95 protein-coding genes (1 of these 95 cut by a window edge) are annotated in these 97,859 nt (G+C 61.7%); 53 read left to right on the forward strand and 42 right to left on the reverse strand.

Translation table 11 applies throughout. The annotated features are described in order from the left end of the window. Nucleotides 1-206, reverse strand: partial view of a response regulator gene (locus ACF8E5_RS05135; RefSeq protein ID WP_196127601.1) — the 5' portion only. Its footprint begins 169 nt before the window's first position; only the first 206 of its 375 coding nucleotides appear in the window; its start codon is at nucleotides 204-206; its stop codon lies beyond the left edge, outside the window. 280 nt (nucleotides 207-486) lie between these two features. Next, nucleotides 487-669 (reverse strand): hypothetical protein, encoded by a 183-nt coding sequence (locus ACF8E5_RS05140; protein WP_078478749.1) that lies wholly within the window; start codon nucleotides 667-669, stop codon nucleotides 487-489. A 217-nt stretch (nucleotides 670-886) separates the two neighbouring features. Here ACF8E5_RS05140 and ACF8E5_RS05145 point away from each other — a divergent pair, with 217 nt between their 5' ends. Continuing rightward, complete coding sequence (locus ACF8E5_RS05145; RefSeq protein WP_100851292.1) at nucleotides 887-1,708, forward strand: shikimate 5-dehydrogenase; 822 nt, start codon at nucleotides 887-889, stop codon at nucleotides 1,706-1,708. 59 nt (nucleotides 1,709-1,767) lie between these two features. Here ACF8E5_RS05145 and ACF8E5_RS05150 read toward each other — a convergent pair whose 3' ends face one another. Then, on the reverse strand, nucleotides 1,768-2,010 hold the full coding sequence (locus tag ACF8E5_RS05150) for a hypothetical protein (RefSeq protein ID WP_058637310.1): 243 nt from the start codon (nucleotides 2,008-2,010) through the stop codon (nucleotides 1,768-1,770). 93 nt (nucleotides 2,011-2,103) lie between these two features. Continuing rightward, on the reverse strand, nucleotides 2,104-2,631 hold the full coding sequence (gene gloA / locus ACF8E5_RS05155; protein WP_196121627.1) for a lactoylglutathione lyase: 528 nt from the start codon (nucleotides 2,629-2,631) through the stop codon (nucleotides 2,104-2,106). 299 nt (nucleotides 2,632-2,930) lie between these two features. Here gloA and cobF point away from each other — a divergent pair, with 299 nt between their 5' ends. Next, entirely contained in the window at nucleotides 2,931-3,695 is a 765-nt protein-coding gene (gene cobF, locus ACF8E5_RS05160) for a precorrin-6A synthase (deacetylating) (RefSeq protein ID WP_392474978.1), read from the forward strand. A 13-nt stretch (nucleotides 3,696-3,708) separates the two neighbouring features. Here cobF and ACF8E5_RS05165 read toward each other — a convergent pair whose 3' ends face one another. Further along, entirely contained in the window at nucleotides 3,709-4,068 is a 360-nt protein-coding gene (locus tag ACF8E5_RS05165; RefSeq protein WP_058637307.1) for a response regulator, read from the reverse strand. A gap of 234 nt (nucleotides 4,069-4,302) precedes the next feature. Between ACF8E5_RS05165 and ACF8E5_RS05170 the strand changes: the two genes are divergently transcribed. Genes ACF8E5_RS05170 through ACF8E5_RS05190 form a run of 5 tightly spaced genes read left to right on the forward strand, consistent with a single transcriptional unit; the run spans nucleotide 4,303 to nucleotide 10,800 of the window. Further along, nucleotides 4,303-7,767: a response regulator gene (locus ACF8E5_RS05170; RefSeq protein ID WP_196186612.1), complete on the forward strand. Its 3,465-nt coding sequence runs from the start codon at nucleotides 4,303-4,305 to the stop codon at nucleotides 7,765-7,767. Beyond that, the gene (locus tag ACF8E5_RS05175; protein ID WP_058603911.1) at nucleotides 7,764-8,585 is read left to right on the forward strand and encodes a protein-glutamate O-methyltransferase CheR; all 822 of its coding nucleotides are present in this window, start codon (nucleotides 7,764-7,766) and stop codon (nucleotides 8,583-8,585) included. Before ACF8E5_RS05170 ends, ACF8E5_RS05175 begins: the two co-directional genes overlap by 4 nt. Further along, nucleotides 8,582-9,157 carry a chemotaxis protein CheB gene (locus tag ACF8E5_RS05180; protein ID WP_196186611.1) on the forward strand — a complete coding sequence of 192 codons (576 nt, stop codon included), beginning with the start codon at nucleotides 8,582-8,584 and terminating at the stop codon, nucleotides 9,155-9,157. The genes ACF8E5_RS05175 and ACF8E5_RS05180 overlap by 4 nt, the downstream gene beginning before the upstream one ends. Continuing rightward, nucleotides 9,151-10,377, forward strand: a complete 1,227-nt coding sequence (locus tag ACF8E5_RS05185) for a hybrid sensor histidine kinase/response regulator (protein ID WP_196186610.1) — start codon at nucleotides 9,151-9,153, stop codon at nucleotides 10,375-10,377. The genes ACF8E5_RS05180 and ACF8E5_RS05185 overlap by 7 nt, the downstream gene beginning before the upstream one ends. Nucleotides 10,378-10,422: 45 nt before the next feature. Continuing rightward, nucleotides 10,423-10,800, forward strand: a complete 378-nt coding sequence (locus ACF8E5_RS05190; protein WP_027914716.1) for a response regulator — start codon at nucleotides 10,423-10,425, stop codon at nucleotides 10,798-10,800. A gap of 81 nt (nucleotides 10,801-10,881) precedes the next feature. On the opposite strand, the gene ACF8E5_RS05195 is transcribed toward ACF8E5_RS05190, so the two are convergent. Further along, nucleotides 10,882-11,751 (reverse strand): DMT family transporter, encoded by an 870-nt coding sequence (locus ACF8E5_RS05195; RefSeq protein ID WP_392474979.1) that lies wholly within the window; start codon nucleotides 11,749-11,751, stop codon nucleotides 10,882-10,884. A gap of 124 nt (nucleotides 11,752-11,875) precedes the next feature. On the opposite strand from ACF8E5_RS05195, the gene ACF8E5_RS05200 reads away from it, so the two are divergent. Continuing rightward, nucleotides 11,876-13,258, forward strand: coding sequence for a PLP-dependent aminotransferase family protein (locus tag ACF8E5_RS05200; protein ID WP_392474980.1), 1,383 nt, complete (start codon nucleotides 11,876-11,878; stop codon nucleotides 13,256-13,258). Nucleotides 13,259-13,387: 129 nt separating this feature from the next. After that, nucleotides 13,388-14,812: an MBL fold metallo-hydrolase RNA specificity domain-containing protein gene (locus ACF8E5_RS05205; RefSeq protein ID WP_392474981.1), complete on the forward strand. Its 1,425-nt coding sequence runs from the start codon at nucleotides 13,388-13,390 to the stop codon at nucleotides 14,810-14,812. On the opposite strand, the gene ACF8E5_RS05210 is transcribed toward ACF8E5_RS05205, so the two are convergent. After that, nucleotides 14,785-15,696 carry a LysR family transcriptional regulator gene (locus ACF8E5_RS05210; protein WP_197843942.1) on the reverse strand — a complete coding sequence of 304 codons (912 nt, stop codon included), beginning with the start codon at nucleotides 15,694-15,696 and terminating at the stop codon, nucleotides 14,785-14,787. The two genes, ACF8E5_RS05205 and ACF8E5_RS05210, sit on opposite strands and share 28 nt — an antisense overlap. A 95-nt stretch (nucleotides 15,697-15,791) precedes the next feature. On the opposite strand from ACF8E5_RS05210, the gene ACF8E5_RS05215 reads away from it, so the two are divergent. Beyond that, on the forward strand, nucleotides 15,792-16,961 hold the full coding sequence (locus tag ACF8E5_RS05215; RefSeq protein WP_392474982.1) for an MFS transporter: 1,170 nt from the start codon (nucleotides 15,792-15,794) through the stop codon (nucleotides 16,959-16,961). 33 nt (nucleotides 16,962-16,994) lie between these two features. Here the strand turns inward: ACF8E5_RS05215 and ACF8E5_RS05220 are convergent, their stop codons facing one another. Beyond that, nucleotides 16,995-17,618: a glutathione S-transferase family protein gene (locus ACF8E5_RS05220; protein ID WP_058637300.1), complete on the reverse strand. Its 624-nt coding sequence runs from the start codon at nucleotides 17,616-17,618 to the stop codon at nucleotides 16,995-16,997. 167 nt (nucleotides 17,619-17,785) lie between these two features. Here ACF8E5_RS05220 and ACF8E5_RS05225 point away from each other — a divergent pair, with 167 nt between their 5' ends. Both ACF8E5_RS05225 and ACF8E5_RS05230 read left to right on the forward strand, forming a co-directional pair. Beyond that, nucleotides 17,786-18,088 carry a DUF3077 domain-containing protein gene (locus ACF8E5_RS05225; RefSeq protein WP_196186605.1) on the forward strand — a complete coding sequence of 101 codons (303 nt, stop codon included), beginning with the start codon at nucleotides 17,786-17,788 and terminating at the stop codon, nucleotides 18,086-18,088. An 83-nt stretch (nucleotides 18,089-18,171) separates the two neighbouring features. Beyond that, nucleotides 18,172-18,894: a hypothetical protein gene (locus tag ACF8E5_RS05230; RefSeq protein WP_392474983.1), complete on the forward strand. Its 723-nt coding sequence runs from the start codon at nucleotides 18,172-18,174 to the stop codon at nucleotides 18,892-18,894. 7 nt (nucleotides 18,895-18,901) lie between these two features. Here ACF8E5_RS05230 and ACF8E5_RS05235 read toward each other — a convergent pair whose 3' ends face one another. Further along, entirely contained in the window at nucleotides 18,902-19,438 is a 537-nt protein-coding gene (locus ACF8E5_RS05235; RefSeq protein WP_392474984.1) for a WYL domain-containing protein, read from the reverse strand. A gap of 228 nt (nucleotides 19,439-19,666) precedes the next feature. After that, on the reverse strand, nucleotides 19,667-21,520 hold the full coding sequence (locus tag ACF8E5_RS05240) for an ABC transporter ATP-binding protein (protein WP_326383910.1): 1,854 nt from the start codon (nucleotides 21,518-21,520) through the stop codon (nucleotides 19,667-19,669). A 501-nt stretch (nucleotides 21,521-22,021) separates the two neighbouring features. Here ACF8E5_RS05240 and ACF8E5_RS05245 point away from each other — a divergent pair. The 5 genes from ACF8E5_RS05245 (at nucleotide 22,022) to ACF8E5_RS05265 (ending at nucleotide 25,344) form a co-directional block, all read left to right on the forward strand. After that, the gene (locus ACF8E5_RS05245; protein WP_392474985.1) at nucleotides 22,022-22,927 is read left to right on the forward strand and encodes a LysR substrate-binding domain-containing protein; all 906 of its coding nucleotides are present in this window, start codon (nucleotides 22,022-22,024) and stop codon (nucleotides 22,925-22,927) included. 85 nt (nucleotides 22,928-23,012) lie between these two features. After that, nucleotides 23,013-23,717, forward strand: coding sequence for an SDR family oxidoreductase (locus ACF8E5_RS05250; protein ID WP_196186602.1), 705 nt, complete (start codon nucleotides 23,013-23,015; stop codon nucleotides 23,715-23,717). A gap of 59 nt (nucleotides 23,718-23,776) precedes the next feature. Further along, nucleotides 23,777-24,019 (forward strand): hypothetical protein, encoded by a 243-nt coding sequence (locus ACF8E5_RS05255; RefSeq protein WP_058637293.1) that lies wholly within the window; start codon nucleotides 23,777-23,779, stop codon nucleotides 24,017-24,019. Further along, nucleotides 24,016-24,819: an exodeoxyribonuclease III gene (gene xth, locus ACF8E5_RS05260; RefSeq protein ID WP_145255261.1), complete on the forward strand. Its 804-nt coding sequence runs from the start codon at nucleotides 24,016-24,018 to the stop codon at nucleotides 24,817-24,819. Before ACF8E5_RS05255 ends, xth begins: the two co-directional genes overlap by 4 nt. A 297-nt stretch (nucleotides 24,820-25,116) precedes the next feature. After that, on the forward strand, nucleotides 25,117-25,344 hold the full coding sequence (locus ACF8E5_RS05265; protein WP_182139522.1) for a hypothetical protein: 228 nt from the start codon (nucleotides 25,117-25,119) through the stop codon (nucleotides 25,342-25,344). Nucleotides 25,345-25,361: 17 nt separating this feature from the next. Here ACF8E5_RS05265 and uvsE read toward each other — a convergent pair whose 3' ends face one another. From uvsE to ACF8E5_RS05305, 8 genes are all read right to left on the reverse strand, one after another. Beyond that, nucleotides 25,362-26,375: a UV DNA damage repair endonuclease UvsE gene (uvsE, locus tag ACF8E5_RS05270; protein ID WP_058603928.1), complete on the reverse strand. Its 1,014-nt coding sequence runs from the start codon at nucleotides 26,373-26,375 to the stop codon at nucleotides 25,362-25,364. Nucleotides 26,376-26,402: 27 nt separating this feature from the next. Beyond that, nucleotides 26,403-28,595 carry a xanthine dehydrogenase family protein molybdopterin-binding subunit gene (locus ACF8E5_RS05275; RefSeq protein WP_392474986.1) on the reverse strand — a complete coding sequence of 731 codons (2,193 nt, stop codon included), beginning with the start codon at nucleotides 28,593-28,595 and terminating at the stop codon, nucleotides 26,403-26,405. Next, on the reverse strand, nucleotides 28,592-29,593 hold the full coding sequence (locus tag ACF8E5_RS05280) for an FAD binding domain-containing protein (RefSeq protein ID WP_392474987.1): 1,002 nt from the start codon (nucleotides 29,591-29,593) through the stop codon (nucleotides 28,592-28,594). Before ACF8E5_RS05280 ends, ACF8E5_RS05275 begins: the two co-directional genes overlap by 4 nt. After that, nucleotides 29,590-30,096: a (2Fe-2S)-binding protein gene (locus ACF8E5_RS05285; protein ID WP_058603931.1), complete on the reverse strand. Its 507-nt coding sequence runs from the start codon at nucleotides 30,094-30,096 to the stop codon at nucleotides 29,590-29,592. Before ACF8E5_RS05285 ends, ACF8E5_RS05280 begins: the two co-directional genes overlap by 4 nt. A gap of 97 nt (nucleotides 30,097-30,193) precedes the next feature. Continuing rightward, nucleotides 30,194-31,981, reverse strand: a complete 1,788-nt coding sequence (locus ACF8E5_RS05290; RefSeq protein ID WP_392474988.1) for a thiamine pyrophosphate-requiring protein — start codon at nucleotides 31,979-31,981, stop codon at nucleotides 30,194-30,196. Between the two features lie 107 nt (nucleotides 31,982-32,088). Then, a complete protein-coding gene (locus ACF8E5_RS05295; protein ID WP_078478732.1) occupies nucleotides 32,089-32,469 on the reverse strand; it encodes a termination factor Rho in 381 nt (126 codons plus the stop codon). Nucleotides 32,470-32,553: 84 nt separating this feature from the next. Then, entirely contained in the window at nucleotides 32,554-34,032 is a 1,479-nt protein-coding gene (locus ACF8E5_RS05300; protein ID WP_392474989.1) for an MFS transporter, read from the reverse strand. A 112-nt stretch (nucleotides 34,033-34,144) separates the two neighbouring features. After that, nucleotides 34,145-34,594, reverse strand: a complete 450-nt coding sequence (locus tag ACF8E5_RS05305; protein ID WP_058637284.1) for a hypothetical protein — start codon at nucleotides 34,592-34,594, stop codon at nucleotides 34,145-34,147. Between the two features lie 298 nt (nucleotides 34,595-34,892). Here ACF8E5_RS05305 and ACF8E5_RS05310 point away from each other — a divergent pair, with 298 nt between their 5' ends. Together ACF8E5_RS05310 and ACF8E5_RS05315 are read left to right on the forward strand one after the other, a co-directional pair. Next, nucleotides 34,893-35,180: a general stress protein gene (locus ACF8E5_RS05310; protein WP_196186195.1), complete on the forward strand. Its 288-nt coding sequence runs from the start codon at nucleotides 34,893-34,895 to the stop codon at nucleotides 35,178-35,180. 60 nt (nucleotides 35,181-35,240) lie between these two features. Then, complete coding sequence (locus ACF8E5_RS05315) at nucleotides 35,241-36,119, forward strand: manganese catalase family protein (protein WP_196127873.1); 879 nt, start codon at nucleotides 35,241-35,243, stop codon at nucleotides 36,117-36,119. A gap of 60 nt (nucleotides 36,120-36,179) precedes the next feature. Here the strand turns inward: ACF8E5_RS05315 and ACF8E5_RS05320 are convergent, their stop codons facing one another. The 3 genes from ACF8E5_RS05320 to ACF8E5_RS05330 all read right to left on the reverse strand — a co-directional run bounded on the left by ACF8E5_RS05320 (nucleotide 36,180) and on the right by ACF8E5_RS05330 (nucleotide 38,112). Beyond that, nucleotides 36,180-37,304: a mechanosensitive ion channel family protein gene (locus tag ACF8E5_RS05320; protein WP_058603937.1), complete on the reverse strand. Its 1,125-nt coding sequence runs from the start codon at nucleotides 37,302-37,304 to the stop codon at nucleotides 36,180-36,182. A gap of 210 nt (nucleotides 37,305-37,514) precedes the next feature. Further along, entirely contained in the window at nucleotides 37,515-37,898 is a 384-nt protein-coding gene (locus tag ACF8E5_RS05325; protein ID WP_058637281.1) for a low affinity iron permease family protein, read from the reverse strand. A 64-nt stretch (nucleotides 37,899-37,962) separates the two neighbouring features. Further along, nucleotides 37,963-38,112: a hypothetical protein gene (locus tag ACF8E5_RS05330; RefSeq protein WP_153302510.1), complete on the reverse strand. Its 150-nt coding sequence runs from the start codon at nucleotides 38,110-38,112 to the stop codon at nucleotides 37,963-37,965. A 129-nt stretch (nucleotides 38,113-38,241) separates the two neighbouring features. Here ACF8E5_RS05330 and ACF8E5_RS05335 point away from each other — a divergent pair, with 129 nt between their 5' ends. Further along, nucleotides 38,242-38,955: a DUF72 domain-containing protein gene (locus ACF8E5_RS05335; protein ID WP_197844657.1), complete on the forward strand. Its 714-nt coding sequence runs from the start codon at nucleotides 38,242-38,244 to the stop codon at nucleotides 38,953-38,955. A gap of 73 nt (nucleotides 38,956-39,028) precedes the next feature. Then, complete coding sequence (locus ACF8E5_RS05340; RefSeq protein ID WP_058637279.1) at nucleotides 39,029-39,253, forward strand: hypothetical protein; 225 nt, start codon at nucleotides 39,029-39,031, stop codon at nucleotides 39,251-39,253. A gap of 213 nt (nucleotides 39,254-39,466) precedes the next feature. Here ACF8E5_RS05340 and ACF8E5_RS05345 read toward each other — a convergent pair whose 3' ends face one another. Next, nucleotides 39,467-39,712 carry a hypothetical protein gene (locus ACF8E5_RS05345; protein WP_058637277.1) on the reverse strand — a complete coding sequence of 82 codons (246 nt, stop codon included), beginning with the start codon at nucleotides 39,710-39,712 and terminating at the stop codon, nucleotides 39,467-39,469. 186 nt (nucleotides 39,713-39,898) lie between these two features. Between ACF8E5_RS05345 and ACF8E5_RS05350 the strand changes: the two genes are divergently transcribed. Next, nucleotides 39,899-41,008: a Gfo/Idh/MocA family protein gene (locus ACF8E5_RS05350; protein WP_197844656.1), complete on the forward strand. Its 1,110-nt coding sequence runs from the start codon at nucleotides 39,899-39,901 to the stop codon at nucleotides 41,006-41,008. A 38-nt stretch (nucleotides 41,009-41,046) separates the two neighbouring features. On the opposite strand, the gene ACF8E5_RS05355 is transcribed toward ACF8E5_RS05350, so the two are convergent. After that, entirely contained in the window at nucleotides 41,047-41,517 is a 471-nt protein-coding gene (locus ACF8E5_RS05355; protein WP_058605217.1) for a hemerythrin domain-containing protein, read from the reverse strand. 100 nt (nucleotides 41,518-41,617) lie between these two features. Continuing rightward, nucleotides 41,618-43,372, reverse strand: a complete 1,755-nt coding sequence (locus ACF8E5_RS05360) for a glycoside hydrolase family 15 protein (protein ID WP_197844663.1) — start codon at nucleotides 43,370-43,372, stop codon at nucleotides 41,618-41,620. A gap of 225 nt (nucleotides 43,373-43,597) precedes the next feature. Here ACF8E5_RS05360 and ACF8E5_RS05365 point away from each other — a divergent pair, with 225 nt between their 5' ends. Continuing rightward, nucleotides 43,598-43,891: a DUF6555 family protein gene (locus tag ACF8E5_RS05365; protein ID WP_023535998.1), complete on the forward strand. Its 294-nt coding sequence runs from the start codon at nucleotides 43,598-43,600 to the stop codon at nucleotides 43,889-43,891. 69 nt (nucleotides 43,892-43,960) lie between these two features. On the opposite strand, the gene ACF8E5_RS05370 is transcribed toward ACF8E5_RS05365, so the two are convergent. Together ACF8E5_RS05370 and ACF8E5_RS05375 are read right to left on the reverse strand one after the other, a co-directional pair. Next, nucleotides 43,961-44,452 carry a hypothetical protein gene (locus ACF8E5_RS05370; RefSeq protein WP_197844655.1) on the reverse strand — a complete coding sequence of 164 codons (492 nt, stop codon included), beginning with the start codon at nucleotides 44,450-44,452 and terminating at the stop codon, nucleotides 43,961-43,963. 25 nt (nucleotides 44,453-44,477) lie between these two features. Then, on the reverse strand, nucleotides 44,478-44,981 hold the full coding sequence (locus ACF8E5_RS05375; RefSeq protein ID WP_392474990.1) for a CinA family protein: 504 nt from the start codon (nucleotides 44,979-44,981) through the stop codon (nucleotides 44,478-44,480). A 165-nt stretch (nucleotides 44,982-45,146) separates the two neighbouring features. On the opposite strand from ACF8E5_RS05375, the gene ACF8E5_RS05380 reads away from it, so the two are divergent. The 4 genes from ACF8E5_RS05380 to ACF8E5_RS05395 all read left to right on the forward strand — a co-directional run bounded on the left by ACF8E5_RS05380 (nucleotide 45,147) and on the right by ACF8E5_RS05395 (nucleotide 48,330). Then, the gene (locus tag ACF8E5_RS05380) at nucleotides 45,147-45,380 is read left to right on the forward strand and encodes a PLDc N-terminal domain-containing protein (RefSeq protein ID WP_028687006.1); all 234 of its coding nucleotides are present in this window, start codon (nucleotides 45,147-45,149) and stop codon (nucleotides 45,378-45,380) included. 9 nt (nucleotides 45,381-45,389) lie between these two features. Further along, the gene (locus tag ACF8E5_RS05385; protein WP_167340246.1) at nucleotides 45,390-45,554 is read left to right on the forward strand and encodes a hypothetical protein; all 165 of its coding nucleotides are present in this window, start codon (nucleotides 45,390-45,392) and stop codon (nucleotides 45,552-45,554) included. Nucleotides 45,555-45,664: 110 nt separating this feature from the next. After that, nucleotides 45,665-46,189: a hypothetical protein gene (locus ACF8E5_RS05390; RefSeq protein WP_023536033.1), complete on the forward strand. Its 525-nt coding sequence runs from the start codon at nucleotides 45,665-45,667 to the stop codon at nucleotides 46,187-46,189. Nucleotides 46,190-46,296: 107 nt separating this feature from the next. After that, the gene (locus tag ACF8E5_RS05395; protein WP_392474991.1) at nucleotides 46,297-48,330 is read left to right on the forward strand and encodes a PAS domain-containing protein; all 2,034 of its coding nucleotides are present in this window, start codon (nucleotides 46,297-46,299) and stop codon (nucleotides 48,328-48,330) included. Between the two features lie 55 nt (nucleotides 48,331-48,385). On the opposite strand, the gene ACF8E5_RS05400 is transcribed toward ACF8E5_RS05395, so the two are convergent. The 3 genes from ACF8E5_RS05400 to ACF8E5_RS05410 all read right to left on the reverse strand — a co-directional run bounded on the left by ACF8E5_RS05400 (nucleotide 48,386) and on the right by ACF8E5_RS05410 (nucleotide 51,672). Further along, the gene (locus ACF8E5_RS05400; protein WP_196186188.1) at nucleotides 48,386-49,591 is read right to left on the reverse strand and encodes a zinc-dependent alcohol dehydrogenase; all 1,206 of its coding nucleotides are present in this window, start codon (nucleotides 49,589-49,591) and stop codon (nucleotides 48,386-48,388) included. A 102-nt stretch (nucleotides 49,592-49,693) separates the two neighbouring features. Then, the gene (locus tag ACF8E5_RS05405) at nucleotides 49,694-50,866 is read right to left on the reverse strand and encodes a PAS domain-containing sensor histidine kinase (RefSeq protein ID WP_326383918.1); all 1,173 of its coding nucleotides are present in this window, start codon (nucleotides 50,864-50,866) and stop codon (nucleotides 49,694-49,696) included. Next, nucleotides 50,863-51,672: an alpha/beta fold hydrolase gene (locus ACF8E5_RS05410; protein WP_100851320.1), complete on the reverse strand. Its 810-nt coding sequence runs from the start codon at nucleotides 51,670-51,672 to the stop codon at nucleotides 50,863-50,865. The genes ACF8E5_RS05405 and ACF8E5_RS05410 overlap by 4 nt, the downstream gene beginning before the upstream one ends. Nucleotides 51,673-51,898: 226 nt before the next feature. Between ACF8E5_RS05410 and ACF8E5_RS05415 the strand changes: the two genes are divergently transcribed. The 3 genes from ACF8E5_RS05415 to ACF8E5_RS05425 all read left to right on the forward strand — a co-directional run bounded on the left by ACF8E5_RS05415 (nucleotide 51,899) and on the right by ACF8E5_RS05425 (nucleotide 55,184). Beyond that, nucleotides 51,899-53,497, forward strand: a complete 1,599-nt coding sequence (locus ACF8E5_RS05415; RefSeq protein ID WP_392474992.1) for a histidine kinase famiy protein — start codon at nucleotides 51,899-51,901, stop codon at nucleotides 53,495-53,497. Nucleotides 53,498-53,581: 84 nt separating this feature from the next. After that, nucleotides 53,582-53,836: a hypothetical protein gene (locus tag ACF8E5_RS05420; RefSeq protein WP_058637266.1), complete on the forward strand. Its 255-nt coding sequence runs from the start codon at nucleotides 53,582-53,584 to the stop codon at nucleotides 53,834-53,836. A gap of 328 nt (nucleotides 53,837-54,164) precedes the next feature. Further along, nucleotides 54,165-55,184 carry an alginate lyase family protein gene (locus ACF8E5_RS05425; protein ID WP_256675164.1) on the forward strand — a complete coding sequence of 340 codons (1,020 nt, stop codon included), beginning with the start codon at nucleotides 54,165-54,167 and terminating at the stop codon, nucleotides 55,182-55,184. Nucleotides 55,185-55,622: 438 nt separating this feature from the next. On the opposite strand, the gene ACF8E5_RS05430 is transcribed toward ACF8E5_RS05425, so the two are convergent. Further along, nucleotides 55,623-56,030 carry a response regulator gene (locus tag ACF8E5_RS05430; protein ID WP_058637264.1) on the reverse strand — a complete coding sequence of 136 codons (408 nt, stop codon included), beginning with the start codon at nucleotides 56,028-56,030 and terminating at the stop codon, nucleotides 55,623-55,625. Nucleotides 56,031-56,191: 161 nt separating this feature from the next. Then, nucleotides 56,192-56,887, reverse strand: a complete 696-nt coding sequence (locus ACF8E5_RS05435) for a type 1 glutamine amidotransferase domain-containing protein (RefSeq protein WP_058637263.1) — start codon at nucleotides 56,885-56,887, stop codon at nucleotides 56,192-56,194. A gap of 229 nt (nucleotides 56,888-57,116) precedes the next feature. Here ACF8E5_RS05435 and pstS point away from each other — a divergent pair, with 229 nt between their 5' ends. The 9 genes from pstS to nahK all read left to right on the forward strand — a co-directional run bounded on the left by pstS (nucleotide 57,117) and on the right by nahK (nucleotide 67,655). After that, nucleotides 57,117-58,148, forward strand: coding sequence for a phosphate ABC transporter substrate-binding protein PstS (gene pstS, locus ACF8E5_RS05440; RefSeq protein WP_058637261.1), 1,032 nt, complete (start codon nucleotides 57,117-57,119; stop codon nucleotides 58,146-58,148). A gap of 65 nt (nucleotides 58,149-58,213) precedes the next feature. Next, on the forward strand, nucleotides 58,214-59,179 hold the full coding sequence (gene pstC, locus ACF8E5_RS05445) for a phosphate ABC transporter permease subunit PstC (RefSeq protein ID WP_197844651.1): 966 nt from the start codon (nucleotides 58,214-58,216) through the stop codon (nucleotides 59,177-59,179). Then, entirely contained in the window at nucleotides 59,179-60,072 is an 894-nt protein-coding gene (gene pstA, locus ACF8E5_RS05450) for a phosphate ABC transporter permease PstA (protein WP_058605232.1), read from the forward strand. Before pstC ends, pstA begins: the two co-directional genes overlap by 1 nt. Before the next feature lie 72 nt (nucleotides 60,073-60,144). Next, nucleotides 60,145-60,906 (forward strand): phosphate ABC transporter ATP-binding protein PstB, encoded by a 762-nt coding sequence (gene pstB, locus ACF8E5_RS05455; RefSeq protein WP_042139286.1) that lies wholly within the window; start codon nucleotides 60,145-60,147, stop codon nucleotides 60,904-60,906. Between the two features lie 88 nt (nucleotides 60,907-60,994). Next, the gene (locus tag ACF8E5_RS05460) at nucleotides 60,995-61,687 is read left to right on the forward strand and encodes a hypothetical protein (RefSeq protein ID WP_058637260.1); all 693 of its coding nucleotides are present in this window, start codon (nucleotides 60,995-60,997) and stop codon (nucleotides 61,685-61,687) included. Next, nucleotides 61,684-62,283, forward strand: coding sequence for a hypothetical protein (locus ACF8E5_RS05465; RefSeq protein ID WP_058637259.1), 600 nt, complete (start codon nucleotides 61,684-61,686; stop codon nucleotides 62,281-62,283). The genes ACF8E5_RS05460 and ACF8E5_RS05465 overlap by 4 nt, the downstream gene beginning before the upstream one ends. A gap of 259 nt (nucleotides 62,284-62,542) precedes the next feature. After that, nucleotides 62,543-63,733 (forward strand): porin, encoded by a 1,191-nt coding sequence (locus ACF8E5_RS05470; protein ID WP_078478724.1) that lies wholly within the window; start codon nucleotides 62,543-62,545, stop codon nucleotides 63,731-63,733. Between the two features lie 174 nt (nucleotides 63,734-63,907). After that, nucleotides 63,908-65,071 carry a nitric oxide-sensing protein NosP gene (gene nosP, locus ACF8E5_RS05475; protein ID WP_197844650.1) on the forward strand — a complete coding sequence of 388 codons (1,164 nt, stop codon included), beginning with the start codon at nucleotides 63,908-63,910 and terminating at the stop codon, nucleotides 65,069-65,071. Continuing rightward, nucleotides 65,001-67,655 (forward strand): hybrid sensor histidine kinase/response regulator NahK/ErcS', encoded by a 2,655-nt coding sequence (gene nahK / locus ACF8E5_RS05480; RefSeq protein ID WP_392474993.1) that lies wholly within the window; start codon nucleotides 65,001-65,003, stop codon nucleotides 67,653-67,655. Before nosP ends, nahK begins: the two co-directional genes overlap by 71 nt. Here nahK and ACF8E5_RS05485 read toward each other — a convergent pair. The 6 genes from ACF8E5_RS05485 to ACF8E5_RS05510 form a co-directional block, all read right to left on the reverse strand. After that, nucleotides 67,644-68,306, reverse strand: a complete 663-nt coding sequence (locus ACF8E5_RS05485) for a response regulator (protein WP_392474994.1) — start codon at nucleotides 68,304-68,306, stop codon at nucleotides 67,644-67,646. The two genes, nahK and ACF8E5_RS05485, sit on opposite strands and share 12 nt — an antisense overlap. Before the next feature lie 56 nt (nucleotides 68,307-68,362). Then, nucleotides 68,363-68,923: a PQQ-dependent catabolism-associated CXXCW motif protein gene (locus ACF8E5_RS05490; protein ID WP_392474995.1), complete on the reverse strand. Its 561-nt coding sequence runs from the start codon at nucleotides 68,921-68,923 to the stop codon at nucleotides 68,363-68,365. A 108-nt stretch (nucleotides 68,924-69,031) separates the two neighbouring features. After that, nucleotides 69,032-69,823, reverse strand: coding sequence for an ABC transporter permease (locus ACF8E5_RS05495; protein ID WP_058605241.1), 792 nt, complete (start codon nucleotides 69,821-69,823; stop codon nucleotides 69,032-69,034). Next, complete coding sequence (locus ACF8E5_RS05500) at nucleotides 69,823-70,563, reverse strand: ABC transporter ATP-binding protein (protein ID WP_392474996.1); 741 nt, start codon at nucleotides 70,561-70,563, stop codon at nucleotides 69,823-69,825. The genes ACF8E5_RS05495 and ACF8E5_RS05500 overlap by 1 nt, the downstream gene beginning before the upstream one ends. Continuing rightward, the gene (locus ACF8E5_RS05505; protein ID WP_392474997.1) at nucleotides 70,560-71,549 is read right to left on the reverse strand and encodes a YVTN family beta-propeller repeat protein; all 990 of its coding nucleotides are present in this window, start codon (nucleotides 71,547-71,549) and stop codon (nucleotides 70,560-70,562) included. Before ACF8E5_RS05505 ends, ACF8E5_RS05500 begins: the two co-directional genes overlap by 4 nt. Nucleotides 71,550-71,578: 29 nt before the next feature. Continuing rightward, the gene (locus ACF8E5_RS05510) at nucleotides 71,579-72,772 is read right to left on the reverse strand and encodes an ABC transporter substrate-binding protein (RefSeq protein WP_392474998.1); all 1,194 of its coding nucleotides are present in this window, start codon (nucleotides 72,770-72,772) and stop codon (nucleotides 71,579-71,581) included. 147 nt (nucleotides 72,773-72,919) lie between these two features. Between ACF8E5_RS05510 and ACF8E5_RS05515 the strand changes: the two genes are divergently transcribed. Beyond that, nucleotides 72,920-74,203 (forward strand): histidine kinase, encoded by a 1,284-nt coding sequence (locus tag ACF8E5_RS05515; RefSeq protein ID WP_392474999.1) that lies wholly within the window; start codon nucleotides 72,920-72,922, stop codon nucleotides 74,201-74,203. Continuing rightward, nucleotides 74,200-74,838: a response regulator gene (locus ACF8E5_RS05520; RefSeq protein ID WP_392475000.1), complete on the forward strand. Its 639-nt coding sequence runs from the start codon at nucleotides 74,200-74,202 to the stop codon at nucleotides 74,836-74,838. The genes ACF8E5_RS05515 and ACF8E5_RS05520 overlap by 4 nt, the downstream gene beginning before the upstream one ends. Nucleotides 74,839-74,852: 14 nt before the next feature. Here the strand turns inward: ACF8E5_RS05520 and ACF8E5_RS05525 are convergent, their stop codons facing one another. Next, on the reverse strand, nucleotides 74,853-75,512 hold the full coding sequence (locus tag ACF8E5_RS05525; RefSeq protein WP_392475001.1) for a pentapeptide repeat-containing protein: 660 nt from the start codon (nucleotides 75,510-75,512) through the stop codon (nucleotides 74,853-74,855). Between the two features lie 62 nt (nucleotides 75,513-75,574). Next, nucleotides 75,575-77,470 (reverse strand): quinoprotein ethanol dehydrogenase, encoded by a 1,896-nt coding sequence (gene exaA / locus ACF8E5_RS05530; protein WP_058605248.1) that lies wholly within the window; start codon nucleotides 77,468-77,470, stop codon nucleotides 75,575-75,577. Nucleotides 77,471-77,721: 251 nt separating this feature from the next. Between exaA and pedF the strand changes: the two genes are divergently transcribed. The 11 genes from pedF (at nucleotide 77,722) to ACF8E5_RS05585 (ending at nucleotide 88,244) form a co-directional block, all read left to right on the forward strand. Beyond that, nucleotides 77,722-78,183, forward strand: a complete 462-nt coding sequence (gene pedF, locus ACF8E5_RS05535; RefSeq protein WP_058605249.1) for a cytochrome c-550 PedF — start codon at nucleotides 77,722-77,724, stop codon at nucleotides 78,181-78,183. Beyond that, the gene (locus ACF8E5_RS05540) at nucleotides 78,180-79,073 is read left to right on the forward strand and encodes an ABC transporter substrate-binding protein (RefSeq protein ID WP_058637246.1); all 894 of its coding nucleotides are present in this window, start codon (nucleotides 78,180-78,182) and stop codon (nucleotides 79,071-79,073) included. The genes pedF and ACF8E5_RS05540 overlap by 4 nt, the downstream gene beginning before the upstream one ends. A gap of 9 nt (nucleotides 79,074-79,082) precedes the next feature. Beyond that, nucleotides 79,083-79,847, forward strand: coding sequence for a quinoprotein dehydrogenase-associated SoxYZ-like carrier (locus ACF8E5_RS05545; protein WP_058637245.1), 765 nt, complete (start codon nucleotides 79,083-79,085; stop codon nucleotides 79,845-79,847). 40 nt (nucleotides 79,848-79,887) lie between these two features. Further along, nucleotides 79,888-80,820 carry a quinoprotein relay system zinc metallohydrolase 1 gene (locus tag ACF8E5_RS05550; protein ID WP_392475002.1) on the forward strand — a complete coding sequence of 311 codons (933 nt, stop codon included), beginning with the start codon at nucleotides 79,888-79,890 and terminating at the stop codon, nucleotides 80,818-80,820. 141 nt (nucleotides 80,821-80,961) lie between these two features. After that, nucleotides 80,962-82,752, forward strand: a complete 1,791-nt coding sequence (gene pedH, locus ACF8E5_RS05555) for a PQQ-dependent alcohol dehydrogenase PedH (RefSeq protein ID WP_078478714.1) — start codon at nucleotides 80,962-80,964, stop codon at nucleotides 82,750-82,752. A 118-nt stretch (nucleotides 82,753-82,870) separates the two neighbouring features. Then, nucleotides 82,871-84,391, forward strand: coding sequence for an aldehyde dehydrogenase family protein (locus ACF8E5_RS05560; RefSeq protein ID WP_392475003.1), 1,521 nt, complete (start codon nucleotides 82,871-82,873; stop codon nucleotides 84,389-84,391). 119 nt (nucleotides 84,392-84,510) lie between these two features. Beyond that, the gene (gene pqqA, locus ACF8E5_RS05565) at nucleotides 84,511-84,582 is read left to right on the forward strand and encodes a pyrroloquinoline quinone precursor peptide PqqA (RefSeq protein ID WP_003253598.1); all 72 of its coding nucleotides are present in this window, start codon (nucleotides 84,511-84,513) and stop codon (nucleotides 84,580-84,582) included. 63 nt (nucleotides 84,583-84,645) lie between these two features. Further along, the gene (gene pqqD / locus ACF8E5_RS05570; protein WP_100851339.1) at nucleotides 84,646-84,918 is read left to right on the forward strand and encodes a pyrroloquinoline quinone biosynthesis peptide chaperone PqqD; all 273 of its coding nucleotides are present in this window, start codon (nucleotides 84,646-84,648) and stop codon (nucleotides 84,916-84,918) included. A gap of 88 nt (nucleotides 84,919-85,006) precedes the next feature. After that, a complete protein-coding gene (gene ercA / locus ACF8E5_RS05575; protein WP_325943759.1) occupies nucleotides 85,007-86,170 on the forward strand; it encodes an alcohol dehydrogenase-like regulatory protein ErcA in 1,164 nt (387 codons plus the stop codon). Then, the gene (locus tag ACF8E5_RS05580; RefSeq protein ID WP_392475004.1) at nucleotides 86,154-87,881 is read left to right on the forward strand and encodes a NahK/ErcS family hybrid sensor histidine kinase/response regulator; all 1,728 of its coding nucleotides are present in this window, start codon (nucleotides 86,154-86,156) and stop codon (nucleotides 87,879-87,881) included. The genes ercA and ACF8E5_RS05580 overlap by 17 nt, the downstream gene beginning before the upstream one ends. A 222-nt stretch (nucleotides 87,882-88,103) precedes the next feature. Further along, complete coding sequence (locus ACF8E5_RS05585) at nucleotides 88,104-88,244, forward strand: hypothetical protein (RefSeq protein WP_167340226.1); 141 nt, start codon at nucleotides 88,104-88,106, stop codon at nucleotides 88,242-88,244. Between the two features lie 39 nt (nucleotides 88,245-88,283). Here the strand turns inward: ACF8E5_RS05585 and ACF8E5_RS05590 are convergent, their stop codons facing one another. Then, nucleotides 88,284-89,141: an SDR family oxidoreductase gene (locus ACF8E5_RS05590; RefSeq protein WP_392475005.1), complete on the reverse strand. Its 858-nt coding sequence runs from the start codon at nucleotides 89,139-89,141 to the stop codon at nucleotides 88,284-88,286. 157 nt (nucleotides 89,142-89,298) lie between these two features. Then, nucleotides 89,299-90,633 (reverse strand): Na+/H+ antiporter NhaA, encoded by a 1,335-nt coding sequence (nhaA, locus tag ACF8E5_RS05595; RefSeq protein ID WP_058637239.1) that lies wholly within the window; start codon nucleotides 90,631-90,633, stop codon nucleotides 89,299-89,301. Nucleotides 90,634-90,856: 223 nt separating this feature from the next. On the opposite strand from nhaA, the gene ACF8E5_RS05600 reads away from it, so the two are divergent. Continuing rightward, nucleotides 90,857-95,191, forward strand: a complete 4,335-nt coding sequence (locus ACF8E5_RS05600) for an NEL-type E3 ubiquitin ligase domain-containing protein (RefSeq protein WP_392475006.1) — start codon at nucleotides 90,857-90,859, stop codon at nucleotides 95,189-95,191. Between the two features lie 51 nt (nucleotides 95,192-95,242). Here ACF8E5_RS05600 and ACF8E5_RS05605 read toward each other — a convergent pair whose 3' ends face one another. After that, nucleotides 95,243-97,561, reverse strand: a complete 2,319-nt coding sequence (locus tag ACF8E5_RS05605; protein ID WP_392475007.1) for a TonB-dependent siderophore receptor — start codon at nucleotides 97,559-97,561, stop codon at nucleotides 95,243-95,245. Nucleotides 97,562-97,859: the final 298 nt, after the last annotated feature.

The raw sequence follows: 97,859 nt of genomic DNA on the forward strand, positions 1-97,859 counted from the left end.
ATCCAGGCAAGGTCCCAGCCATCGAACGGGCCCGGCGTACGAACATCGGTCACGACCGCTGCCCAGGGTTGCTTGTCGAGTTGCCGAATACCTTCTGTTGCGGTTTCCACCGCCATTACCCGAGCGCCTGTTTCTTCAATGATCAAAGACAGGAACTCTCGCAAAGCGGGTTCGTCTTCGACGACCAAAATCCGTTTTCCAATCATCACCGCTGACCATATTCCGTCTATGCCTTTTCCGAGGACACAGAGCCCGACCTGTTGCCTTGAGGGGATGAGCGGTGCGGTTTGTACAACTATTGGTGAGATTGCCGCCCTTTGTACAACCCCTGTTATCGACTATCCCCGCTGCTCGGACGAGTTTTCCAATACGCAGCAGTGGGCATCTCAAGTGCCTGGCTCAAGAGCCGGCAGCCTGTGCATGGTCATGAGGCAAAAAAAAGCCCGCACAGTGGCGGGCAACAGGGAGCAGCACTAAATGTTCGTGTCAGGCGAGGAGGGTGCCGGGTTGCAACTTTTCAATCAGGGCGCGGGCACTGGCCAGGCTCGGCATCGGTCCGCTGACCGGCTCGCCGTTGCTGACCAGGTACCAACAAGCCAGCAGGCCCTGATCGCGCAAATTGGCCGGTACTGCCGAGCCGATAACGGACATGATCTCGATAGTGGCCATCTGCTGTCCTCCGCTAAAACATGGGGTTACTGTACCGATGCCGCGGGTGGGACTGAAATCAATGTGCTCAATAGTGCTTATCAGTTTTGCCTAACGTGCAGGCAACGTTGTGCAACGGCCGATGAGCACAGCGTGACGCGCAGTGTCGAACCGGTAGGCTTGGGCCAACGGCTCTGCTAGGCTCATTCGCCGTCTGTACACCGCAAAAGGATCGCGTATGCCCCTTACCCCCAGCAGGGATACCGTGCTGTGCATTTCCCTGGCAGGCCGCCCAGGCACCTTTGGTGTCCGCTTCCACAATCACCTCTACGAGCAGCTTGGCCTGGATTTCTATTACAAGGCCATGCGCACCGATGACTTGCCGGCAGCTGTTGCAGGCATCCGGGCGCTTGGGATTCGTGGTTGTGGTGTCTCGATGCCGTACAAGGAAGCGTGCATGGCATTGGTCGATGAAATCGACCCGTCGGCTGCGGCAATCGATTCAGTCAACACCCTGGTCAATACCGAGGGCCACCTCAAAGCCTATAACACGGACTACCTGGCAGTCCGGCAGTTGCTGACGCAGCACAAGGTCGACCCGACTACGGCGTTCGCCTTGCGTGGCAGCGGTGGCATGGCCAAGGCGGTGGCCAGCGCGTTGCGGGACGCAGGGTTTGGCGAAGGCATCATTGTCGCCCGTAACGAGCAGGCCGGGCGGGAGCTGGCCGATGTGTGCGGCTACCGCTGGCTGCCTGAGCTTGACGACCTTTGCCCGCCGATGCTGATCAACGTCACCCCGGTGGGCATGGCCGGTGGGCCAGAGGCGCAGCAGCTCGCGTTCAGCGAGATGGCAATTGCTGCGTCCGAGCGCGTGTTCGATGTCGTGGCCATGCCAGTGCAAACACCTCTGATCGAGCATGCAGAGAAGCTTGGCAAGCAAGTGATCACCGGGCTTGAAGTCATCGCATTGCAGGCGTTGGAGCAATTTGTCCTGTACACCGGCATCAGACCAACCCCTGAGCAGGTACAGGCTGCCGTGGCCTACGCGCGCCAAGGTTGAGCCAAGGGCAGATCCTGCACTATTCGGCGACCAGCACGTTGAGCTGGTCGCTGCAGCGATTAGAACGCTTGCCTGGCCTTATCCAATTGCTCGTCAACCAGCGCACGACCGTACGCCAGCGACACATGCTGAGCATTGTCCAAGTCGCTGAAGAACTTCATGGGCATCGATAGCCGCCGGCTGACATGGCCGTCGGGCGCCGTGATCAGGCAGCCTGCCGCAAAAGGTAAGGGCGAGTCAGGGTGAGGCATCACGCTGGCGGTGATGAGGTGCTTGCGGTATTCACACTGGAGCGATTGCATGATCGGTACCTCGCTGTGGCAATGAAGCCTTTACTTCATATACCACAGCAAAGGGCATGCAGGCGGACGCCCGACGAGCGTAGCCTGTGAGCCTTAAGCTTTGAGCTCGCCAGGCTGGATGACCTCGACCCAGTAACCATCTGGGTCCTTGATGAAGGCCAAGTGGTTCATGCGCCCGTCTTGCAGGCGTTTCTGGAACGGCACGCCCAGGTTTTCGAAACGTGCACAAGCTTCACGCACGTCCGGCACCGATACACAGATGTGGCCGAAGCCGCGTGGATCGGTATTGCCATCGTGGTAGGCGAAGTCGGCATCCTGTTCGGTGCCATGGTTGTGCGTAAGCTCAAGCACGCCCGGAATCGACTTCATCCACTGATGGCGAGCATGGTCGTCCTCTGGAATCTGGGCGGGGTCGACCAGGGCCAGGAAGTACAGGCTGAAAGCAGCCTCTGGGAAATCACGCTTGTCCACCAGGCGGAAACCCAACACGCGCGTATAGAAATCCAGCGACTTCTGAATGTCCTTGACCCGCAGCATGGTGTGGTTGAAGACGAATTGGGCAGTGGCAACGTCAGGCTGTGCGGTGACACCCGGAACGGTTTGCAGATCGTGCAAGCTCATGGAAACTCCTGAGACGGGGCCGGGTGCCAGGACCCGGCGAAACGGACAGGCTGCTAATGATACGGCAGTGAAACGATTGCGCAAATGAAAGCGCCCTGCTCAAGGCAGGGCGCTGGAATTAGAGGCCCGCGTGTGCGGGCGCGTGATGGGGTCGCTAGTCCGTTAGCTGTGTTCATGGTGCCTGCGGCGCTGTGAAAAAAGTGTGAAGCCATTGTTGAGGTTTCATCATGGTGCTGCCGCGATCAAGTTCATCGCCGGTTGCTTTTTGGCAACTGGACGAAAGCGTACGAGGAGGGTAGATGAAACAGGTACTGCTGATCGGCATCGGCGCTGGGGATCCTCGCCACCTGACCTATGAGGCGGTCGATGCACTGCGCGGTGTGGACGTGTTTTTCGTCATGGACAAAGGCCCCGAGGTGCAAGACCTTCTGGGGTTGCGCAAGGCGATTCTGCAACGCTACCTGCCAGACCACAGCTATCGCATCGTGCAGATCACCGACCCGCCACGCGCCAGACAGCCTTCAGGGTATGCAACATCCATTGAAGTCTGGCACCAACAGAGGGCGACAGCCTATGCCGCCGCGCTGCAAACGGAACTGCAGTCAGGGCAGACCGGCGCATTTTTGCTGTGGGGTGAACCTGGCTTGTACGACAGCACGCTGCGTGTGATGGAGCTGGTGCGTGAACGGGGGGTGTCGCTTGCCTTGAAGGTGCTACCCGGAATAAGCAGCATGCAGCTGTTGGCCGCCCGTCACCAGATCGCGCTCACGCGTGTCGGTGAGCCGTTGATCGTGGTGCCGGGGCGGAGGCTGGCGAGTCTCGGGCGCATCGATAATGTTGTGGTAATGCTCGATAGTCACTGCGCCTTCGCTGCACTGTCGGATCCAGCGCTCACGATCTTCTGGGGCGCTTACCTGGGAACCGCGGACGAAATGCTGATCGCCGGGCCCCTGGAAGCGGTCAAGGCACGCATCCTGGAGGCCCGGGCAAGTCAACGTCGGCGCAAGGGTTGGATAATGGACATCTACTTGCTGCGTCGTGAAGTGTTCGCGACTACGGATTGACCAACCTGACCGGCTACTGCGCCGAGCGGGGGCCAAGAATGGAGGCCACCGTGTCTCGCAACTGATCGATGGAGTAAGGCTTGCCAATTCTATACATGCCTTCCGGCACGTCGACGTTTTCTCCATACCCACTGGCGAACAGCACAGGGAGCATAGGGCGCAGCCCGCGTGCGCTCTTGGCCAGGTCATGGCCATCCATGTCCGGCAAGCCAACATCGGTTATCATGAGTTCGAGCGTTTGGTCAGGATTTTCGAGTACTTTCAGTGCGGTCGCAGCGTCATGCGCCTCGATCACGGCGTAGCTCAGATCTTCGAGGACCTCGACCATGAGCATGCGTACGATGTCGTCGTCCTCGACTACCAGAAGGGACATGGTTCAGATCCTGTCTTGATGAATGTCTTTGCTCTGTGCCTCGCCAAGGCCCAGAAGTTCCCGAAGGATACCGATCTGATCGATCCGATGGAACGATTGGAACAGGTATGTTTCAAATGCTGGCTAAATGCCGGGCCAACTGATCAGGGCTTGCGCCAGGCCAGGGGCTGCCCCTCACCATAAGGAAAGATTGACCATGCTGTTCATGGACTCCATTTGCTCGGGCGTTTTCAGATGATACAAGCTGCCTCGATGGACCAACGTAGCTTTCGCAAGCTGTTGAGCCGCAACATCGGCCTGCCCCTGGGGCTCGGCCTGCTCGGTGCCGTGGCATTCGTCGCCGTTATCAACTACCTGCTGTCTGCCATGCAGTGGGTGGAACATACCGATCAGGTGATTGGCAATGCCAACGAGACGCTCAAGCTCTCGATCGACATGGAAACGGGCATGCGCGGGTTTCTGATCACGGGCGATGAACGCTTCCTGGACCCGTACGAGGTGGCCAAGCCCAGGATCTTCAACAGCCTGCAAAGCCTGCGGAGCATGGTCGAGGACAATCCCCAGCAGGTCGAACGCATCGACCGGCTGATCGCGCTGCAGGGGGCGTGGAACGACTTCGGCAGCCAGATGATCGAGCTGCGCCGCGTCGAAGGGGGATACCGCGAGCTGATCGGTAATGGCCGTGGCAAACGCCTGACCGACGAAATCCGCAAGGAGTTCGAGGACCTGATCGGGGCCGAGCAACAGCTGCGCATGACCCGCAACGAGACGGTCAGCAGTGTCACCGTCGCTGGCATCATCACGTTCGTTGTGTTGCTGGTCGGGCTCAGCGCATTACTCGCTTATCTCGGGCGCCGTGACCTGCTGGCCCTGTCCGACAGCTACACCAAGAACTTGCAGGCCCAGCAGCGCGCTGCGGAGCGCCTGGAGCATCAGGCCTGGCTGCGCAACGGCCAGACCCAACTGGCCCAGCAGGTGCTGGGTCAATTGTCCCTGCCCATGCTGGGTGACAAGATCCTGCGGTTTTTCGCTGCCTACCTGGGCAGTGTGGTGGGCGCCGTGTATGTGCGGGATGAACATGGCCGCCTGGTACGGGTGGCCAGTTATGGGCTCGAAGCCCAGGAGCAGGCCCGCGAACAGGTGCTGGGTGATCACCACGGCTTGCTGGCGCAAGCGGTACGTGAAGAACGGCTGATCCGCCTCGATGCCTTGCCGGAGGACTATTACCGCTTGGCGTCGGGCCTGGGCAAGGGTTTACCCCGCAGCGGCCTGATTGTGCCGGCTACCGAGGACGGCCAGGTCAACGGCGTCATCGAGCTGGGGCTGCTGCGCCCTTTGCAGGAGCGCGACGCGGAGATGCTCGAGCGCGTGGCGGGCAACCTGGGTATGTCGATCGAAAGCGCCCGCTACCGTCAACGCCTGCAGGAGGTGCTGGCCGAAACCCAGCAGCTCAACGAAGAGCTACAGGTCCAGCAGGAAGAGCTCAAGACCGCCAACGAGGAACTCGAAGAGCAGTCCCGGGTGCTCAAGGAGTCCCAGGCTTATCTGGAGACCCAACAGGCGGAGCTCGAGCAGACCAACGAACAACTCTCCGAACGCACCGATGCACTGGACCTCAAGAACGAAGAGCTCAGCCGCGCCCAGACCGAGCTTCAGGCTCGCGCCGATGAGCTGCAGCGTTCGAGCAAGTACAAGTCCGAATTCCTTGCCAACATGTCCCACGAGCTGCGCACGCCGCTCAACAGCTCGCTGATCCTGGCCAAGCTGCTGGCCGAGAACGGCGAGGGCAACCTGAGCCAGGAGCAGGTCAAATTCGCCGAGTCCATCTACTCGGCAGGCAATGACCTGCTCAACCTCATTAACGACATCCTGGACATCGCCAAGGTCGAGGCCGGCAAGCTTGAGGTGCGCCCCGAAACGACCCACGTCGATCGTCTGGTCGAGGGCTTGCGCGACATGTTCACGCCACTGGCTTCCCAGAAGGGGCTGGGCTTCGAGGTCACAGCTGAGGACCACGTGCCTGCGACCCTGTTCACCGATCGCCAGCGCCTTGAACAGATCCTCAAGAACCTGTTGTCCAATGCCATCAAGTTCACCGAGCGTGGCCAGGTCAGCCTGAATATCGGTTACCAGCCCGAGGCCGGTATCGTCTTCGCGGTGCACGACACCGGGATTGGTATCGCGCCTGATCAGCAGCAAGCCATCTTCGGTGCATTTCACCAAGTCGATGGCACCAGTAACCGCCGCTATGGAGGCACCGGGCTGGGCCTGTCCATCTCGCGCGACCTGGCCCGCCTGTTGGGCGGGCAGATCACCGTACAGAGCACGCCGGGCCAAGGCAGCGTATTCAGCCTGGTACTGCCAGAGCGCCATGATGTCGACGAACAGCCCGTCGCGCCGCTTACCCTGCGCCCTGCGGTGACTGCGATGCCATTGGTCATCCAGGCGCCAGCAGCGGCGGCCAAGCCCCCGATCCTGGCCTTCACCGATGATCGCGAGCGGGCGCCGTTTACCAATCGCTGCATTCTGGTCATTGAGGACGAGCCTAATTTTGCCCGTATTCTCTTCGATCTGGCCCATGAACTGGGCTACAGCTGCCTGGTGGCCTATGGTGCGGACGAAGGTTTCGAGCTGGCCGCTCGGTTCCTGCCCGATGCCGTGCTCCTGGACATGCGACTGCCGGACCATTCCGGCCTCACTGTACTGCAGCGGCTGAAGGAGCGGACCGAGACGCGCCACATCCCGGTGCATATCATTTCGGTCGAGGATCGGGTGGAGGCGGCCATGCACATGGGCGCGGTCGGTTACGCGGTCAAACCCACCAGTCGCGAGGAGCTCAAGGAAGTCTTCGGGCGCCTGGAAGCCAAGCTGACCCAGAAGCTAAAGCGCATCCTGCTGGTCGAAGACGATGACCTGCAGCGAGAGAGCATTGCCCGGTTGATTGGCGACGAGGACGTCGAGATCACCGCCGTGGGCCTGGCCCAGGAGGCCTTGGCACTGCTGCGCGAGCACGTCTACGACTGCATGATCATCGACCTCAAGTTACCTGACATGCTCGGTAACGAGTTGCTCAAGCGCATGACGGCCGAAGACATCCGCGCCTTCCCGCCTGTGATCGTCTATACAGGCCGTAATCTGACGCGCGAAGAGGAAGCCGACCTGCTCAAGTATTCGCGCTCGATCATCATCAAGGGCGCACGCTCGCCCGAGCGTCTGCTCGATGAGGTCACCCTGTTCCTGCACAAGGTGGAGTCGCAGCTGTCTCATGAACGTCAGCGCATGCTCAAGACCGCGCGAAGCCGCGACAAGGTATTCGAAGGGCGCAAGATCCTGCTGGTAGACGACGATGTGCGCAACATCTTCGCCCTGACCAGCGCCCTGGAGCACAAGGGGGCCATCGTCGAAATCGGCCGCAATGGCCGCGAAGCCATCGAACGCCTCGAACAGCATGAAGATATCGACCTGGTGCTGATGGACGTGATGATGCCGGAAATGGACGGTTTCGAAGCGACCCGGCTGATCCGCCAGCAGCCTCGCTGGCGCAAGCTGCCGATCATCGCCGTGACCGCCAAGGCGATGAAGGATGACCAGCACCGCTGCCTGCAGGCCGGCGCCAATGATTACCTGGCAAAGCCCATCGACCTGGACCGCCTGTTCTCGCTGATACGTGTATGGTTGCCGCAACTGGAGCGAATTTGATTAGCGAACGCAATACCGACATCGAGATCCGCTTGCTCATTGAGGCCATCTACCTCAAGTACAGCTACGATTTTCGCAATTACTCCGGCGCTTCGATCAAGCGTCGGATCTTGCATGCCCTGCGCCAGTTCGACTGCCAAACCGTGTCTGCGCTTCAGGAGCGGGTACTGCATGACCCTGGCATGTTCATGCAGCTGTTGCAGTACCTGACGATTCCCGTCAGCGAGATGTTCCGCGACCCTGGCCACTTCCTTGCCCTGCGCAATGAAGTGGTCCCGCTGTTGCGCACATGGCCATCGATCAAGATTTGGATTGCCGGCTGCAGTACAGGCGAAGAGGTGTATTCGATGGCCATCTTGCTGCGCGAGGAAGGTCTGCTGGAGCGCACCATCATCTATGCCACCGACATCAACCCGCACTCGCTGGAAAAAGCGAAGCAAGGCATCTATTCCATGCCGAGCATGCGCGAGTACGAAGAGAACTACAGGTTGGCCGGTGGGCGCCGTGACTTTTCGGAGTACTACACCGCTGCCTACGGCAATGCCATCATGGACAGCACCTTGCGTGAGCAGGTGACCTTCGCCGACCACAGCCTGGCCACCGACAGCGTGTTCTCGGAAACTCAGCTCGTCTCGTGCCGCAACGTGCTCATCTATTTCGACAAGGTCTTGCAGGACCGGGCCCTGGGCCTGTTCCACGAGTCTCTCTGCCACCGGGGTTTCCTGGTACTGGGCAGCAAGGAGTCGGTCGATTTCTCGGCCTATAGCCAGCGCTTCGAGCCCTGGGTCAAACCTGAACGGATCTACCGCAAGTCATGAAGGGCATACAGGCTGTGGTGATCGGTGCTTCGGCGGGCGGTGTGACTGCTCTGTTCAAGGTGCTCGGCGGGTTGCCAGGGGCGTGCAGGGTTCCGGTGGTGTGCCTGTTGCATCTGCCCGAGGACCGGCATAGCCATCTGGCTGAAGTGCTGCAACGTCGCCTGGGCCGGCCGGTGCTCGAAGCCCGCGACAAGCAGTCTTTGCAAGACGGCGGCATTTTTGTGGCAGGCCCTGGTTATCACCTTTCGGTGGAGTGCGACTTCACCCTGTCTTTGAGCCAGGAACCGCCGCAGCATTTTTCCAGGCCTTCGATCGATTACATGTTCATGTCGGCAGCCGATGCCTATGGCAAGGCGCTGCTCGGCATATTGCTCACTGGCGCAAACGAAGATGGCGCCCAAGGGCTTGCCTACATCAAGAACAGCGGCGGCCGGACCATCGTCCAGGACCCCCGCGATGCACAGGTCGCGCTGATGCCGGAGGCCGCCTTGGCCCTGCACCGGCCCGACCATATTCTTCCTTTGAGTGGTATCGAGCAGTTGCTTGGTACTCTGGAATCCAGCGCATGTTAAGCCAGACCATCGCCAAACTGCTGATCGTCGACGATCTGCCAGAAAACCTCCTGGCCCTCGATGCCCTCATCCAGGGTGACCATCGCGAGGTGCACCAAGCCCAGTCCGCCGAAGCGGCGCTGTCCCTGCTGCTTGAGCACGAATTCGCCTTGGCCATCCTGGACGTGCAGATGCCTGGCATGAACGGGTTCGAGCTGGCCGAGCTGATGCGCGGCACCGAGAAAACCCGCAACATCCCCATCGTGTTCGTGACCGCGGCCGGGCGCGAGATGAACTATGCCTTCAAGGGCTACGAAAGCGGTGCCGTGGATTTCCTCTACAAGCCGCTCGATACCATGGCGGTCAAAAGCAAAGTCTCGGTTTTCGTCGATCTCTACCGTCAGCGCAAAGTGCTCGACCAGCAACTGCAAGCGCTCGAACGCAGCCGGCAGGAGCAGGAAGCCTTGCTGGACAAGCTGCAAAGCGCACGCTGCGAGCTGGAGCACGCCGTGCGGATGCGTGATGATTTCATGTCCATCGTCTCCCATGAGGTGAGGACGCCGCTAAACGGTTTGATCCTGGAAACGCAGCTGCGCAAGCTGAACCTGGCCAGGGGCAATCTGGAGGCCTTCAGTGAGGAAAAGCTCAAGGCCATGGTCGAGCGCGACGAGCGTCAGATCAACAGCCTGATACGGCTGATCGAAGACATGCTCGACGTGTCACGCATCCGCACCGGTAAACTGTCACTGCGCCCGAAGCTGTTTGACCTCAGTCAGCTGGTACGGGGGTTGGTGGAGAACTTCACGGCGCAAGCGATCGCGCTGGATACCCGAATCGACCTGCATTGTGACGGGCGCCTGGCTGGCGAATGGGACGAGTTCCGCATCGAGCAAGTGCTGGCCAACCTTTTGTCCAACGCCCTGCGCTACGGGGAGCGCAAACCTGTGCACGTGCGGGTGTTCGAGCTCGACGGCATGGCATGCGTGCAGGTGCAAGACAACGGCATTGGCATTGGTGCGGCCAACCAGCAGCGCATCTTCCAGCAGTTCGAGCGGGTGTCGAACCATCAGGCTACTGGTGGCCTGGGGCTTGGGCTTTATATCTCCGAGCAGATCGTCCAGGCCCATCGCGGGCGCATTCTGGTCGAAAGCGAAGAGGGCCAAGGTGCCACGTTCACCCTGCAACTGCCGCTTGGCGTGTGCGAACAACAAAACGATCAGGCGCGAGCAACCTCTGCCTGAGCCCGGGGTCTGATGGCAAACTGCAAGAATTTTCAAGGTTTCGATATGAGTGAAGATGCACAAGATGTGGTACTGGTCGTCGAGGACGAGCCGGCCATTCGCATGATTTTGCGGGACTACCTGGCTGGGGAGGGCTACCACGTACTGGTCGCCGAAGATGGCGAGCAAGCGTTTGCCATCCTGGCCAGCAAGCCGCACCTGGACCTGATGGTGACCGACTTTCGCCTGCCCGGTGGCATTTCGGGGGTGGAAATCGCTGAGCCCGCTGTCAAGTTGCGGCCGGACCTCAAGGTGATCTTCATCAGCGGCTATCCAGCGGAGATCCTGGAGTCTGGCAGCCCGATCACCCGCAAGGCGCCCATCCTGGCCAAGCCGTTCGACCTCGATACGTTGCACGACAAGATCCAGACCCTGCTGCGCTGACAGCGTTAGGTTGCAGCAAAGCGGCTGGCCACTGGTCTAGCGATCAGTGGCCTGGTTCCAGTTCCAAAGCAGGATTGCGCGTCATTGGGCGAACCGCTTGGCCCCGGCAACACACAGCACCGCACCCACCGTCACCGACACCATGGCCCAGCTCACCTGCTCGTGCAATAACACCGCCGCCAACCCCAACCCGATGAAGGGCTGGACCAACTGCAATTGGCCTACTGCCGCGATCCCGCCTTGGACGAGCCCGCGATACCAGAACACGAATCCAATGAACATGCTGAACAACGCTACATAACCGAAGCTGAACCAGGCAGAGGCGCCGACTTGCGTCAGGTTTGCCAAGGTAGGCATGGTGATGATCGCCAACACCAGCATCGCTGGCAGGGCAAGCAGCAACGACCAGCTGATCACTTGCCAGCCGCCGAGTGTGCGGGACAGTCGTGCACCTTCTGCGTACCCCAATCCGCACACCAGCACTGCCGCGACCATCAATCCGTCACCCAGTAGCGAACCCTGGCCTACGGAAGTTGATGCATACCCCGCCACCAACCCGGCACCTGCCAACGAAAATGCCCAAAACAACGGCCTGGGACGCTCGCCGCCACGCAGCACGGCAAAGCCAGCGGTGCACAGCGGCAGCAGCCCCACAAACACAATGGAGTGGGCCGAGCTGACGTGCTGCAAGGCCAATGCAGTCAGTAGCGGGAACCCGACCACGACGCCGAGTGCCGTCACGCCCAGGGATGACCAATCGCCTCGCCCAGGCCGGGGCTGACGCAGCAAAATCAGACAACAAGCACCCACTAACGCGGCAATGGTTGCCCTCGCGCAGGTCAAGAACGTCGGTTCGAACGCCGTCACGGCAACGCGTGTTGCGGGCAAGGAGCCTGCGAAAATCACCACGCCGATGAAACCGTTGATCCAGCCGCTTGCTGTTCTCTGCATCTCGCACTCCTTGTCATCAATGAAGCCAGTACAGCACCAACGTGCGCTTTGATGCCATGTACAATCCAGTACAGTTTGGCGGAACTGTTAGGTATCGATGGGCAGTACAGGTGAGAGGATTTCAGTGAAAGAGCACAGCACACGCATTCGAAAAGTCATGACTGAAGTCCATGCGCGCATCGCGGCCCGTACCTATTTGCCCGGTGCACGAATACCTTCAGTACGGGCAATGGCGCAAAGCATGCAGGTTTCGGTGTCGACTGTGGTCGAGGCCTACGAACGACTGGTGGCCGAAGGCGTAGTCCATGCGCGCCGTGGCGCCGGGTTTTATGTGGCAGGGGTCGCGGCGCCCTTGGTGCTGACCGAGGTGGGGCCCAAGCTCGAGCATGAAGTCGACCCGCTGTGGATCTCTCGCCAGGCGCTCGAACCTGCTGGCGCCACGTTGAAACCTGGGTGCGGCTGGCTTCCTGCGCAATGGATGTTCGAGGCCGGGGTGCGCAAGGCGCTCAGGGCTACTGCGCGCTCGCAAGCCGAGCAGGTGGTCGAGTATGCATCGCCGCAGGGCCATCCGCCGCTGCGTCATTTTCTGTCGCGGCGACTGGCAGGCTTTGGCATCGACGTGCCGGCAGAGCAGATCATGCTCACCGAGTCCGGCACGCACGCCATCGACCTGATCTGCCGTTTTCTGCTCCAACCCGGTGACACCGTACTGCTCGACGATCCCTGTTATTTCAACTTCCATGCCTTGCTCAGGGCCCATAGCGTCAACGTCGTCGGTGTACGTCAGACCCCTACTGGCCCTGACATCGAGGCATTTGGTGCTGCCCTGGCGGCGCATTCGCCACGGCTCTACATCACCAATTCCGGTATTCACAACCCAACAGGTGCCTCCCTGTCACCGGGCACTGCACACCGGCTGCTCAAGCTCGCTGAGGCCGCGAGCTTGTTGATCGTCGAGGACGACGTCTTCGCCGATTTCGAGCATACGCCAGCGCCCAGGCTCGCGGCCTTCGATGGCCTGGCGCGGGTCATCCAGATTGGCAGTTTTTCCAAGACCGTCTCCGCTTCGGTCAGGTGTGGGTACATCGCCACGCGTCACGACTGGATTCAGAGCCTGGTCGATCTGAAGATCGCCACCACGTTCGGTGGCGGTCGCCTGGCAGCGGACATCATTCACCATGCGATCACCGGCAGCGGCTACCGCAGGCATATGGAGAACGTGAGGATGCGCCTTGCCATCGAACGGGACAGGACGGCTGAAAAGCTCAAAGCGCTCGGCATCATCCCCTGGTTGATGCCACAGGCAGGGCTGTACTTGTGGTGCCGTCTGCCGCAGGGCAAGGACGCCGCCGCGTTGGCCAAGGTGTGTTTGAACGATGGTGTGGTGCTGGCGCCTGGGAACGCTTTCAGCCAGTCCCGGACGGCGGGGGACTATGTGCGTTTCAACGTCGCGCAGTCAGCCGACGGGAAAATCTACGAGGTACTGGCTCGGGCTCTGGATGCCTGAACCCGGCGCCTGGGCTTGCCGGCAGCGGGCCGCAATGCGGCCCTGCCAAGCATGACGCCCGAGCTTTTCTGAACCCTCCTCAAGCGGGCAGTGCCCAACGTATCTCCAGGCTCACGCAGGCTAGCCATCATGGATCACCCAGAAATCATTCACCACGGCGCCCGCGAGGGCGTGACCGGCTCCTGCCATCAAGTCTGGATGGACCAGACGGCCAGCTTGCTGATCGACTGCGGCGCCTTCCAAGGCGAGGACGAGGGGCGAGGCGGGGAGGGCTTGACCCTCGACTTCACCATCGACGGCGTCAAGGCCCTGATCGTGACCCATGTGCATCTGGATCACGTCGGGCGAATCCCACATTTGCTGGCTGCGGGTTTTGATGGGCCGATCCTGTGTAGCGAACCGTCAGCCCAACTGTTGCCCATCGTACTCGAAGACGCGTTCCGTCTAGGTATCAGCGACGATCCGGAGCAACTGGAACGCTATCTCAAGGTGGTGGAGCAGCGCACCATCGCCTTGCCTTACGGCAACTGGTTCACGCTCCACGAAACTGAGGGTGCCCACTGCAAAGTCAGGCTGCAACCGGCCGGCCATGTGCTGGGTTCGGCGTATGTGGAACTCGAAATGACAGGGCCGGACGCCACCGCCCAGCGCGTGGTCTTCAGTGGTGACCTGGGGGCGCCGCATTCCCCGCTCTTGCCAGACCTGACCCCTCCCGAGCGCGCTGACCTGCTGATTCTGGAAAGCACCTACGGCGACCGCCGCCACGCCGACCGGGAGCACCGGCGTGAACGCTTGCAGGCCGTCATCGAGCGCGCCTTGCAAAATCAGGGCACGGTGCTTATCCCGTCTTTCTGTATTGGCCGCACCCAGGACTTGCTCTACGAGCTGGAGGAAATCCTCCACGAGCATGAACTGGCGGGGCAGGACCAGACCAACAGTGGCCCCGAGGTGGATTGGCCACATCTACCCATCATCCTCGATTCACCATTGGCCAGCCGTTTCACGCAGGTCTACAAAGGTCTGCAAGGGTATTGGGACGAATCAGCCCAGGACCGCATCAAGGAGGGACGCAAGCCCCTGTCCTTCAAGCAACTGATCACCATCGACAGCCATGAGGAGCACCAGCGCATCGTTCAGCACCTGGCCGAGACGGCCCGGCCAGCCATCGTCATCGCGGGCAATGGCATGTGCTCGGGTGGGCGTATCGTCAACTACCTCAAGGCGATGCTGGGTGATGCCCGGCACGATGTGGTCTTCGTCGGTTACCAGGCCCATGGCACACCTGGCCGGGACATCCTGACCCACGGCCCGAAAGGCGGCTACGTCATGCTGGACGGCGAGCGCATAGACATCCGTGCCGCAATAGAGCGCGTGGAGGGCTATTCAGCCCACGCCGATCAGGCAGATCTGGTCGGTTTCGTCACACGCATGCAGGCCTGGCCGTCGCATATCCGCCTGATACACGGAGAGCCTGAGGCCAAGCAGTGCCTGGCTGGCGTTTTGCGAGCGCGTTATCGCGAGAGCGGTCACGAGGGAAGTGTGCACATCCCCTGATGGTTGGCGACCAGGAAGTCCACGAACACCCGCACGCGTGCGGGCATGTTCGGTCCACCGGCAAAGACGGCGTGAATCGGTTCACGGTCGCCTGGGTTGAAGGCCTCGAGCAGTGACACCAGGCGCCCGCTGGCCAGGTCATCGGCGACGGTGAAGGTGCCTATCCGGGCGATGCCTGCGCCCAGCCTGGCCAACTGGGCCAGAGCCTCGCCGCTGCTGCATTCGATGTTGCCGCTTACTTTCAATGCGAACCCGCGCCCGTCACGTACGAACGGCCAGTCCGAGGTGGCGCGCCTGAAGTTGAACCGCAAGCAGTTGTGCCTGGCCAGGTCTTCGGGCAGCAAAGGGGTGCCCCGCCGGCTCAGATAGTCCGGCGAGGCCACGATCACTTGGCCCGTTTCATCGATTTGCCGAGCATTCAGCGAACTGTCTGGCAGCGCTCCGAAGCGCACGGCCACATCGGCCTGCCCGCCGAGTACGTCGGCAACTTCGTCACTGAGGGTGAGATCAACCAGTACCTGCGGGTACTGCACGCTGAACGCCGCCACCAAGGGGACGATGCGCAGCCGGCCATGCCCAAGTGCAGCGCTGACGCGAACCCGACCGCGCGGCACGCCCTGGTCGGTAATGGCCTGCTCCACTTCCTGAAGGTCGGTCAGTACACGTCGTGCCCCTCGCAGGTATGCCTCGCCTTCTGGCGTGAGGGTAAGCGCGCGAGTGGTGCGCAGCATCAGCCGTGTACCCAGACGCTGCTCGGTACGCGCCAATATGCGGCTGATAGCAGAGGGGGTCAGGCCCAGTGCACGGGCGGCGGCGGACAGGCTGCCTGCTTGCGCCACTTTGGTGAACACTTCCATCTCGCCTGATCGTCCTGTCAGATCCATTTGTGCCTCGTACGCAAAGGTGGTTCGCACAATCGCTATCTAGTGCCTTGGTGAAACAGATCGTAGCATTTGCGGCACAGATAAGGAGTTTAGCCATGCGTATCAACCCACCCCTTGTAGCGCTCGCCATGGGCGCATTCGGTATCGGGGTTACCGAGTTCGCCCCCATGGGTATGCTGCCCAGCATCGCCACTGACCTGGGCGTTTCCATTCCGGCCGCGGGTCTGTTGGTCAGCGCCTATGCACTGGGTGTACTGATCGGCGCCCCGCTCATGACCCTGGCAACCGTACGCGTACCGCGCCGATACCTGCTGATCGGCCTGATGGCCATCTTCACCTTGGGCAACCTGATGTCGGCCCTGGCCAGTGACTACGCCAGCCTGTTGGTCGCACGGGTGGTGACCTCGCTCAACCACGGCGCCTTCTTCGGTATAGGTGCCATCGTCGCGGCCAGCGTGGTGCCCGCTGAGAAACGTGCCGGCGCCGTGGCTGCAATGTTCATGGGCCTGACGCTGGCCACCATCGGCGGTGTCCCCCTGGCGACCTGGTTTGGCGAGTTGCTCGGCTGGCGCACGGCGTTCTGGGGCATAGCCGGGCTCGGCCTGGTGGCGATGACTACGCTGTGGTATGCCTTGCCAAATGTGCCATCGCCCAAAGGCGACGGTGCACTGGCCGAGATACGTGTGCTGACCCGTGGGCCCGTGTTGGCTGCCTTGCTCCTGACCGTGGTGGGTTCCAGCGCGATGTTCACGGTGTTTACCTACATCGCGCCCATCCTGCAAAACGAAGCCAGCGCCTCTACTGCATTCGTCACGTCCATGCTGGTGCTGTTTGGTGTTGGCCTGACCCTGGGTAACGTGTGGGGCGGTAAGGCGGCGGACCGTTCCGTAGATCGAACCCTGATCGTCTCGCTCGCCGTGCTGATCGCAGTGCTGCTGGTGTTTCCACTGGTGCTGGGCTCGTCCCTGCTGACCGCTGGCGCAATCCTGGTTTGGGGCGCAGCCAGCTTCGCCCTCGTGCCGCCCCTGCAGATGCGCGTGATGGAGGCCGCCAAGGACGCACCGAACCTGGCATCGGCTGTGAACATCGGAGCTTTCAACCTGGGCAACGCCATTGGCGCTGCCTTAGGGGGCGCCGTGATCAACGGCGGCCTCGGTTACTCGGCCATCGCGTTGGCCGGCGCTGGCACTGCGGCGCTGGGCTTGATAATGGTGCTGACGTTCGCCTGGCGGGGTCGCCACCAGGTTACCCAGGTCGCGGTCTGAGGCATGGGCCTGCGCCAAGGCCTCTGCTAGCGGTCAGGGCGTGCCGTTACGCCCATGTTCATGATAGGCCGGGCGCTCGCTCAGGCGCTCGTAATAATCGCGTAAGGCAGGCAGGTGAGGGTGTTCGAGCGGTGTTTCGAACCAGCGGTTGACCGACAGGCCAATGGGAATGTCGGCCAGTGTGAAGTCGCGCCCTGCCACGTAGGCGTCAGTGCGGGCCAGTTGGCGCTCGAGAATGAGCATGTTGCGCCCCCACTCGGCGCAGCCGTTAGCCAGGGCATGCGGGTCCTGATGGGCAGGTGAATGCCGAACCAGCGACAGGAACGCATAGCGCCAGGAGGCGTTCAGGTCCGAAGCCTGCCAGTCGATCCACTGGTCGATCCTGGCCCGGGTGCGGGCCTCCACTGGGTAGAACGCTGCTGCGCCATAGCAGTTGGCCAAGTAGCGAATGATGCTGTTGGACTCCCACAAGGTGAAGTCGCCGTCCTGGATGACGGGGATCAGGGCGTTTGGGTTGAGCGCAAGAAACGCTTCGCTGTCGGTTGCCTGAAAGCCCGATCCCCAGTCCTCACGCACGAACGGGACCTGAAACTCCGCGCACGCCCACAGCACCTTGCGAACGTTGATCGATGAGGCTTTGCCCAGTATGCGCAGCATGTTGACATCCTTGTAGGCGGAGTTTCGATCCTCGGTGACCGAGGGCAAACGGTCAAGAGGCAGCGATCATGTAGGCCCTTTCTGAAAATGCGCGCATGCACTTGCTGGTCGTTGTGCTCACGGAAGCACCTGCCTAGTCTCGGGTCTCCAGACAGGGAGCAAACAGCATGGACAACAAACCCACCCTACCAACCCAAGGCCCCACCGTGGTCAACGCAGCCCGACGTTTCGCAAGCGCCGGTTCCGACCTGGTCCAGATGAAGCCAGCGTTGCCCTTGCGTACTGCCTTGATGGAAGCATCCACCATCATGGGTTGCATCACCGAGCTTACCCGCAAGGCCATCGACAAGCCCGCAGACCGCAAGAACGCGATGCTTGCCACCTGTTATCTGGCCGCCATGGCCAAGGCCCTTATCGACGGGCAATTGCAGGCGTTGCGCAATGTTCGTGAGGACGATGTCGAACGATAGCGGTCAGGCGCTTGCCTGGGGGCTGCGAACTTGGCACCCTTGGCGGCGCGTATCGCCTGTAACTCGACAAAAGGAAGAGTGCATTGAGCTGGGACAAGGTGGGGAAACTCCTCGTAGCCGTTCTGATCGGGCTGGCGGCCCTGTTGTTCGTCTACAAGGCAGTGGTGGGCAGCCCGCGCCTGGAAGCGTCGCTGACCTATGCCTACCTGACCTATCCAGGGCAGTTCAGCGAGCGCATCAGCAAAGCCAGCGAGCAGCTCAAGTACGAGCAGTTGAGTGCACGCATAAACACGATCGGCCAAGGGCAACTGAGCCGTGATCAGGTCGACCGGCTGGTGGAGATAGCCCAGGCGCCTTATGCCCAGCTGTTTGCAAAACCTTTCGAGGCCGGCCTGGTCGACCACCGGACTGGCTTGCTCATCGAGTTGCAGAACACCGGCAATGCACCCGTGGACCAGGTGAGGATTCGCTTGCCGTCCAAAGGCCTGGTGCAAATCCGCGATTCGGCCGGCAATGACACCTTGCTTGAAGCTGCCACTGCTCAGCTTGAGATCCCGACGATAGAGGCCGGTGGCGCCAGCAAGGTCTGGGTGTATTTCGATGCTGATTATTCGCAGATACGCCAGAGTGGGGTCGGTATCAGCTACGCCGAAGGCACGGCGGACATTCAGGTGTATCAGTCGGTCACCGGCTTCCCGGCCTGGGTTGCCCGCTACAGCACAGAGCTGATGGGGCTGTTGGCTGTTCTGGGGGTGAGCGTGCTGGCGCTGGGTTACGCCTGCCTGTCCCGCCGGCGGCCGTCCTAGGCGTTACTCAAGCGCCAGTGTCGTGCAGTGCCAGGCTCTGACGCAGGTGTTCCAGCAAGGCCAGGCGCACCGATTGCGGTCCCTGAACGCGGATCGCCCCGGCCTGGGACAGCAGCCAGCACATCAGCGCTCGATCATCCGCTACCGTCGTCACCAAGATGGCACCGCCGTTGGGCAGGACTGTGAGGCGCATGCCCGTACCCAGCGGATGCGTCTCCAGATGATGATAGAGCGACTCGTCGACCCAGGCGTGCAATTCCACGTGGACAGGGGCCTCACCTGGCGTGGTCGTTGCCCAGTCGCGCAACTTGCTTCCGGGCTGCCAGTGCCAGCTATAGGGCATGCACGCGCTGTTGCGCTGCAACGGGAACAGCCCTGCCAGTTCGACCAGGTCACGCTCGACCGTTCGCTTAGTCGTGGCATGACCTGCGCTGGACAGCGCTGCCTGTAATTGCGTGCAACTCATGCCGGGATGGCGGCCCGGCAGTAGCTTGAGGAGTTCCCATTGGCGGGCGATGGTGTGACGAGATGATCGACTGGGCAAAGGCTCTTCCTTGAGGGCTTACAATGAACGCCTAACTGGTGGCTTTAAGCTACCGGAGGATACCGTCTAGAAGAGTTTGGACCAAGTCGTTCATGCCAGTGATGTGAGCGACGAGTGCAAACAGCGCCTTTGTAACTGCAAACCCATCGCCCCTGAGTCAACCACACAGAGGCGCTGGGTCAACGCTCTAACATTATTTGTCCAGGCAACGGATCAGCGCGCGCCCATTCAGTTGAGCGCGTGCGCCATACCCTGGTCTTCGCCAAGGAAGCCACCGCTCTGATGCTGCCACAGGCGCGCATAGGTGCCGTTCTTCTCCAGCAACTGGGCATGCGTACCCTGCTCGATGATGCGCCCTTCATCCATCACGATCAGACGGTCCATGGCGGCGATCGTGGACAGGCGATGGGCGATCGCAATCACGGTCTTGCCTTCCATCATCTCGTCCAGGCTTTCCTGGATGGCGACCTCCACCTCGGAATCCAGTGCACTGGTCGCCTCGTCGAGCAGCAGGATGGGGGCGTTCTTGAGCATCACCCGGGCGATGGCGATGCGCTGACGTTGCCCACCGGACAGCTTGATGCCGCGCTCGCCGACCATGGTGTCGTAGCCGGTGCGGCCCTGTTGGTCGCTGAGCTGGCTGATGAACCCGTGAGCTTGCGCATCACGGGAGGCCGCCTGGATTTGCGCCTCGGTGGCATCTGGCCGACCATAGGCGATGTTCTCGCCAATGGTGCGATGCAGCAGGGACGTATCCTGGGTCACCATGCCAATGGCGCTGCGCAGGCTGTCCTGAGTGACCTTCGCAATATCCTGACCATCGATGCGGATCTGGCCACTGTCCACGTCGTAAAAGCGCAGCAGCAGGTTGATCAACGTCGACTTGCCAGCACCGGAGCGGCCGACCAGGCCCACTTTTTCACCCGGTTTGATGTCCAGGCTGAGGTCGGTCAGTACCTGGCGTTCACCGTTGTAGTTGAAACTGACCTTGTCGAATGTCACCGCGCCACCACGGGTCACCAGCGCAGTGGCGTCCGGGGCGTCCTGCACTTTCGGGCCGCGCGTCAGGGTGGCCATGCCGTCCTGGAGTGTGCCGATGTTTTCGAACAATGAGGTCATCTGCCACATGATCCAGTGCGACATGCCATTGATGCGCAGGGCCATGGCGGTGATGGCCGCCACAGCGCCGGTGCCCACCTGGCCCTGGTGCCATAGCCACAGCGCATAACCGCCTGCACCGAGAATCAGCCCTACCACCAACGCCTGGTTGACGATCTCGAACTGGCTCACCAGACGCATCTGCCGGAAACCGGTCTGCTTGAAGTCCTCCATGGCCGCCCGGGCAAAATGGGCTTCGCGCTTGGAGTGCGAGAACAACTTGACCGTGGTGATGTTGGTATAGGCGTCGGAAATACGCCCAGTCATCGACGAGCGCGCATGGGCCTGCTCTTCACCCACTGCGCCCAGGCGTGGAACGAAATAGACCATTGCCAGCCCGAACAGCACCAGCCAGGCAATGAACGGCAGCATCAGTTTCAAGGCAAAGCCGCCGGCCAGGGCGATGATGGCGATGAAATAAACGCCAATGCCAGGCAGGATCTCAATGACCGTGAACAGTACCTCGCGCACGGCCAATGCAGTCTGCATCACCTTGGTGGTGACCCGCCCGGAAAACTCATCGGAGAAGAACGACAGGCTCTGGCGCAGCATCAGCCGGTGAAAATCCCAGCGCAGGCGCAGCGGCAGGTTGATGGCCAGTATCTGGTGCTGGACCATGGTGCGTAGCGCCACCAAGCCTATGCTGATCACCAGGACGATGCCAATTCCCCACAATACGTGACTTTCCTGGGCGGCAGCGGTGTCGCCGGCCTGCCAGGCCGACAGCAGGTCCACCACCTGGCCAAGGAAGCTGAACAACCAGGCTTCGTACAGGGACACGCCGGCACTGAGCAGGGCCAGCGCCAGAATGTAGCCGCGCGCCCCACGGGTGCACGCCCACAGAAACGGCACGAGGCCAACGGGAGGCGGCGGTACCTCATCGGGAGGGAATGGGTCGAGCCTACGCTCAAAGATATGAAGCATGCAGTGTCTCCGGGAAAAACGAATGGCGTGGCAGTCCTGGTACTGCACCAGCAGTGCCCGCCTTTACATAGACACAACGAGTGTCCATCTGATCAAAAATCTCAGCGTCATTGGCCTGCGTGAGGCACCACGTGCTCAAGGCCTGTTGCATCGGCCAGTCAATCAGCCTCTGTCGCCATGCCCTGTGCAGGCAGAAGAGGCACGAGCGTGTCCGCATGCCAATTCATGCCCTAGGCGCTGGCCTCATTGAATTCATGGCGGGAAAGTGTGCGTATCTGCATGCTGACGGTCCGTGTGGGCAAGCGGTGAGGTCATAGTACCAGCGCTTGTTTCTGGCAATTGCAAAGGAATGTATCCATGCCCGCCTGAGCGTGCAGCGAGGGAGTTGCCGGTCAGTCCTGCTCGGCCGAACGGACACTTTGGCCTGAACGCTCATCGACTTCCTGCATGGATGGGGCTAGCCTCGTGCCAATCTGCCCAGCCTGGATCGAACAACGTCCTATGCCTGCCCTTTTTTCCGACTTGCCGTCCCTTGGCGCCCTGCGGGTATTCGAGGTCGTGGCACGGCACCTCAATTTTCGCCTGGCTGCTGCAGAGCTGGGGGTTACCCAGGCTGCCGTGGCTCAGCAGATTCGGGGGTTGGAGCGCGCCTTGGAGGTACGCTTGTTCGAACGCCTGCCCCGAGGCCTGGCATTGACCGACGCTGGCCGGGGGTATAGCGAAACCGTGCGCACTGCGATGGGCATGCTCAATGAGGCGACGCGCCGGCTGCGACCTGCGCCTTCCCATATCACTGTCAGCGTGACTCCTACCTTCGCAGCCAAGTGGCTGATACCCAGGCTCGGCGGACTGGCCGAGCGCCACCCGACATTGGATGTGCGAATACTGGCCACCGATCGGCTGTCGCATTTTCATACCGACGGCGTCGACCTTGCCGTGCGCTACGGGCGCCCGCCTTTTGGGCCAGGGCTTGAGCAGACACTGTTGATGGCCTCGGACATCATCGCGGTGGCGAGCCCCACCCTGGTAGCGGCGCTTGGCCCGCCTGAAGACTTCGCAAGCCTGGAGCGCTATGTGGCCCTGAGTGATGCCCATGATTGGTGGCCGTCTTACCGTGCGCAGGTCTATCCCGGTCACCCCGCCGTCTGTGCAAGGTCTGTCCAGTTCAACCAGACGTCGCTTGCCATCGACGCGGCCATTGGCGGGCAGGGCATTGCGCTGGCGGAACGCGCCTTCGTTGCGCAGGACATCGACGCCGGGCGCCTGGTCCAGGTCGCCGAATCGCACCTGCGCCCAGACAAGGCGTTCTACCTGGTATGGCCCCGCAAAGGGCGAGAGACGCAGCTACTGCAGTGGGTCATCGACTGGCTCAGGTCTGATGCCGGTGATAGCAAAACTACTGGCTAACGCATTGGCAGCTGTCTCCCTCGCTTTTCTGCCATTTGGTAGCCTGAGCCCTGTACCTACTCGATGACCCATCACAGGAGGCAGCATGACAATCGAAAAGGTTGCAATCATCACCGCAGGCGGCAGCGGCATGGGCGCGGCGGCAGCCAGGCGTCTGGCCGCCGATGGCTACAAGGTCGCGATTCTTTCCTCCTCTGGCAAGGGCGAGGCCTTGGCCAGGACGCTGGGCGGGCTGGGCGTGACGGGTAGCAATCAGTGCACGGAGGACCTTGAGCGCTTGGTCGATGAGGTCATGCAGCGGTGGGGCCGCATCGACGTGCTGGTCAACAGCGCGGGCCACGGACCTCGGGGGCCGGTGCTGGAGCTGAGCGACGCCGACTGGCATGCCGGCATGGACACCTACCTGCTCAACGTCATCCGGCCCACACGCCTGGTCACGCCAGTGATGCAGCGCCAGGGCGGCGGGGTCATCGTGAATATCTCCAGTGCCTGGGCCTTCGAACCCAGCGATTTGTTTCCCACATCCGCCGTGATGCGTGCCGGACTGGCTGCGTTCAGCAAACTCTTCGCGGACACTTACGCACGTGACAATGTGCGCATGAACAACGTGCTGCCGGGTTGGATCGACAGCTTGCCGGCCACCGAGCAGCGTCGCGACAGCGTGCCGCTCAAGCGCTATGGCAGTAGCGACGAAATCGCCGCCACGGTCGCGTTTCTGGCCAGTGATGGCGCCGCCTACATCACCGGGCAGAATATCCGGGTCGACGGGGGCCTGACCCGAAGCGTCTGAGTTGAACGATGCGCTCAAGCCAGGCTCACAACCCCAAAGGGTTTCTCAGGAGCAGTGTGATGAGTATCGAACGCAGTATCCCTGAACTTGCGGCCTGGTACGCTCAGTACGACGACATCAGCTACCGCCGTGAGTCGCCCGATGCCTACCACCACGAACTGGTGCGTACCGCCGAAGCGTTGCGTGACGATGGCATCATCGATTGGGACGATTGGCTGGCGCTCAAGGCCTTGGCCGACCAGGCGCATGTGCATGCCCTCGAAGATGCCGTGCACGCCCATGTGATCGACCCTGACACATGAAAGCGCTGAGGATCGCCACGTTCAACATCAACGGCATTCGCAGCCGACTGCCAGCACTGCTGGCCTGGCTCGAACGTGAAAAGCCCGATGTGGTCTGCCTTCAGGAGCTCAAGGCACCCGACCAACAGTTCCCGGGTGGGGCCCTGGAGGCCGCTGGCTACGGTTGCCTGCACCTGGGTCAGCCTGCCTGGAACGGGGTGGCGATCCTGGCGCGCGACAGCGAGCCGCTCGAGGTACGGCGAGGCTTGCCGGGCATGGAGGACGACACCCAGAGCCGCTACTTGGAGGCAGCGGTACAGGGTGTGTTGGTCGGGTGTTTGTACCTGCCCAATGGCAACCCGCAACCAGGGCCGAAGTTCGACTACAAGCTGCGTTGGTTCGAGTGCCTGATCGAGCATGCCCGGCAGTTGCAGGGCAGTGGTCACCCCACCGTCCTGGCTGGGGACTTCAATGTCGTGCCCACGGACCTTGATATCTACGACCCCAAGTCCTGGCGCAAGGATGCTCTGCTGCAACCCGAATCGCGCGATTGCTTCGAGCGCTTGCTGGCCAACGGCTGGATCGACGCCATCCGGCACCTGCATCCGCAACAACAGGTATTTACGTTCTGGGACTACTTCCGCAACCACTGGGCACGTAATGCGGGCCTGCGCATAGACCACTTGCTGCTCAACCGGGATTTGGCGCCATACCTCAAGCGTGCGGGCGTCGATGCCTGGGTGCGCAATGAACCCAAGGCCAGTGACCATGCTCCGACCTGGATCGAGCTGGGGAGTCGGCGTAGCCGCAAGTCAGCTTGAGCCAGTTAGTCAGGATGGGTGCTGTCCCTATCTCTGGGCTATGAGGTTTCGAGTGGGAGCGGCCCTTGTGCCGCGACGGGGCGCGAAGCGGCCCCAGGATTTCAGCTTTGCCGCTGACGTTGCCGGGGCCGCTTCGCGGCCCGTCGCGGCACAAGGGCCGCTCCGACGAGGAGATTGCTAGCTTGGGGACGTAATCACGTCATCTACGTATTCGACTTCATGATCGACGTAAACACGCATGAGCCTACTTGATGCTTTCTCTTAGCATGACTAATACTAAGGAACGGCCGATGAGGGATGATCATGCAGATGCGCTTCGTTGTGGTTCCAGCTGTACCGCAAACCAAAGAATGGCTGCCACGGCGACTCGGCTTTCCATCTTCGTTGGGGGAGGGCTACGACCTGTACGACACTCAGGACAAGGTCAGGCTGAGTCTAAACCTGCCGACTCGCGCGCAAGCTGAATACGAGTGCAGCTGTCGTAACGGCTGCGAAGTGGCCGATGACCTGACCAGAAGCGGCTGAGGGCACGCCCGGGCCGATCAAGCCAGGTAGTCGTCGAAGAACTCCAGCGTGGCCAGGTTCTTGTCCTTGCATTCGAACATGATGTCGAACCTGTCCAGAAACTGCAGCGCGTAGCGGTTCGTCCAGCGGTTCCACATGCGAGCGCTGTGGGCATACAGGTCGCGTTTGTTCACCTGTTCCAGCAACTCATCGATCACCAGCTTGCGATCAGGGTCGAAACCCAGCGCCTGCAGATGTTCCGGGGGCTGAGAATAGTGCATGGTCGGGCGTACCCCTCGCCAGCTCTCGATCACCCGCTCCACTCGCCCATCGTTCGGGTCGATGTAGTCACCCTCATGGATCCAGCAGTGGTGGATATCCAGCACCACCGGCGCCAGGTCCGCCAGCGCCAGACAGTCGTCGAGCCCATAGGTCTTCTCGTCGTTCTCGAAGGTGATCACGTTGCGGGCCACATCGGACAGGCGCGGCCATACGGTGCGAATACCCGCACCGCCCAGCCGGCCGGCAATGTGCACATTGCATTTGAAGTCCTGGAAGACCTGTCCGTAGCCCATCATGCGGATCATGTCGGCATGGTATTCGAACTCGGCCAAGCTGTTGTCCACCACATCGGGGCGGTCTGAGCCCAGCACGCAATACTGCCCAGGGTGAAACGACAGGCGTATCTCCCGGGCGCGTGCGAAAGCGCCGATGGCGGCGAAACGTTCGGTCATCAGCGCTTGGAAATCCGCCTCGCGGTACACGTGGGCCACGCTAGGGTGGCTGTACAGCGGTAGCAGGTCGCTGCTCAGGCGCAGCATGCGCAGCGCCTGGGGCAGCTGGGCCACGTAGTCGAGCAAGCGCAGCTGGGCCTGGAGATTGTGTTCAACCAGTTCCAGCAACTTGTTCCGGGCCGCCTCGCGGGAGGCGCCCGAGACCCAGCGCAGCGTCGTGCTGCGCGGGTTGAACGTCCGCTCGATGGTCTCCAGCTCCTTGACCGACAAGCTGCGGTGGGGGTGCCGGTACATGCAGGCGAAACCCAGGCGTGGCATGCAAATACTCCAGAGGGCTGGGCCCGTTTACAGCAGTTTGTCCAAGGTGATCGGGAACTCGCGTACCCGCTTGCCCGTGGCATGGTAAATGGCATTGGCCACGGCCGCGGCTACCCCCACCACGCCAATCTCGCCTACCCCTTTGGAACCCAGTTCGTTGACGACATCATCATGCTCTTCGACGAAGATCACCTCGATATCGCCAATGTCGGCGTTCACCGGTATGTGGTACTCGGCCAGATTGTGGTTGAGGATGCGGCCCAGTGCATGGTCGGTCTGGGTTTCTTCGTGTAGCGCCATGCCGATGCCCCACACCACACCTCCCAGGATCTGGCTACGCGCTGTCTTGGGGTTGACGACCCTGCCTGCCGCCACCGCACTGACTACGCGGTTGACGCGTACGGTGCCCAGGTCTTCGTCCACCGATACCTCGACGAACACCGCCGAATGGGTGGCGGTGGAGTAGGGCTTGCGCTTGTCGTCAGGGCCTGCCTCGACCTGCACCTCGAAGCAGGCTTGCTGGGCACTGGGCAGCAGGTCGGCAAGGGCGAAGCAATGCTCACCGGCGCTCACCTGGCCACCTGCAATCACGAACGCGGAATCGTCCAGGCTGGCCAGGCTCGGGAGCTGTTGCCTGGCCTGCTCGACAACCTGCTTGCGCAGCTCCAGGCAAGCTTTGCGTACGGCAGAGCCGACGGAAGACACGGTGAATGACCCGCCTTGCAAAGGCGCCTTGGGCAAGGAGGAATCGCCCAGCAGGAACGTCACATCGGCCATGTCGAGGCCCGCGGCGTCGGCAGCGATCTGCGTCATGACGGTATAGGTGCCAGTGCCAATGTCGGTGGTGGCACTGCTGACGGTCAGGTGCCCGTCGCAGCCCAGGCGCGCCTTGGCGCTGGCTTGCATTTGCATGGCTTCCCATACACCACCGGCCATGCCCCAGCCTATGCGCTGGTTGCCGTCACGCATCGAGCCGGGCGTAGCCTGACGCTTGTGCCAACCGAAACGCTCGGCCCCTTGCGCGTAACAGGCCAGCAGTTCCTTGCTCGAGTAAGGCTTGCCCTCGTTGCCGTTGTGGCTGGCAAAGTTACGTCGCCGCAACTCGACCGGGTCCAGCCCGGCTGCGCAGGCCAACTCGTCCATGGCACATTCCAGCGCCAGCACGCCCGAACCTGCACCCGGCGCGCGCATGTCCAACGGGGTGTAGACGTCCAATGGCGCCAGGCGGTAACTCAACGCAACGTTGTCGCACTGGTACAGCATGCCGCTCCACTCGACGACGTGTTCGGCAAAGTCTTCAAAACGTGACGTCTGGCCAATGGCATCGTGACCAATGGCAGACAGGCGGCCTTGCGCATCGGCCGCCAGGCGCAGGCGCTGCTGTGTGCGTGGGCGGTAGCCAAAGGTAAACATCTGCTGACGGGTCAAGGTCACGCGAACCGAGCGCATCAGGTGCAGGGCAGCCATGACCGCCAGGGGCAGCTGATACTGCGGACGCAGGCCCGAACCGAAGGCGCCACCGACGAAGGCTGCCTTGACGCGCACTTTATCCTTGGGCAGGCCAAAGACGTTGTGCACGTATTCCTGGCAATTTTGCGTACCTTGGGTTTTGTCATGAATGACCAGGCTACCATCGAGTTGGTAGCACACGGTGGAGGCGTGGGGCTCCATCGGGTTGTGGTGCTCGTTGGCCGTCCAGTAGGTGGCGTCCACGCGGGTAGGGGCACTGGCGTACTGGCCTGGGAAATCTCCACGGGGCTCAGGTGTTTCAGCCGGCGCATCGTGCGCTTGACCCAGCACCTTCTCAAGGTCGGACTCATGGCTTTCCTGGCTGTAGTGGATCTCGACCAGCGAACCTGCATGACGGGCGATTTCCAGCGTCTGTGCTACGACCAGTGCAACGGGCTGGCCGCTGTAGAACACGCGGTCGTTGAACAACGGTCTGAAGGGCGAGCCCTCGGCTGCATCATCGTCGCTGTAGTCATCGTCGTAGCTGGAAATACGCGGACGGTTGATGTGGTCCAGCACCGCCACCACGCCTGGTACCTGCAGCGCTTTCTCGCTGTTGACCTTGACCACCCGGCCACGGGCGATGGTGCTGGAAACGACGCTGCCGTGCAGCAGGCCTTCTTCCGGGTAATCGGCGGCATAGCGCGCCTGCCCAGTGACCTTGGCCGCGCCGTCGACGCGGTCCGCTGGGGTTCCTACTACTTTGCTCATTGTGCGTCCCCCTCGAGGCTGCCGCCGGCGGCGGCCTCATTCAATGCCCGAATGATGGCTTGTTGAGCCAGCTGCACCTTGAAGCCGTTCTGGCTCAGGGGCTGTGCCTCTTGCAGCAGGGCAGTGGCCGCTTGGGTGAACAGCTCGGTGCTGGGCGCCTGGCCGTGCAGCGTGGCTTCCACAGCTTCGTTGCGCCATGGCTTGTGGGCCACACCACCCAGGGCGATGCGGGCCTCTTGAATTACCCCCTTTTCGATGCGCAGGGCAGCGGCAACCGAGACCAGCGCGAAGGCGTAGGAGGCTCGATCACGCACCTTCACATAGCGGAAATGTTCGGCAAAGCCTTGGTCGGGCAGCTCGATGGCGGTAATCAGTTCATCAGGCGCCAGGTGGTTGTCCTGCTGCGGCGTATCGCCGGGCAGACGATGGAACTCGGCGAACGGAATCTGGCGTTTGGCAGCAGGCCCTTGCACATGCACCACGGCCTTCAGGGCAGCCAGTGCCACGCACATGTCCGAAGGATGAGTCGCCACGCACGCCTCGCTGGCGCCGAGAATCGCATGAATGCGATTCAAGCCGCTGCGTGCTGGGCAACCGCTGCCGGGTTCACGTTTGTTGCAAGGCGTACCGGTGTCATAGAAGTAGTAGCAGCGCGTACGTTGCAACAGGTTGCCGCCGGTGCTTGCCATGTTGCGCAGCTGCGGCGATGCACCGGCCAGGATCGCTTGCGACAGCAATGGGTAGCGCTGGCGGATGAGCGGGTCCCACGCCAGGTCCGCGTTGCTGACCAATGCGCCGATCACCACACCGCCCGCGTCGCTGGGTTCAATGCGGTTGAGTTCCAGCCCTGTGATGTCAATCAGTCGCTCGGGCCGCTCGACATTTTCCTTCATCAAGTCGACCAGGTTGGTCCCGCCTGCAATGAAGCGCGAGGACCCATCGGTCAGGCGCAGCGCCTCTTCCACCGAGGCCGGCTTGTGGTAGCTGAAAGGGGTCATGTGCGCGCCCTCTTGATCAGCGGCAGGGCCTGCTCGACGGCGGCTACGATGTTGCTGTAGGCGCCGCAGCGGCACAGGTTGCCGCTCATCTGCTCGCGGATGTCGGCACGGGTATGGGCGTGTCCTTCATTGGCCAGGCCCACGGCCGAGCAGATCTGGCCAGGTGTGCAGTAACCGCACTGGAAGGCATCCTGGCTGATGAATGCCTGCTGCATGGGGTGCAGTTGGTCACCCTCGGCCAAGCCTTCGATGGTGACGAGGTCGGCACCTTCGCACATCACCGCCAGGGTCAGGCAAGCGTTCACCCGGCGGCCATCGCGCAGCACGGTACAGGCCCCGCATTGGCCATGGTCGCAACCTTTCTTGGTGCCCACCAGGTCCAGCTGCTCACGCAGCAAGTCGAGCAGGGTGGTCCAGGGTTGTACCGTCAGGGCCTGGGGTTGGCCATTGAGGGTGAAGTTCAGGGTCTGCTGTGCAGTGCCCTGTTCAGGGAGTGCAGTCATGGTAGGTCCTCACGGTTCGATTGCGCACAGTGGGCTGTGTCTATGGAGTGCGACTGGTCAAGCGCCCGGAACGTTCATCCCAAGCGCCAGGCCCTTGTCATTTCTTGGCAGGCAGTACCGCGCTCAGCACCTGCTTGGCGGTCTGCACGATCACGCCGGCCTCATCCGGGTCACCCTTGAGCAAGGTGGTTGCGAACTTCCTGGCCTGCTCGAGTTTCAGGTGCGGCGGCAGTGGCGCTACGTTGGGGTCAGTCTTGAACTCGATCAGCACCGGGCGATCAGCTGCCAGTGCGCGCTCCCAGGCGGGGGCGACATCTTCCTCGCGCTCGACGTAGATGCCCTCAAGACCAATCGAGATGGCGAACAAGTGATAAGGCACGTCGGGTATCGATTGAGAGGCTTCGAACTTCGGATCGCCCTCCATCACGCGCTGCTCCCAGGTCACCTGATTGAGGTCTTCGTTGTTGAACACCGCGCAGATCCACGTGGGGCTTTCCCACTGCTGCCAGTATTTGGCCACGGTGATCAGTTCGGCGAGGTTGTTCATCTGCATGGCGCCGTCGCCCACCAGGGCGATCACTGGCCGGGTCGGGTGGGCGAACTTGGCAGCAATGGCGTAAGGTACGGCCGCGCCCATGCAGGCCAGGCCGCCCGACAAGGAGCACTGCATCCCCTCACGGATCATCAGGTCGCGGGCGTACCAGTTGGCGCACGAACCCGAATCACTGGATATGATCGCCAGATCTGGCAGGCGCGGGGATAGCTCGTGCACCACTCGCTGCGGGTTGATCGGGTCGGCCTTGACCAGCGCACGTTTGCTCAATGTCTTGTCCCAGCTTGCGCGCCATTTCTCGATTTTCTTGCGCCAGCTGTGGTCTGGACGCGTGTGCAGCAATGGAAGTAATGCCTGCAACGTCTGCGCGGCGTCACCGACCAGGTTCACCTCCATGGGATAGCGCAGGCTGAGCATGTCTGGCTGCAGGTCGATTTGAACGCCGCGCGCCTGACCTTCCTTGGGCAGAAATTCGGAATACGGGAAGCCAGAACCAATCATCAGCAACGTGTCGCATTCGGCCATCAGTTTATAACTCGGCTCGGTCCCCAGCAGGCCGATGGCGCCCGTTACCCACGGCAGTTCATCGGGCAGAACGCCTTTGCCAAGCAGGGCCTTGGCAACGCCGGCACCCAGTTGCTCAGCCACGGCGGCTACCTCTTTGCTGGCCCCCAGCGCGCCGGCCCCGACCAGGATGGCGACCTTGCGTCCTGCATTGAGCACATCAGCGGCGCGCTGTAAGTCGGCATCGAAGGGGACTACCTTAGGTTTGCTGTAACCAACGCCCGAATGCACGGTGCCATGGGCACGGGTCGGGTCTTCGTAGGGCAGGTCCTGCAGGTCGTTGGGCAGGATCACGGCCGTCACGCGTCGCTCTCCAACGGCTGTGCGTACGGCGCGGTCCACCAGATGACGTACCTGTTGCGGCGTGGATGCCTGCTGCACAAACGCACCGGCGACGTCCTTGAACATCGAGACCAAGTCCAGCTCCTGCTGATAATGACCGCCCAAGGCGGCACGCGCTTGCTGGCCCACGATGGCCAGGACCGGCTGATGGTCCATGCGCGCGTCGTACAGGCCGGTGAGCAGGTGCGAGGCACCCGGCCCGGACGTGGCGATGCACACGCCCAACTCGCCGGTGAACTTGGCGTGGGCACTGGCCATGAAGGCGGCCATCTCTTCGTGCCGGGCCTGGATGAATTGGATCTTGCCGCCCGCGCGGTTCAGGGCGCCGAACACACCGTTGATTCCGTCGCCTGGATAACCAAAGATGCGGCGTACGCCCCATTGGTACAGCCGTTCGACCAGAAAATCGCCTACAGTGCCGCTCATCGTCTTCTCCTGCCGCGTCTCGGATAAGTTCTGGACTTGGCAGGGAAGACTAAAGTTTCAACGGACTTGAAGCGGTTCAGCTGACCGGGATAAACAGCCCTTGCAGATCAACCGTGCTTGCGCAGCGCTTCGATCAACTCGGCCTTGGTCATGGTCGAGCGGCCCTTGATGTCCTTGTTGCGCGCCTCCTTGAGCAGGCTCTCCTTGGTCTGGGATTCCAGCGAGGCTGAGCTGTTGCGCGGGTGTCCCTCGCGGGACTTGGCGGCTCGCTTGGCAGAGTCGCTGCGTGCAGTTTTCTTGTCGGTGCTGCTCGTCTTGCTACCGGAGCCACCTTTCTTGTCGCCCCCGCCGGATTGCTTGTTCACCGTGGCCCAGGCCCGCGCCTCGGCCTTGTCCTTGGGCAAACCCTTGTCCTCATAGCTTTGCTCGATGTGCTCGGCTTTGCGCTTTTGCTCTTGGGTGTACTTGTCCTTGTCGCCGCGTGCCATGGTGGTCGCTCCTCATTGGATGGGAATTAGGGTTGAAGGCCAGCACACGCTCGAGTGCCGATGGGCGGACGGACGGCGGGCCCTTTAATCGGCGGATTCCACCTGAGATAGGGGGCGGGCGACGTGCTCCAGTGACCGGCGCTCTGCGGCTACCCCGTAAACGGCCTGGACGACTGCTGCTGCCAGCATGAGCGCAGCGCCGAGCAGGTACCCATACCAGACTTGGGTACGCTCGCCCGATTCGATCAAGGCACCGAACAACGTCGGCCCCACCATGCCACCCAGCCCCGTGCCGAATGCATAGAACACGGCAATGGCCAGGGCACGGATCTCCAGCGGGAAGGTTTCTGCCACCGTGAGGTAAGCAGAGCTGGCCGCGGCCGAGGCAAAGAAGAAGATGACCATCCACGCGATCGTTTGCTCGACGGCATTGATCATCCCCTGTTCGAACAGATAGCCGCTCAGGGTCAGCAATACGCCCGACAGGGCATAGGTGGTGCTGATCATGATGCGCCGCCCTAACACATCGAACAGCCGCCCGAGCAACAAAGGGCCACAGAAGTTGCCGAGCGCGAACGGCAGGACATACCAGCCAACGCTGGAGGAGGGCACATCGTAGAAGTCGGTCAGCACCAGGGCGTAGGTGAAGAAGATGGCGTTGTAAAAAAAGGCCTGCGCCGTGAGCAGCGTCAGGCCTACCATGGCCCGGCGCCTGTGGACGACGAACAGGCTGTGAAATACCTCGGCCAAAGGCGTGTGGTGCCTGGCTCGCAATTGCAGGGGCGGGCTGTCAAGTGCAGGCAGTGCCAAGCCTTGATCGCGGCACCTGCGCTCGATGTCGGCCACAATGCGTTCAGCCGCCTCGGGTTGATTGTGGATCATCAGCCAGCGCGGGCTTTCCGGCACCCACAGCCGCATGAGCATGATCAGCAGGCCCAACGCAGCGCCAATGCCAAAGCATAGGCGCCATCCAAGATCACCGTGCGCCATCGAAGGGTTCAGCAGCACGATGGCACCCACTGCACCCAGCGCAGCGCCTAGCCAGAACGTACCGTTGATGGTCAGGTCGACCCAGCCACGGTAGCGCGCTGGAGTGAACTCCTGGATGGTTGAGTTGATAGCGGTATATTCCCCACCGATGCCCGCGCCTGTGAGAAAGCGAAAGACCATTAAGCTCCACAGGTTCCAGGAAAATGCCGTGGCAGCGGTGGCGCCGATGTAGAGCGCCAGGGTGATGAAAAACAGCTTGCGCCGACCCAGGCGGTCGGTCAGCCAGCCGAAAAAGAGCGCGCCGAGCACTGCCCCGGCGATATAGATGGCACCAGCCAGGCCGACATCGCGGTTGCTCATGGCCAGGGCAGGGCTGTCCTTCAAGGCGCCGGCCAACGACCCGGCAAGGGTGACTTCCAGACCGTCCAGTAGCCAGGTGATGCCAAGCGCTACCACCAGCAACGTGTGAAATCGTGTCCATGGCAGTCGATCGAGGCGGGCGGGGATATCCGTGTCGTAGAAGCGCTGGTCGTGACTACTGGCGTGTGTGTGGTGTCTGGATTCAGTCGCCACGTCAGCCTCAAGTCTGTTGTAGCTGTCGTTTGAAGGAAGGGCTGCACAGCAGCCCTTGTATTCCACGTGTCAGGCTTGGTTAGCCATAGCGCGAGTCACATGCACCGGATGATCAGCTGCCACCACCCGAGCCGCCTGCGCCGCCGGCACCGCTACCTGAGCCGCCGCTCCCGGTCCCGCTGCCCATACCGGTACCGCCGCTGCCGCCCATGTCGCCTCTACCGCCCATGTCGCCACTCCCGGTGCCGCCCATGCCCGAGCCGCTCCCGGTGCCGCCGGCGCCCGTGTTCGCCCCATTACCGGTACCGGTACCCGAGCCGGGAGCAGTGCCATCGCCCCCCGTGGCGTCGGTGCCGTTGCTGCCGGTGCCGCTTCCGGTGCCCATGCCATCGCCCGGGGTGCCAGAACCGGTGGCGCCGCTGTTGCCATTCATGGTGCCGTGATCGCCCGATTGCATGCTGGGGGTGTGTTGATCATTCATGTTGGTTGCTGCCATGACCACCGGCGCAGATGCGCCCAGGCAGAGCGCAAGCAGCAGGGAGGAAGGTTTTAGCATTGTCATGATGAAGCTCCTTTTATGAGGTGTCCTCGTAGTGTTCGTCAGGTTGGACTGCCGGCCGTGCCCGGTAATCGACGAACGGGCTTAGCTGAGCCCGTAACTACTGGCACGACAGTCATTTGTCCGCCTTCGTCCTGAGTGCACCTCAACATTGCGACAAGCTCAAGGGTCCCAAACGCTCGACCAACAGTGCTTCGCGCAATTCGTCAGGCTGGAGTGAATTGCTTTGACCAGCCGCCGTTTGCTGCGGGTCACCCATGAACACAGACCAACCTGTGTGAACACATGAGAGATGAACATCATGGCTAGCAATGACGACAAGCATGCAAACCAAGGCGGCAGCTCCAACACCAACCCAGGCAACTTTGCCAATGACCGAGAGAAAGCGTCCCAGGCAGGTCACAAGGGAGGCCAGGCATCAGGCGGTGATTTCGCCAACGACCGTGAGAAAGCGTCCGAAGCGGGCCGTAAAGGTGGGCAGGCCTCCGGAGGCAACTTCGCCAATGATCCGCAGAAAGCCGCTGAGGCGGGCCGCGAAGGCGGCAAGAACAGCCACGGCGGTGGCCGCTCGAGCGATGAGAATCGTTGATCAACGTTGAACCGGCCGAGGCAGTGACCGCTGCCCCGGCACGATGATGAGGATTTACCGATGTTCATGCACAACAAACGTCTGCAGTACACCGTCCGTGTCTCCCAGCCCAACCCTGGGCTTGCGAACCTGTTGCTCGAACAGTTTGGCGGGCCTCAGGGTGAGCTTGCCGCCGCGATGCGCTATTTCACCCAGGCCGTGACCGAGGATGACCCAGGGCGCAAGGACATGTTGTTCGATATCGCCACCGAAGAACTCAGCCACCTTGAGATCATCGGATCGATCGTGGTGATGCTCAACAAAGGTGCCAAAGGCCGTCTGGCCGAAGGGGTGGAAGCCGAGGGTGAACTGTATCGATCACTCACCGGCGCGGGTAACGACTCGCATGTCACCAGCCTTTTGTATGGGGGTGGCGCTGCGCTGGTGAACTCTGGTGGCATTCCCTGGACCGCTGCCTACATCGACACCATTGGAGAGCCGACGGCAGATCTGCGCTCGAACATTGCCGCCGAGGCCCGCGCCAAGATCGTGTATGAGCGTCTGATCAACGTGACCGATGACCCCGGCATCAAGGATGCGCTCGGTTTTCTGATGAGCCGAGAAATTGCCCATCAGATGTCTTTCGAGAAAGCGCTGCATTCCATCCAACCTAACTTCCCGCAGGGCAAAATGCCGGGTGATCCCGAGTTCAACCGCACCTACTTCAACATGTCCCACGGCGGGGAGGTGCGCGGCTCATGGAACGAAGGCCAGGATTGGGTCTACGTGGATCAGCCGCAACCGGCCGTCGATGGCGGTAATGGTATGGCGTCGGTGGAGCTCGATGGGGCCAGTGCAGACGCAGTGGAGGCCATGAAGCTGAGAACCCAGTCCAATCCCGACCTGCAGCCAATGACCGGTGCCGAATTGGGCAAGGTCAATGGTGATGAGCCTATATGAACCGGCAGGGCAGCGGACCGTCGGGTCCGCTGCTACGTTCAAGCGTTACATGTCACGCGTTCACGCCCCCCGCATACCCATGTTGTCTCGCCCTTGCGCATGCACGTTCGCCTCCTGCGGCAACGCCGTGACCTTGATGGCCCGCACCGGTACGGCGAACTTGGCGCCGATTTTCGAGAACCGCTCAAGCAGTTTGAAGTTGATGGCCTGCTGGATGTCCATGTACAGGTTGTAGCCTGGGTCCTGCACGATGTAGACGCATTCGAACTCCAGCGCCTCCTTGCCGAAGCCACGCAAGTGCGCTCGGTCGAAGCGTGCTTGGGCTTGAGCCTTGATCGCTTCCTCGACGATCCCGGGCGCCTTCTTCACCGCCTCGGTAGGCGTATCGTAGGACAGACCAAATTCGAACACGATGCGACGTTCTTGCAGGCGCTTGTAGTTCTGGATGGTGCTGCTGATCATGCTGGCATTGGCCATGACGATCTGCTCGCCGCCCAGGCTGCGGATGCGCGTGGTTTTCAGGCCAACATGCTCGACGGTGCCGGCCAGGGGGCCAATGACGATGAAGTCACCTACCTCGAACGGTTTGTCCACGGCGATGGACAGCGATGCGAACAGGTCACCCAGAATGTTCTGCACAGCCAGAGCGACCGCAATACCGCCCACACCCAAGCTGGCGACGAAGGCGGTGATGTTCACGCCCAGGTTCGACAGCATGGCCAGTAGCACGATCGACCACAACAGCACCCGCGCACCCCAGGCCGACAACGTGGCCAGGGCACTGCTCTGCTGGGAACCGTCCGGGTTGTGACGGGTGAAGTAGCGATCCAGGCCCAGGCCGATGGCACGGTTGGCCCACAGGCCGATCTGCAGCGCTGCGACGACGAACCAGAGGCTGCCAACCCGGCTCAACCAACGCTCCGGCAGGTCGAGCATGCTCAACCCCACCAGCAGCGAAGCCAGAAACAGCAGGGAGTTACTGGTGCCTGACAGGACCTTCTCCACCACATGGCTCAAGGCCCCGGAATGCGAGGACCAGTGCTTGACGCGCCGCTGTACGAAACTGATGGCTGCCCTGGCGACCAGGAACGTCAGTACGGCCACAGTGACTGCGAGTAACAGGTTGAGAATGGAGATACCGAAGAACGTGGTATCGGTGAACAGTGTGATGATGCGATCGCTCATGAAGGCTTGCCTCCTCTAGCAAAGGTTTCGAGGTGTCAGGCGTCGAGCAAAACAATTGCCCTGCGAATGGTTATCGGATGATCCGTGCACGTCGATCCTGGACAGATGAACTGTGCGGGTCGGGTAGGGGCCCGTGCGCGTGTAGGCCATTGATTGGTCCACGGTGGACAACAAGTGGGGCCCGGTCCAGCGATGCGCTGATGCGGCACATCATGGCTGCGGCGCGTCGTCTTCAAGCGGTGTGCCGGTACGTGCGGCCAGTGCACGGTATTCCTTGCGCAGCTCGCGCAGGGCCTTGCTGTCCATGGCCTCCAGGTCCAGCACCGAACGTTGCGCCGATTGAGTGGCGCGGATCAGCTCGTCGAGCTTGACGTGAATGATGTCGTTGTCTCGGTTCTGGGTGTTCTGGATCAGAAACACCATCAGGAAGGTGATGATAGTGGTCGAGGTGTTGATGATCAGTTGCCAGGTATCGTTGTAGTGGAACCATGGGCCGGAAACCGCCCACATGATGATGAGCACGATGGCCATCAAGAACGTGCTGGGGCGGCCGGCCTGGTTGGATAGCCACTGACAGAACTGCGCGAACTTCATCGGATCCCTCCTGGTGATTGCAGCGTTTCAGGTGACGCAATGTGCGCCGCCAAGTGTGTAAGGGTCAGCCGTCAGATTGCTCTTCGGGTGGTACCTGGCCTTCCGGCCATTCGGGAGCCGGTTCGGTGGGTTCCTGCTCAGGTGCTTCAATGGGATCACCCGGATTGTGCGGTACGTTGTCCACATAGGGGTCTGGTTGAGTGGGGGCGGTCATGGTGGATTCCTCTTGGGATGTGCTGCGTTAGTGCCCAGCCCGTTGCCGGGTGTTCCATCGAATCTGCCAAGTGGAACGCCTGAACACTCAAGCGACTCCACCATCGAGTGAGGTCAAGGGGCTACTGAGATGATCTACCTAGGCTGTGCAGGCTGGAGCCTGCCCAAGGAGCATGCTCCGGCTTTTCCCGAAGCAGGCGGCCATCTGGAGCGCTACGCCGCGCGCCTGAGTGCTGTGGAAATCAACAGTTCGTTCTACCGGCCCCATCGCCCGCAGACCTATGCGCGCTGGGCCGCATCGACGCCTGAGGACTTTCGCTTCTCGGTCAAGGTGCCCAAGGCGATCACCCATGAAATGCGTCTGCACAGGTGTGAAACGGCGCTGGACAGCTTTCTGGCCCAATGCGGGGAGTTGGGAGAGAAGTTGGGCTGCTTGCTCGTCCAGTTACCACCGTCGCTAGGGTTTGACGAAGCTGTAGTCAGGCGCTTTTTCGAAGCACTGCGGTGCAGGTTCGACAAGCCAGTAGTCGTCGAACCTCGGCATGAGACATGGCGTTCAGCTCAACAGCTGCTGATCGACCTTCAGGTAGGGCAGGTGGGGGCAAGCCCCTCCAGATTCGAGCTAGACGGCCAGCCCTCTGGCTGGTCAGGCATAGCGTATTGGCGGCTGCACGGCGTACCGGTGATGTATCGGAGCGCTTATACCGATCAATGCCTACGGCAACTTGCCGTCCAATTGAAACGCGCCCATGCCCAAGGGGCGATCACTTGGTGCATCTTTGACAACACGGCCAGTGGCGCCGCTGTCGGCGATGGGTTGTCGGTTCGCAGTTACCTGGGCTGAGCGAAGCGGATCAAACTTTTCCCCAGCGTTGCGCTCTGCTCATAAAGACACCCTGTTCACGTAGGAGATGCTCATGAAAGACACTCACACCCACACCGGCGACAAAGTTCCGCGTCCGATTTCTTCAGAGGAAGCGCAAAAAGGCGAGCAGTCACCTGATCCTGTGTTGGAACGCCCTGATCCGGCCACCGAGGCCATCGACAAGGCTATCACCCCGACTTCCATCAAGGAGCTGGAGGAGCAGACCCGGGCGATCGAGCAGCAGACTGAAAACGTGGAGAAGCGCTTGAATCGTTAAGCGATGGGGTCGTTTTGCTGCATGCGCTGTGCTTTCCTGAAATTCAAGCCAGCGACTTGTTGCTGCGATGGGCCGCAAAGCGGCCCCAAGATTTGAGCGCCGCCCTGATATTGCAGCTTCGCACCTTGAGTTCTCGGGGCAGGTCTGGCGCTCTGGCAAGACCGCTCACCCTTGGCAATGCGTTGCCTTGAGCAGACCCTGAGCAGCCCCACGTCAACCCGGCTCCATCATCGTATTCTTCTTCCATCCCCGCAGATTCATGACGCACAGCGTGAACTGCAGAATGATCAGCGCCCAAGCCTCGGCTTGCCAACCCCAGGCTGCCCATAACAGGTTGCTTGCAATGAAGCAGCAGAAGCCGACCTTGCGCCGGGCGGGTCGCTGCGAGCCTATGCACCATGCTGCCACTACCGTCAACACCATGGCCGGCCATTCCAGCCAATCGATCCAAGCCTCCATCGAACGGTCCTCGGTCCTGGTTTGTTCGTGGGACCGGCCAGTCGAAGCCGGGTTCAGATCGATCCTCTTTCCCAGACACGCCTTGCGATGAAAGCGCGTACGCCAACGTTTTTTTGAACCTCACCCGGCCTCGGCTTGCCCACTTCAGAGGTATTGCTTTGAATCATGTTCTAGAGGAGGGGTGTCATGCCCAGCACAGCACGCAAGGTCCGTTATGGTGTAGTGGCCGGCGGTTCGATTTCCCAGGGTGCGTTCATGCCCGGTATCGGGCAAACCAACAACTCGGAAATTACCGTCCTGGTCACCGGAGATGAGGAAAAAGCCCGGCAGTTGGGCGAGCGGTATGCCCTGCGCACCTACCATTACGACCAGTATGCTCAGATGCTCGCTGCGCGGGAGGTGGACGCACTGTACATTGCAACGCCCAATTTCCGTCATCGTGAGTTCGTATTGCCGGCCCTCGAAGCCGGTATCCATGTGTTGCTCGAAAAGCCCATGGGCATCAGCGAAGCCGATTGCAAAGCCATGATCGAGGTTTCGAAACGCACGGGTGCCAAGCTGATGGTTGCCTACCGCCTGCACTGCGAGCCGGGCACGCTGGACATGATCGAGCGCGTGCATAAGGGCGATTTCGGCGATCCCAGGTTGTTCACATCCATCTTCACGCAGCGTGTCAAACCTAATAACCACCGTGCCCAGAATGGTTTCGAGGCCGGGCCGGTACCGGACATGGGCCCCTATCCCCTGAACATGGTGCGCCAGTTGTTCAACGCCGAACCCATCGAAGTCTCGGCCATGGGTGTTCGATCGCCTGGCAGCACCATGGATACCTGGGATACGGTCACCGTGAGCCTGCGCTTCGAAGACGAGCGGCTGGCGCAGTTCACCGTCAGCTATACCTTGCCGTCTACCGAGCGGTTCCAGCTATTGGGCACCAAGGGCGAGATCGAGGCTTCGCCGTGCTTCGGTTATGGGGAAGGGGTTGCGATCAGCTACAGGGCCACCATCGATGGCGAGACGCGTGTGCACGTCAACCCTGTGGTGGACCAATTTGCTGGGGAAACGGCCTATTTCTCCGATTGTATCCTCAACAACGTTGCGCCCGAACCCGATGGGGAAGAGGGGTGGCGTGATGTACGGGTAGTCGAGGCAATCAAGCGAGCGCTTGAAACCGGTACACCGCAACGACTCGAACCACTGCCCGCTCGGCCGTTCGCGCGTCGATCCGAGCAGCGCAGGGCTTTTGCCCTGGCCCCAGTACCGCCGATGGTTGATGCCGAGTCGCCGGCAGAATAACGGGCGAGCTGCGCGCCCCTGAGGGCGCGCAGGCTTGATTACGCGGCGCGCTGTTCCGACTTGCCCTTGAGCAATTTCTTCTGCGCCATCATCGCCTGGCCCATCTCCTCGAGTTGCTGCTTACCCAGCAGCTTGCGTGCCGTGGGGAACAGCTCGCTTTCTTCTTCCTCGATGTGGTGCTCCAACAACTCTTTCATCACCTTGACCCGCCCTGCGAACTCGACCGTGCCGGTGTCTGTGCCTTCAAGGTCAGGCAGCACCAGTGAATCGACGGTACGGTGCTCTTCCTTGGCCTCGTAGTACATCTTTTCTTCTTCCTTACCACCAGCTTCTTTGATGGCTGGGTAAAGGATTTCCTCTTCCAGGGCGGTATGAATGGTGACTTCCTGCTTGATGCGTTCCAGCAGGTCGGCACGCTTTTTCACTGCGCGCTCTGTTGTCGAAGACAGCTCTTCAAGCAGTTTCTTGACCAACTGATGGTCCTGGGTCAGCAATTCGATGGCGTTCATGGATCACCTCTGCAGGTTGTTGTAATCACGGTTGCCATGGGTTGAGTCAAGCGCCAGGCCATCAGTTCCGCTGCACAGATGACCTGCCTGGCGTGTCCCCTTATCGACACGGTGCGCGACCACCCAGTGCCAACGCTGCGCGTAGCGCCGCCAGGTGCGTGAGGCCTTGCGGCAGGTTGCCCAGGTACTCGGCGGTATCAGGATCGATCATCTCTGAATAGATGCCTGCGCCATGGTCAAGGCCTTGTAGGGCAGCTTCATAGGCGTGCTGCGCCCGTTGGTGCTGACCGAGCAGCACCCAGGCTTCCACCAGCCAGAACGTGCACGCCAGGAAGCAGCCTTCTTCCTCGACCGCACCGCTGTAGCGATAGTGGAAAGGTCCGGCCGACAGGCTGTGCTGCACAGCGTCCAGGGTGCTCTGCAGCCGCTCGGGCGCCGGATAGCCGAAGCGCACCGCCAGGGCGATGCCTGCGTCCAGCCTGTCGCTGCCTGGGTAGAACACATACGCCTGGCGGGCCTCATGCCAGCAGTGGTTTTCGATCCACTCGAAAACACGGTCACGCTCGCGCGCCCAGCGCTGCCGGCAGGTAGTGGGCAGATGCCCGCCGTCGGCCAGTTCGATGGCCCGGCTCAGGGCCTGCCAGCAGCTGATCTTCGACAAGGTGTAGTGCCGCGTTTCTGGCAGCTCCCAGATACCGGCATCCGGCTGGCGCCACTGGTCGGCGCATTGATCTGCCAGGCGTGACAGCAGCATCGCACTGCTGCCGTCCAGAATGTTGCCGGTGTCGATGAAGCAACGGGCAGTTTCGAATATGTCGCCGAATACGCCGTGCTGTAACTGGTCGCGGGCATCGTTACCCACTACGGGCGGCGATTGCTTGTAGCCCGGCAGGTCGATGGCGCGTGTGCATTCGCCCATGGCCCCGTCCAGGGTGTAGAAGACCTGCGCGCCATGCTCGGCCAGCCTGCGCAGCAACCAGGTAAATGCCGCCTTGGCTTCAGGCTGAGCGCCAATGCCGAGGAAGGCTTCGATGGTATACCCGGCATCGCGCACCCATGCGAAGCGGTAGTCATAGTTCTTGCTGCCGCCGATGCGCTCTGGCAGGGAGGTGGTGGCAGCTGCCATGATCGAACCGCTGGGCGATGACAGCAGCAGTTTGAGCGCCAGCGCGTTGCGTACCACCACTGACTGGTAGGGGCCTTCATAGATGAGGCTTTGCGACCACTGCCGCCATTCGCGATCAGAGCCGTCGATTCGGTCATCGATCAAGCTGAGTGGCGGCACCACCAAGGGCTCGTCGTGTCCCGCGATCAAGGCCACTACAGTACGTTGCCCGGGCGAGGTGTCGAGCGTGGCGCGCACGCCCATATCGTCCTTGCGCCGCACGCTGAGCTGTTGGTCATGCAGGAACATCCCGAGAATATGGCCCGCGTGAAAAACGCAGCCGTTGTCGTTGGGCGTCAGGTACGGGCTCACCGTGTCGGCCTGGGTGCCGAAATCGATGGCGATTTCGAATGCGATCGACCCTTCGATGCCCTCGATACGACGGGCCAGTTCCGCCCAAGGTAGGCGCCCGGCAGGCCCACTGTTCAGCGATTCGGTCAACCGCGCCCGGCCGGTTGCAGTGATGTACTCGGTCTCCACCACGTTGCTGCCGGGGCGATAGCGACGCTTTGCCTGATAGGGCTGGGTCGGGGTGATGGCGAAGAAACCGCCGGTCCTGGGCGAGAGCAGTCGATCGAACAGAGGGGGCGAATCCATGTGCGGCACGCACCACCAGTCGATGGAGCCGTCCAGGCCTACCAGCGCTACCGAGCGCCCATCGCCAAGGGCTGCATACTGCTCCAGCACCAGCCATCCACCGGCGTCCCGCTGGGGCTCGGCACATTGCCGCGGGCTTTCAGATACGTCTTCCACATTGCAGCTCCTGCACCATTGGTACTGATGTGACTGAAGCGAAGCGAGAACAGTTCGTCATCACGTGGGCAACGGCAAGAGGATGACTGTCGGGATAAAATAAATGGAATCTTTTGTTACGCCTTTGGCTCCATTAGGCTGAGTTTGATGGAGGAGAGTCCAATGGCAGGACAACAACTGTATGTGATCGAGTACGAGCTACACGGAGAATTCAGGACTTTCATCATTCGACTGGAACGCATGGACAACGCCGAGGCCTGGCACTGGGCTAGCTGCGATGCAGGTGTCGGGATCATTCCGCGGTTCGGTCAGCACAAGATCAAGAAAGTCAGCCGTCCCATGGCCGAGCGCTATGGGTTGACCAACGTGCGGTGGCGAGTCTCGGGCAAAGGTCCGGAGTTCGTCGCGCCCCCGGTGGACATGAAGAAATTTGCGGTTGCCACTGACAAGTCCTGAATTCGACCAGCTGCACGCCGGTGGCATATGCCCCGGCGTGTCCAAGCGTCTGTACCGAACCGTACAGGGCTACGGGTACAAGAATGTCGACAGTCGCACGGCGCTGTTGGCGCCGGCTCTCACGTGGCCTGTAACCTGGCCAGGTGCGTCATTGCGCACGGTCAGGTGAACAGTGGCCATTCCTGCTTCGTCGGTCGCCACTTCAATGAGCATCGCCTTGCCTTGAGATTGAGTGCGCAGCGGCTGCGGTTGCACGGTTTCGATGCTGGCTTCCTGAAGCATGCTTCCGCCTAGTTGTACCCAAACCGGCTTGCTCGGCGTTCCCTTCACGCTGATCGATAGCTCGACAGGGCTTGCGCTGCGACCTAGTCGCTTGTAGTGCACCTGTACCTTGCCATCAGCACTGGTCGCCCTGGCATCGATCAACCAAGGGCTGGCAGGCACCATGGCGATCGCCAAGCCCAGTGGTAGTAAAAGTGCAAGCCATTTGAAGCGTCCGGCGCGCCCAAAGCGGTGATGGGCAAAGGCGCCTTCGGGTGCTGGGTAATGCTTGGAAGTCATCGGGTACTCGTTCATCAAGGTGTGATCAGGCCCGTTCGCCGCGTAGCCAACGTTGGTGATAATGCGCCAGTTGCGACAGTCCATAGGCCGCCCCCTGGCGCATCACCTCGTCACGCTCGCCAAAAAAGCGTTGGGTGGCGGTGAAAACGGCAAGCGGCTCTCCGGAGAACGCCCAGGCAAAGCACAGCGTACCGGGCGGGATTTTGCCTTGCGCGGCAGGTCCTGCGACCCCTGTGGTGGCAATGGCAACGGTCGCGTCGCTGTCTTTCAATGCGCCTAATGCCATTTCCCATGCAACCGCTTCGCTGGTCAGGCCATAACGCTCGATAGTCACCGGGCTAACGCCCAGCAAGCGTTGTTTGGCAGCGGGGGAATAGACAACGTAGCCGCTTTCGAGCACCTCGGCGGTACCTGGCAGAGCGGCCAATGCCGCTACCATGGCGCCTGCGGTGCAGGATTCGGCAGTGGTCAAAACTAGGTCATGTTTTTTCAAGTACTCGAAGACGGACTCAATCGCGTCGATGGCCATACCTGTAACTCGCGCAGCATTTTGCAGTGGACGCGAGCGCTACGCTGTTGGTTCACTGCAAGTGCGTCCGCCCGTCCATCGTGCAGCAATCGAGCTGAACTTAGCGGGACTTCCAGGCTTCCTTTTTAAAGAAGGTTGGGAAACCGATCAAAAGGGAGAGCGGTTATGAACGAGCCTGTGACGTACTTCTGGATCGCCGTGGCGGTCCTGATCCTACTGGTGGACCTGTGGGCCATCGTCAGTGTGTTTCGTAGCGACAAGACCGATGCCACAAAGGCGGCCTGGGCCCTGTTGCTCCTGGCTCTGCCTGTGGCGGGTCTGGCGATCTGGGGTATCTGGGGACCGCGTGGCATCAAACGCGGTACTGGACCCTCTTCCCCTGAACATAGCAAAGGCTGAGGTGTCTTCATGAGCACATCGAATGAGCAGGACGCCAAGCGCGTGGAGCAAGCGCGCACCACGGGCGAAAAAGAGCGAGACAACGACGCTCAGCGCCCAGACGGGTCTACGGGCACCGAGCAGGACACTACGGCGCAAAAGACCGCAAGGGATGTGCCTGCGCACAAGCCGTAAACCAATGTTCAGCCAGCTTTGCTACATCGCGCGATGTCTACGGCAGCCAATGCTGTTGACCCGTGCATGGGCACTCACCCTGGCCATGGATAGTTTCTAGGAGCCGTACTGTGCCACGTATTATCACCCCAGCCACCCCAGAGCACGAAATCCAGGAGCATAATGCTCGCATGTTCGGCTCGCCCAAGGAGCGGTTGGACTTCTACCGACAGGAAATCCAGTACGAGACGAGTATCCTTGCTAACCGTACGGATGCTTACCTGGCCGCCCAGTCCTTTTTAGTCATTGCGTATGCCTCAGCCATGGGCAATACCAATCAGAGCTGGGGCGAAATGTTCACGCTGGTGGTGCCGCCCTTTTTGGCGCTGCTTGGTGTACTCAGTTCACTGAACGCCTGGCCAGGTATTCACGCTGCCTACAAGATCATCGAGCATTGGCAACTCAAGCAAAGTCATCTGCTGCGAAGCGAACCCATGATGGGGCTGGCTTACGACGAATCGCCATTATTTAGCGAAACCGAGACTTCCCAGGCCGGCCATCGCAAGTCTTTGCTGTTCTCGCTGCGTACACCCTGGATTTTCCTCGTATGCTGGGTATTGCTCGGGTCATACGCCATATTTATTCAACTGGCGTGAAAACCAGACCTTCCAACTCTTGTGCGTGAGGCTCATCATAGGCGTCTTTTGCGCTTAATAGCGTGCCTGTAGCCGATGCTTGTTTTCAGGAAGTTCGAGGTCGATCGATGAATCAACGTACCGCTGGTGTCGCTGCCAGTGGCCAGGATGATGCCGCGCTAACCGCAGAGCGGTTGCAGCTTGCGCTGGATGCGGGTGCGATCATCGGCACATGGGTGTGGGATATACCCAATGACAGGGTGACGGCCGATGAGCGATTCTCGCATTCGTTTGGCTTGCCGCTGGCCAGATGCCTGACGGGGATGCCTCTGGCGGAAGCATTTGCCTCCATCTATCCCGATGACCGTGAACGCGTCGCGCAAGCCATCCAGGCGGCCATGGCCCTGGGCGGTCCGTTTCGCTGTGAATACCGGGTCCGCCAGGACGATGGCTGCTATCGCTGGGTTGAAGCCAACGGTCGGGTCGAGCTCGATGAGCAGGGCGTTGCGGTGCGCTTTCCTGGCGTGCTGATGAACATCGAGTCGCGTCGCAAGGCGCAGGCCGAACGCGACCGTATGTCCACGTTGCTGCGTACCTTCACTGCCGCGGTCCCCGGCGTTGTATATGCCAAGGACCTGGAAGGGCGCATGCTGGTGGCCAACCATGGCGCCACGCAGCTGATCGGCAAGCCGCCTGAGTTTTACCTGGACAAGACCGACCTTGAGTTCCTAGAGGATAAGGAACAGGCCAGGCAGGTGATGGAAACCGATCAGCGTGTGATGGCCGGCGGGACGGCCGTCCAGGTCGAAGAGCGGGTGGACATGCCAGACGGCTCGGCCACGTATTGGCTATCGGTCAAGGCGCCGCTGCTCAGTGACGAAGGGGAGGCGATCGGCCTGGTTGGCTCTTCGATCGACGTCACCGCCCGCCGGCAGGCAGAAGAGCAACTACTTGAGCTTAACCGGACACTTGAGGCGCGTATCGCCCAGGCGGTAGCTGAACGGGAAGAGGCTGAAGCCGCCTTGCGCCAGGCACAGAAAATGGAAGCAGTAGGGCAGTTGACTGGGGGCATTGCCCATGACTTCAACAACTTGTTGGCGGGCATCTCGGGCAGTCTTGATCTGATCAGGTCTCGCTTGGCACAGGGTCGTCTTGAGGATGTGGAACGTTACATGACCGTGGCCTACGGGGCTACTCGCAAGGCCGCCGCGTTGACGCACCGACTTTTGGCGTTTGCAAGGCGCCAAAAGTCGGTGCCCGTGCAGACCGATGTCCATGCGCTGATTGATGGCATGGCTGAGCTCGTGCGCCGTACGGTAGGCCCCTGCGTGAAGCTGGAGGTCCAGTTGTCCGCTTCGTTGCACACCTGCCTGGTCGATCCCGCCCAGCTCGAGAATGCATTGCTGAACCTCTGCATCAACGCGCGCGATGCCATGGACGGGAATGGCCGGATTTGCATTCAGACCGCAGACCAACGCATCGACGGTGATGCGGACCCGGAGATCGCTTCGGGCGATTACCTGAGCATATGCGTCACGGATGAGGGCATTGGTATGGACGCCGCGACCCTCTCTAGGGCGTTCGAGCCATTCTTCACCACCAAGCCGCTGGGTGCGGGGACAGGCTTGGGCCTCTCGATGGTGTACGGTTTCGCCCGCCAGACCGGCGGGCATGTGCATATCGATTCGGCACCAGGGCAAGGAACTCGGGTGTTTATGCAACTACCCAGTCACGGTGGGCCTGCCCGAGTGGTCAGCGACAGCGTGGCCCCTGTGGTGAGTCATCGGGCGCGGCCGGGTGAAACTGTATTGCTGGTGGACGATGAAGCGTCAGTTCGCCTGTATGTCAATGAAACGCTCAGTGGTATGGGCTACGTCGTCATCGAAGCAGCCGACAGCCTGGCAGGCTTGCAATTGCTGCGCTCGGACACTCGAATCGACCTGTTGATCACCGATGTCGGGCTGCCTGGCGGGCTGGACGGCAGGAAGATGGTGGACGTTGCCAGGGGAACACGGCCGCGGCTACCGGTGTTGTTCATCACGGGATACGCACCGCCCGCGCCTGGGCAGCAGAGCTGGCCTGCCCACGGCGGCATGGTGCTGAGCAAGCCGTTTGATCAACAGACGCTGGTCAAGGCCCTGATCACCCTGATGCACCCTTGAGGTCTGGCCTGGCCCGCTGGGCAGTGGGCCAGGCCCTGACAAGGCTCGGTGCCGCTTAGATCGCTATCTCAGGCGCCAACGTACCCGCTGCCGCCCCAGGTACCAGAATCACCTTGCGGCAATCATCCTTTTTCTGATCGAACATCTTGTAGCCCATTGCCGCTTCCTCAAGCGCCAACCGGTGCGTCACGATCAGTTCAGGTTGCAGCCGGCCAGCCTCGATGTGCTCAAGCAGTTCTGGCAAGAACTTCTGCACATGGGTCTGGCCCATCTTGAACGTCAGGCCCTTGTCGAACGCGTCCCCGAAAAGGAAGCCGTGGATGAACCCGGCATACACCCCAGGGACGCTGACCACCCCGCCGCGCCGCACGGCAGCAATGCATTGACGCAACGCCTTGCCACTGCTGCCTTCGATCTTGAGGGCTGTCATGACGGTTTCGGTGGTGCTGCCCTTGGCCTCGAAGCCCACTGCATCAATGACGGCATCAACGCCGCGCATGCCTGGGGTCAGCCGAATGATGCTGTCGGCAGGGTCATCGTCCTGCTCGAAATTGATTGGCACTACCCCATAGGTGTCACGGGCAAACGTCAGGCGGTAGTCGTTGTCATCGACCAGGAAAATTTTTTGAGCGCCCAGCATGCGGGCGCAGGCCGCACTCAACAGGCCGACGGGGCCCGCACCGTAGATAGCTACTGTCGACCCCTGGCCCACTTGCGCGTTGGTCACCGCCTGCCAGGCGGTGGGCAGAATATCCGACAAGAACAGCACCTTGTCGTCGGACAGCGAGGTCGGCACCTTGAAGGGGCCTACATTGGCCTTGGGTACCCGTACATAGTCCGCCTGGCCACCCGGGATGCCACCATACAAATGGCTGTAGCCGAACAACGCTGCACCGGGTGGAATGACTTTCTTGTTGATGATGGCGCCGCGGCCGGTATTGGTCGTCTCGCAGGCGGCAAACAAGTCGTGCTGGCAGAAGAAGCAGCCGCCGCAGGCGATCACGAACGGAATCACCACGCGGTCGCCAACTTGCACATTGGTCACCGCGCGGCCGACGTCCTCGACGACCCCCATGAACTCGTGGCCAAAAATGTCGCCGTGTTCGGTTTGTGGGATCTTGCCGTGATACAGATGCAGGTCAGACCCGCAGATAGCGGTAGCCGTGACTCTCAGAATGATGTCGTCAGCCTCTTGCAGGATGGGGTCCGGCACCGTGTCGACCCTTACATCCTGTGCACCGTGGTACGTCAATGCTCTCATGGTTCAACTCCTGCGAAGGCGGGTGTGCTATGCAGGTGAAACCACAAGGTAAGCAAAAGTTCAGGTCGAAAGCTTGACCGGTGTATGCCGGACCGTCCTTGTTCAGGCTGCCAGTAACGGCAGGCGTATCGTGAAGGTGGTACCAAGTGCGGCGTCCGAATCGACGGTGATATCGCCACCATGGGCCAGGGTGATCTCGCTCACGATAAATAACCCCAACCCGACAGAGCGTACCGAGTCGGCATGGTCCGTGCCCCGGGTCATGGGCGCAAACAGGGACGTAAGCAAGGTGTCGGGAATGCAAGGGCCATGGTTGTGTACGCTGACCACGGCGCCATGCTCATGAAGGTCAGTGGTAATGGTGACCGGGTGAGCGAGGTCACCATAGGCCACGCTGTTGGCCACCAGATTGCCAATCATCTGCTGCACGCGATCCGGGTCCAGTGCAAGTTGCCCTTTGCCTTTGCAAAGGTGACGAATGCGCGCCTGGGCGAAGGCGACTCTCAATTCGTTTACGCTCTGATCGACCGTTGAACACAGGTCTATCGGTTGGCGGCGGATGGTAATGCCTTGGCCAATTCTGACCGAGGCAAAGTCGAGCAGGTCAGCGATCATGCGCCTGGCGCGTTCCGAGGAATGGCTGATACTGCCCAGCAGGCGTCTTTCCTTGTCCCTGTGCTCGCCGCGTTCGAGCAACTGCGTAGCCATCTTGATCGCGGTTAGCGGGTTTTTCAGGTCATGGCTGGCGATGGCGACCATCTGCTCGGCAAAGGCTGCACGTCGTTGGGCGCTCTGGTAGGCGTCGGCCAGTTCAGCCTTGGCCTGCTGCAATGCAGCTTCGGCCTCAGTGGTCTGCGCCAGCAATTGCTCTGCTCGGCGCCGGGCGGTAAGCAATTCACGCTCGTAGCGATCACGCTCGATGGTGCCGAACAGTGCCAGTTCGTGGAACACGCCGTGGGCATATTGACGGCGCACGCCATTGAGCAACATGGTGATGACGTGACCTGCGCGGTGCCGGACCTCGAGCTTCACCTCGGCCACCGAACCCTGCATTCTCATCAGTGGCGCCCAATGGGTCTGATGGAAGATGCGTCCGCCCATGGTCAACAGCTCCTGAAACCTGCACTGCGCCAGGTCCTCGGGCGCGTAGCCCAACCATTTGCAGAAGGTCTGGTTGACCTTCACGATCATTCCGGTCTCAGTGGTGACTACCAGACCGCAGGGTGCCCCTTCGAACAACACGTCGACAGGCGGTGTCTCGCCTGCCCCCGTCATGGCCCCGGTGCCCAGGGTTGCAGGAAAGCATCCATGGCCTGGGAACAGGCTGTAGGGGCACTCATGTGCGGGCAATGGCCGATGTTGTCGATCAGGCACAGCGTGCTGTTGGGTAGCACTGCATTGAGGTACTGGCCCACGGAAACCGGGGCGATAAGATCGTCGATGGATTGGAGAATCAGTACAGGTGTAGGCAAGCCTTGCACATCCAGCCGGTTGTCAGACAGGAACGTGACACGTGCGAACTGCCGCGCGATGTCTGGATTGGTGCGGCAGAAGCTGTTGGTCAGCTCCTCGCTCAGCATGGGCTGGCCGGGCGCCCCCATGATCACCGGCGCCATGGTGCTCGACCAGCCCAGGTAATTGCTGTCCAGGGTTTCAAGCAGTTCGTGGATATCCTGATGCGTGAAACCGCCAATGTAATCACCATCGTCGATATAGCACGGGGAAGGACCCACCATCACATGGGCCGCAATGCGACCCGGTTGCTGCCTGTCCGCCAGTGCGCCAATCATGGCGCTGACCGAGTGGCCGACCAGAATCACGGTGCCTTGGCCATATTCGGTGATTATCTCGTTCAGATCCGTCGCATAACCTGCCAAGGAGTCATAGCGAACGCGATCATAGGCAGTCAGGTCCGACTGCCCGGCGCCGACCAGATCGTAGGTCACGGTGCGAAAGCGCGCTTGAAAATGCGGTAAAAGGTACTTCCACATCGATTGATCGCAGCCAAAACCGTGGGAGAAGATCAACGTGACAGGGCCTGCGCCCGCAATGCGCACGTTGTTACGCTTAGATAAGGTCATGGCTTTCCAAGAGGCTGTGCAGCATCCGTGGCAGGGTGGGTAGGGCATGCTTGGCCATCGTCGGCAGTTCACGCTACCGCTTAACAGCAAGCGTAGGCTCTAGATGACGAATCGACATTGGCCATTGAACAATAGTTTCGTAAGCAGCCCCTGTTGGTGGAGCAATTTGCCGCTTGGCGTTGTCAAGAAGTGACCAGTTGCACCATTGCCCAACCAGGAGAGTCACGTGACGGACAAGAAGGCCCGCGTCAGCAATCAGGCGACCGGAGACATATCCAACCTGCCGCACGACATGTTTTTTGCTGCCGTGCAAACGACGCGCATGCCCATGATCGTGACCGATCCCGGCCGCGACGACAATCCTATCATCTTTGCCAACCGCGCGTTTCTGGAAATGACCGGCTATGACGCCGGTGAAATCATGGGGCGAAATTGCCGCTTCCTGCAGGGCCCGGAAACCGAGCGGACAGTGGTCGACGCCATCCGTGAGGCGATCGAGAAGCGCGTGGACATCGCCACTGAAGTGCTCAATTACCGCAAGGACGGCTCCAGTTTCTGGAATGCGCTGTTCATCTCGCCGATTTTCAACGAGCGTGGCGACCTGATCTACTTCTTCGCCTCGCAGCTGGACGTCAGCCGTCGTCGCGATGCCGAGGATGCGCTGCGTCAGGCGCAGAAGATGGAAGCCCTGGGTCAGTTGACGGGCGGCATTGCCCACGACTTCAACAACCTGCTGCAAGTGATGGGCGGTTACATGGGGCTGGTGGCCAGCGAGACCGACAAGGCGCAGCCTGACCTGAGTCGCATTCGCCGAAGCGTCGGGCACGCGCAAACGGCGGTCGATCGTGCCAGCACCCTCACCAAGCAGTTGCTGGCCTTTGCTCGCAAGCAGAAATTGCACGGCCGGGTGCTCAACCTCAATCATCTGCTCGATGACGTGGTCCCTATCATCGAGCGCACCTTCGGTGCCGAGGTGACGGTCGAATACGACTTGGAAGAGCACTTGCGCAACTGTCGCATCGACCCGACCCAGGCCGAAGTGGCGCTGTTGAACATCTTCATGAACGCCCGGGACGCCCTGATCGGCCGCAAACGACCCCATGTATTCATCGAAACGCGGAACGTGCATGTAAGCGACATCAATCTGTCCTTCGATGGCCTGTTGCCAGGCAGTTACGTGAGCATCTCCATTACCGACAATGGCATCGGCATGCCTGCCAGCATTCGAGACCGTGTCATGGACCCTTTCTTCACCACTAAGGAGGAGGGAAAGGGTTCAGGGCTAGGGCTGTCCATGGTGTACGGGTTCGCGCGTCAGTCCGGTGGTGCTGCCCGGATCTACACCGAAGAGGGCGAAGGCACCACGCTGCGCTTGTATTTCCCGGTGGACGAAGCCAGCCCGATTCAGGAAAAGCCCGTGAAGCTGGTTGAACGCAGTTCCGGCACCGAGAGGATTCTCATTGTCGAAGACCGCCCTGATGTCGCCGAGCTGGCCAAAATGGTGCTGGAAAACTATGGCTATGACGCCGACATGGTGCTCAACGCACGCGAAGCGCTAAAACTCATCGAAGCAGGTGAGCGCTATGACTTGTTGTTCACCGACCTGATCATGCCCGGGGGCATGAATGGGGTGATGCTGGCGCGCGAGGTGCGTCGTTTGCAGCCGCAGATCAAGGTGCTGCTCACGACCGGCTACGCGGAAAACTCGATTGAACGCACCGACATCGGCGGCTCTGAATTCGATGTGATTTCCAAGCCCTGCCAGCCCCATGATCTGGCACGCCGTGTGCGGCAGGTACTCGATGGGCATACGGGTATTGTGTGAGGTCGGCTCGCTAGAGCCCCGATCAAAGTGAACCATTGGTTGCTCCCTGGGCTCGATTGAAAAAGCGAGCACAGGGAAACTGGCATGACGGCATTCATTGAGCAGCCTACCAATGACCTGATGCACCTGGAGGCAATCAACCGTTGGTTCTCGACCTTCGATGATCACGCGTTACGCAACGCCTGCCCCAGTGCCTACCGCGAGGAATTGCTAAGCCAAGCAGACGAGATGAGACGTCTCCAACTGATCGCTTGGCAGCAGTGGCGGGATCTTCGACAACTGGTTGACAGGTCATTGCAGCGAGCATCAAAAGGCTTCGGTCATTCAACAAATGGATGATTCGGTTCGCATGCAACATTCGCCCACTGCTTAAACAAGTATTTTTCGCACATGCCCTGCTAGAACATTCAGTCGCTCAAGCGCTTTGACCTGATAATTTTGTCAGTCGTGTAATTCAAGGCAACTTGCTAACGTCTAGCTCTGAGTTCTGAATGCAAGGGTTGGGCGCAAAATGCGAATCTACTGTAGTGTCGGGGCATGTTTGCTTTGCGCGTTCAGCGCAGGCGCGCAGGCGGATTTTAACTTTGTTCACCCTGGAATACTGACGTCCGAGGTGCAGTTGCGGTATGTGCGTGACCACAAGCATCTCGAGCCTTGGGCGACATCCATGCACGCTGCTTTGGCGTCACCGTTGGCTGACAGAAATTATCGGGCTAGGCCTTGGAGCATTGTTCACTGCGGTGCGTATTCTGTACCGGATTACGGGTGCTCGGACGAAATCCGGGATGCTCAGGCTGCCTACTTGCAAGCGCTGTTGTGGCGTTATACAGGGGACCCTGCATATGCCGAAAATGTACGGGAAATCTTCAAAGCCTGGACTGAAACGTTAGAGCAGCATACGGGCAATAACAGGCGCCTGCAAGCCTCATGGGCCGCTCAATTGTTTACCCGTGCAGCGGAGATCGTCAAGTATAGCTATGGGGGCTGGCCGCAGGTTGAAAAGGATGCTGTGACGAGAATGTTTAGGGAGCAATACCGACCGTATGCCAGCCAGATGTTTCTGCCTAGTACCGGTAATGACTTCAAAAACAACAGTAACTGGCAGGCCAGTGCTGTAGAAGCCTTGGTTAATATAGCAATCTTCACTAAGGATGAGCAGGGCTTCCATGAAGCACTCAGCAAGTGGAAATCATTGCTGGGCAGTTATATCTATCTGCCGTGGGACGGAGCGCGACCCTTGGACGCAGTGTGGTTTGGACGCTCTTATAACGAAGTCATGCAGAAATGGGGTAACCCCACCCGACTCATTAGCGGCATGCCGATGGAATTTTGTAGAGACTTGCCTCACTCAGGCTATGGTGTCGCAGCACTGATCAATGTTGCGGAGACGGCACGCATTCAAGGGGTTGATCTCTACCAAGAATACGCTACACGGTTGACACAAGGGATGGAAACATTATCCCGCTATAGCCTGGACCTTTACGAGCAGAACAGTGATTATCCACAGATATGCGGTAAACGCGTTGACGGATGGCCTCGGGGCACCCTCTTCATCGGGTACAATCAATACGCCATGCGCCTCGGAATGTCGCTACCCTATACGCTTGAATTTATCGAAAAGCATCCGACGTTTGCTGGCCATGTACATTATCAGTGGGAGCGGTTGACCCATTACGGCGTGCCCTAGTGGGGTGTTTCAAACGTGTCGCTGAAAAGCGTTCGCCTAGCGCCCGCGTTGATGTGCAGAGCAATGGACAGCAAAGTGATTCCATGCCGTTTGGAGTTTTGTGTTCTAGTTGCAGGGTTGTGTAGGACGGGGTGAGCCTGCTGTATGGTGTTCAGGGCTTGAAGCCGGCTCTTCTCATATACGCAACGCATCAACGCACTAGGCGCGTGGGGCGGGGGTAATTTCAGCCTAACGATGGGTGAGGCTTGTCGACAAACAGCGTATCAGTGAAGAGCTAGAAGACCTTTCCAGGTGGGCTTGATTCCAAACGCTTGCCAGTTAAACATGGCGCAGGCTGGAAGAATCGCGTGTCACGACTCATCCGCCGTGTACACCAGTGGCTGCAGTTGCCGGGTTTACTTTGCAGCATTTGACTGCTGCAAAAGCCTTGGAACTTAATCATGCCGCTGGCTGCGCCCGCAGCGACGTTGAACGCGCAAGCTGATCACTGATCACGCCAATGAAATGATCCAGGGTCCAGGGTTTGGGCAGGAACACGGCGCCAGAGGGTAGGGCGTGGCTTGAAGGGTCGTGATAACCACTCATGACCACGATGCGAGTGTCAGGCTGCGACTGGCCGACCTGATAGGCCAACTCCAGGCCGTTGACCGCGCCAGGGGTGCGGACATCGGTCAGGAGCATCGAAAATGCAGAGCGCGAGGTAATTTCCAGACCTTCTTGTGCTGTTTCCACGCTGGTTACCGCTACGCCCAGATCCTCAAGGGCGATGGCGATCAGCTCACGGATGATAGGTTCGTCCTCAACCAGCAGAACGGTTGGACAGCTGGGGAATTCGCACGTTTTCATGGCAATACTCTGGCTCTGCGCACGCTGAATAAAGGGAACATCCGATGTAGGCTTGCAGCCAGAGGTGCAAGCGATAGCTGTGCGCTACCGTTATGACCTCGGGCTGTAGCAAAAAATTCCGTCTCTGAGCAGTTGCCTTTTCACCAGCGCAGAAATAGGGGTCAGGCGCCGGGTTCCTGGGCTACCCGTTTCAGCAATGCCTTGGCAGTTGCCTCTGACGATGCCGGGTTCTGCCCTGTGATCAAATGCCCATCCTCGACCACATGGCTTGCCCAGTCCTCGGCCTTGGCGTAGTTCGCCCCATGGTCACGTAGCATATCTTCCACCAGAAACGGAACGACGTCGGTCAGGCCCACAGCTTGCTCTTCACTGTTAGTAAAGCCCGTGACCTTTTTGCCCTTTACGACAGGGTGACCGTCAGGCGCTTTGACGTTCTTCAGAACACCTGGGGCGTGGCATACCGCTGCGATGGGCTTGTTGGAGGCATAAAAGGCTTGCAACAGCACGATCGAGTCCTGGTTCTCGGCCAGATCCCACAGGGGGCCGTGGCCGCCTGGATAGAACACGGCGTCGAAATCATAGGGGTCGATTTCGCCAAGGGGTACGGTATCGGCCAGGGCAGCCTGGCCCTCGGTGTCTTTGGCGAAGCGTCGGGTGGCCTCGGTCTGGGCATCGTCTTCGTCACTTTTCGGGTCCAGCGGCGGCTGTCCGCCTTTTGGCGAGGCGAGCGTGACGTCGGCTCCGGCATCCACGAATGCGTAATAAGGTGCCGCGAACTCTTCCAGCCAGAAGCCGGTTTTCTTGCCGGTGTCACCCAGTTGATCGTGGGACGTCAACACCATCAGGATCTTCTTCATGCAGGTCTGTCCTCCAGCTCGGGATGTGCGGGCTGCTGCCCTGATAAAGGGTGTGAGTGCGGCAAACGGTCAGCGTTCCATGGAGGTGAGCGTCAGGCTTGCCGATGCTACGGTTCAACAGGGCGTAGGACATGGCCTGGCGTGGGTAAGGGCTCGCTGCCATGCGGCGGTCACAAAGCTGTAACACAGCTGATGCAAAGTGTGCCGGCCATCACACGGAGCGCTTTCAATGATACGCCTGATGAAGTCTGCTGCACTCGCCGTCGCGGTCTCCCTTTGCGCCACATCGGCTTCGATCGCCGCAGAAAACATTCGCCTGACCGGTTCCGGGGCCAGCTTCCCCGCACCTATCTACCTGACCTGGTTCAAGGACTTCAGCAAGAAATCCGAGGGTGTGACCGTCGACTACCAGTCCAAGGGCAGCGGCGCCGGGGTGCAGGATTTCCTGAACAGGACCGTTGACTTTGCTGCCAGCGACTCGGCCATGAGCGAGGCCGACATGGCCAAGGTGAGCGAGGGCGTGCAACTGCTGCCCATGACCGCCGGCGAGATCGTGCTGGCCTACAACCTGCCAGGCAACCCCAAAGGGCTCAAGCTGCCGCGCGAGGTGTACTCCAACATCTTCCTTGGCAAGATCACGCGCTGGAACGACCCCCAGATCGCAGCCGCCAACCCCGAGCTCAAGCTGCCCGACACCCCCATCACCGTCGTGGTGCGTGCCGACTCCAGCGGCACGACAGCGGTGTTCACCAAGCACCTGTCGGCCATCAATGCCGACTTCAAGCAAGAACTGGGTGAGGGCAATACCGTCAACTGGCCGGCTACTGACAAGTTCATCAAGTCACCGAAAAACGATGGCGTGACCGCCACCGTACGCCAGACCCCAGGCGCCATCGGCTACATCGAGTACGGTTTTGCCAAGCTGGCCAAGGTGGACTTCGCCCAATTGCAGAACAAGGCTGGGCAGTACGTGGTGCCCAATGCCGAAAGCGGCGCCGAGGCCCTGGCCGCCGTGAACATGCCGGAAAACCTGGTGGCCTGGCTGCCTGATCCGGACGGCGCCAAGTCCTACCCCATCACCTCCTACACCTGGATGATCTTCCGCAAGGACAATGGCAACCCCGCCAAGGCCAAGGCCATGCGCGAGATGGTCGAGTACAGCCTCACCGAAGGGCAGAAAATCGCCGACTCGATGGGCTACATCCCGCTGCCCCCCTCGGTGGTCGAGCAAGTGCGCAAAGCCTCCGCCAACATCAAGTGATACCGGCGTCCCCGGCGTGCGCCTGACACGCCGGGGGTGTCAGCACCCTGTCCCGGAACCTGCCAATGAACACACCTTTCGACCTACCGGATAACCCCGACTCCGCCTGCCGGCCGCCGTCTGCCAAGGACGTGCTGGTGGACCGCACCTTCCGTGCGCTGGCCCGCATTGGGGTTGTGCTGGTACTGGCACTGGTCTTCGCACTGGTTTACGAAGTGGGGCGCAAGGCCTTGCCGGGCATCGAGGAGCATGGCTTCGATGTGTTGTTGGGCAGCGTCTGGGACGTCAACCAAGGCAAGTACGGCATTCTTCCGGCCATCTGGGGGACGCTGTACAGCGCATTCATCGCCTTGCTGATCGCCGGTTTCTTCGGCGTCAGCATGGCCATTTTTCTTACCCAGGATTTCCTGCCGGCCAGGCTCGCGGCCGTCTTTCGCACCATTGTCGAGCTGCTGGCCGCTATCCCGAGCGTGGTGTACGGGCTGTGGGGCATCTATGTGGTGATTCCAGCCATACGGCCACTGACCACATGGCTCAACAGCGAGCTGGGCTGGATCCCGTTCTTTGGCACGTCCCTGAGCGGGCCGGGGTTGCTGCCGGCAGCCTTGGTGCTGGCGATCATGATTCTGCCGACCATCGCCGCTGTCTCCCAGGACGCGCTGACCAGTGTGCCGATGAAAACCAAGCAAGCCGCCTACGGCATGGGCACGACGCACTGGGAGGCGATTCTCAAGGTCATGGTGCCCTCGGCCGCGACCGGCATCTTTGGCTCGCTGGTGCTGGGCCTGGGCCGCGCCCTAGGGGAGACCATGGCCCTGGCGATGCTGGTGGGCAACGCCAACACCATCTCCCTGTCACTGTTCGCGCCGGCCAATACCCTGGCAGCGCTGCTGGCATTGAACTTCCCCGAAGCCGGGCCGAATGAGGTGCAAGTGCTGATGTACGCCGCCCTGGTGCTGATGTTCATCACCCTGCTGGTGAACGTATTGGGCTCGATGATCATGCTCTACGCGCAACGAGGTAACCGCTGATGACCGATCTCTCCACCCCAGTGGCCGCGCTGCCAAGCCTGCAGCGCAAGCTCGAAGGACGGGCGCTGCGCAGCGTACTGCTGACCACATTGGCCTGGCTCGCCGCGCTGGTGGCCAGCGTGCCCCTGATTTCGGTGTTGTACATGCTCATCACCCGTGGTGGCGCACGGCTGAATCTGGAAGTGTTCACCGAGCTGCCGCCAACCGGCTTCGAAATGGGGGGCGGCTTCGGCAATGCCATGGCCGGTACCCTGGTCATGGTCGGCATTGCAGCGGCCATCGCTGTGCCGGTGGGCATCCTGGCCGCCGTGTTCCTGGCCGAGCTTGGGCCTGACAGCAAGCTGGCCAACGCCGCACGTTTCGCCGCCAGGATGCTGACCGGCTTGCCGTCCATCCTGGCCGGCGTGTTCGCCTATGCCCTGGTGGTGATGACCACCGGAACCTACTCGGCGCCGGCAGGCGGCGTGGCGTTGGCCGTCCTGATGCTGCCAATCGTGGTCCTGACCGCCGAGGAAGCCATGAAGATGGTGCCCAAGATCATGAAGGACGCCGCCTACGGCATGGGTTGTACCCGGGCCCAGGTGATCTGGAAGATCGTGTTGCCCACCGGCCTGCCAGCCATCCTGACCGGCGTCATGCTGGCCGTGGCCCGGGCGGCCGGCGAAACCGCGCCGCTGCTGTTCACCGCGTTGTTCAGCAATTACTGGATCTACCACGATGGCAGCCTGGCGGTGATGAACCCGACCGCTTCGCTGGCGGTGCTGATCTACAACTTCTCCGGCATGCCGTTCGACAACCAGTTGGAGCTCGCCTGGGCGGCATCGCTGGTTCTGGTAATGATCGTGCTGGTTATCAACATTCTGAGCCGAGTATTCGGCAAGCCCAAGTACTGATAGGGAGCATTCGACGTGAACGTATCCACCGCCCAAAGAGCCGCTCCCCTGGCCAGCGAAACCCCCATCGTCATGGATTGCAAGCTGGACAAGATCTTCTACGGCAACTTCATGGCCGTGCGCGACAGCCACGTGCCGATCCGCAAGAACGAGATCACTGGCTTCATCGGCCCGTCCGGTTGTGGCAAAAGCACCGTGCTGCGCAGCCTCAACCGCATGAACGACCTGGTCAAGGGCTTTCGCTTCGAAGGCCATGTGCACTTTCTGGGGCAGGACGTCTACGGCAAAGGGGTCGATCCAGTCGTAGTGCGTCGCTACATCGGCATGGTGTTCCAGCAGCCCAACCCGTTCTCGATGAGCATTTTCGACAACGTGGCCTTCGGTCTGCGCCTGAACCGCTACAAAGGCGACATCGGCGACCGGGTCAAGCATGCCCTGCAAGGCGCTGCGTTATGGGATGAAGTGAAGGACAAGCTCAAGGTCAGTGGCCTGTCCCTGTCCGGTGGCCAGCAGCAGCGCTTGTGCATTGCCCGGGCCATCGCCACCGAGCCCGAAGTGTTGTTGCTCGATGAACCCTGTTCGGCCCTGGACCCGATCGCGACCCGGCGGGTGGAGGAGCTGATGGTGGAGTTGAAAAAGGATTACACCATTGCGCTGGTGACCCACAACATGCAGCAGGCCATTCGCGTGGCCGACACCACGGCGTTCTTTTCGGTCGACATTTCCCAAGGCACCCGCACGGGCTATCTGGTAGAGATGGGTCCCACTACCCAGATCTTCCAAGACCCTCGTGAACAGCTGACCGCCGACTACATCAGTGGCAAGTTCAGCTGACCCTCGCTTGAGAACGCCCGCGCGCCAGTGCCAGGACGGCCCAGGCCCGCGGCTACCTTTACTCGAATACCGTACTCAGGGACATCCGATGCCAGCGACACCCCGCCTGGATCTCAATGCCGTCGAGCACGCCCTGCGCCAAGTGCAGGCGCATTTTGCCGAGCTCAGCCGCCACTTCACCGAGCCTCGCGACCCGTTCACGGACGAGGTGCTGTGCAACGTGCTGGAGGGCTACGCGCTGGTCGATCACTATGTGGCGCGCGGCATCGACCTGTTTCACCTGCAGCAGGTGAACCTGATGCTGGAAATCAATGCCACCGTGCTCTGTGGCAGCGACGCCGCCCGTCGCGAGGAGTTCGCCGCGCACCTGGCCGCTACCGAAGCCCATTTTTTCAACAACGTCGAAGGCGGCATCAAGGACTTGTACAACTGGTACTGCGGTTATGGCAGCGATTCGGTATGGAAGCGGGCTGCCGGTGTATACGTGCGCATCCTCAGCAAGCCGCAGCTGTTCATCGAAGGTAATAACCGTACCGGCTCGCTGATCGTCAGCTATCTGCTGATGCGCGCAGGCTTGCCGCCATTCGTGTTGTCGCTCGAGAACGCCGAAGGCTACTTCAATCCTTCGTCAGTCATCCGCAACTCGGCCAAGCATGGCGTCAAGGCGCTGTACGAGCTGCCCAAGATCAAGAAAAAGTACGCCGCGTTCCTGGAAGCCCATGCACCGGCGCCCGACACGTTTTTCCTGCCAACCCCCCTGCGCGAGAGGAGCCTTCGATGAGTCGCGGATCAGCCTGGCAGCGCTGCCGAGCGGTGCTCGACAGCGCTACACGTCAAGCCCAAGTGCGCATCTCGTTCGATATCGACGATACCTTGGCCTGCCTGCCCGAACACGCCGAAGCCGAGCCGAATCGGCTGCCGAGCTTCATCCACCGCTGGCTGGGCGAGCCCCTGCGCAGCGGTACCCGCGAACTGATCAGCGACCTGCGCCGCCAGGGTTGCAGCGTGTGGATCTACACATCGTCCGGCCGCACGCCGGCCTATATCCGCCGCTGGTTGCTGCTGTACGGCATCCGTGTCGATGGCGTGGTCAACAGCGACCGCCACCAGCATATGCTGGGCCAGCGGGGGCTGGTCAATTCCCCGTCCAAGCTGCCTTCGGCCTTCGACATCGACCTGCATGTGGACGACTCCGACGGTGTACGGCTCGAGGGGCTCGAACATGGTTTTCGCGTGGTAGTGGTGTGCCCCCAGGACGACCAATGGACGCAGAAGGTCAAGCAAGCGGCTACCGATGTTCAGGCCATGCTGGCTTGGCAGCAACCTCATCGCTTTAGCACAGCACGTGCGCAGCGCGGATCGATGCTCGCTTCCTGACCCGCCAGAGGCCAGGCAGGCCACAGCTGGTAGGCGTTCCCATTCATACGCTTGGCTACCTGCCTGCCGGTCTTCGGTGTCCATCATTGATGCGTAAGCCCTAGGTCGCACGACCCGGCACAGCCCGTAGTGGTCCCAAACCACCGGGCCTTGCACGCCCTTCGCAAGCAGGCTCAAGACTGCGCCAAAGCACCGTTTCTGAGCGCTACCCACCTTTCGATAATCGCCTCCGACACTCTGTCCCCGTTTGGAGCGCGCCATGCACAACAACAAAAACAAGTCTCTGCCGACTCAGTACCTGGCAGTTGCCATCGCCAGCCTCGCGGCTGTCAGCCTGAGCCCCTTGGCGCAGGCCGAGATCATGCTGTACGACCAGAATCAGACCACCTTTTCCACCGACGGCTATATCAACGCGTTCTACGTCAACAGCAAGGTCGACCGCGAAGGTGAACAATTCGACCGCCGTCAGTCCCGGGTGAAAATGGGTTTCCTGCCCAACTACCTGGGTTTCAACATGGGCAAGCAGGTCAACGACCTGAAGCTCGGTGCCCGTGCCTCGTTCTGGGTCACCATCAACGACAGCGAAAGCAACGGTACCGACACGGCCATCGATGTCCGGCAGTTCTACGGCACCGTAGCCAACCCCGAATGGGGCGAGGTGCTCATCGGCAAGGACTTCGGGCTGTTCGCCCGTTCGAATATCCTGCTGGACGAGTTGCTCGCCGGTTACGGCCAGGTCAGTGACACGTTGGGTCTTGTCGATGGCGGTGGGGTGTCGTTTGGCAACATCGGTAGCGGCTATCCATACCCGTTCCCGACCTCGCAGATCACCTACCGTACCCCGGTCATGGAGGGCCTGCGGATCGCCGTGGGGATCATGGACCCGGTCGACACCAACGACAGCAGCCCCACGGGCAAGGCTTACCAGAAGAACCCCCGCACCGAGTCCGAGATCACCTACCAGTTCGACCTGGCAGGCGCGCAGATCTACAGCTGGCTAAACGGCAGCTACCAGACCTCCGACAACACCGACGACTCGGTGCGGTCAGTCACTTCCAAAGGCCTTGGCTACGGCGTACAAGCCAAGCTGGGCGGGCTGTCCCTGACTGGGTCCGGTTTCCAGGCCAAGGGCATCAACCCGTTCTTCACCAACAATGCGGGCGAGCCGGTGTTGCGCAACGTGGACAGCGAAGGCTACCTGCTGCAAGCCTCTTACAAGGTCGGCAAGAACCGGGTTGCGCTTTCCTACGGCAAGACCAAGGACGACGGCAACGGCGCGGTAGGCAGCGGTGCCGATTATCAAACCCGCGGGGTGGCGCTGTTTCATGACATCAACGACAACCTCAAGCTGGTGGCCGAGTACAACCAGTTTTCCATTGAGGGCCATGACACCCGCGCGCAGAACGAAGACACCGATACCTTCGCCGTGGGTGCGGTGCTGACCTGGTAGCGATCTGGCGCAGGCCCGGTGTTCAACGGGCTTGCGCGGTATTCGAAACCCTCAGGGTCAGGCTCCTGTGCCGACTACGCCCAACGAAGCGTGCACCCGCGACCCAAGTAGCATTCGAACCCCAGCCCACGCTTCGTACACTCAGCGCTCAGCCAGCCCTTGCCGGAGATCCCGATGCAGCAAGCACATAACGAGGGCGTGGTCAGCGCCATGTCCCAGGCCAGCGATGCACGCGTGGCGGCACAGGAGCTTGCGCGGCAACTGCTGCATCCGCATTTGGGCTTCGTGCTGTTCTTCTGCACCGCCGAGTACGACCTGCAGGCCCTGGGCCAGGCCCTTGAACAAAGCTTTGGCGGCATACCGTTGGTAGGGTGTACCAGTGCAGGGGAGATCACACCGCTGGGCTATGGGCGCAGTTGCGTGACGGCCGTGGGCTTTGATCACCGGCACTTTTCCATCGCCACCGAACTGATCGACGAGATGGACCGTTTCAGCCTGATCGACGCCCAGCAGATGGTCGAACGACTGGTCGGCAGCTGTCGTGGGAATGCCCTGGCCCAAATCAAGGGGCACAGCTTTGCATTGACCTTGCTCGATGGCTTGTCCAGCCGTGAAGAAACGGTGCTGGCGGCCCTGAGCGCAGCGTTGGGCGATATCCCGCATTTTGGTGGCTCGGCCGGGGACGACAACTACCTGACCCAGACCCACGTCTTCTACGGCGGGGCGTTTCACCACGGTGCTGCCGTGGTGGTGCTGGTCAATACCTGGCTGGACTTCGAAGTGTTCACCACCCACCACCTTGAGCCACGGCAGGAAAAACTGGTGGTCACCGGCGCCGACAGCGCCCAGCGGCGGGTCTATGAGCTCAATGCCGAGCCTGCCGCCGAAGAATATGCACGCCATATCGGGGTGCCGGTCAGCGCCCTGGACCACAGGCTGTTTGCCGCCCACCCGCTCGCGGTGCGCATGCACGATCGGTACTACGTGCGGGCCATCCAGCAGGTACATGCGGATCTGAGCCTGAGCTTTTACTGTGCGGTAGAGAACGGCATCGTGCTCACGCCCATGACGCCCGGCCCGTTGCTGCCGAACCTGCAGGATCTGTTCGAGGGCCTGCAGCAGCGCCTGGGTCCGCTGTTGCTCACCATCGGTTGCGACTGCTTTCTGCGCCGCCTGGAGCTTGAGACCCAGCAAAGTCTTGAAGCGGTGGGCGATTTTCTGCGTGAGCAGCGGGTGATGGGCTTCAACACCTATGGAGAACAGTTCAATGGCATGCATATCAACCAGACCTTCACCGGGGTTGCCATTGCCCGCAACCGAACCCGCCCCGGCCGATGAGGTGCAGGCCGAACTGGCGCAGCTTCGCTACGAAAACCGCAAGCTGCAGCGGATCAACGCCGCGCTGATCGAGCGCATCGAGTCGGGCGTGACGCGCGGCAGCGACCCCTATGCGGCGTTCCAGCATTCGGTGGTGTTGGCCGAGCAGGTGCGCGAACGTACAGACGCGTTGAATCAGGCCATGGCCGAGCTCAAGGCGGGCAACCAGCTGCTCAGCGAGGCGCGTCTGCGCGCCGAAACCGCGCACCAGCACCTGATCGATGCCATCGAAAGCATTTCCGATGCATTCATCCTGTTCGACCGAAACCTGCGCATGGTGCTGTGCAACAGCCGCTTCAAGGCCTTCTGGGAAAACCGCCGCGTGCGCATCATTCCCGGCATGCGCCTGGCCGAAGTGCGCAGGCTGATGACCAGCAGCGGATTGTTCAGCGAGGAGCCGCGCAGCCCGACCGACGAACACCTGTTGTACCGACAGCACAACGGCCGCTGGCTGCAGGTCAATGAGCGGCCCACCTGCGAGGGTGGCCGGGTGATCCTGTTCACCGACATCACCGAGGTCAAACTCAGCGAAACCCTGCGCCGGGAACAGGCTGTGGCGCAGAAATCGCACCTGTTGCAGCGGGCGGTGGACAATTTGTCCCAGGGCGTGGCCATGGTCAACGCGGACGGTGTGCTGGAGTTGTGGAACCGCCGGTTCCTGGAGCTGAGCGGGCTGGCTCCGGTTGCCGCCCACCGTCCCTTCGCCGACGTGATCGCCGACAGCGAGCTGCGCTTGCTCACCCCCGAAAGCCGCGACGACAGCGGGCGTGTCGTGCACGAGTGCGAGCAACGCCTGTTCGACGGGCGCATGCTGGAGATCCGCACGCATCCACTGCCCACTGGCGGATTCGTCAACACCTTTACCGACATCACCGAACGCTACCTGCATGCCGAGGCCCTGAGCGAAAGCGAGCGCTGGATTCGCTTGATCACGGACCATGTGCCGGCGCTGATCGCTTACCTCAACGCCGACCTGGTGTATGAGTTCACCAACAAGGTCTATGAGCAGTGGTACTGCTGGCCCAGTGGGCTGATGCTGGGCCAGAGCCTGCGCCAGGCCCATAGCGAACAGCACTACCAGCGCCTGGAAGCCTACGTGGCGCAGGCGCTGGCAGGGGAGAGCGTTACGTTCGAATTCCCGGAAACCAACATCAGCGGACAGGAGCGCCACATGCTGCGCTCCTATGTGCCAAACCGGCTGGCCTCTGGCGAGGTGGTGGGTATCTTCGTGTTGATCCGTGACATCACCGAACGGCGCAACACCGCCCAGGCGTTGCACCAGGCTTATCAGCACCTGGAGCTGCGGGTCAGGGAACGTACGGCCGAGTTGACCAGCCTCAACGAACAATTGCTGAGGGAAATCGAGGAGCGGCGACGTGCCGAGGCGCGCTTGCGCGAGGCCAAGCATGAGGCTGACCAGGCCAACCTGTCCAAGACCAAGTTCCTCGCCGCGGTCAGCCATGACCTGCTGCAGCCCCTGAACGCGGCGCGCTTGTTCACCAGCGCCTTGCTCGAGCGCCGTGATCCGCAGGCCAGTGCACAGCTGGTGCGTAACGTCAGCAACTCCCTGGAAGACGTAGAGAACCTGCTGGGAACGCTGGTGGACATCTCAAAGCTCGATGCCGGTGTCATCACGGCCGACGTGGCACCCTTCGCCCTGGCGGAGCTGATGGACAACCTGGCAGCAGAATATGCCCAGGTTGCCCGCAGCGAAGGGCTGGCCCTGCACTTCATAGGCTGCTCGGTCGTGGTGCGCAGCGATATCCAACTGCTGGCGCGCATTCTGCGCAACCTGCTCAGCAACGCCATTCGCTACACCCCAAGCGGACGCGTGGTGCTGGGCTGTCGCCGCCAGCCGGGTCGCGTGCGCATCGAGGTGTGGGACACCGGTATCGGCATCGCCGAGGAGCACCTGGAGGAAATGTTCCAGGAATTCAAGCGTGGCGCCGTGCAGCGGCCGGATCAGGACCGCGGCCTGGGCCTGGGGCTTGCCATCGTCGAGAAGATTGCGGGCATCCTCGGCCACCGTATTGCCGTGCGCTCCCGGCCCGGCAAGGGGTCGGTATTCAGTGTGGAAGTGCCATTGAGCACCACCGCCCCGATTGCCAGGGCCCAGCATGCCGTGTGCGAGTCGATGCTCGAGTGCCTGCGCGGGGCCCGGGTGTGGGTGCTGGACAATGACGCTGCCATCTGTGCCGGCATGCGCACGTTGCTAGAAGGCTGGGGCTGTTGCGTGATCACGGCACTGTCGGAGCAGGACCTGGCCCGTCAGGTGGACAACTACCACGCCGATGCCGACCTGCTGATTGCCGACTATCACCTCGACGACGATTGCAATGGGGTCGATGCCGTTGCACGCATCAACGCCCGCCGCGCCAAGGCGCTGCCAGCGCTGATGATCACCGCCAACTACAGCAACGAACTCAAGCAGCAGATCCGCGAGCGAGGCCATACGCTGATGCACAAGCCCGTACGACCCATGAAGCTCAAGACTGCCATGAGCCACTTGCTGGCCACCCGGGTCCCCAAGGGATCAGCGTCGTAGGTAGTCAGCGAAGTCGATGTCGCCGGCACTGAGGATGGCCTGCACCCGGTTGTGCACGTTCAGCTTGCGCAGGATGGCCGAGACGTGGGCCTTGACCGTGGTTTCGGCGATGTCCAAGGCATAGGCGATCTGTTTGTTCGATTCGCCCTTGGTCATGCGCTCGAGCACCAGCAACTGCTTGCGGGTCAGGGCCTGGAGCATTTCCGGCGGAAAACTTGGGGCATCGCTCAAGCGGCGGCTACTTCTTTTCTGCGCGCGGATGATATCCGGCGGCAGGTACACATTGCCGTTGAGGATCTGCTCGATCGCTTCGATCATCTGCGCGCGCGGCGAGGACTTGGTGATGAAGCCCACCGCGCCATAAGTGATGGCTTGCAGCACGATCTGCTTTTCCTGCTCGGCCGAGACGATCACCACCGGGGTGGTGGGCGCTTCGTTGCGCAAGGTGATGAGCCCATTGAGGCCATGCATGCCCGGCATGTTCAGGTCGAGCAGAATCAGGTCCAGGTCGTCATGGTCCTTGGTCAGCGTCAGCGCGCTGTCAAGGTCAGCGGTTTCCATGATTTCACTGCCCTGGAACCCGTCGCTGATGACGTTGTGGATCGCTTCGCGAAACAGCGGGTGATCGTCGGCGATCAAGATTTTGTACATGGCCTATTCACCTTGTTCTTGTTTGAATGATTGAGCGAGCAGGGGCAAGGGCCCGGTCAGGGAAACGGCGCTGGCTGGGCCGCCTGCACGGGCAGGTTGGCCTGCTGCCAGGCGTCGAGCCCGTCGCGGTACCAGTAGAGGTTGGTGTAGCCCAGGTGTGCTGCGCGTTTTACCGCGTTCCAGCTCAACCAGCAATCGGCCCGGCAGTAGAAAACGACGGGGTACTGAGGCTCGCCCCCTGTGGCCAGACGCAGGTGATGCTCGAAGTAACGTTGCCAGTCTGGGCTGAGCACGCCGTCCCCGGTGTTGGGCAGCCACAGGCTACCGGGCAGGTTGGCATGGGGTTCATCTTCGATGAAGCGTTCATGCAGCCACTGACGGCGGTAAACGTCAATCAGGACAGGCGCCGGATGGCCCCGCATCATCGCCTGCAGTGCGGCAGTGTCTATCACCCTGCCACCTTCGACCTGCGGTGGGGTCGGGCTGCGGTACAGCGTGGCGCGGTAGCCATCTGGCGTGAACGTCGGTGGGGTGTCGGCCAGGGCATGGCCCAGCAGAAGGCTCAGCGAGGCGGCGGCCAGCAAACGCAGGGGCAGCCTTTGGAGGGCACGTGGCATGGTCTGTTCCTTCTTGTTATAGGCGCATTACATGCCAGTGCCGTGGCTTTGTGAATGCGACCATAGACACCCTGGGCAGTACCAAAGTAGTAGAGGCGAGGGCCTGGCTCACCGTGGCTTGCGCAGGGCGGCGTGCTGCGGGTTGAAGGTGACGATGGCCAGCAGCGTAAACAGCACGCTCAGCGCCAGGCATACCGCCAGCGCCAGCAGGTTCAGCCGCTCGTAGAGCGCAAAGCGCACCAGCTCGACCGCATGGGTGAACGGGTTGACCGCGCACAGCCAGTACAGCCACTGGCTGGCCTCCTGCATTTTCCACAGCGGATAAAGCGCCGACGACAGAAAGAACAGAGGGAAGATCACGAAATTCATCACCCCGGCAAAATTCTCCAGCTGGCGGATGGCATTGGACAGCAGCAGTCCCAATGCACTGAGCATGAACCCCACCAGCAGCACTGCGGGCAGGGCCAGCCCCAGGCCGCCGACCGGGGGCTCAATGCCGTACAGCCAGGCGATGACGAGGAAGATGTACACCTGCAACACGGAGATCAGCGACGTCGCCATAAGCTTGCTGCACAACAGAAAAGCCCTGGGCAGCGGGCTGGTCAACAGCACCCGCATGCTGCCCATCTCCCGGTCGTAGACCATCGATAGCGAACCCTGCATGCCATTGAACAGCAGGATCATGCAGGCCAGCCCCGGCACGATGTAGACCTCGTAGGGAATGTAGCTGTCGTAAGGCTCGATGATGGCGATGCCCAGTGCCGCACGAAACCCGGCAGCGAATACCACCAGCCACAGCAAAGGGCGCACCAGTGCGCTCAACAGGCGCGTGCGCTGGCGCACGAAGCGCAGGGCTTCACGCATGAGGATGCCGCTGAAGCAGTACCAGTAGGCGTTCATCAGGTGGGTGCTCCGGCCATGTCCCGCGTGTGATGGGCGAATGTCCGGCCCAGGTCGCCGCCGTGGGGCTGCATCATGGCTTCGGCAGGCCCACTTGCCACCACCCGACCCTGGTGCAGGATGACCAAGTCATCGGCCTGCTGCACTTCATCGAGCAGGTGGGTGGTCCACAGCACACTCAAGCGCTGATCGCCACGACACAAATCGCGTACGTGCTGGTTGAGCGCCTGCCGGCTGGCCGGGTCCAGGCCAACGCTGGCTTCGTCGAGCAGCAACAGGCGGGGCCCGTGCAGCAAGGCCCGGGCAATTTCGACGCGGCGCCTGTGCCCGGCATTGAGTTCACGCACAGGGTCACGACGCCGTTCCCCCAGCCCTTGGCGGGCCAGCTCGGCGTCCACGCGGCGCTGGGCTTCCCGTCGGGGCAGGCCATGCAGCGCCGCGTGATAGCGCAGGTTCTGCTCCACGCCAAGGTCCAGGTCCAGCGTGCTCTGCTGAAACACGACGCCCAACTGGCCCAGGGCCGCCCGCGGCTGGTGGCGCAGCGAACTGCCCAATACCTGGATATCGCCGTGCTGCAAGTCATACAGGCAGGTCATCAAGGCAATCAGGGTCGACTTGCCGGCGCCATTGGGCCCCAGCAAGGCGGTAAAGTGGCCCGGCGCCAGGTTGAAGGTCACGTCCCTGAGCGCTGCGCGCTGACCGTAGGCGAAACTGACCCCTGCTATGTGCAGTGCGCTCATGGCGTGACCACCACGCCCCATGGGTAGCGGCCGACCTTGATCGACTTGAGCACCTTGAGGCTGGCCACGTCGATCACCGATACGTCGCCGCTCACGCCATTGGTAGCCAGCAGCTGCTGCTGGTCAGGGGTGAAGGCCAGCTGCCAGACGCGGCGCCCCACCAGCAGGTAGTCCAGCACCTCGAATGTCCTGGCATCGACCACCGCCACATGATTGGCCGGGCCCAGCGCCACGAACGCGTACTTGCCATCGGCGCTGAGCTTGACGCCCACCGGCTGGACTTTGTCAGGGTGCACGCCCTTGATGGGGAAGTTCAGGGTCTTGAGCACCTGGCGCGAAGCCACGTCCAGGATGGTGACGGTCCCGCCAATTTCCGCCGACGCCCACAGGTGTTTGCCGTCCTGGCTGAATTCCACGAAACGCGGGCGCTGGTCCACCGGCGTGCTGTCGGCCAGGGTCTGGGTCTGGGTGTCGATCCAGTGCAGCATATTGGTGGTTTCGCTGGTATTGACCGCCCATTTGCCATCCGGGCTCACGGCCATGCCCTCAGGCTCGATGCCCACCTCCACCTGGGCCAGTACCGTGTCGGTCACGGTATCAATGACCGTGACCAGGGCATCGTCTTCGTTGGACACGTACAGCCAACGGTCATTGGGATGCAGGGCGAACTGCTCGGGGTCTTTGCCTGAGGGCAGTTCCTTGACGAGGGTACGGCTGGCCACGTCCATCACCTGCACCCGATCCGAATCGCTGGCGCAGATGTACAGCAGCTTGTTGTCGTGTGACAGCAGCAGGCCGCGCGGGCGTTGGCCGACGGGCAGGGTGTCGGTTACCGTCAAGGTCTGCAGGTCGATCAGGCTCAGGGTGTTGTCCTTCTCGTTGGACACCCAGGCGGTGGCGGCCAGGGTAGGCTCGCAGGCCACGGCTAACACGGCCGGCAGCAAACTGGCGCACAGCAGGCTGCGTGATGAGGGGAGGCGGCGCATGGCAGATTCCTTGTTATTGTTTGGGCGTGTCAGGGGTACGTACAGGTCACGTCGGCCTTGTCGAACCCCAGGCTGTCCATCTCATTGGAAGGGTGCAGGAAGCCTTCCTGCGGTGAGGTGCTGACCAGGGCCCTGGGCTGCACCAGGGGGATGGGTTGGCGCAGCTCGCCATTCCAGGGCCTGTAGCTGAGCTTGCGCCCCTTGAAGCCATCGAGTGGCAATTGTTCGCTGACAAGCAGCTGCTGCAAGGCCTCGGGCCTGGCTTCACCCAGCTTGCTGACCGCCGTAGCGATGCTGCGCACGGCCATCCAGGCTGCGAAGTCACGGTCGTTCATCCAGCGGCCGGCCTGCGCTTGGAAACGTTTTTGCAATTGCGCGGCGCCGAACGTTTCCACGGTCATGTGCCAGCCAGTGGGCGTCAAGCCCTGAGTGCCGGCGACCGGGCGGGGTAACCAGGTCTGGTAGGGCACGTACTCGCCGAAGTCGCCACGTTCATCAGCCACCAGCACCACGTCGTATTCGCGCGCCTGGGTGAACAGCGGCATGTCGGCCTGGGCGCTGCGGCGCTGGTCGTTGTCGAACGTCCAGCGTTTCTCGGCCACCAGGTGCAGGCCAAAGCGCTTCGCCGCGCGGCGCAGTGCGGCGGCGTAGGCTTCATCGTCCGGGGTCTGCCCGACGATCAGCAAGCCGCGCTGCCATTTGCGCAGCACCAGAAACTGCACCAGCGCATCGGCCAGCATCGCCCGCCCAGGCAGGGCGTGCAGCACATTGCCCAGGCACTGCGTGCTGCGTACGGCGTCATCCGGGCTGCCGGCATTGAACAGCAGGCTGTCGGGCAGGGCCACAGACAAGGCCCGCAGGCTGGCGACCGGCGCATTGACGACGAACAACCGCACGCCTTCCCCATGCTGGGCCTGGGCAGCATGCAGCAGTCGCTCGGCGGAGTCGGCACGGGCGCTGACCAGCTCGAACTGCTGTTTGAAAAACCGCCCGGTGCTGTTGCTGTCGGCAATGGCCAGTTGCGCCCCTTGCAGGCCGGCATCTTCCGGTTCAGGCAGGATGTTGGACAACAGCGGCCCGCTGTCAGGACGATAGCCCAGGTAGCCGATGCGGATGTGCAACGCGCTCGCAGCCCGGGTGTCAGCCTGCTGGTCTTGCGCCCAAACCGTCGGCGCGAGCAGGGTCAGCAGGCAGGTCAGGACAAGGTGGGCAGGCTGGCGCATATCGCACTCCACGGCAGATGGCGCCAGCATAGAAAGCCTGCCGGGGCCGGGGAATATGCAGAAAGTAGCGCCCAGCCGCTACCAAGGTAGTAGCCGATGCGCCCGCGCCGGGCCCTAGGATGACAGCAGTTACCCTGGAGTCCGGTCATGCTCGCTGCCAATCTGTCTGCCCTATGGCGTATCAACCTGTGGGTCACTGGCTGTTTCGCGGTGTTGACCCTAGCCTGTGCGGGGGTCGTGCTGCATCAGGCATCAGCCGATGTGAAACGGGAGTTGCAGTCGGCCGAAGCGGTGATGGCGTACATGGCCCAAGCCGCCAGCCACAATCCGGCGAGCCTGGAACCTACGCTGACCGAGCACCTGCGCCACGTGCGCGTGCAGTGGCTGGTCCCTGGCGAGGTTGAAAAAGCGTCGGTGCCGTCCGCGGCCGGGCTCGATGGCTGGTTGGGCGCGGTGCTGGCAGGCAAGTACTACGACAGCACGCGCCTGCTGGCCCTCGATGACGGCCGGCGCGTCGCGCTGAGCGTGGACGCCCGCGATGAGGTGGACGAAGTCTGGGATTCGCTGCAACAGTTGCTGGCGGTCTGTGTTGTCGCGTTGACCCTGAGCCTGCTGTCCATCAGTTGGGCCGTGCGGCGCGGGCTGCGGCTGCTGGCCGCGCTGCTGTGTGCATTGCGTCAGGTGTCGGGAGGTCAGCTGGACGTGCGCCTGCAAGAGACCGGTGGCCCGGAAGCGCGCCAGTTGGCCGGGCACTTCAACCAGATGGCTGCGGCGATCGAGCAGGCCCAGGCCGACAACCGGCAACTGACTGGCGCTTTGCTGGCGGTTCAGGAGCAGGAGCGGACCAGACTGGCTCAGGCGTTGCACGACGACCTGGGCCAGTACGTGGCCGGCATCCGCGCCCAGGTGTGCCTGTTTCAATTGTGTGCCCACCAGCCTGAGCAGGTGCGGCAAACCACCCAGACGCTGGAAAGCAATTGCGCAGGCTTGCAGTTCGGTTTCCGCGCCTTGGTACGGGACTTGTATCCGGTTGCGCTGCAGCACCTGCCCATGGCGGAGGCGCTCAACCAGTTGGTGAGCCAATGGCGTGCCAGCCAGGCCATCGAGTGCCAGTTGCTGGTCGGCGCCCAGTTGCCGGCGCTGTCACCCACTCGACGCACGCATCTGTACCGGTTGTTGCAGGAAGCGCTGACCAACGTCGCCCGTCATGCCCGCGCCCGTCAGGTGCGGATACGCCTGCAACGCGGCGCCAACGGGCTGCGCCTGCTGGTTCGCGACGATGGCTGTGGTGCCAGCCAGCCTGGGCGCCCAGGGGTAGGCCTGCATTCGATGGCCGAGCGCGCCCGCAGCCTGGGCGGTGAATTGCGCATACTCAGCCATCCCGGTGCCGGGTGGGCACTGGCCCTGACGATCCCTTTGGAGGTGTCATGAATATCGTGCTGGTCGACGATCACGCCGTGGTCCGCCAGGGCTACGCCAGCCTGTTGCGCGCCGTGTTGCCAGCGATGCAGGTGCGCGAGGCTGCCAGCGGTGAAGAAGCCCTGGCCCGGGTGCAGGAGCAGGTACCGAACCTGGTGATCATGGACTTCGGCCTGCCCGGCATCAGTGGGTTGGAAACCACCCGACGCCTGCGCCAGCGCCTGCCGCAGTTGCGGGTGCTGTTCTTCAGCATGCATGACGAGCTGCCACTGGTACGCCAGGCGCTGGACGCCGGCGCCGCCGGCTACCTGACCAAGAACTCGGCCCCGCAAGTGTTGGTCGAGGCCGTACAGCGCGTGCTTGCCGGGCACGCCTACATCGAGCAGGGGCTGGCCACGCAGCTGGCCTGCAGCACGACGCACGATGCCTGTGATCCCAGGCTGCAACGCCTGACCCAGCGTGAACTGGAAATCTTCGTGATGCTGGTTCGTGGCACACCAGCTCGGTCGATCGCCGAGCAGCTGTGCATCAGCGCAAAGACCGTCTCCAATCACCTGACCACGCTCAAGAGCAAACTGCAGGTCGGCTCCCATGCTGAACTGGTGCACATGGGTATCGACCTGGGTCTGGTACGTGTAGCGGGGTAGCCAAGTTCTGCAGGTCAATGTTCCCAAGTGGCTGGGCAGCCGGTGCAGCCTTGCATGTTGGCGTCCTGGAAGTTGCCGTAGTGAAGGCGCGCGCCCTCCAGATGGGCTTGTTCGAGGTTGCTCTGGCCGAGCTTGGTTTCCTGAAGGTTGGCATCGTTCAGATGAGCGCCGCGCAAGTCGGTCTTGCTCAGCCAGGCCATTTCCAGATCGGCCGCCTGCAAGTTGGCCTGCTGCATCCTGGCACCGGAGAGCCGGGCGAATTGCAAGTAGGCGGCGCTAAGGTCAGCGTTGGCGAACTGGGCGCCCTGGGCGAACAGCCCCCAGCCCTGGATGGCCATCAGCCGTGCGCCGCTCAGGTTGGCCAGGCGCAGGTTGCTTTGCTGCAGGCTGGCGCGGGTCAGGTTGGCGCCCTGCAATCGGGCCTTTTCGAGGTTGGCCAGGTCCAGCCGGGCGTGGCGCAGGTCGGCATCGCGCAGGTCGGCGCCGGCCAGGTTCATCTTGCGCAGGTCCTGGTTGGCCAGTTTGGCGCCCCGCAGGTCGGCGCCGGGGCATTGGCTGGCTTCGGCAATCACGCAGCCGTTGATGCTCAACGGCGTGTCGCTGTCGTCGATGTCAGTGGCCAGCGCCATCGCGGGTGTGACGGCCAGCAACAAGGCCAGGGGTAGAAAAGTCATGATCGAGCTCTCTGGGCAGACGGAAAAGGGCAGGGCGCAGCCAGACCGCACCCCGCTGTCGGTCAACGTTGAGCGGTCGGGTTGTCCCAGCTCGGTATCTTGAACACCCAGAACGAACCGCCTTGGGCAACTGGCTTGGTCAGTTCGGCCATGTCGCCACCCCACAGCGGTACCGCGCCGCCATAGCCGACGGTGACGCCGATGTACTGCTCTCCGTCCTGCTCCCAGGTAATGGGCGGGGAAACGATGCCGCTGCCGGTCTGGAATTTCCACAGCTCCTTGCCGGTCTTGGCGTCGAACGCCTTGAAGAAACCGTCACCGGTGCCGGTGAACACCAGGTTGCCCTTGGTCGCCAGCACCCCGGCCCACAGCGGCAGGTGCTCCTTGTGTTCCCACACCAGCTTGCCGGTGGTCGGGTCCATGGCACGCAGGGTGCCTACGTGGTCGTCGTACATGCGCTTGATGCGAAAGCCCATGCCCAGGTAAGCGGAGCCTTTCTTGTAGTTCACCTCCTCGGTCCAGTACTCCTCTTTCCACTGGTTGCCCGGGATGTAGAAAAGCCCGGTGTCCTGGCTATAGGCCATGGGGTTCCAGTTCTTGCCGCCCAGGAAGGGTGGCGACACTTCCACCGGCTTGCCCTTGGTTTCGCCCGGCAGCGGCTTGGCGGGCCGTTGCCCTGGATTTTCCACGGGGCGGCCGGTCTTGAGGTCGATGTGGCTGGCCCAGGTGATGTTGTCGACGAAGGGGAAGGCGTTCTGCAGCTTGCCGTCGTTACGATCGACCACGTAGAAGAAGCCGTTGCGGTCGGCATGCCCCGTGGCCTTGATCACCTTGCCGTGTTTGTCCTTGTAGTCGAACAGCACCAGCTCGTTGTTGCCAGAGAAGTCCCAGGCGTCGTTGGGGGTGTGCTGGTAAAACCATTTGACCTCGCCGGTGCTGGGGTCCACGCCCACCTGGCCGGAGGTATAGAGGCTGTCGTAATCGTGCGGGTTGCCGTCCTTGGCGGTGCGTGCCCAGGTGTTCCAGGGGCCGGGGTTGCCGGCACCGACGATGATGGTGTTGGTCTCGGCATCGAAGCTTGCGCTCTGCCAGGGTGCGCCGCCGCCATGGCTCCAGGCCTCCACCTTGCCGGTTTCGGTGGTCGGGTCATCCGGCCAGGACGGTGCCTTGACGTTGCCGGTGGGGGTGCTGTCCTTGCCATTGAGGCGGCCCATGTGGCCCTCCACGAAGGGGCGCATCCACACTTCCTCGCCGGTTTCCGGGTCACGGGCGAACAGCTGGCCCACCACACCGAATTCATCGCCCGAGCTGCCGTGGATCAGCAGCACCTTGCCGCTGGTCTTGTCTTTGACCAGCACGGGCGCCCCGGTCATGGTGTAGCCGGCGCTGTGGTCGCCGAACTTCTTGTTCCACACCACCTTGCCTGTGTTCTTGTTCAGCGCGATGACCCGAGCGTCCAGGGTGCCGAAATAGACCTTGTCGCCGTAGATGGCAGCGCCACGGTTGACCACGTCGCAGCACGGACGAATGTTGTCCGGCAGGCGGTGGTTGTAGGTCCACAGGCGTTTGCCGGTCTTGGCATCGAGGGCGAATACCCGCGAGTAGGAACCGGTAACGTACACCACGCCGTCGCTGACGATGGCCTGGGACTCCTGGCCACGCTGCTTTTCGTCACCAAAGGAGTAGGACCAGGCCGGGGTCAGCTTGAACACGTTCTTGTCGTTGACCTGGGCCAGCGGGCTCCAGCGCTGGGCGTTGGTGCCCATGCCGTATTGCAGCACATCGCCGGGCGTGAGGTGGTCGTTGGCGATGTCTTCCCAGGTCACGTTCTTGCTGGCAGGTGCCGGGCTTGTGGTGGCCGCCGTGGCCACTGTCCCGGTGGCCAGGCTTGCGGCCAGCAGCAGGGCCCTCACGCTCAGGGCCAGGGGAGACGGGGCGGGTAGCGATCTTGTTGTCATGGTTGCGATTCCCTGTGGAGTTTGGCCCGCACAGCGTGGTCCGCCTGGGCGCTGCGCAACAGGGAGAAAATCCCGCCGTGGCCGGGAAAACTTCCCAGCGCCAACCTCTTTTCGCACTTCGTCGCAAGCCCTACTACCAAGGAACGAACACCCGACCACCAAAGCAGCATACGGCCCCGGCGCTGCGCTTTCTAAGATGGCGGCACGGCCTCTGTGGTTGAGGCCTTGGGTGCAACCGTGAGGGCATAACAATGACAATCAAACGCAACGTCGTGCTTGCTGCAGGCCTGTTGGCCGGTGCCGTGTTGACCGGGTCGGCCTGGGCCCACGGCAACGTGGTGCCTCAGGCGGTAGAAACCCAGGGGCTGACCCCGATCAAGGATGCCGGCGTGAGCCTGGATGCCGATGGCTGGGCGGCGGTCAACCCTTACCGGGAGTCTCCCGAGCACGACAAGGCGGTTGAAATCGGCGCGTCGGCGTACAACCAGAACTGCGCAGCGTGCCATGGTCTGGAAGCCAAGTCCGGCGGCATTGCACCTGACCTGCGCATGCTCGACGTCGGCGAAGCGGGCGATGAGTGGTTTGTCGAACGTGTGCGTCACGGTGCCGTGCGCGATGGCCGCGTGTACATGCCCAAGATGGCGGACTACCTGAGCCAGGAAGCGCTATGGGCGGTGCGCACCTACCTGGACAGCGTACACGTGGACGAATGAACGTCGTGCGCCACTGGGCAGCCAGGCTTTGCGCCATCGCCGGCCTGCTGCTGTGGGGGGCGGCGGTGCAGGGGCAGGTGCGCAATTACGATTCGATCATCGCCGCAGGCGAGCTCAAGGTCGCGGTCTACAAGGACTTTGCCCCCTACAGTTTCCAGGACCATGGCCAGGCGCGTGGGGTGGACGTGGAGCTGGCGCAGGCGCTTGCCGACGCGATGGGCGTGCGGCTGCAGCTGATCTGGGCGCCGCCTGGCGAGAAGCTCGACGACGACCTGCGCGATTACATCTGGCGAGCAAGTCCGCTGCGTCACCAGCAGTTGGCCGATGTGATGATGCGCGTGCCTTACGACCAGGCGTATACCCAGAAGCGCAACGAACTGGGCGAGCTGGAAAATGGCCAGGTGGTGATGTTCGGCCCTTACCAGCAGGAGCGCTGGCAGGTGGCGTTCGATCGCAGGCGCCTGCCGTCGGTTGGCAGTATCGCGGCACTCAAGGGCCACCCGGTCGGAGTCGAGGTAGACAGCGTACCTTCGTTCTACCTGACATCGGTGTTCGACGGGCTACTGCGTGCCAGCGCACGCCACTACCCCAGCGTGCAGCGGGCGTTTGCGGCCCTGGGCCAAGGCGAGGTGGATGCGGTGATGGCCATGCGCGGTGAAGTGGACTGGCAACTGCACCAGGCCCGCAACCCGCATCTGCAGGTGGCCGAAAACGCCTACCCCAGCCTGGGCAAGCAGGTGTGGGAAATCGGAATGGCGGTGCATGAAAGCAACCGGCAGCTGGCCTACGCCCTGGAAGAAACCCTCGAAGCGATGATCCGCGAGGGTCGCATGCAGGCGCTCTACGCGCACTACGGGCTGCGCTATGAGGTCCCGGAGATGTACCAATAGGAGCGAGCGATGAACTGGCGAGCGGGGTTGGGGCTGCTGTGCATCCTGAGCTGGTCGACTCATGGGCTGGGCGACGCGCCCGCCAGCAATGCCGACCCTGTCCCTTCGGTGATGTGGGCGTTCTACCACAAGCAGATCCTGAACCAGGCGCCGTTCGTCTTCGATGATCGGGTCAAACTGCTGGCGCCGCCTTTTGCCGAGGATGCCCGCCAGGTCCCGCTGGAGATCGATGCCAGGGCTTTGCCTGATGTGGTGCGGATTCTGGCCTGGGCCGAGCTCAATCCATTGCCGCGCATCGTCGACTTCGAACCAGGGGAACAGGTCATGCCTTGGCTGTCGGTGCGCATCCGGGTCGAGCAGGCCACGCCGTTACGGGCAGCTGCGCTGACCCGCGACGGCATCTGGCATGTGGGATCGGCCCTGGTCGACGCAGCCGGTGGGGGTTGCACCGCACCCAGCGTGGTGCGCACCCAGCCAGGGTGGGAGGAGCATCTGGGTGAAGTGCTCGGCGGGCGCTATCGGCGCCAGGAAGGCAGCCGCTTGCGCCTGCAGATCGCTCACCCCATGGACAATGGCCTGGTCAGCGGGATTCCGGAATTCTTCATAAACCAAGCTGAGCTGCTGGATGAACATGGGCAGCGGTTGGCGGCTTTGGTGCTTTATCCGGCGGTGAGTGAAAACCCAAGCCTTGGGTTCGATGTGCGCGCGCCAGGGCCTACCCGCCTGGTGCTGCAGGACAACAGCGGCAACCGGTTCGAAGCCGCCGTGCCCTGAATATGACCGGCTTGTTTTCATGCTCGATGGGAGGCACCTGATGCGATGGATGATGCTCTTGCTGCTGGGCGTGTGCCTGCCGGCGCTGGCCGACTTCGATTACCGGCTCGCGCCGCGCCAGATCGCCCAGGGCACCTGGGTGCTTGAAGGCAGCACCGAGAATTTCGCCAAGGCCAACGGCGGCAATGTCGTGAACACGGCGTTCATCGTGACCGATGCCGGCGTGGTAGTGATCGACAGCGGGCCGTCCAAGCGCTATGGGGAGGCCTTGCGCCAGGCCATCGCCGGGGTTACGGACAAGCCTGTCATCGAAGTCCTGTTGACCCACCACCACCCTGATCATGTGTTGGGTAACCAGGCATTCGCCGATGTGCCGATCGCTGCGCTGGCCGGTACGACCGAGCTGTTGCGCCAGCAGGGCGATGCGATGGCCGAGAACATGTACCGTTTGGTCGGCGACTGGATGCGTGGCACCGAAGTGCTCTTGCCGACCGAGGTGATTCAACCCGGCGTGCGTGAAGTGGGCGGGCATCGATTGCGCCTGTTGGGGTTGGCAGGGCATACCGGCGCTGACCTGGCCATTTTCGATGAAACGACCGGCGTGCTGTTCGCTGGCGACCTGGTGTTCTACGAGCGCGCCCTGACCACGTCCAACAGCCCGGGGCTGGACGTGTGGCAGCGTGACCTGGACACGTTGCAGGCCTTGCCCTGGAAGCAACTGGTACCGGGCCATGGCCCTGTCGCAAGCGATACCAGGCCCTTTGTCCAGATGCACGATTACCTGGGCTGGCTGGACGGCCTGATGCGCGAGGGCGCCGAGCGGGGCGCCGACATGGTCGAGCTGATCCGCAGCCCTGTGCCTGAGCGGTTTGCCGCGATCAGCCTGACGCGCTATGAGCTGATTCGAAGTGTCAGCCACCTGTACCCGCGCTATGAAAAGCAGGTAATGCAACGGGTGGATCTCAGGCCCTGATAACGGCCAGGCCTAGTGCTCTTGTACCAAGGAACTAGGGTTTTGCGTATTGCGGTCAATTGCTGGCAGCCAGGGCGGGAACAAGAATTCCCGCCACACCGGGAAAATTTCCCGGCATAACAAAAAGCCAAAGGTACTGCCATGACCCGTACTCCATGCCGTCCCGTGTTTGCCTTGAGCCTTGTGTTCAGCGCCTTGCTGCTCGCCGGCGCAGCCCATGCCGGCGTCACCGATGCCGAAATCCTGCAAGACCCCAAGAACCCCCAGCAGATCGTGACCAACGGGCTGGGCGTGCAGGGCCAGCGCTACAGCCCGTTGGACATGCTTAACACCGGCAACGTCAAGGAGTTGCGGCCGGTTTGGGCATTCTCCTTCGGCGGGGAGAAGCAACGCGGCCAGCAGGCGCAGCCGTTGATCAAGGATGGGGTCATGTACCTCACAGGCTCCTACTCACGGGTATTTGCCGTGGACGCACGCACCGGCAAGAAACTGTGGCAATACGACGCCCGCCTGCCCGACGATATCCGCCCTTGCTGCGATGTCATCAACCGGGGTGTTGCGCTGTACGGCAACCTGGTCTTCTTCGGCACCCTGGATGCCAAGCTGGTGGCCCTGAACAAGGACACTGGCAAGGTGGTGTGGAGCAAGAAGGTGGCTGACCACAAGGAAGGCTACTCCATCAGCGCTGCACCCATGATCGTCAACGGCAAGCTCATTACCGGCGTTGCCGGGGGCGAGTTCGGGGTGGTGGGCAAGATCCAGGCCTACAACCCGCAGAACGGCGAGTTGCTCTGGATGCGGCCCACCGTCGAGGGCCACATGGGCTATGTCTACAAGGACGGCAAGGCCATCGAGAACGGCATCTCGGGCGGTGAAGCCGGCAAGACCTGGCCGGGCGACCTGTGGAAGACCGGCGGTGCTGCTCCCTGGCTGGGCGGCTACTACGACCCGGAAACCAACCTGATTCTGTTCGGCACCGGTAACCCCGCCCCCTGGAACTCGCACCTGCGTCCCGGCGACAACCTGTATTCGTCCTCGCGCCTGGCACTGAACCCGGACGATGGCACGATCAAGTGGCACTTCCAGAGCACGCCCCACGACGGCTGGGACTTCGACGGCGTCAACGAGCTGATATCGTTCAACTACAAGGATGGGGGCAAGGAGGTGAAGGCCGCCGCCACCGCTGACCGCAACGGCTTTTTCTACGTGCTCGACCGCACCAACGGCAAGTTCATCCGCGGCTTCCCCTTCGTCGACAAGATCACCTGGGCCACGGGCCTGGACAAGGACGGCCGCCCGCTCTACAACGACGCCAGTCGCCCGGGTGCGCCGGGCAGCGAAGCCAAGGGCAGCTCGGTCTTCGTCGCGCCAGCATTCCTGGGCGCCAAGAATTGGATGCCCATGGCCTACAACCGTGACACCGGGCTGTTCTACGTGCCTTCGAACGAATGGGGCATGGACATCTGGAACGAGGGCATCGCCTACAAGAAAGGCGCAGCGTTCCTGGGCGCAGGCTTCACCATCAAGCCGCTCAACGAGGACTACATCGGCGTGCTGCGTGCCATCGATCCGGTCAGCGGCAAGGAAGTCTGGCGCCACAAGAACTACGCCCCGTTGTGGGGTGGGGTGTTGACCACCAAGGGCAACCTGGTCTTCACCGGCACCCCTGAGGGGTTCCTCCAGGCTTTCGATGCCAAGACCGGCGAAAAGGTGTGGGAGTTCCAGACCGGCTCCGGTGTGCTCGGCTCACCCGTGACCTGGGAAATGGACGGCGAGCAGTACGTCTCGGTGGTCTCCGGCTGGGGGGGCGCAGTGCCGCTGTGGGGCGGGGAGGTGGCCAAGCGGGTCAAGGACTTCAACCAGGGCGGCATGCTCTGGACCTTCAAGCTGCCCAAGCACCTGCAAGGCACCAGCGCGACTGCGCAGCGCTGAACCCTACTACCAAATGACGAGCGCCCCGCTGCCAACGATGCATTCGCCTGGCAGGCGGGGCTTTTTACCATCGTCGTATCGCCTGTCGCAGGCAGGCATCGACCCGCAGAGGCTCAGCATGATCTACGCACAACCCGGAACCCCAGGCGCCGTCGTGTCTTTCAAGCCACGCTATGGCAACTTCATCAACGGCCAGTTCGTACCGCCAGTGGCGGGGCAGTATTTCACCAACAGCTCGCCGGTCAACGGCCAGCCGATCGCCGAGTTTCCTCGGTCCACGGCCCAAGACGTGGACAAGGCCCTGGACGCCGCCCACGCCGCCGCCGATGCCTGGGGCAGGACGTCGGTGCAGGACCGCGCGCTGATGCTGCTGCGCATCGCCGATCGCATCGAGCAGAACCTGGAGGTACTGGCGGTCACCGAAACCTGGGACAACGGCAAGGCCGTGCGTGAAACGCTCAATGCCGACGTGCCGCTGGCAGCGGATCATTTCCGCTATTTCGCCGGCTGCATCCGGGCTCAGGAGGGCGGCGCCGCCGAGATCAACGAGGGCACCGTCGCCTACCACTTCCATGAACCGCTGGGTGTAGTGGGGCAGATCATCCCCTGGAACTTCCCCTTGCTGATGGCCGCCTGGAAGCTGGCCCCGGCACTGGCCGCCGGCAACTGCGTGGTGCTCAAGCCCGCCGAGCAGACGCCGCTGTCGATTACCGTCTTCGCTGAGCTCATCGCCGACCTGCTGCCAGCTGGCGTGCTCAACATCGTCCAGGGGTTTGGCCGTGAAGCCGGGGAGGCCCTGGCCACCAGCAAGCGCATCGCCAAAATCGCTTTCACAGGCTCTACGCCGGTGGGCTCGCACATCATGAAGTGCGCCGCGGACAACATCATTCCCTCGACGGTAGAGCTGGGCGGCAAATCGCCGAACGTATTCTTCGAGGACATCATGCAGGCCGAACCGGCCTTCATCGAGAAGGCGGCCGAAGGGTTGGTGCTGGCCTTCTTCAACCAGGGCGAGGTGTGCACCTGCCCGTCGCGGGCGCTGATTCAGGAATCGATCTACGAGCCGTTCATGGCTGAGGTGATGAAGAAGATCGCCAAGATCAACCGTGGCAACCCGCTCGATACCTCGACCATGGTCGGTGCGCAAGCCTCCGAACAGCAGTACGACAAGATCCTGTCCTACCTGCAGATTGCCCAGGACGAAGGCGCTCAGTTGCTGACCGGCGGCGCTGCCGAGCGCCTGCAGGGCGACTTGGCCAGCGGCTATTACATCCAGCCCACGCTGCTCAAGGGCGACAACAAGATGCGCGTGTTCCAGGAGGAGATCTTCGGGCCTGTGGTGGGCGTGACCACCTTCAGGGACGAAGCCGAGGCGCTGGCCATCGCCAACGACAGTGAATTCGGGCTGGGTGCCGGCGTGTGGACCCGCGATATCAACCGTGCCTACCGCATGGGCCGCGGGATCAAGGCCGGGCGTGTCTGGACCAACTGCTACCACTTGTACCCGGCGCACGCTGCATTCGGGGGCTACAAGAAGTCGGGCGTGGGCCGTGAAACCCACAAGATGATGCTCGACCACTACCAGCAGACCAAGAACCTGCTGGTGAGCTATGACATCAATCCACTGGGCTTCTTCTAAGGCCCAGACACCCTCGTCCATGGGCGCCGTGAGTTCGTTCCAAAGTAGCATTTGGCCCTGCGGCTGCCCGTGCATTAATGGCTGTACCGGAATCGTCCGGCACAAGAAGAGGACACGCCATGTGGACCAAACCCGCCTTCACCGACTTGCGCATTGGCTTTGAAGTGACGATGTACTTCGCTAACCGTTGATCCGCCCTCCGGCCACCCACGCGGTGGCCGGTGTCTTTCTACCCGCCAGGAACAATCTGGGCCGTGGAGCCGATCACCCGTCATCAGGCCTTGCAAGTGCACCGTCGGGCCCGCTTGCGCTGGGAACCGAGCACAGGCATGCATGTGCTGCAGTGCCCGGGCGTGGTCATCGAACTGAACGGCAGTGCTGGCTGGGTGCTGGAACTGCTGGACGGTCAGCTCAGCGTGGCGGGTGTCATCGAGTGCTTGCGTCAGCGCTTTGCCGATGTGCAAGGTCTTGAGGAGGACGTGCTGGGCTTTCTCGAGCTCGCCAGGGCCAGGGCCTGGGTCGAGTGAACACGATGCCACCTAGGTCTGGTTGCTTTCGTCGATGGATGCATTACGCTGGCACTCACCTTCCAGAACAATAAGAACAGGCTTGCCCATGAGCCAGAGTTTCAGCCCGCTTCGCAAATTTGTTTCGCCTGAAATCATCTTCGGTGCCGGCTGCCGGCATAACGTGGCCAACTACGCCAAGACCTTCGGGGCCCGCAAGGTGCTGGTGGTCAGCGACCCTGGGGTGATCGCTGCCGGGTGGGTGGCCGACGTCGAGGCCAGCCTGCAAGCCCAGGGCATCGACTATTGCCTCTACAGCGCGGTGTCGCCCAACCCCCGGGTCGAGGAGGTGATGCTCGGCGCCGAGATCTACCGGCAAAACCATTGCGATGTCATCGTCGCCGTCGGCGGGGGCAGCCCGATGGACTGCGGCAAGGCCATCGGCATCGTGGTGGCGCACGGGCGCAGCATCCTTGAGTTCGAGGGCGTGGACATGATCCGCGTGCCCAGCCCCCCGCTGATCCTGATCCCGACCACGGCCGGCACCTCGGCGGATGTGTCGCAGTTCGTGATCATCTCCAACCAGCAAGAACGCATGAAGTTCTCCATCGTCAGCAAGGCGGTGGTACCCGACGTGTCGTTGATCGATCCACAGACCACCCTGAGCATGGACCCGTTCTTGTCGGCCTGTACCGGGATCGATGCCCTGGTGCACGCCATCGAGGCGTTCGTCTCCACTGGCCACGGCCCCCTGACCGACCCGCATGCCCTTGAGGCCATGCGCCTGATCAACGGCAACCTGGTGCAGATGATCGACAATCCGACCGACATCAGCCTGCGCGAAAAAGTCATGCTGGGCAGCATGCAGGCGGGGCTTGCCTTTTCCAATGCCATCCTCGGCGCCGTGCACGCGATGTCGCACAGCCTCGGCGGCTTCCTGGATCTGCCCCACGGCTTGTGCAACGCCGTGCTGGTCGAGCATGTGGTGGCTTTCAACTACAGTTCGGCGCCCGAGCGCTTCAAGGTGATTGCCGAAGTGATGGGCATCGATTGCCGGGGCCTGAACCACCGGCAGATTTGCGCGCGCCTGGTCGAGCACCTGATCGCCCTGAAATACGCCATGGGTTTTCATGAAACCCTTGGGCTGCACGGTGTGCGCACCAGCGATATTCCATTCCTGTCGCAGCACGCGATGGACGATCCGTGCATCCTGACCAACCCACGCGCCTCCAGCCAGCGCGACGTCGAGGTTGTTTATGGCGAAGCCCTCTGAAGCGCAGCAGCGAGCCCTGGCCGGGCTGCTGGGACTGGGCGACCAGTCCGCGCGCAAGAGTCATTACCCGGAACTGGCTGCGCGGCTGGAAGAACTGGAAGCTGAGCGCAACCGCTACAAGTGGTTGTTCGAACATGCCGTTCACGGGATCTTTCAGGCCAGCCTGCAGGATGGCATGCGCGCCGCCAACCCGGCCCTGGCGCGGATGCTGGGCTATGACGACCCCCAAGCCGTACTGTTTTCGCTGACCGACCTTGCCGCCAACCTTTTCGTCGGGGGCGCTCAGGAACTGCACGCCATCACCACGACCTTGGCCCGCGAGCATAGCCTGCACGGTTACGAAACCCGCCTGCGCCGCCGCGATGGCCGCCACATCGACGTGCTCATGAACCTGCTGCGCAAACCTGGGCATGAAGGCTTGGTGGAAGGGTTCGTGGCCGATATCACCGAGCGCAAGCTGGCGCAGCAGCACTTGCAGCAACTCAACGATGAGCTTGAGCAGCGGGTGGCCGACCGCACCGATCAACTGCTCGAAGCCAACCGCAACCTGCATCAGCAGATCACCGAGCGCAAGCAGATTGCCCGGGCCCTGCGCGAGGCCCGGGACGCCGCACAGCTGGCCAACCGCAGCAAGGACAAATACCTGGCGGCGGCCAGCCATGACCTGCTGCAACCGCTCAATGCCGCCCGCTTGCTGATTTCGACCCTGCGCGAGCGGCCGCTGGCGCAGGCCGAACAACTGCTGGTTGAACGCACTCATCAGGCCTTGGAAGGGGCCGAAGACCTGCTGACCGACCTGCTGGACATCTCGCGACTTGATCAGGCCGCCGTGAAGCCGGACATCGGCGTGTACCACCTGAGCACCGTGTTCGCGCCACTGGTGTCCGAGTTCGAATCGGTGGCCGAAGCCGCAGGCCTCAAGCTCAGGTCACGTATTCCCGACGTTGCCATGGGCACCGATGTGCGGCTGATGACCCGCATCCTGCGTAACTTTCTGAGCAATGCTTGCCGCTACACGTCAAAGGGCGGCGTGCTGTTGGCGGCGCGGCGGCGTGGCCCTAACCTCGAACTGCAGGTGTGGGATACCGGGCGCGGTATCCCGGACGATCGCCTGGAGTCGATCTTCCTCGAGTTCAACCAGTTGGATGTGGGCCGGGCAGCCGAGCGCAAGGGGGTTGGGCTGGGCCTGGCGATCGTCGAGCGCATCGCCAAGATACTCGAGCATCCGGTACGGGTGCGCTCACGACCAGGGCGAGGGTCGGTGTTCACGATTCAGGTACCGATGGCAAGCTGTCTGCCAGCGGCCACGGCAGTGGCGCTACCGCAGCCGAGCATGGGCGATCCCCTGCCGGGGCGGCGGCTACTGGTGCTGGACAACGAGGCGAGTATCTTGCACAGCATGGGCGCCCTGTTGGGGCAGTGGGGCTGCAAGGTCGTCACGGCCATCGATCAGCATGCAGCCTTGGACGCGCTGCAAGGGCAGCCGCCGGAATTGATCCTGGCAGATTACCACTTGGACCACGGCATTCTGGGGTGCGACGTGGTGGAGCGGTTGCGTGAGCAGTTCGGGTGCACGATCCCCGCCGTCATCATCACCGCAGACCGCAGCGACGAAGGCAGGCAGGCGTTGCAGGCGCTGGGCATGCCGGTGCTGAACAAACCGGTCAAACCCGGGAAACTGCGCGCGGTGCTGAGTCAACTGCTGACCTAACCGACAATCGGGCAGCGCATTTCACTGAATTTAAGCATTGGCACGGATATCTCATGGAAGTTGGCCATGTCCGGGTTGGGTAGGTCATGGGACCACGCTCTGGTGAACAAGAACAAGAAGGGGGCTTATATGAGCTGTCTGATATGCGCAGGACAAGCAGAGTCCATCGAATGTGCCGGCGGATGGGAGCAGCGCCAGTGCGCCCAGTGTGGGTGTTACCGAATGTCCCAGGCATTGATTCTGACGATGATGGAAGAAGGCCAGATATTCGACACTGCTCGCATGCGTCAGTGGCTCATGGTGAGCAGGGATAGCATGCCAGTGCCTTCTATCGATCGCGCCCAGGCGATCCTGATGCCGTGAGGTGGCGCAGGGGCTCTGTCGTGCAGAGCCCCGCGTCAGTCAGAGAATGGGCTTGCCGCCTGTGACCGCATAGCGCGAGCCACTGATGTAGCTGGCTTCGTCCGAACCCAGCAGTACGTAGATCGGCGCCACTTCCACCGGTTGGCCAGGGCGGCCCATGGGGTAGCTGGAGCCGAAATTCTTGACGGCTTCGTCGGGCATGGTTGCGGGGATCAACGGCGTCCAGATCGGGCCTGGCGCAACGCTGTTGACGCGCACGCCCTTTTTGGCCAGCAGTTGCGCCAGCCCTGCAGAGAAGTTGGCAATGGCGCCTTTGGTCGCCGCGTAGGCCAGCAGCGATGAAGACGGATCATCGGAGTTGACCGAGCTGGTGTTGATGATCGAGCTGCCTTTGGGCATGGACGGCAGGGCGGCCTTGCAGATGCGGAAGATGGCCGTGATGTTGGTGTCGAAGGTCTTTACCCATTCCTCGTCCTCGATTTCCTCGAACGTTTCGTGGGCCATCTGGAAGGCGGCATTGTTCACCAGAATGTCGATGCGGCCGAACTCGGCCACGGTCTTCTCCACGATCGCGTGGCATTGCTGCTTCTGCGCCAGATCGCCTGGCAGCAGTAGGCACTTGCGCCCGGCTGCCTCCACCCAGCGCTTGGTCTCTTCGGCGTCTTCGTGTTCATCCAGGTAGGAGATGGCGACATCGGCGCCTTCACGGGCATAGGCGATGGCCACCGCGCGGCCGATGCCGCTGTCGCCGCCGGTGATCAGCGCCTTCTTGCCTTCGAGCCGGCCATGGCCGACGTAGGTCTGCTCGCCGCAGTCCGGTACCGGGTCCATTTTCGGCTGGGAGCCGGGTACGGTCTGGGGCTGAGAGGGGAAGGGTGGGGTAGGGTAGTCGCGCATGGTAGAAGCTCCTGCAGTTGAGAATGCTCGTACCTGTTCGAAAGGTCCCGTTGCCCTGGGTTGACTTGGATCGACGATTGGGACGACGAGCGGCCGTGGGCAACCCCTCAGCGTGTTTCCCCATGCGCTTGAGCATGGGGAAACAGCTTGGACGCTATCAGTGTTTACCGCGCACGCGCCATGCGCCCCATGCCAGGCCCAGCGAGGCCGCAACCACCGAACCTGCCAGCACGCCCAACTTGGCCGCACCCAGCGCCGCAGGGCTGGCGAACGCCAGGTTGGCAATGAAGATGGACATGGTGAAGCCGATACCTGCCAGCAGCCCGATCAAGGTGATGCCGCTCCAGTTGACCCCTGGCGGCAACGAGCAGAGCCCCAAGCGCACCATCAGCCAGCTGATGCCGACGATGCCTACCGGTTTGCCGATGACCAACGCCGCCATCACCGACTCCATCACCCAGCGCGGTGTTTCGCTGTCCAGGTTGACGCCCGACAGGCTCACCCCGGCATTGGCCAAGGCGAACAGCGGCATGATGCCGAATGCCACCCAAGGGTGCAGCGCACTCTGCACACGCAACACCGGCGGCAGCACTTCACGTTGCGCCACCCGCAGGTGCTTGAGTGGCGTAAGCAATTGGCTGGCGTCCTGGGTCGCGGCTTTGGCCCGGCCGACCACTTCTTCGCTCAGGCGCGATACGGCCTCTACAGGACGTTCCCACATAGGGCGGCTGGTGACGGGGGTCATCAGCCCCAGGACGACGCCTGCCAGGGTAGGGTGGGCACCGGTCATCAGCACACCCACCCATGTGATCGCGCCTGGGATGACATAGGCAAAGGCCGAGCCCACGCCGATGCGCTGCATGATCAGGACCAGCAGCAGGCCCGCTGCCGCGACGGCAAAGCCCAGGTAGTCCAGGCCACCGGAGTAGAACACGGCGATGATCAGCACCGCGATGATGTCGTCGATGATCGCCAGTGCCAGCAGAAAGACGCGAATGTTCGACGGGATCGACTTGCCCAGCAGCGCCAAGACGCCGACCGCGAACGCGATATCGGTGGCTGTCGGCACCGCCCAGCCTTGCTGCTCGCTAGGCGCATGGCCGAAGCCCAGGTAGACCATGGCAGGCACGGCTACCCCACCCATGGCTGCCAGCATGGGCAAGGACGCCTGGCGCAGGCTGGAAAGGGCACCTTCATGGATCTCGCGGCGGATCTCCATCCCGACCACCAGGAAGAAGATCGTCATCAGGCCATCATTGATCCAGAAATGCAGGGACTGGGAATAGACCAGCGAGCCGATACCCAGCGTGATTGGTGTGTGCCAGAGGGCGTCGTAGCTGGCGGCGGCCGGGGAATTGGCCCAGATCAGGGCGGCGATGGCGGCGATCAGCAGTACCACACCACTGACGGCTTCGATGTGCAGGAAACGTTCGAGGCTGGCCAGCGCACGCTCGGCCAGTTGCTGTGCTTTGGGGACCTTGGTGTTTTGCATAGGCGCAATGACTCCCGCATGGCGGCCCGACCTGCGTAGCTTTTTTAACCTGCGTCACTGCCCCAAGCAGCTAGCACCCGGGCGCGATTGTAGCGCAAATGACCGTTTCAGGGGACGTGCAGTTGCGTGGAACACCGCTGCTGTTTCGATGGCTCTAGATAATTACCTCGGGGCTGGCTGCCGGAGCTGGCTCACTTTCGGTTTTACTACGTGCAGGTGCTACATGACCAACCAGCCCTTCCCCGATGACTCCGTTGATACATTCATCGCCAATCGATTACCGCCTTGGATGACGAGCGCTACGGTTGAGCAGATCAAGATCCTGCACCAGGCACTAAGCGCCCAGCAGCGCGCCCGCGAGCAGGTTCAAGCCGTATTCGCCGGCATAAAGCCGCTCGATACGTTCGCCAGCACGCTGCTGGAGGCCGCATTGGAGAAACTTCTGCATCGTCCGGTAGACGTTCGTACCGCCAAGCTGCGCCGCGCGGTGCATGTGCGTTACCCATCCGGTCTCGGCACCGTGCCTGATCACGTGGTCCCGACGACCTTGGTGCAACCGTTGCTAGTCTGTGCGTTGCATAATTTCGATAGACGTGAGACTGCTGAAGTAGCCTGGTTGCCGAAATCGGACCTGGTGGACGCCGATGGGAATATGATTGCCTTGCGTCCCCGTGCATTCGCGGGGGTCTGTCGATCCCTGGATCTGGGCGCTACTTATCAGCAACACCTCAAGCACGTGCTGTTCGCCGACGATAGCCGCCGACGTCACGTTAACGCCGTGCTCGAAGAAGGTTGGCGCACTAGCCTGCTGGCTGCAACTGAGCTGGCGCGTGTGCAAGGTGTCGTTGCCGGGCAACTCCTGGACTACCTGAGCGGCGCCGTTGAAGGGAAAGGCGAAAAGTCGCTGGGTACGTTCAGCGAGCTTCGGCTGCTGGGTCGGGTCATCACTGGCATCACGGTATTCGAACCGCAGACTGATCACGGCTCCTCCACGGCGCAGGGCCTGCTTCTGTGGGTACCGGACGATCCGCATGGTGCCATCGCTACCTTTGCTTCGTGGTCGGACTTGTTCCGCAGCTTGGGTATGCGTTTGCGTGAACCTGCCTACCGGCAGTTCTTCCAACGCTTTGTCAAAGAGCGCGACCGACTGCACTTTGTAAAGGGTTTCAAGCACTTGCTGGCCAGCACGGCTGCCCAAGAGCCAATCGCACTGGACGGGCGACACCAAGCCATTCAGGGCGACTTGATCCGGTATCTGCGTGAAGTGCAAGTAGATACCGTACTTGATAATGCTCAGGTGCTGGCCGTGCCCAATGGCTCCGTAGATAGCAGTGCGCGCGACCGACGCACACATTTCCTCCACGGACTGGGCATTGACTTGCTGGGGCTGGCGAGTTTTTTCGTACCGGAACTCGGGCTGCCATTACTTGCGCTGGCAGCACGTCAGATCACCGATGAGGTAATCGAGGGTTATCATGATTGGACGCTGGGCGATCGGGAGGCAGCGCTCAGTCACCTGGTGTCTGTGGCGCAGAATGTGGTCATGATCGGGGTGAGCGCAGCGGCTGGGGCGGCCGGGAATGCAGTGGCGCGGGAGCGTGTGATAGATGAACTCGTCCCCGTACTGTCGCGCGCCGGCGAACACCGCTTGGCCCGCGTCGATCTGCCGGGTTATGCGGTACCGGACATGCACCTGGCACAGGGGCAGCGTGGCCTGTTGCATGACCGCCTCCATGTAGGTATCGACAGCAGTGCTTACCGACTCGAGGCAAGTGGTCAGCGACTCGCCATCGAGCATCCCGAGCGTGACCACGCACCCACTATCGGCCTGGAGGACAATGGTACAGGCGGTATGCGACATGCGCTTGAGCGCCCTCAGGAGTGGCATGAAGCGCATGTGCTAATGAGACGTCTAGGTTCGAATCTTGCTCTGGTCGGGCAATCGGCTGCGCGAGCAGTACTGCGTAGCGTAGGCATGAACGAAGCCTCCCTGCGACGCCTGCACCTGGAAAATGCACCCGCACCAGCGCGGTTGTGTGATGCCGTGCAGCGCTATGAGTTGCATGACGCGTTTGCGCGGCTACGTGGGCAAGCATTCGAAGCTCACTGGCGGGCTGTACAGACGGTCCCTGAGCGGGCAGCAGGCCCGCTGCACCGGGACTTTCCTACGCTTTCCACCCGGGCAGGCCGAGAGTTGCTCGCCACTGCCGGCGATGGTGAACGCAAACAACTGCTGGAACAGCACAAAGTCCCGCTTGCGCTGGCCGAGCGAGCCCGATGGGCTTTGCATGACGCTCGCCTGGACCGCGCGTGCGCCGGTTTCGAGCAGACGAACGCCGTGAACAGAGACACCGAGCAGTTGGCTTTGGGTTTGCTGGACGCCAGCTGGCCTTGGGATTCGTCAATCAGGGTGGAAGTGCGCGAGACGAAGCCAGACGGCGACGTACGGGCCAGCGTGGGCGCTACAGCGGCGTCTGAGACGCGTTTTCTTATCCTTACGAAACAGGGCTATCTGGCAGCCGATCACACAGGACGCGCTCTGCCCGGTGCCGTCGTTGATGACGGTTTTTTTCACGCACTTCTGCGCACCCTTGATCCATCACAACGCGCAGATATGGGGGCAGTCTCGGCCACGCCAGCCAAGCTTGCCAATGCGCTTGCAGACCATGCTTTTGCTGACCGAGTGCAGGCTGCGCAGCTCTTGGGCATGGCGCCGCCCGGTAAATCCAGGCCCCCGATGCGTCTTGGCGATGGTCGCATTGGCTATGCGCTCAGTGGTCGTCCGGAAGGGTCGCGGCGAGCCATGCTTCAGGGCTACCAGCAGATCTTTCCGACACTCAGCGAGATGGACATCGAAGTGTATCTTGAGCGGGTACGTTTGCAGGGTCAGCAACCATGGGATCACCTGCGTACCTTGCAGCAATGCCTTGTGGATCTGGGTGACAATCTGACTGCCTGGCGCCGGGAAGCGACTACGGCACCGCTGCCCGAGCGCCGTCGACAGATTGCCCGTCGCATCCGCCAGTGCTGGCGGCGCAAGCGACCTGACGTCGACGGCGAGTACCGCCTGGTCATCGACAGCGAACGCATTGACAGCCTGCCAGTGCTGCCTGCGCACGCTATATTCGATCACGTTACGCACTTGACGCTGCGCCGCGCCCATTTGTCGAACATCACCGAGGGGTTTCTCGAGCGATTCCCTAATGTGCGCACCCTGGATCTGAGCCACAACTTGCTGAGCAGTGTTCCAGAGGGCGTCCAGGCACTGACCCAGCTCACCGAGCTGCGCCTGACGCGCAACCAGATCGTTATCGACGACGCAGGCCTGGCAAGGCTCAGTGCATTGACCCGGTTGCGCACCCTTGACCTGTCGCACAACCCGATCGGCCAACTGCCACCTTTGGGACGGCTGCTGGATCTACAGCGGCTACACCTGCGTGACACGGGCCTGGCTGAGCTGCCGGTCGAGGTTTACATGCATCCTGCCTTGGAAGAAATCGATCTTCGCGATAACCGCATTGCGGACATGAGCCCAACCCTTGCTCACTCCCACCGGCGGCTGGCCGGGCTCAGCCTGCATGACAACCCTGTTCCCGAACCAACCCAGACCGAGCTGCGCGGCACCTTGGGCGATGCGGGTGCAACGGCCTTGCCCCTGCGCCGTCATGGCCCTGGCGGGCAGGAATCCCTCGAACGGTGGTTGGCTGACTCCAGCCCTGAGGAGCGTGTGCTCCGCTCCGAGCACTGGAAGGCGCTGGCCGACGAACCTGGCAGCGATGACCTGATGCGGTTCTTCAACGACCTCGGGCGCTCGAACGATTATCACTTTCAAGGCATTGATCTGCGCAGGCGCATCTGGGCGTTGATCGAGGTTTGCGTTGAAAACTCGCAAGTCCGTGAAGCTGTCTTCCAGCAGGCAGCAGGGCCGCGCACCTGTGCTGATCAGATGCTGCTGATGCTTAGCCTGTTCGAGGTACGTGCACTGGTCACGACTCGCACCGCAGGGCTTGCCGCCGCAGACACGGCGCCTGCGCTGGTGCGCATTGGTCGCGAGCTCTATCGCCTGGACGAGGTGGACCGCGTTGCAGCCCAACACATTGCCAGGGAAAGGGCCACCAACCCCTACGGCCTGATCGATGAAGTGGAGATACACCTAGCGTACCGGGCCGGATTGGTCCGGCCGTTGGGGCTGCCGGCTCAGTCGCGCTACATGTATCACCGGGTATTTTCCGACGTCAACGATGTGCATCTGCGTGACGCCGCGCGCAGCATTCTGCTGGCAGAAAGCAATGCGCGGATTGCAGACTCGCTGCTGCAGCGCACGTTCTGGATCGATTTTCTGCGAACTTCGTATTCAGGCGAATACGAGACGCTGAACCAGCCCTATCACGTCCGGCTCGAGGGGCTTTTGCAGGGCCAGGAAGGTATGACCGAGCAGCAGATCCTCGAGGCCGTGGGTAACCTGGCCGATGAGCGCAGCGCGTCCGAGCGTCAGCTGACACTGTCGCTGACCTTGCGGCTGCTGTCGGAGCATCCCTGGGAGGGAGAGTTGGCATAACTACGCGGCCCGTCATTGACGGGCCCGCTCATCCGCCGACGGGTATGGGCCTCAGAAGTTGTAGCGCAGCGTCGTCATGACGTTGCGTGGGGCGCCGTAGATCCCGCCTGCCGTGGTCGTCAAGTAGTGTCTGTCGAACAGGTTGCTGACGTTCACGCTGGCTGATAGCTGCGGCGTCACCTGATAGCGCGTCATCAGGTTGACCAGCGCATAACTGCTCTGGGTGGTGGCGTAGCTCAGGGCATAGCCCGTTTCGCTTTGCCAGTTGATCCCGCCGCCGACAGTCCATTTGTCCAGCTCGCCCGGCAGGCGGTACGTGGTGAACAGCTTCACGCTATTGCGCGGAATCTCGGTAACGATGCGCTGGTCGTTGGTATCGAAGCTGACGTTGTAGGAATAGCCCGCCATGACCTGCCAGCCTTCGGCCAGCTCACCGTTGAGCTCAAGCTCTACACCTTCGCTGGTGGTGCCGCTCTCGGCGCGATACGCCTGAAACCCGTTGGGCTGCAGCAAGCGCCCATCGGCGAGTGCCAGGTTGTCCTGCTCCACCCGGAACAGGGCCAGGCTTGCGGTCAGGCGTTTGTCGAGCAGATCGGCTTTCAACCCCACTTCGTAGCCTGTGCCTTCTTGCGGGTCGAGGGGCGAGCCCTTGACATCGCGAATCTGGTTACCTTGCGGGTTGAAGATTTGCGTGTAGCTGGCGTAGGCAGCCCAGGTATCGTTCAGGTCATAGACCAGCCCAGCATAGGGGATCACTACACCGTTCTCGGTCCGCTCGGTACGTTGACGCGAGCCGGTATAGAGCGCGCTCTTGTTCACCCTGTTCCAGTCGACCACGCGTGCCCCGAGGATCAGCCTGGCGGCATCGCTCAGGTGCAGCCGCGAGGTCAGGTAGCCTGCGTACTGGGTTTCGGTCATGTCGGTAGTGCCGATTTGGGTGAACACCGGCTTGGGGGACGATCCGTTCCAGTTGAAAATGTTGTCGATGGTGTCGTCGTAGCCCGTTCGAGCACTCTGCCAGCCGCCGAAGTTGGATGTGCCTCTTTCCTCGGTCCGTGACAGGGTCACGCCGCCGATCACTTCGTGTTCGCGCCCCAGGGCATCGAAGGCGCCGGTGAGGTAGGCGTCCAGGCTGTGCTGGGTGGGCGCGGCCTTCCAGCGGGTCGGGTTGATCGTAGCCCCGGCACCGGTTGCTGGGTCGATTTCGCCATCGACGTAGGCGATCACGGTGTCGTAGTCGTTGCGCGCATGGCTGTACTCCACCTTGCCGCTCCAGCCGTTGGCGAACTGATGTTCTAGCGAGGTGAAGAGGGTACTTTGCTGCCGGTCGTAATAGCTCCAGTCTGGCGCGGTATTGAACGAGCGGGAGAAATGCGTGCGCGCCCCGTCCGTGGTGAACAGCGGGAAGCCAGTGCGAATGGGGGCGGTACTGTGGGTGACCTGATGGCTGAGGCCCACCGTCAGCAGGGTCTCGTCGCCCAGGTCCAGTTCGGTGATGCCATACAGGGTCGAGAGCTGTTGGTCAAAGCGGTCGATCCAGGCGTGCTGGTCCTTGTGATCGGCCACCAGGCGGCCACGCAGCCTGCCGCTTTCATCGAGCGCGCCGCTCACGTCAACGCCCAGGCCGTAGCGGTCCCAGCTTCCGGCCTCTGCGCTCAACTGCACTTGAGGATCAACGGTGGGGCGTTTGCGGATCAGGTTGATGGTGGCCGATGGGTTGCCCATGCCGCTGATCAAGCCTGTGGCGCCGCGCACGATTTCCACCCGGTCGTACATGGCTGTGTTCTGGGTGTAGTTGTCCATGTTCGCCGACGTGGGGACGCCGTCGATCTCGAAGTTGCGGATGGCAAAGCCCCGGGACAAGTACGCCGTGCTGTCGGCCCCAAGGCTTTCGCGAATGACGGTGATGCCGGTGGTAGCGTCCAGTGCGTCGGTGAGGGTATCGAGCTTCTGGTCGTCCAGGCGCTGGCGCGTCAGGACCGTGATCGATTGTGGGGTTTCCTTGAGTGACAGGTTCAGGCGCGTAGAGCTGCTGGACGAGTCGGTGGTGTACGCGCCCGAGCCTTCGGTGAGGGCACCGGGGGCCTTGCCGGAAATGCTCAGGGCGGTCAGTTCCATTGCCCCGCTGGTGCCCGGGGCAGGGGCAAGCACAAGGTAGCCACCGTTAGCGTCGCGACCAAGGCGCAGGCCAGTGCCTTGCAACAGGTGATTTAGACCTTCCCATACGCCATAGCGTCCTTGCAGGCCGTTTGAACGAAGGCCGGCGAGGGCGGTACGCTCGAACGATATCGAGATGGCGGCGCGCTGGGCGTATTCGTTCAGTATGCTGCCGAGTGGGCCGGGGGCGATGTCGAAGGAGATCGTCTGCACCTGATCAGCTGCCAGGGCGGGCTGGTGAGCAAGAGGCCAGAGAGCAATGCCTAGCAAGGTTAGGCGTAACATCTGGGCAAGGGGAATTGACGGGTTGCGAAGTGTCATGGCGTGTCCGTTCGTCCTAGGCGTGATCGCGGCTTATCCGCCGCTTTTTTACTTGAACGAACGAGCACGACGATTCACTAGGGCTGGCAGAGGATGAGCCATGGCCAGGGCGATACTAAAATCGTCCCATACAACTTGCCGTTGCCGTTGCCGTTGCCGTTGCCGTTGCCGTTGCCGTTGCTGTTGCTTT

Origin of the sequence: Pseudomonas sp. WSY_20, assembly GCF_043104335.1 — a bacterium.
GTDB lineage: Bacteria > Pseudomonadota > Gammaproteobacteria > Pseudomonadales > Pseudomonadaceae > Aquipseudomonas > Aquipseudomonas parafulva_B.

Bases quoted from the DNA above. Each gene is read 5' to 3' on its own strand.
- ACF8E5_RS05140 (WP_078478749.1), bottom strand. From the start codon at position 669: ATGGCCACTATCGAGATCATGTCCGTTATCGGCTCGGCAGTACCGGCC.
- ACF8E5_RS05145 (WP_100851292.1), top strand. From the start codon at position 887: ATGCCCCTTACCCCCAGCAGGGATACCGTGCTGTGCATTTCCCTGGCA.
- ACF8E5_RS05150 (WP_058637310.1), bottom strand. From the start codon at position 2,010: ATGCAATCGCTCCAGTGTGAATACCGCAAGCACCTCATCACCGCCAGC.
- gloA (WP_196121627.1), bottom strand. From the start codon at position 2,631: ATGAGCTTGCACGATCTGCAAACCGTTCCGGGTGTCACCGCACAGCCT.
- cobF (WP_392474978.1), top strand. From the start codon at position 2,931: ATGAAACAGGTACTGCTGATCGGCATCGGCGCTGGGGATCCTCGCCAC.
- ACF8E5_RS05165 (WP_058637307.1), bottom strand. From the start codon at position 4,068: ATGTCCCTTCTGGTAGTCGAGGACGACGACATCGTACGCATGCTCATG.
- ACF8E5_RS05170 (WP_196186612.1), top strand. From the start codon at position 4,303: ATGATACAAGCTGCCTCGATGGACCAACGTAGCTTTCGCAAGCTGTTG.
- ACF8E5_RS05180 (WP_196186611.1), top strand. From the start codon at position 8,582: ATGAAGGGCATACAGGCTGTGGTGATCGGTGCTTCGGCGGGCGGTGTG.
- ACF8E5_RS05185 (WP_196186610.1), top strand. From the start codon at position 9,151: ATGTTAAGCCAGACCATCGCCAAACTGCTGATCGTCGACGATCTGCCA.
- ACF8E5_RS05190 (WP_027914716.1), top strand. From the start codon at position 10,423: ATGAGTGAAGATGCACAAGATGTGGTACTGGTCGTCGAGGACGAGCCG.
- ACF8E5_RS05195 (WP_392474979.1), bottom strand. From the start codon at position 11,751: ATGCAGAGAACAGCAAGCGGCTGGATCAACGGTTTCATCGGCGTGGTG.
- ACF8E5_RS05205 (WP_392474981.1), top strand. From the start codon at position 13,388: ATGGATCACCCAGAAATCATTCACCACGGCGCCCGCGAGGGCGTGACC.
- ACF8E5_RS05210 (WP_197843942.1), bottom strand. From the start codon at position 15,696: ATGGATCTGACAGGACGATCAGGCGAGATGGAAGTGTTCACCAAAGTG.
- ACF8E5_RS05215 (WP_392474982.1), top strand. From the start codon at position 15,792: ATGCGTATCAACCCACCCCTTGTAGCGCTCGCCATGGGCGCATTCGGT.
- ACF8E5_RS05220 (WP_058637300.1), bottom strand. From the start codon at position 17,618: ATGCTGCGCATACTGGGCAAAGCCTCATCGATCAACGTTCGCAAGGTG.
- ACF8E5_RS05225 (WP_196186605.1), top strand. From the start codon at position 17,786: ATGGACAACAAACCCACCCTACCAACCCAAGGCCCCACCGTGGTCAAC.
- ACF8E5_RS05240 (WP_326383910.1), bottom strand. From the start codon at position 21,520: ATGCTTCATATCTTTGAGCGTAGGCTCGACCCATTCCCTCCCGATGAG.
- ACF8E5_RS05245 (WP_392474985.1), top strand. From the start codon at position 22,022: ATGCCTGCCCTTTTTTCCGACTTGCCGTCCCTTGGCGCCCTGCGGGTA.
- ACF8E5_RS05250 (WP_196186602.1), top strand. From the start codon at position 23,013: ATGACAATCGAAAAGGTTGCAATCATCACCGCAGGCGGCAGCGGCATG.
- ACF8E5_RS05255 (WP_058637293.1), top strand. From the start codon at position 23,777: ATGAGTATCGAACGCAGTATCCCTGAACTTGCGGCCTGGTACGCTCAG.
- xth (WP_145255261.1), top strand. From the start codon at position 24,016: ATGAAAGCGCTGAGGATCGCCACGTTCAACATCAACGGCATTCGCAGC.
- ACF8E5_RS05265 (WP_182139522.1), top strand. From the start codon at position 25,117: ATGATCATGCAGATGCGCTTCGTTGTGGTTCCAGCTGTACCGCAAACC.
- uvsE (WP_058603928.1), bottom strand. From the start codon at position 26,375: ATGCCACGCCTGGGTTTCGCCTGCATGTACCGGCACCCCCACCGCAGC.
- ACF8E5_RS05275 (WP_392474986.1), bottom strand. From the start codon at position 28,595: ATGAGCAAAGTAGTAGGAACCCCAGCGGACCGCGTCGACGGCGCGGCC.
- ACF8E5_RS05280 (WP_392474987.1), bottom strand. From the start codon at position 29,593: ATGACCCCTTTCAGCTACCACAAGCCGGCCTCGGTGGAAGAGGCGCTG.
- ACF8E5_RS05285 (WP_058603931.1), bottom strand. From the start codon at position 30,096: ATGACTGCACTCCCTGAACAGGGCACTGCACAGCAGACCCTGAACTTC.
- ACF8E5_RS05290 (WP_392474988.1), bottom strand. From the start codon at position 31,981: ATGAGCGGCACTGTAGGCGATTTTCTGGTCGAACGGCTGTACCAATGG.
- ACF8E5_RS05295 (WP_078478732.1), bottom strand. From the start codon at position 32,469: ATGGCACGCGGCGACAAGGACAAGTACACCCAAGAGCAAAAGCGCAAA.
- ACF8E5_RS05305 (WP_058637284.1), bottom strand. From the start codon at position 34,594: ATGACAATGCTAAAACCTTCCTCCCTGCTGCTTGCGCTCTGCCTGGGC.
- ACF8E5_RS05310 (WP_196186195.1), top strand. From the start codon at position 34,893: ATGGCTAGCAATGACGACAAGCATGCAAACCAAGGCGGCAGCTCCAAC.
- ACF8E5_RS05315 (WP_196127873.1), top strand. From the start codon at position 35,241: ATGTTCATGCACAACAAACGTCTGCAGTACACCGTCCGTGTCTCCCAG.
- ACF8E5_RS05320 (WP_058603937.1), bottom strand. From the start codon at position 37,304: ATGAGCGATCGCATCATCACACTGTTCACCGATACCACGTTCTTCGGT.
- ACF8E5_RS05325 (WP_058637281.1), bottom strand. From the start codon at position 37,898: ATGAAGTTCGCGCAGTTCTGTCAGTGGCTATCCAACCAGGCCGGCCGC.
- ACF8E5_RS05330 (WP_153302510.1), bottom strand. From the start codon at position 38,112: ATGACCGCCCCCACTCAACCAGACCCCTATGTGGACAACGTACCGCAC.
- ACF8E5_RS05335 (WP_197844657.1), top strand. From the start codon at position 38,242: ATGATCTACCTAGGCTGTGCAGGCTGGAGCCTGCCCAAGGAGCATGCT.
- ACF8E5_RS05340 (WP_058637279.1), top strand. From the start codon at position 39,029: ATGAAAGACACTCACACCCACACCGGCGACAAAGTTCCGCGTCCGATT.
- ACF8E5_RS05345 (WP_058637277.1), bottom strand. From the start codon at position 39,712: ATGGAGGCTTGGATCGATTGGCTGGAATGGCCGGCCATGGTGTTGACG.
- ACF8E5_RS05350 (WP_197844656.1), top strand. From the start codon at position 39,899: ATGCCCAGCACAGCACGCAAGGTCCGTTATGGTGTAGTGGCCGGCGGT.
- ACF8E5_RS05355 (WP_058605217.1), bottom strand. From the start codon at position 41,517: ATGAACGCCATCGAATTGCTGACCCAGGACCATCAGTTGGTCAAGAAA.
- ACF8E5_RS05365 (WP_023535998.1), top strand. From the start codon at position 43,598: ATGGCAGGACAACAACTGTATGTGATCGAGTACGAGCTACACGGAGAA.
- ACF8E5_RS05370 (WP_197844655.1), bottom strand. From the start codon at position 44,452: ATGACTTCCAAGCATTACCCAGCACCCGAAGGCGCCTTTGCCCATCAC.
- ACF8E5_RS05375 (WP_392474990.1), bottom strand. From the start codon at position 44,981: ATGGCCATCGACGCGATTGAGTCCGTCTTCGAGTACTTGAAAAAACAT.
- ACF8E5_RS05380 (WP_028687006.1), top strand. From the start codon at position 45,147: ATGAACGAGCCTGTGACGTACTTCTGGATCGCCGTGGCGGTCCTGATC.
- ACF8E5_RS05385 (WP_167340246.1), top strand. From the start codon at position 45,390: ATGAGCACATCGAATGAGCAGGACGCCAAGCGCGTGGAGCAAGCGCGC.
- ACF8E5_RS05395 (WP_392474991.1), top strand. From the start codon at position 46,297: ATGAATCAACGTACCGCTGGTGTCGCTGCCAGTGGCCAGGATGATGCC.
- ACF8E5_RS05400 (WP_196186188.1), bottom strand. From the start codon at position 49,591: ATGAGAGCATTGACGTACCACGGTGCACAGGATGTAAGGGTCGACACG.
- ACF8E5_RS05405 (WP_326383918.1), bottom strand. From the start codon at position 50,866: ATGACGGGGGCAGGCGAGACACCGCCTGTCGACGTGTTGTTCGAAGGG.
- ACF8E5_RS05410 (WP_100851320.1), bottom strand. From the start codon at position 51,672: ATGACCTTATCTAAGCGTAACAACGTGCGCATTGCGGGCGCAGGCCCT.
- ACF8E5_RS05420 (WP_058637266.1), top strand. From the start codon at position 53,582: ATGACGGCATTCATTGAGCAGCCTACCAATGACCTGATGCACCTGGAG.
- ACF8E5_RS05425 (WP_256675164.1), top strand. From the start codon at position 54,165: ATGCACGCTGCTTTGGCGTCACCGTTGGCTGACAGAAATTATCGGGCT.
- ACF8E5_RS05430 (WP_058637264.1), bottom strand. From the start codon at position 56,030: ATGAAAACGTGCGAATTCCCCAGCTGTCCAACCGTTCTGCTGGTTGAG.
- ACF8E5_RS05435 (WP_058637263.1), bottom strand. From the start codon at position 56,887: ATGAAGAAGATCCTGATGGTGTTGACGTCCCACGATCAACTGGGTGAC.
- pstS (WP_058637261.1), top strand. From the start codon at position 57,117: ATGATACGCCTGATGAAGTCTGCTGCACTCGCCGTCGCGGTCTCCCTT.
- pstC (WP_197844651.1), top strand. From the start codon at position 58,214: ATGAACACACCTTTCGACCTACCGGATAACCCCGACTCCGCCTGCCGG.
- pstA (WP_058605232.1), top strand. From the start codon at position 59,179: ATGACCGATCTCTCCACCCCAGTGGCCGCGCTGCCAAGCCTGCAGCGC.
- pstB (WP_042139286.1), top strand. From the start codon at position 60,145: ATGGATTGCAAGCTGGACAAGATCTTCTACGGCAACTTCATGGCCGTG.
- ACF8E5_RS05460 (WP_058637260.1), top strand. From the start codon at position 60,995: ATGCCAGCGACACCCCGCCTGGATCTCAATGCCGTCGAGCACGCCCTG.
- ACF8E5_RS05465 (WP_058637259.1), top strand. From the start codon at position 61,684: ATGAGTCGCGGATCAGCCTGGCAGCGCTGCCGAGCGGTGCTCGACAGC.
- ACF8E5_RS05470 (WP_078478724.1), top strand. From the start codon at position 62,543: ATGCACAACAACAAAAACAAGTCTCTGCCGACTCAGTACCTGGCAGTT.
- nosP (WP_197844650.1), top strand. From the start codon at position 63,908: ATGCAGCAAGCACATAACGAGGGCGTGGTCAGCGCCATGTCCCAGGCC.
- nahK (WP_392474993.1), top strand. From the start codon at position 65,001: ATGGCATGCATATCAACCAGACCTTCACCGGGGTTGCCATTGCCCGCA.
- ACF8E5_RS05485 (WP_392474994.1), bottom strand. From the start codon at position 68,306: ATGTACAAAATCTTGATCGCCGACGATCACCCGCTGTTTCGCGAAGCG.
- ACF8E5_RS05490 (WP_392474995.1), bottom strand. From the start codon at position 68,923: ATGCCACGTGCCCTCCAAAGGCTGCCCCTGCGTTTGCTGGCCGCCGCC.
- ACF8E5_RS05495 (WP_058605241.1), bottom strand. From the start codon at position 69,823: ATGAACGCCTACTGGTACTGCTTCAGCGGCATCCTCATGCGTGAAGCC.
- ACF8E5_RS05500 (WP_392474996.1), bottom strand. From the start codon at position 70,563: ATGAGCGCACTGCACATAGCAGGGGTCAGTTTCGCCTACGGTCAGCGC.
- ACF8E5_RS05505 (WP_392474997.1), bottom strand. From the start codon at position 71,549: ATGCGCCGCCTCCCCTCATCACGCAGCCTGCTGTGCGCCAGTTTGCTG.
- ACF8E5_RS05510 (WP_392474998.1), bottom strand. From the start codon at position 72,772: ATGCGCCAGCCTGCCCACCTTGTCCTGACCTGCCTGCTGACCCTGCTC.
- ACF8E5_RS05515 (WP_392474999.1), top strand. From the start codon at position 72,920: ATGCTCGCTGCCAATCTGTCTGCCCTATGGCGTATCAACCTGTGGGTC.
- ACF8E5_RS05520 (WP_392475000.1), top strand. From the start codon at position 74,200: ATGAATATCGTGCTGGTCGACGATCACGCCGTGGTCCGCCAGGGCTAC.
- ACF8E5_RS05525 (WP_392475001.1), bottom strand. From the start codon at position 75,512: ATGACTTTTCTACCCCTGGCCTTGTTGCTGGCCGTCACACCCGCGATG.
- exaA (WP_058605248.1), bottom strand. From the start codon at position 77,470: ATGACAACAAGATCGCTACCCGCCCCGTCTCCCCTGGCCCTGAGCGTG.
- pedF (WP_058605249.1), top strand. From the start codon at position 77,722: ATGACAATCAAACGCAACGTCGTGCTTGCTGCAGGCCTGTTGGCCGGT.
- ACF8E5_RS05540 (WP_058637246.1), top strand. From the start codon at position 78,180: ATGAACGTCGTGCGCCACTGGGCAGCCAGGCTTTGCGCCATCGCCGGC.
- ACF8E5_RS05545 (WP_058637245.1), top strand. From the start codon at position 79,083: ATGAACTGGCGAGCGGGGTTGGGGCTGCTGTGCATCCTGAGCTGGTCG.
- ACF8E5_RS05550 (WP_392475002.1), top strand. From the start codon at position 79,888: ATGCGATGGATGATGCTCTTGCTGCTGGGCGTGTGCCTGCCGGCGCTG.
- pedH (WP_078478714.1), top strand. From the start codon at position 80,962: ATGACCCGTACTCCATGCCGTCCCGTGTTTGCCTTGAGCCTTGTGTTC.
- ACF8E5_RS05560 (WP_392475003.1), top strand. From the start codon at position 82,871: ATGATCTACGCACAACCCGGAACCCCAGGCGCCGTCGTGTCTTTCAAG.
- ercA (WP_325943759.1), top strand. From the start codon at position 85,007: ATGAGCCAGAGTTTCAGCCCGCTTCGCAAATTTGTTTCGCCTGAAATC.
- ACF8E5_RS05580 (WP_392475004.1), top strand. From the start codon at position 86,154: ATGGCGAAGCCCTCTGAAGCGCAGCAGCGAGCCCTGGCCGGGCTGCTG.
- ACF8E5_RS05585 (WP_167340226.1), top strand. From the start codon at position 88,104: ATGTCCCAGGCATTGATTCTGACGATGATGGAAGAAGGCCAGATATTC.
- ACF8E5_RS05590 (WP_392475005.1), bottom strand. From the start codon at position 89,141: ATGCGCGACTACCCTACCCCACCCTTCCCCTCTCAGCCCCAGACCGTA.
- nhaA (WP_058637239.1), bottom strand. From the start codon at position 90,633: ATGCAAAACACCAAGGTCCCCAAAGCACAGCAACTGGCCGAGCGTGCG.
- ACF8E5_RS05600 (WP_392475006.1), top strand. From the start codon at position 90,857: ATGACCAACCAGCCCTTCCCCGATGACTCCGTTGATACATTCATCGCC.